This window comes from Sphingomonas panacis, from assembly GCF_001717955.1.
Taxonomy (GTDB): domain Bacteria; phylum Pseudomonadota; class Alphaproteobacteria; order Sphingomonadales; family Sphingomonadaceae; genus Sphingomonas; species Sphingomonas panacis.
The window spans coordinates 2,583,950-2,696,176 of the sequence record NZ_CP014168.1 but is presented as its reverse complement, the minus strand read 5'-3'; the positions used below and the strand labels follow the sequence as shown (position 1 = coordinate 2,696,176).

Sequence of the window (112,227 nt, the reverse complement as noted above, 5' to 3'; positions counted from 1 at the left end):
CGCCACACGATGCAATGGCGAAACTATCCCCGTAACGTGGCACAACGACGTCGCTCACTAATGCCGGGCTTGCGCGCAATCAGCCTTCGGTAGAGCACCAAGCCAGCACCAAACGCACGCCCTCACCCGAACTTGAACTGCCCCGCGATCGCGAAGTGCAGGTCGTCATTCTCGGCGAGGAAGCGTTCGAGATATTGGTGCAGCCCGCCAGCGATCACCTCTTTCGAGTGGGTCTTGAGCATACGCGCCTGGCGGTTGCGCGCCATCTGGTCGGCTTCGCCGTGCATGCCGGTGCGCTTGGCGAGCAGGTCGAGGATTTCGACGGTTTCCTCCGCCGAGGCGGCGAGGCTGCGCGGGAGTTCGGCGCGGGCGATGAGCAGGTCGATGACGTTCGAGGGCTGCAGACCTTCGGAATAGAGCCAGCGATAGGCGGTGACGGCGGAGACGGTTTGCAGGATCGTCGTCCATTGGTCGCGATCGACCACGCCGCCGACGGGTTCACCGGCGGGCAGCAGGATGTGGTATTTGACGTCGAGCAGCCGCGCGGTGTTGTCGGCGCGTTCGACCGCTTGCCCCAGCCGGATGAACCACGTCGTCTGGTTGCGCAGCATGCGGTGGATCGCGCCTTCGAAGCCGCGCGTCGCGGTCTTGACCGCTTCGGCGAGCGCGAGAGTCGCGGCGGCGCCGCCGGGCATCGCGCGGTTCTGGAACAGCAGCCACGCCTGGTTGATGCCGGTCCACGCCTCGCGGGTGAGCGAGGTGCGGACCGCGCGCGCGTTGTTGCGCGCCAGATCGAGCGAGCGGACCAGCGAACCGGAATGCGTGGAATCGAGCGTGAGGAAGCGCGCGACCGAATCCTGCCCGACCTCTTCGCCGGTCTTGGCGAAGGCGGCGACGGTGTCGGTGACGGCGAGCGCGCTTTCCCACGCCACCCGCCCGGCCGGGCGCGGCGAGAGCGCGTCGAGGCGGATCGTCGCCTCGACGAGCCGCGCGATGAAATCGGCGCGCTCGACATAGCGGCCGAGCCAGTACAGCGACGAAGCGGTGCGCGCGAGCATCACTTGCCGCCCAGGCTCTGGGTCATGCCGCCCATCGATTGCGACATGCCGCCCGCACCCTGCGATTGCGTCATCGCGCCATCGTCCATCAGCACGAAACTGTCCTTGGTGCCGCCGCCTTGCGACGAATTGACCACGAGCGATCCTTCCTTGAGCGCGACCCGCGTCAGCCCGCCGGGCACGACCTGAACGCCGCGCGATCCGGTGAGGACGAACGGGCGGAAATCGACATGGCGCGGCGCTAGGCCGGCTTCGCCGAGCGTCGGCACGGTCGAGAGCGCGAGCGTCGGCTGGGCGATGTAGCGGTGCGGCTCGGCGACGAGCGCGGCGCGGAAGGTTTCGATCTCGGCGCGGGTCGCGGTGGGGCCGACGAGCATGCCGTAGCCGCCCGATCCGTCGACCAGTTTGACGACGACATCCTTGAGATTATCCAGAACATAGCTGAGTGCCTGCGGTTCGCGGCAGCGCCAGGTTTCGACGTTGGGGAGCTTCGCCTCGCCGCCCGAATAATATTTCACGATTTCCGGCATGTAGCTGTAGATCGCCTTGTCGTCGGCGATGCCGTTGCCCGGCGCGTTGATAAGCGCGACGTTGCCGGCGGCATAGGCGCCGATCAGGCCGGGCACGCCGAGCATCGAATCGGGGCGGAACACCAACGGATCGAGGAAATCGTCGTCGATGCGGCGGTAGATCACGTCGACCTTCACCAGCCCGCCGATCATGCGCATCCACACGAAATTGTCTTCGACGACGAGATCGGCGGCCTCGACCAGTTCGATCCCCATCGAATCGGCGAGGAAGCTGTGTTCGTAATAGGCCGAATTGTAATGGCCCGGCGTCAGCACCACGCAGACCGGCGCCGCGACGTTGCCCGGCGCGACCGAGCGCATCGTTTCGAGCAGCCGATCGGGATAGGAATCGACCGCCGCGACGCGGAAATGGTGGAACAGTTCGGGGCAGAGCCGAAGCATCGCCTCGCGGTTTTCGAGCATGTAGCTGACGCCCGAGGGGGTGCGGGCGTTATCCTCGAGCACGTAGAAGTCGTCGGGGCCGGTGCGGACGAGATCGATCCCGCAGATATGCGCCCAGATGCCGTGCGGCGGGCGGATGCCGGCGACCTCAGGGCGGAATTGCGGGTTGCCAAGGATCAGGTCGGTCGGCAGCACGCCGTCCTTGAGGATGCGCTGGTCGCCGTAAATGTCTTCGAGGAAGGCGTTAATCGCCTCGACGCGCTGGACCAGCCCTTCGGAGAGCCGCGCCCATTCGCTGGCGAGGAAGATGCGCGGCACGATGTCGAACGGGATGATGCGTTCGCTGGCGTCGCTGTCGCCATAGACGGCGAAGGTGATGCCGAGCTGGCGGAAGGTCGCCTCGGCGGATTGCTGGCGGCGGCGCAGATCGGCGTCGGACGTCCCCTCGATCCAGGTGCCAAGCGCCGCGAGTTCGGATCTGGGTGTCGTCGACCCGGCCTGCCCCATGATCTCGTCGAACGCCTGTCGTATTCCCATCGAACTGGTAACGCTCCTAAGTGCCGTTGGAACCATGCTGCGACGGATTATTGCGCCGCACAAGACGCTTTCTTGCGGAGAAACCCTCAGCGCGGAGCTTATTGTCGAAATCGCCCCGCGCCTCGGTGACGATCCGGCCCAGCAAGGCCCGATCGACGAACGCGCCGACACCCGCGCCGGCCTGCGCGCGCGCCTCGCGTCCGAGCACGTCGGCGATCTCCGGGTGCATCGGCAGGACGATGTCGGCGGGCATCGCCGCCAGCCGCGCGAAACTGCGGCGATAATCGGCGACGATGCCCGGATAGGCGCGATTGCCGTGGAGGACGTTATCGGCGACGGTGATGCTGCACGGGAACACCACGCGCAGCGTCCGTCCGCGCTCGGCGACGGGCATCGACCAGGTGGTGCAGCCGGGGGTGTGGCCCGGCGTCAGCGTGGCGGTGATGCCGACACTGCCGAGCCGGATCGTCTCGCCGTCGCGCACGATGCGATCGACCGGCACGGGCGGGAAGCGGGTGTGGCCGTTGGTGTTGTCGGCTTCGTGACGCCCGCGCCGCAGCGCTGGCGCGTCGGCGGCGGAGGCGACCAGCCGCGCGCCGGTATCATGGCGAAGCGCCGCGAAGGCGGCGGCATGATCGAAATGGGCGTGCGAATTGAGCATCAGCTTGAGCTGCGCGGGCGCGATGCCGATGCTCTTGAGGTTGCGCTCGATCAACGGCGCGCTCTGCGCGAGCGGGCCGCTGACGAGGATCGCGCCGGCATCAGTCTTGATCGCGTAGACGGCGAGTCCGCGCGTGCCGACGTACCAGACCGGGCCGACGATGTGGAACGGCGCGATCGGCTGCGACCAACTGGCGGGCGACCCCGCCAGCGCCGGGCTGGCGACGAGCGCGAGCAGCGCGGCGAGGGTGTGGCGGATCATCATAGCGCCGCCAGCATCCCGGATGTCAGCACCTGCGGCAAGACCTGTGGCTCGGCGGCGCCGGGGGCGTAATAGAGATACAGCGGGACGCCGGCGCGGTTGTGCGCCTCGATGAAGCGGCCAAGCGCGGCGTCACCGTTGGTCCAGTCGCCGACCAGCACGGCGACGTTCTTCTTCGCGAAGGCGGCGCGGGTGGCGTCGGTCTCGATCGCGGCTTTCTCGTTGACCTTGCAGGTTAGGCACCAGTCGGCGGTGAAATAGGCGAAGACCGGGCGGTTGGCGGCGCGGAGTTGCGCGAGCTTGGTTTCGCTGAACGCTTCCTCGCCGACGCTGGCGACTGCCGCCGGGGCCGCGTGGAACCGCGCGATCGATGCACCGGAAAAACCCGCGACCGCGAGGATCGCGATCAATGCCGCCACGCCGAATGGCTTGCCCTTGCGTTGCCGCAGGCCGCCCCACCACAACAGCAGCGCCACCGCCAGCGCGGCGACCATGCCCGCCGCCAGACCATTCACCCCAATTTGCCGCCCCAGCACCCATGCGAGCGCGATTCCCGTGAGCCACATCGGAATCGAGAGGATGCGGCGGAACGTCTCCATCCACGCGCCGGGCCTCGGCAGCAGCTTGCGCAAGCCTGGCACGAAGCCGAGCGCGAGGAACGGCAGCGCGAGGCCGATGCCAAGCCCGGCGAACACCGCCAGCGCGGCATACCACGGCAGCACCAAGGCCGCGCCGAGCGCCGCGCCCATGAACGGGCCGGTGCAGGGCGTGGCGATGAACGCCGCCAGCGCGCCAGTCATGAACGCGCCGCCCGCCCCGCCCGCCGCGTTGACGAAGCGCGGCGTCGGGATTTCGAACAGCCCGCCGAGGTTGAGCGACAGCGCCACGACCAGCAGCAGCAGCACGACGATCGCACGCGGGTCTTGCAACTGGAACGCCCAGCCGACCGCGCTGCCGCCGGCGCGCAAGCCGAGGATGATCGCACCCAGCGCCACGCACACCGCGACCACGCCCGCCGTATACGCGAGCGCCTCGTGCCGCGCCGAGCGCTCGTCGAGATGTCCGCGCGCGAGGCTCAGCGCCTTGAGGCTCAGGATCGGGAAGACGCAGGGCATGATATTGAGGATCAGCCCACCGAGCATCGCCCCGCCGAACGCGATCAGGGCGGCGAGCAGCGCGCCGTTGGCGGGGGCTTCGGTGGGTGCGGCGCTCGCGGCGGCCACGGCGCCGGGCTTTGCGGAGACGACCAGCCCCTGCCCGCCGCCGATCGCCAGTACGCCGGTCAGCGCTCCGCTCCCGCCCGCGCCCGGCTTGGTGGCGATGACGATACGGTCGCCATCGCGCGTGATCGTCTGCGCGGCGGCATAATCGACCAGCCCGGTCGAGAGCGGATAGAAATAGGCGTCGGCGAGCGGTGCGCCGGCCGGATAAGGCACCGCGATCCGCAACGCGCCGTTCGCGGACTGGAACGTCGCCGCCGAGCCGATCGGCTTGGGGATCGCGCGACGCCATGCGTCGAAGCGCGCACGAGTCTCCGCCGTCACCGCGCCGGTGCCGACGGTAAGGTCGATCGCGAGATCCGCCGATTCGGGCACGCACACGGTCTGCGTGCAGACGAGATAGGACATGTGCAGCTTGACCGGCAGCGCCGTCCCTGCCGCCAGCCCGGCCGGGACATGCAACGTCACCAGCGGCGCATAGGGCTTTTCGAACACATAGTTCATCAGCCCTGCGACGAGCAGCCGTTCGGGCACTGGATAGACCGGCGCGTCGGCGGTCGCGCCCTTCGGCAAGCTCCAGTCGAGTTTGGCGGGGAAGCCGGCATCGCCCGGATTCTGCCAATAGCCGTGCCAGCCGGGTTCGGGCCGCGTGTCGAGCGCGAGCGTGACCGTGCTGCCCCCCGTCGGCGTTGTGCTCTCCGCAACCAGCCGGATCGCGAGGTGCGGGCCGTCCCCGATCGCGCCGGGGGCGTCGGCATGTGCCGCGCTTGCCGCGAAGAACGCGAGGACCGTCACGAACAGGTAATGAAGCACACGCATCGGGCAGTCCTTGTCGGCAAACCACGTCTCGGCCATAGCCGCGCGCGGGAGTGCTTCGTTACGCCGCGAAAGGAAAGCCATGAATCGCCTCACCTCCCTGCCCCTGATCGCGTTGGCCCTTTCGTTAGCGCTGGTCGGCGCGCCGCTCGCGGCCCAGACGGCGGCGCCCGCCCCCTCGCCCGAGACGCCGCCCAAGCTGATCGTCGCGATCTCGGTCGATCAATTTTCGGCCGATCTGTTCGCCGAATATCGCAACCATTTCACCGGCGGGTTCGCGCGGCTGCTGACCGGCGATGTGTTCCCCTCGGGCTACCAGAGCCACGCCGCGACCGAGACGTGCCCCGGCCATTCGACGATCCTCACCGGCTTCCGCCCGGCGCGTACCGGCATCATCGCCAATAGCTGGTACAACCTCAAATCGCCGCTTGCCGACAAGGTGATCTATTGCGCCGAGGACGAGACCATCCCCGGCAGCACGCACGAGGCGTATACCGTCTCCGACCAGCATCTGCTCGTGCCGACGCTCGGCGAGCGGATGAAGACCGCGAACCCGGCGGTGCGCAACGTGTCGGTCTCGGGCAAGGATCGTTCGGCGGTGATGATGGGCGGGCACAAGGATACGCTCGACGAGATCTGGTGGTGGGACGGCAAGAATTTCGTCAGCTACGCCGGGCGCAAGACGCCCGCGATCGTCACGCGCACCAACGCGATCGTCAACGCGCGCATCGCCGAAGCACAGGGCGCGTTCGAGGTGCCCGATTTCTGCACGAGCCGCGACCGTGCCATCCCGATCGGCGGCGGCAAGACGGTCGGGTCGGGCCATTTCGAGCGCGACGCTGGCAACCGCGCCAAGTTCCGCGCGTCGCCTGAGTTCGACAACGCCATCCTCGCGCTGGCGGCGGGCATGGTCCGCGACATGAAGCTCGGCACCGGCCCCGCGACCGACATCATCGATATCGGCGCCGCCGCGACCGATTATGTCGGCCACACCTATGGCACCGAGGGCGCCGAGATGTGCATCCAGCTCGCCAACCTCGACCATTCGCTCGGCGAATTGTTCGACCAGCTCGACCAGACCGGCGTGGATTACCTCGTCGTGCTGACCGCGGATCATGGCGGCCACGACGTGCCCGAGCGCAACCGCGAACATGCCGCGCCGACTGCCGTGCGGATCGACCCGGCGTTCACCACGAAGGCGGTGAGCGACGCGGTCGCGGCCAAGCTCAAGCTGCCGGGACAAGTGCTGTTCGGCGAATCGGGGTCGGGCGACCTGTGGATCGACCCCAAGCTGACCAAGCCGCAGCATGACGCCGTGCTGGCCGAAGCGCTCAAAATCTATCGCGCCAATCCGCAGGTCGCCGCCGCCTTCTCGGGCGCGGAGATCGCCGCCTCGCCCGCCCCCGCCGGCCCGCCCGAGACGTGGCCGCTCATCATGCGCGCCAAGGCATCGTATAACCCGCTGCATTCGGGCGACATCGTCGTCGCGCTCAAGCCGCGCGTGATGCCGATCCCCGACCCGACTCACGGCTATGTCGCGACTCACGGCAGCTTCTGGGACTATGACCGGCGCGTGCCGATCCTGTTCTGGCGCAAGGGGATGACCGGCTTCGAACAGCCGTTGTCGGTCGAGACGGTCGATATCATGCCGACGCTCGCCGCCGCGATCCATTTGCCGGTGACAGCGCCGCTGCCCGATGGCCGCTGCCTCGATCTGGATGGCGGCGCGGGATCGACCTGCCCGTAAGCCTGTAAGAAAACATTGCTGGGCCGCGCCGATAAACTCATACAAAAGCTTGTCGGCGCCTAGCATGCCACAGTATAGGTCATGCTTGATGCGAGTTCATCGCAATAGCACGTCTCCGCGAGCGATGGTTCGCGGCGACGCGCAATTTGCTGCGCCGCACACCCTTCCCCATTGCGCGCACCATTGCTAAGGCCACCCGCGACTCTTGCATTCGCCCTAGCCGGGGCGCGCTCGTGCGGCCTACCCGGTCGTCTTCCCGCCGCGCTCCCGTCACGGGGCTTCACATGGGAAGGACCCGCATGACCGCCATTGGCCAGGATACGCTCGGCACCCGCGCCACGCTCGACGTGAACGGAATCGCCTACGATTATTACTCCCTGGCCACGGCGGCGGAAAAGCTCGGCGACATCAGCCGCCTGCCTTTCTCGATGAAGGTGCTGCTCGAAAACCTGTTGCGCTTCGAGGATGGCGTGACCGTCACCGCCGAGGACATCCAGGCGATCATCGACTGGCAGATCGACAAGCGTTCGGACCGCGAGATCCAGTATCGCCCGGCGCGCGTGCTGATGCAGGATTTTACCGGCGTTCCTTGCGTGGTCGATCTCGCCGCGATGCGCGACGCGATCACCAAGCTCGGCGGCGACGCGGCCAAGATCAACCCGCTGGTGCCCGTCCATCTCGTCATCGATCACTCGGTCATGGTCGACGAGTTCGGCACGCCCAAGGCGTTCGAGGATAACGTCGAGCTCGAATATCAGCGCAACAACGAGCGCTACGAGTTCCTCAAGTGGGGCAGCAAGGCGCTCGACAATTTCAAGGTCGTGCCCCCCGGCACGGGCATCTGCCATCAGGTCAACCTCGAGAACATCGCGCAGGCGGTGTGGTCCTCGGTCGCGCCTGACGGCAAGAAGATCGCCTACCCGGACACCTGCGTCGGTACCGACAGCCACACCACGATGGTCAACGGCCTCGGCGTGCTCGGCTGGGGCGTCGGCGGGATCGAGGCGGAAGCGGCGATGCTCGGCCAGCCCGTCTCGATGCTGATCCCCGAAGTGGTCGGCTTCAAGCTGACCGGCACGCTCGCCGAGGGCATCACCGCGACCGACCTCGTGCTCACCGTCACGCAGATGCTGCGCGCCAAGGGCGTGGTCGGCCGCTTCGTCGAGTTCTACGGCCCCGGCCTCGACGCGCTCAGCCTCGCCGACCGTGCGACGATCGCCAACATGGCGCCGGAATATGGCGCGACTTGCGGCTTCTTCCCGATCGACGACGCCACGCTCGAGTACATGCGCCTGACGGGCCGCGAAGAGGACCAGATCGCGCTGACCGAAGCCTATGCCAAGGCGCAGGGCTTCTGGCGCGTGGCGGATGCGCCCGATCCTGTCTTCACCGACACGCTCACGCTCGACATGGCGAACGTCGTGCCGTCGCTCGCCGGACCCAAGCGCCCGCAGGACAAGGTGATCCTCACCGAAGTCGACGACACGTTCAACGCCGATCTCGTCAAGGTCTATGGCCACGGCAGCGCCAAGCGCGTCGCGGTCGATGGCCGCGACCACGACATCGGCGACGGCGACGTGGTGATCGCCGCGATCACGAGCTGCACCAACACCTCGAACCCCTCGGTGCTGGTCGCCGCCGGCCTCGTCGCGCGCAAGGCCAATGCGCTCGGCCTCAAGCCGAAGCCGTGGGTCAAGACCTCGCTCGCGCCGGGTTCGCAGGTCGTTACCGACTATCTCAACAAGTCGGGCCTCAGCGCCGATCTCGACGCGGTCGGCTTCAATCTGGTCGGCTATGGCTGCACCACCTGCATCGGCAATTCGGGTCCGCTCGCCGAGCCGATCTCGAAGGCGATCAACGGCAACGACATCGTCGCCGCCTCGGTGCTGTCGGGCAACCGCAACTTTGAAGGCCGCGTCTCGCCGGACGTGCGCGCCAACTTCCTCGCCTCGCCGCCGCTGGTCGTCGCGTATGCGCTGAAGGGCACCGTGGTCGAGGATTTCACCACCACCCCGATCGGTCAGGCGACCGATGGCAGCGACGTCTACCTCAAGGACATCTGGCCCTCGAACGCCGAGGTCCGCGAGCTGATGGACGCCAATATCGACCGTGCGATGTTCCAGTCGCGCTACGCGAGCGTGTTCTCGGGCGACGCGCGCTGGCAGGCGATCGACGTGACCGGATCGGACACCTACGCATGGCGCGCCGGATCGACCTATGTCGCCAACCCGCCGTATTTCGAGGGAATGACGATGACCCCGGTGCCGACCGAGGACATCATCGAGGCGCGGCCGCTCGCGATCTTCGCGGACTCGATCACCACCGACCACATCTCGCCGGCCGGTTCGATCAAGGCGGACAGCCCCGCCGGCAAGTTCCTGCTCGACCATCAGGTGAGCAAGGCGGACTTCAACAGCTACGGCGCGCGCCGCGGCAACCATGAAGTGATGATGCGCGGCACCTTCGCCAACATCCGCATCAAGAACGAGATGACGCCCGGCATCGAGGGCGGCGTGACCAACTACGTCCCCACCGGCGAGACGATGCCGATCTACGACGCGGCGATGCGCTACAAGGCGGATCATACCCCGCTCGTCGTGATCGCAGGCAAGGAATATGGCACCGGATCGTCACGTGACTGGGCGGCGAAGGGCACCAACCTGCTCGGCGTGCGCGCGGTCATCACCGAGAGCTTCGAGCGGATTCACCGCTCGAACCTGGTCGGCATGGGCGTGCTGCCGCTGCAGTTCGCTGAGGGTGTGACGCGCCAGACGCTCAAGCTCGACGGCAGCGAGACCTTCACGATCATGAAGGTCGCCGAGATCCGCCCGCGTCAGGACGTCGACGTGACGCTCACCCGCGCCGACGGCACGGTCGAAACGTTCAAGACGCGCTGTCGCATCGATACCGTCAACGAGCTTGAGTATTTCCTCAACGGCGGCATCCTCCAGTACGTGCTGCGCAAGCTGGCGGCGTAACCCTGCGAATTCCGGCCCGGGCGCTGTCGCCCGGGCCGGAGCATTCTTTTCGAAGTGTCTTTCAGACGCGCGCTTATTTCGCGGCGTTCTGGATCTCGCCCTGCCCCATCGCCGAAACGAGCAAATTGCCGTTGCCGCTGAAATTGGCGGCCGGCAGCGTGGCGAGCTTGTTGCCGACCTTCATCGTGATCGTCTCGATGCGACCGCGCGCGTCGGTCGCCACCGCGTTGACGCGGCCGATCACGCTGCCGGCGGCATCGCGCACCTTCATGCCACGCGTGACGGTGAAGCCGCCCGATCCCGCCGCATCGCCGTTGCCCGCCAGCCCGAGGCCGTCCGAGCCGCTATCCGCGCCGCCCGAAGCGCCGCCGGTCGCCGATCCGTTCGCCGTACCCGAGCCGGTAAGGTTGGCGGCGCGATCGCGAAGCGTGCCGACCGCGGTGCCAGCCTGGTTCCCGGCGGCGCCAACGGTATTGCGCGCGGAGCCGACCGCGCCGCGTGCCGCGTTTCCGATCGCATCGGTGCCGATCAACTGCGCGCTGCCGCTGCCGGACGCCGAACCGCTGGCATTGCCCGAAGCCGCGCTGCTGGCGGGGCCGGTCGCGTTGGCGACGGTCCCGCCGATCGTGCCATCCACCGAACGGCTGGCCGATACATTGCCCTTGCGGCGATCGACCTTGGTCGAGCCATTGGTCGATGCGGTATTGTCGAGCGTGCCCTGCGTCGTCGAACGCAGGCTGCGGGAAACAGTCGAAGTGCCGTTCAGCGTACCGCCGAGCATCCCCGTACCGTTGCCGGCGATACCGCCCAATCCTCCGCCAAGCGCGCCGCCCAGCCCGCCACCCAGTCCGCCGTGCCCGCCGAGCAACTGCGCCGACGCTGGAACCGCGCTGAAGGCGAGAACGATCGCTGTCGTACCGATAAGGAACGTCTTCATGATGCCATCCTTCCTGTGGTCTTGCGGGCGCCGCATCGGCGCCCTCACAGGAAGAACGGGTGCCGCCGGGCGTTTAATCCGCGGCGACGAAAAACTTATTTCGCGGCTGTCCGACACCCTTCGCACAATATCCCGCGTCCATAGCGGCTGGCCGGCTTGGCCTTGCGCGCTTCGCCGTCCGCCGCCTTCAGCGCCGCCGCCTTGCCGTCGGCGGCGAAACGCGCGAGACGGGCGGCGACGAGCGGCGCGGCGAACGAGGTGCCACGCACCGCCACGCCACGCCCCTGCGCATTGGCCGCGAGCATATCCGCGCCCGGTGCCGCATAGTCGAGGTGCAGCGCGCGCCCCGCCTCGATCAACGCGCGCCCGCGCCCGTCGACGCCGGTCACCGCGATCACGCCGGGATAGGACGCCGGATAGGACGGTGGCGCGGCCGGCCCGTCGTTGCCGACTGCCGCAACCACGATCATGCCCCGCCCCTGCACCGCTTGCACCACGCGCGCGAGCAAGGGATTGGCAGGGCCGACCAGACTGATGACCGTCACCGGCACATGTTCGCTGGCGAGCCATGCCAAAGCCTTCGCGATGGCGAGCGCATTGCCGCCAGCGGCGTCCTTGCCGTAGACGTCCGCCGCGTACAGCCGAGCGCCCGTAGCCGCGCCCCGCACGCCGCCCCCGCCGATCAGCAGTGATGCGATCGCGGTGCCGTGGTCGTCCGACGACGGCGCGCCCAACGCGAAGCCGCGTTGCACGACCGGGCCGTCGACCATCGCCACCCCGCCGTCGATCATCCCGATCGCGCCGGACACGCTCCCTTGCGCGGCCGTCCCGCCGGACGTCGCTGCGACGGCGACCGCGCCGCTCTCGAAATGCACTTGATCGGCCGAGACATCGCGGCCCTTGGCGAGCCGGCGCATCGCGCGGAGCCCTTCGACCATCGATTTGCCCCGTGGCACGTCGAACCGGGCATAGCCGATGTCGAGCCCCTCCAACGCGCCGCGTTCGGCCAGCGTAAAGCCCGCCTGCGTCGCGGCCGCGACCAGCGTGTCATCGGGGTCGCTGACCAGAACGGTGCCGGCACGCGCGGGATCGCCGTGATCGTCGCGCGCCAGTTCGGTGCGATGTTCGCGCACCAACGTGGTGATCCGGTCCAGCCGGGCCTGCGCCAGCGCGACGACCGCCGATGGCAGTTCGGGCGCCGCCCGCACCGTATCGGTCACGCCGCGCAGCGTGTCGTTCACGATATCGGCCACGCGCGGCAACGCCACTTGCGCCGCTACGGGCGTCCCGAGCAGCAGCAAGGCAGGGATCAGCACGCGCTTCATCGTGCGCGCGACCCTAGGCGGATCGGGAAAATCTGTCATGTCCGGGATGAAACGGATCGGGACATCCGTTTCATCCCTGTCGGCAGGCGAAAGGACATGGCGGGTGCGTTTCGAGGACGAACTGATCGGCCTGCTGCCGCGTCTGCGGCGGTTCGCCCGCTCGCTCGCCTTCGCGCCCGCCGACGCCGACGATTTGTGTCAGGCGACCATCGAGCGCGCGCTGAAATCGCGCGACCAATGGCAACCCGGAACGCGACTGGATAGCTGGATGTACCGTATCATGCGCAACGCCTGGATCGACACCGCCCGCGCGACCAGGCGGCGCGGCGAGACCTTCGTGGCGGCCGAAGCTGGTGAAAGCGTCGGCGACGCCGGCGACCGCGCGATCGAGGCGCGGGTCGAACTCGGCAACGTCGGCCGTGCGATGGCGATGCTGCCGCCAGACCAGCGCGAGGCGGTCGCGCTCGTCCTGGTCGAGGGGCTCGCGTACAAGGAGGCGGCGATGGTGCTGGAGATACCGATGGGTACGCTCACGTCGCGGCTTGTGCGCGGCCGCGAAGCCTTGATGCGAACGCTGGGAGACGCGGCATGAGTGGCGAGATCGATCCCGAGATGCTGATGGCCTATGCCGATGGCGAACTCGATCCGCTGTCGGCCAAGCGGGTCGAGCGCGCCATCGCCGCCGACCCGCAAGCCGCCGCGACGGTGGCGCGGCATCGCGCGTTACGCGCCACGCTCGCGCAGGCGCTCGATCCGGTCGCGGCGGAACCCGTGCCGAAGCCGCTGCTGGCGGCGATCGAAGCCCCCAAGGTGGCGGACCTCGCTTCGGCGCGGGCGGCGCGGCGGCGCCCGCGCAAGTGGAGCGGCTGGCCGGTGGGCGGCGCGATCGCGGCGAGTCTGGCGCTGGGGCTATTCCTCGGCGGGCAGCTTGGCGGCGGCGCGGCGGTGACGAGCCGGGGTGGCGCGCTCATCGCCTCGGGCAGCCTCGACCACGCGCTCAACACGCAGCTCGCATCGACTCAGGACAGCGCGGCGACGACTCGCGTGCGCGTCACCTTTCGCGACCGATCGGGCGCCATCTGCCGGACGTTCGCGACGCCGGCGCTCGGCGGCATCGCCTGTCGTGACGGGGATGCCTGGGTTTTGCGCGAGACTCGCGCCCGGGCCGGGACGGCGGCGACCGAATATCGTCAGGCCGGGTCCGAGGACGCCGCGATCATGGCCGATGCGGAAGCCGCAATGTCGGGCGATCCGTTCGACGCCGCGGCCGAAGCGCGTGCGCGAGCAATCGGCTGGCGGTCGCGGTAGGCGACGCGCGATCTCAGCGGCGGTCGACCCGCGCCGCGAAGCAGCCGCGCTTGGCGTTGTGTGCGTGCAGATACGCGACCGCCGGATCGGCGAACATCCGCGCGATCAACGGCGCGAGATCGGTGCCGTCGATCACATCGGCATCGGTCATCATGCCAGCCGCGTCGAACGCGCGCAGCGACAGCAGCCGGCGGGCGAGGACATCGGGCACGACATCCTCGAAGACCGCCGGCGCATCGGCGCCCTCGCGCACGAAGATGGCGTGCCGCGAACGGTACGGCGTCGCCACCGGCAGATGTTCGAAGTTGAGCAGCAGCACATCCGCGCCGGGGGCGACATCCTCAAGCGTCACGCGACAAGGAAAGCCGGGCGCGGCATCCACCCGCATCCGCACCACACCCTGCTCGGCCAGTGCGACATCGCTTTGGCCATACAGGCCACGAAACGGCGCGGGATCGAGCCCGCGGATCACGAACCCGCTCATTCCACGCCCTCGCGTTTGCGCAGCGCGACCTTGCGATCGATCCCCCAGGCGTAGCCGGCCATCGAGCCGTCGGCACGCTGCGCGCGGTGGCAGGGGATGACGATCGAGACCGGGTTGGCGCCACATGCCGTCCCCGCCGCGCGCACCGCCTGCGGGTGGCCGGTCGCGGCGGCGAGCTCTCGGTAGCTGCGCGTTTCGCCGAGCGGGATATCGCGCAGCGCCTGCCACACCGCCTCCTGAAACGCGGTGCCGCGCACGTCGAGCGGCAAATCCATGTCGCGATCGGGCGATTCGACCGCCGCGACCACGCGCGCGGCGAGATCGGCGAGCGCGGCGCCGCCGGGGACGATCTCCGCGTTGGGGAAACGCGCGCGCAACGCCGCCTCGCCTTCGTCGAACGAGACGCGGCACAGCCCTTTGTCGGTGGCGGCGACCAGCATCGGGCCGATGCTGGTGGCGGCGATGGTCCAGCGGATCACCGCGCCAGCGCCGCCCTTCGCCCAGGCGCTCGGACTCATGCCGAGCCGGGTCGCGCCCTGTTCGTAGAAGCGGCTGGGCGCGGAATAGCCCGCCTCGTAGATCGCGTTGGTCACGCTATTCTCCTCGGTGAGCGCCTGTGCGGCGCGGGTGGCGCGAAGGCCCCGCGCATACGCGGCGGGCGTGACGCCGGTCGCGCGCTTAAACAGGCGGTGGAAATGGTGCGGGGCGTAGCCGACCGCTGCCGCCAGCGCCTCCAGCCCGGTCGCCGCCTCTGCTTCGATCAGCGCGATCGCCTGCGCGACGGCCACCCGGTCACGCGCGGCATCGTCGGGCTTGCAGCGCAGGCAGGCGCGGTAGCCCGCCGCCTGCGCCTCGGCGCCATCGTGGTAGAACGACACGTTTTCGCGCTTGGGGCGCCGCGCCGGGCAGCTCGGCTTGCAATAGATACCGGTGGTGTGGACCGCGACGACGAAACGCCCGTCGCGGCGGCGGTCGCGCGCGTCGAAGGCGGTCCAGGCGGCGTCGATGTCTATAGGGAGAGGCTCGGGCATGGCGCCGGTATAGGCGCGTCGCCCGGCGCGTCACATCCCGCCGCTTGCGGTCAAAGCCGGGTTGCCTGTAGCGGGAGCGAATGCCCGCCCTGCCCCCCACGCCGGTTGCGACCGCCGCCGATGCCGCCTGGCCCGATACGCGCGTCGCCCGGCTGGCGGCGCTGGCGATGGTGCAGGACCTCGAACTCGCGCTGCTGACTCACGACAGCGCGACTCTGGTGCTCGACGACTGGTGCGTTCGCCACGGCCTCGCGCCGGCCGGCACGCAGATCGTCGCGGACCGGCAGCCGGGGGCGGAGCGCCCCGCCCCACCCGAGGTGCGCGCGGCGCTTCACGTCGGCGCGGACGAGCCGGTGCGCTACCGTCTCGTCCATCTGCGCTGCGGCGCGCGCGTGCTGTCGGTGGCGGAGAATTGGTACGTGCCGGCACGGCTGACGCCGGAGATGAACCGCGCGCTCGATTCGACCGACGTGTCGTTCGGGCGAATCGTCCGGCCGCTCGGCTTTCATCGCGTGGCACTCGGCTCGCGCATCCTGTGGGCGCCACTTGGCGACACCTGGGACACGCAAGCCGGTGATAGCGCTATCAAAGATCGCGCCGCCAAAAGCCTCGTGATCCCGGCGCGGGTAATCGAGAACCGCGCGGTGCTGGTGTTGCCCGACGGCACGCCATTCTCGCAAGTCATCGAGAACTACACGGCTGCGGTGCTGGGTGCGCAACCACCCGTGATACGCCGCTGAATTCATCCCGGCGGCGTGCCGATTGCCTCACCGGCCGCGCCGTAACTATCCACAGGTCTTGACCGCTTCGCCCGGCTTGCGCATTGCGGAACCCGATGCTAACCGCCCGCCAACCCATCGGCAGGCGCGTCTGCGCCAGCCTTGTTATTGCATGGGGCCATCTTTTGTTCGCCCTTACCTGAGGAACCTGATCGCGTGGAGACATCCGGCGGTATTCAAGCCAGTTTAAGCGGTCGCTACGCGACGGCTTTGTTCGAACTGGCACGCGAGACCAAGGCAATCGACACCGTCGAGGCCAGCCTCGCGACGGTGCGCGCCGCGCTCGACCAGTCGGACGATTTCAAGCGCCTGACGCAAAGCCCGCTGGTGTCGCGCAAGGACGCCGCCAACGCGACCGCCGCCGTCGCCGACGAACTCGGTCTGGACGCGACGACTAAGAAGTTCCTCGGCGTGCTCGCCGACAACCGCCGGCTGTCGCAGCTTCCCGCCGTGATCCGCGCCTTCCGCGATCTCGCCGCCAACTTCCGTGGCGAGACGACCGCCGAAGTCGCCTCAGCGCACCCGCTGAGCGACGATCAGGTCGATGCGCTCAAGCAGCAGCTCCGCACGCGGGTCGGCCGCGATGTTTCCGTCGACCTCACGGTCGATCCCTCGCTCCTCGGTGGGCTGGTCGTCAGGATCGGCAGCCAGATGATCGATTCGTCGATCAAGACCCGTCTCAATACGCTCGCGCACGCGATGAAAGGCTGACAATGGATATCCGCGCCGCAGAAATCTCGAAGGTCATCAAGGACCAGATCGCCAGCTTCGGCACCGAGGCGGAAGTCTCCGAAACCGGCCAGGTGCTGTCGGTTGGTGACGGCATCGCGCGCATTCATGGGCTCGACAACGTCCAGGCGGGCGAGATGGTCGAATTCTCGAACGGCGTGCAGGGCATGGCGCTCAACCTCGAGGCCGATAACGTCGGCGTCGTGATCTTCGGGTCGGACTCGGAGATCAAGGAAGGTGACGTCGTCAAGCGCACCGGCACGATCGTCGACGTTCCGATCGGCAAGGGCCTGCTCGGCCGTGTCGTCGATGGCCTCGGCAACCCGATCGACGGCAAAGGCCCGATCGTGACCGACCAGCGCAGCCGCGTCGAAGTGAAGGCACCGGGCATCATCCCGCGCACCTCGGTTCACGAGCCGGTGCAGACCGGCCTCAAGGCGATCGACGCGCTCGTTCCCGTCGGCCGTGGCCAGCGCGAGCTCATCATCGGCGATCGCCAGACCGGCAAGTCGGCCGTCGCGATCGACACGTTCATCAACCAGAAGACCGCGAACGCCGGCGATGACGAGAGCAAGAAGCTCTACTGCATCTACGTCGCGGTCGGCCAGAAGCGCTCGACCGTCGCGCAGCTCGTCCGCACGCTGACCGAGAATGGCGCGATGGACTATTCGATCGTGGTCGCCGCGACCGCATCGGACCCCGCCCCGCTCCAGTTCCTCGCGCCCTACACCGGCACCGCGATGGGCGAGTATTTCCGCGACAACGGCATGCATGCGCTGATCGTGTTCGACGATCTCTCCAAGCAGGCGGTCGCCTATCGTCAGATGTCGCTGCTGCTGCGCCGCCCGCCGGGCCGCGAAGCGTACCCCGGCGACGTGTTCTATCTCCACTCGCGCCTGCTCGAGCGCGCGGCGAAGATGAATAAGGCCAATGGCTCGGGCTCGTTGACCGCGCTGCCGATCATCGAGACTCAGGCGGGCGACGTTTCGGCGTACATCCCGACCAACGTGATCTCGATCACCGACGGCCAGATCTTCCTTGAAACCGATCTGTTCTTCGCTGGCATCCGCCCGGCGATCAACGTCGGCCTGTCGGTCAGCCGCGTCGGCTCGGCCGCGCAGACCAAGGCGATGAAGAAGGTGTCGGGCTCGATCAAGCTCGAGCTGGCGCAGTATCGCGAGATGGCGGCGTTCGCGCAGTTCGGTTCGGACCTCGACGCCTCGACGCAGAAGCTGCTCAACCGCGGCGCGCGCCTGACCGAGCTGCTCAAGCAGCCGCAGTTCAGCCCGCTGCCGTTCGAGGAGCAGACCGCGTCGATCTTCGCGGGCACGCAAGGCTATCTCGACACCGTGTCGGTCGGCGACGTGGTGCGCTACGAAGCGGCGATGCTCGCGGATCTGCGCGCGAACCATGCCGACGTGCTCGGCCTGATCCGCGACACCAAGGATCTCGGCGACGAGGCCAAGGGAAAGCTGAAGGCTGCGCTCGACGCGTTCGCGAAGACGTTTGCGTAAAAGTCCGTCACCCCAGCCCGGGTCCCATCGAAGTATCACTTCGATAGGTGCCCGCAAGCTGGGGTCTCCGGCCGCAAGCGCGCGGCCAGAGGCACAAGATCCCAGCTTACGCTGGGATGACGAAGTGGGAAGCTAAATGGCGTCGTTGAAGGCCCTCAAGATCCGCATCGGCTCGGTGAAGTCGACGCAGAAGATCACCAAGGCGATGAAGATGGTCGCCGCCGCCAAGCTGCGCCGTGCGCAGGAAGCGGCAATCGCCGCGCGCCCCTATGCGAGCCGGCTGGAGCGCGTGATGGCGAGCCTCGCATCGAAGGTGACGGTGAGCGAATCCTCGCCGAAGCTTTTGGCCGGCACGGGCCGCGACCAGGTCCATCTACTCATCGTCGCGACCTCCGAGCGCGGCCTCGCGGGTGCGTTCAACTCGAACATCGTCCGCGCCGCGCGCCGCAAGGCCGAGGAACTGGAAAAGGCCGGCAAGACCGTCAAGATCTACGTTGCCGGCAAGAAGGGGCGCGTCATCAAGCGCTTCTACCCGACTCAGGTCGTGGTCGATCATGAGATGAGCCACATCAAGACGGTCGCCTTCGCTGACGCCAAAGCGATCACCGACGATGTGATCGCCCGCTATGAAGCGGGCGAGTTCGACGTCGCGCACCTGTTCTACGCGCGCTTCCAGTCGGCACTGGTGCAGGAGCCGATCGGCCGGCAGATCATCCCGGTTGCGTTGCCCGCGAACGACGATTCGGTGGTGAGCGACGGCGGTGCCGCGGTCGAATACGAGCCCGACGAGGAGTCGATCCTCGCCGACCTGCTGCCGCGCAACATCGCGATCCAGATCTTCGGCGCGCTGCTGGAGAATGCCGCGTCCGAGCAAGGCAGCCGCATGACCGCGATGGAAAACGCCACGCGCAACGCCGGCGACATGATCAAGCGTCTCAGCATCCAGTACAACCGAGCCCGCCAGGCCGCGATCACGACCGAACTGGTGGAAATCATTTCCGGCGCGGAAGCGCTGTAAGAATCGCAAGAAGGTAGGACGAGCAATGGCAACCGCCCCCGATACGATCGCTTCCGTAGCGACCACCAACAACGTAGGCCGCATCAGCCAGGTGATCGGCGCGGTCGTCGACGTGGCGTTCGATCAGGGCAATCTGCCCGCGATCCTGAACGCGCTCGAGACCAGCAACAACGGCGCCAAGCTGGTGCTCGAAGTGGCGCAGCATCTCGGCGAGAACACCGTCCGCACGATCGCGATGGACGCGACCGAGGGCCTGATGCGCGGCCAGACGGTGACCGACACCGGCAACCAGATTCAGGTTCCGGTCGGCCCGGCGACGCTCGGCCGAATCCTCAACGTGATCGGTGAGCCGATCGATGAGCGCGGCCCGGTCAACACCGATCTGCGCGCGCCGATCCATGCCAAGGCGCCGCTGTTCGTCGATCAGTCGACCGAGAACGCGATCCTGGTCACCGGCATCAAGGTGATCGATCTGCTCGCGCCGTATGCCAAGGGCGGCAAGATCGGCCTGTTCGGCGGCGCCGGCGTCGGCAAGACCGTGCTGATCCAGGAACTGATCAACAACATCGCCAAGGGCCACGGCGGCACCTCGGTGTTCGCCGGCGTCGGCGAGCGGACCCGCGAGGGCAACGATCTGTACCACGAGTTCCTCGACGCCAACGTGATCGCCAAGGATGCCGACGGCAATGCGATCTCCGAAGGCTCGAAAGTTGCGCTGGTATACGGCCAGATGAACGAGCCGCCCGGCGCGCGCGCGCGCGTCGCACTCTCGGGTTTGACGATCGCCGAATATTTCCGCGATGTCGAAGGCCAGGACGTTTTGTTCTTCGTCGACAACATCTTCCGCTTCACGCAGGCAGGCGCGGAAGTGTCGGCACTGCTCGGCCGCATCCCGTCGGCGGTGGGCTATCAGCCGACGCTGTCGACCGACATGGGCGCTCTCCAGGAGCGCATCACCTCGACCAACAAGGGCTCGATCACCTCGGTGCAGGCCGTGTACGTTCCGGCCGACGATCTCACCGATCCGGCGCCGGCGACGTCGTTCGCCCACTTGGACGCGACGACCGTGCTCAACCGCGCGATCTCGGAACTCGGCATTTATCCGGCGGTCGATCCGCTCGATTCGACCAGCCGCGTTCTCGAACCCCGCGTCGTCGGCCAGGAGCATTACGAGACCGCGCGTGCGGTTCAGTCGACGCTCCAGAAGTACAAGTCGCTTCAGGACATCATCGCGATTCTCGGCATGGACGAGCTTTCGGAAGAGGATAAGCTGACCGTGTCGCGTGCGCGGAAAATCCAGCGCTTCCTGTCGCAGCCGTTCCACGTCGCCGAGGTCTTCACCGGCATTCCGGGCAAGTTCGTCCAGATCGAGGACACGGTGAAGTCGTTCAAGGCTGTCGTGGAAGGTGAATATGATCACCTGCCCGAAGCCGCTTTCTACATGGTCGGCGGCATTGAGGAAGCGATCGCCAAGGCCGAGAAGATGGCGCAGGAGGCGTAAAGCCACCTCTACTCCCCTCCCGCTCGCGGGAGGGGCTGGGGGAGGGCCTGTGGGCAGGGTTCTTCCGAATGACACGCCCTCCCCCGACCCCTCCCGCGAGCGGGAGGGGAGTAGGAAACCAAAATGCTGCACTTCGAACTCGTAACGCCTGAAAAGCTCGTCCGCTCGGAAGAGGTCTATATGGTCGTCGTGCCCGGCACCGAGGGCGATTTCGGCGTGCTCGAAGGCCATGCGCCGGTGATGTCGACGATCCGCGACGGGAGCTTGCAGATCTATCGCTCCGAAAAGGGCGAACCCGAGTTGCTCTCCATCGAGGGCGGTTTCGCCGAGGTCAACGCGAACGGGCTGACCGTGCTCGCCGAGCGCGCCGCCTGATCTCTTCGCCGCGCCACTTTACCGGGCGTTAACCACGCCCTGCGACACGGCCGGTCATGGATATTGTCGCTGGCCCGCCCATACGAATCGTTGCCCAAGACGACACCGCGCGCTTGCCGCGCGCCGCGTGGGTGGTGCTTGGCGCACTCGCCTGCGCGGCCGTACTGCTCCGCTTCGGCCTTTTCGGCGACCCGATCGCCGGGCTGGATGAGCAATTCTATCTGCTCGTCGGCGATCGGATGTGGCATGGCGAGCTGCCCTATCTCGACATCTGGGACCGCAAACCGGTCGGGTTGTTCGTACTGTTCGCGGGCATCCGGCTGCTACCCGGCGATGGCGTGCTGGCCGCGCACCTCGTCGCGACCGCTTTCGCCACCGCGACCGCGCTGCTGATCGCGATATTCGCGCGCAAGCGGGTCGGCTGGATGCCGGCGACGATGGCGGGCATCTTCTACCTCGCCGCGCTGAACACTTTGTGGGGGGACACCACCCAGACGCCGGTGTTCTACGATCTGTTCGTCATGGCGGCGGCGTGTCTGACCGTGCGCGCCGCTGAAAGCGCGGATGACCGCAGCAAGATCCAGCTTGGCGTCGCCGCGATGGCACTCATCGGCATTGCGATCCAGATCAAGACCAACGCGATATTCCAGGGTGCGTTCTTCGGCGCATGGCTGCTCTGGTCGCGGTGGCGGCAGAGCCGCGACGTGGCGGCCACGCTGCGCCTGATGCTTCCGCTGACGATCGCGGCGGCCGTGCCGACCGTCGCGGCGATGCTGACCTACACGGCGCTGGGACATTTCGACGCGTGGTGGCAGGCGAATATCCTGTCCGTCATCGCCAAGGGCAGGCCCGCCGACCCGGCGGCGATGGACAATTTCGCAAGCTCGATCATCCTCACGTCGCCCGCGCTCGCGGTCGCGCTGCTCGGGCTCTGGGCCAGAACACGGCGCTTCGAGACATGGGACGGCGAGACCGCCTTCCTGCTCGGCTGGATCGCGCTCTCGGTGGTCGATTTCGGCGCGATCGGCGGATATTTCCCGCATTACGCGATTCCGCTGGTGCTCGCCTGCTGCCCCCTGATCGCGGATGCGTTCGCGATTCGCCGCTTCGGCACCGCACTCTTCATTGCCGTTCTGGCCTGGCCGCTCTTCTATGCGGTCAGAGTGGCCCCTCGCGTCGGCGCGAAGGAGCGGGAGTATGCGGCGAAGGTTCTCGCGGCGCTGCCGGGCGACGTGCGGACACGCTGCCTTTTCATCTACGAAGGCCCGGTCGCCTATTACCAATTGAGCCACGCGTGCCGGGTGTCGCGCTTCGCGTTCACCGGGCATCTCAGTTCGACGCGCGAGGCGCGTGCGCTCGGCGTGGATCAGGCGCAAGAACTGCGTGCCACGCTCGCCCGCCAGCCGGGCACGATCATCACGATCGCGCATTCGAGCTGGACCGACCGTAACCCGGCGATGGAGCGGTTGCTCGCGGCAACGCTTGCGCGCGACTATCATCCGATCGCGCAATTGCCGCACCGCGTCTACACCGGCGGCCACGATCGGCTCGTGATCTGGCGTCGCAACGACCCGGCGCACACTGCGCGGCACGGGAATCGGCTGGCGGCGTGAAGCCGCGATCCCGGCGCCCTGGCCTTGGTTAGGAAATTCTCAAACCCTCGCCTCTATTCCCCGTCCGATGGATGAGGGAACACGCGGAATGAGTGCATTTGGGCGGCGACCGGGAACAGCCGGAATGGGTACGCGCCCCGCCTTCGGCGTCGCGCGCCCGATGCAGGGCGCGCCGCGCCCGGCTTCCGACGCCGATACGCATGCCGAGCAATTCCCGCCGCTGATCGACCTGCCGATGCCCGGAGAGATCGACGGCATGGCGATGGGCACCATGCCGGGTGCCTCGCACGACGCGATGCTGCGGCTGGCCGAGCGGCAGGCGGCTTCGGGCGAGGCTGGCAACAGCCGGGTCGAGGGGTTCGAGGCCTCGATCCACAAGATCAAGGAGCAGGTGCTGCCGCGTCTGCTCGAACGCGTCGATCCCGAGGCCGCCGCGACTCTCGACAAGGACGAGCTCGCCGAGGAATTCCGCCCAATCATCGGCGAGGTGCTCGCCGAATTGAAGCTGACGCTCAACCGGCGCGAGCAGTTCGCTCTGGAGAAGGTGCTGGTCGACGAGCTGCTCGGGCTTGGACCGCTCGAGGAATTGCTGGCCGATCCCAACGTCACCGACATCATGGTCAACGGGCCCAACCAGACCTTCGTCGAGCGCAAGGGCAAGCTCGAGCTCGCGCAGATCCAGTTCCGCGACGAGGAGCATCTGTTCCAGATCGCGCAGCGGATCTGCAACTCGGTCGGCCGCCGCGTCGATCAGACCACGCCGCTCGCCGACGCGCGCCTGAAAGATGGCTCGCGCGTCAACGTGATCGTGCCGCCGCTCTCGCTGCGCGGCACAGCGATCTCGATCCGCAAATTTTCCGACAAGCCGATCACGCTCGATATGATGGCCGGCTTCGGCTCGATGAGCGTCAAGATGGCGACCGCGCTCAAGATCGCGGGGGCGTGCCGGTTCAATGTCGTCATCTCGGGCGGCACCGGCTCGGGCAAGACGACGATGCTCAACGCGCTGTCGAAGATGATCGACCCCGGCGAGCGCGTGCTGACGATCGAGGATGCCGCCGAATTACGCCTGCAGCAGCCGCACTGGCTGCCGCTCGAAACGCGCCCGGCCAACCTCGAAGGTCAGGGCGAGATCAGCATCCGCGATCTTGTGAAGAACTCGCTGCGTATGCGGCCGGACCGCATCATCCTCGGCGAAATCCGCGGCGCCGAGTGTTTCGATCTGCTCGCCGCGATGAACACCGGCCATGACGGCTCGATGTGTACGCTCCACTCCAACTCCCCGCGCGAATGCCTCGGGCGTATGGAGAACATGGTGATGATGGGCGACATCAAGATGCCCAAGGAAGCGATCAGCCGCCAGATCGCCGATTCGGTCGATATGATCGTTCAGGTGAAGCGGCTGCGCGACGGCTCGCGCCGGGTGACCAACATCACCGAGGTGATCGGCATGGAAGGCCCGGTGATCGTCACGCAGGAGCTGTTCAAGTTCGAATATCTGGAGGAGAGCGCCGACGGCAAGATCATCGGCGAGTACCGCTCGATGGGGCTGCGGCCGTACACGCTGGAGAAGGCGCGGCAGTTCGGGTTCGATCAGGCGTATCTGGAGGCGTGTTTGTAGTAACCGTCGCCCCGGCGAAGGCCGGGGCCGTCGAGTTTAAGGCGATCGTTCCGCAACACACACAGCGGCCCCGGCCTGCGCCGGGGCAACGTGCTTTATTCGCCGAGCTTGTCGATCTTCTCGACGAGCTTGCCCAATTCGGCCTTCAACGCGGCGATTTCCTCGTCCTTGCTGAGCGGCGTACCGTTTTCCGCAGGCGTGGCGGCAGCAACGCCACCGACGGCACCGGGCTTGAACGCTTGAGTCGCCGCTTCGAACATCGCCATGTTCTGCTTGGCGAGCTCGGCGAAGGGCGAGTTGGCGAACGCGCCCTCGACCGCCGACTTGAACTGGAGCTGGTTGCGGCGGAAGCTGTCCATCGACGCTTCCAGATAGCCCGGGACCATCGCCTGCATCGAATCGCCGTACATCGAGATCAACTGGCGCAGGAAGTTGACCGGAAGCATCGTCTCGCCGCGCGATTCCTCTTCCATGATGATCTGGGTGAGGATGTTGTGCGTGATGTCCTCGTCGCTCTTGGCGTCGACCACCTTGAAGTCGCGCCCCTCGCGCGTCATCGCGGCGAGATGTTCCAGCGTGATGTACGACGAGGTTTCGGTATTATAGAGCCGGCGGTTGGCGTATTTCTTGATGATCGCCGGGCCATCGCCCGCAGTATGCTTTTTCATGAAGAAAGGCCCTGACCCCCAGTGGTTGTCTCACGTCTAACACCTTTTGATGCCGCATCGCAACACGGACCACGTCCGCTGCCGTTATTCCTCGAAATGCTGCAAAGCGAGACTGCGGAATCACCCGAACGTCGCACCGCAGCACTTGCCGGGCTGCGCGCGTTTCAGGAGGCGCCGCGTGGACGCCCGCGCAAGCTTGCGCCGATACGGTTCCGCAAAGGCCGGGTGCGGCTGCGCGATTACGGTGTGAAAGGCGAAACGGCGCGGCCGGTGATCGTGGTGCCGTCGCTTATCAACGGGCCGAATATCCTCGATCTCACCCACGACGTATCGCTGCTGCGGTGGCTGGCGGGCACCGGCGTTCGCCCGCTGCTGGTCGATTGGGGCGCTCCGCCGCCGCGCGACCGTGGCATGGATCTGGCCGGGCATGTCGAGCAACTCCTGCTGCCGCTGATCGCCAAGGTGACCGAGCGGCTCGGCGAACCGCCGGTTCTGGCGGGCTATTGCCTCGGCGGGACGATGGCGCTTGGCGCGGCCTGCGCGGCAACGGTGGCGGGGCTGGCGCTGATCGCGGCGCCGTGGCGCTTCGCCGGGTTCGGCGCCGGCCGCGCCGACATCGGATCGTTGTGGAGTGCCGCCAAGCCAAGCTGCGAGGCGATGGGTCTGGTGCCGGTCGAAGTGCTGCAAAGCGGCTTCTGGCGGCTCGATCCCGCCAAGACGATCGCCAAATACGAGGCGTTCGCGCGGATGCAGCCGGGCAGCCCGGCGTGGAAGGCGTTCATCGCGGTGGAGGACTGGGCGAATGGCGGCGCCCCCCTGCCCTACGGCGCCGGGCGGCAGTTGATGGAGGATTTCATCGCGCGCGATCTCCCCGGCAGCGGCGCATGGCGGATCGCCGGCGCCGTGGCCGGCCCGGCCCAGCTCGATTGCCCGGCGATCGAGTTCGTCTCGCGCCATGACCGGATCGTGCCCGCCGCCAGCGCCGCTGATCTGCCCGACCGGCACGATGTCGCCGCCGGGCATGTCGGCATGATCGTCGGCAGCCGCCGTCGTGCCGAGCTGTGGGAACCGCTTGCGGACTGGCTAAGCGCCCTGCCGCGCCCTAAATAGCCGCTCACAGACATTCCACCTGTCGGAGACTCACCAGACATGACCGATATCGTCATCACCGCCGCCAAGCGCACCCCGGTCGGCAGTTTCCTCGGCGCCTTTGCCGGCGTGCCGGCGCATGAGCTCGGCCGTCAGGCGATCGTCGCCGCGCTCGCGCAGGCGGGCGTATCGGGCGAAGAGGTGTCCGAAGTGATTCTCGGGCAGGTGCTGACTGCGGCGCAGGGCCAGAACCCGGCGCGGCAGGCGTCGATGGCGGCGGGCGTGCCCAAGGAGGTTCCGGCCTGGGGCGTCAACCAGGTGTGCGGATCGGGGCTGCGCGCGGTCGCGCTGGCGGCGCAGGCGATCGCGACCGGCGACGCCAGCATCGTCGTCGCGGGCGGGCAGGAATCGATGTCGATGTCGGCACATGCTCAGGCGCTGCGCGCCGGGCAGAAGATGGGCGATCTTTCGCTGATCGACACGATGATCAAGGACGGGCTGACCGACGCGTTCAACCATTATCACATGGGCATCACCGCCGAGAATGTCGCCGAGCAATATCAGGTGACGCGCGCCGAGCAGGACGCATTCGCGGTGCGGTCACAGAATCGCGCCGAAGCCGCGCGCGGCAGCGGGCGCTTCAAGGACGAGATCGCTCCCGTCACGATCAAGGGCCGCAAGGGCGACACGATCGTCGATGCCGATGAATATATCCGCGCCGGCGCGACGATCGAATCGGTGTCGGGCCTGCGCCCCGCCTTCAAGAAGGACGGCACCGTCACTGCCGCCAACGCCTCTGGCCTCAACGACGGCGCCGCCGCGCTGGTGCTGATGAGCCGCGAGGAAGCCGAGAAGCGCGGGAGCCCGATCCTTGCGCGGATCGTGAGCTGGGCTTCGGCTGGTGTCGATCCTTCGGTGATGGGCATCGGCCCTGTCCCCGCCACCCGCCGCGCGCTGGAGAAGGCGGGCTGGACGCTCGCCGATCTCGACCTGATCGAAGCCAACGAAGCGTTCGCCGCGCAGGCGCTGTCGGTCGGCAAGGAACTCGGCTGGGATGCGGAGAAGGTCAACGTCAACGGCGGCGCGATCGCGATCGGCCACCCGATCGGCGCGAGCGGCGCGCGCGTGCTGACCACCCTGCTCTACGAGATGGAGAAGCGCGACGCGAAGAAGGGTCTGGCGACCTTGTGCATCGGCGGCGGCATGGGCATCGCCATGTGCGTCGAGCGCTGAGGTGAGCTTAGGGTAGCGGGCGCAAGACGCGTCCCGCTACCCGACCCACATCCGGTCGAACCGTTTGCCCAGCCCGGTGAGCAATTCGTATTGGGACATGCCCGACAGCGCCGCCGCCTCCGGTAGTGCATAGTCGATCGCGACCCAGTCGCCCTCGGCGAGATCGGGCACAGCATCGACTGCTATGGCGGTGAGGTCCATCGAGACGCGGCCCAGCACCGGCAGGCGCGCCTCGCCGTGATGGGCCGCGCCGCGCTGTGAAAAGCCGCGCCAATAGCCGTCGGCGTAGCCGAGGTTGAGGATCGCCACTTCCGTCGAGCGCTCGGCGGTGAACAGCGCGTTGTAGCCGATCACGTCGCCGGGCTGGAGACGACGGCGCTGGAGGATCTGCGCCTCGGGCGTCACCACCTGACGCAGCGTGCCGGCAAGCTCTTCGCGCGGCACGCCACCGTAGAGCGCCAGGCCGGGCCGCGTCAGATCGAAGGCATAGTCGCGGCCAAAAGCGATCGCGGCGGAATTGGCGAGGCTCATCCGCTTGGCGGGGTGGTGCCCCTTGAGCGAAGTGAACGCGGCAAGCTGGCGCCCGTTGAGCGGCGAATCCTCGTCGGCGCTGGCGAGATGGCTCATCAGCGTGCCGATCTCCAGCCCGTCGAGCGTGCCGTCGCAAACCGCAGCGGCCGCGATACCGAGCCGACTCATGCCGGTGTCGACCATCACATCGCACCGTCCGCCCCCGGCGGCGCGCCAGCGCGCGACCTGACGCTCGGTGTTGAGCACCGGCCATGCGAAGCCTTGTGGCGCGGTGGCCATATCCTCTTCGCGGACGCCGTGAAGCACCGCGACCGGCAGGCCGAGCGGCGCGAGCGCCTCGGCCTCGGCCCAGGTGGCGACGAAGAAATCGCGGCAGCCGGCCTGCGCCAACCGACGGGCGACCTCGACCGCGCCAAGGCCATAGCCGTCGGCCTTGATCGCGGCGCCGCACGCGGCAGGTCCACTCAGCGCAGCGAGGGCACGCCAATTGGCGACGAGTGCGGCGCTATCGAGCCGCAGACGATGGGGTGCGTTCATGCTTGCCGATTAGCGTGGTGACGCTGGCGGTGCCAGTGTTGGCTGGCCCCGGGCGGCACGTCAGGGGCGACGACCGCCGCCGCCACGACGACCACCGCCGCCGTGCCAGGAACCACCGCCCGGCCGACCACCACCATTGCCATGCCAGGCGCCGCCGCCCGGCTGACCGCCGCCATTGCCTTGCCAGGTGCCGCCGCCCGGGCGACCACCGCCATTGCCTTGCCAGGTGCCCCCGTTCGGGCGACCGGGACCACCTTGCCAGTTGCCGCCGCCGGGGCGGCCGCCCTGCCAGGTGTTGTTGCCGCCGCGCGGGCCGCGGAAATCGCGCCACATCGGGCGGATGTCACGGTGCGCGTTGTTCCAATGTTGCGAGCGGCCGCGCCAGTAATTCTGTTGAGCGCCGTTCCAGCGGTAGCGGCGGTTGTCGCGACCGTAGACGTAATAGCCGGTGCCCGGATAATAATAGTCGCCGTACCAGCCCCAATAGGGATCGGCGTTGAACCCGCCGTAATAGGGGTCCCACCCGGAACTGGCATAACCGATGCCGCCGCCGCCATAGCCATACCCGTCATCGACGCAGGCCGAGAGGCCAAATGCGGCGGCGAGGCCGAGGCCGGCGATCAAGAGCTTCCTGGGGATCATGCTGCGTACTCCGACAGGATGCGAAAGCCGCACTGCGGGGCGACGCATCGTTTGGAAGAAACGATGAAGCGCGGCCGTGGTTCCGTTTTCGAAACATCGCAGACACATGGCGATCGTCCGGGGCAGCGCCCCGGGCCGATCAGGGCGGATCAATGCCCCTCGAACGCGATCAGCGAATCGACCGCCAGCCCGTCGGCGCGGAGCGCGTCGGCGCCGCCGAGATCGGGCAGATCGAGCAGGAACTGCGCCTGCTCCACCACCGCGCCGGCCTTGCGCAGCAGCCGCACCGCAGCGCGCGCCGTGCCGCCGGTCGCGATCAGGTCATCGACGAGAAGCACGCGCTGACCGGGCACGAGCGCGTCCTCGTGCATTGCGATCCGGTCGGTGCCGTATTCGAGCGCGTAATCCTCGGCGATCGTCACGCCCGGCAGCTTGCCGTCCTTGCGGATCAGCAGCACGCCCGCGCCGAGCGGGGCTGCCATCGCGGCCGCGAAGATGAAGCCGCGGGCCTCGATTCCCGCGACCAGATCGACCGGGCCGACCGTCGCCGCCGCCATGCGGGCGATCGCCTCGGCGAAACCCTTGGCATCGAGCAGCAACGTGGTGATGTCGCGAAACTGGATGCCGGGCTTGGGGAAATCGGGAATGGTGCGGATCAGCGCCTTCAGATCGTCGTTGCGCTGATCCTGGCGGGCCTCGGTCTCGACTGCGATCATTCTCAATGTTTCATGTTGCGCCAAACGTTCTGATACGCGCCGTATGCGAGGAAGCAGAACACCAGCAGGAACCCGAGCACGGCGAAGCCGGCGCCGTGGCGGGTATCGAGATTGGGTTCGGCTGTCCACGTCAGAAACGCCGCGACGTCCTTTGCCATCTGGTCGACGGTCGGCTTGGTGCCGTCGAGATACTGGACCTGCCCGTCCTGAGTCAGCGGCGGCGGCATCGCGATGTTGAGGTTGGCGAAATACTGGTTGTAGTGAAGCCCCTTCGGCGTCTTCGCGTCGGGGAACTTGGCCAGCAGATCGGCGGGCTGGTTCACGTAACCGTGGCCGACCAGCGAATAGACATAGTCCGGCCCCTCGTGCCGCGCCTTGGTCATCAGCGACAGATCGGGCGGAACCGCATTGTTGTTGGCGGCGCGCGCCGCGACGTCGTTGGCGAACACCAGCGGGAAGCGATCGGACGGCAGGTTCTTGCGCGTCGCGACTTCGCCGGTGTCGGGGTTGACGTTCGGCTGTTCGATCTGCCAGCCGGCGGCGATCGCCTTGACCTGACCGTCGTCGTAACCGAGCTGCTTCAGGTCACGGAACGAGACGAGCCGGATCGAATGGCACGCCGCGCACACTTCCTTGTAAACCTGGAAGCCGCGCTGAAGCTGGCGCAGATCGTATTTTCCGAACAGCCCTTCGGACGGAAGCTCCGCGCTGAGCAAAGGGTGGTGCGAGCGGACGTAATGCTCGGCGGTCGGCGCGGGCGGATCGGTGACGACCCCCACCACCGACCAGAGCAGCGACCACCCCAGCACGGCGACGATGCCGAGGCCGATAATACCGGAAATCCAGCGGATCATGGTCGTGTCCCCTTATTCGGCCGTGAGCACGGAGCCGCTCATTGCGGTCTCCGTCGGGCTGGTGCCGCCATGCTTCGCCAGCACCGCCTCGGTGATCGAATTGGGCAGCGGGCGCGGGCGCTCCATCCGCGAGACGATCGGCAGAATGACGAGGAAGTGTGCGAAATAATATGCCGCCGCGATCTGGCTGACGATCACATAAGCCGGTTCCGCCGGCGAGCCGCCGCAATAGCCGAGCACCAGCACGTCGGCGACGAGCACCCAGAAGAAGATGCGGTACAGCGGCCGGTAATTGGTTGAGCGGACCGGTGAACTGTCGAGCCACGGCAGGAAGAACAGCAGCACGATCGACCCGAACATCGCCAGCACGCCCCACAGTTTCGCGGGCAGGATGAAGTCCGAGGTGAACGCGCGCAGGATCGCGTAGAACGGCCAGAAATACCATTCGGGCACGATATGCGCGGGCGTCGCCAGCGGGTTGGCCGGAATGTAATTGTCCGGGTGGCCGAGATAGTTCGGCGCGAAGAAGATCAGGAAGGCGAACAGCACCAGGAAGATGCCCAGCCCGAACCCGTCCTTCGCGGTGTAATACGGATGGAACGGCACGGTATCCTGCTCGCCCTTCACGTCCACGCCGGTCGGGTTGTTCGATCCCGGAATGTGCAGCGCCCAGATGTGCAGCACGATGACCGCGGCGATCACGAATGGCAGCAGATAGTGAAGCGAGAAGAAGCGGTTGAGCGCGGCATCGTCGGGCGCATAGCCGCCGAGCAGCCACACGCGGATCGTGTCGCCGACGATCGGGATCGCCGAGAAGAAGCCAGTGATGACCTGGGCGCCCCAGAAGCTCATCTGCCCCCACGGCAACACATAGCCCATGAACGCGGTTGCCATCATCAGCAGGAAGATGACGACGCCGAGCAGCCACACGATTTCGCGCGGCGCCTTGTACGATCCGTAATAGAGGCCCCGGAAGATGTGGATGTAGACGACGATGAAGAACATCGACGCACCGTTGGCATGCGCATAGCGCAGGAACCAGCCGGCGTTGACGTCACGCATGATGTGCTCGACCGAATCGAACGCGACGCCGCCGTTCGCGGCATAATGCATCGCCAGCACGATGCCGGTGACGATCTGCGCGGCGAGTGCTGCGCCGGCGAGCACGCCGAAGTTCCAGAAATAGTTGAGGTTGCGCGGCACCGGATAGCCAGCGCCGACCGCGTTGTAGACGAGGCGCGGCAGCGGCAGCCGTTCGTCGACCCACTTGGTCAGCGCGAATTTCGGTTCGTAATGTTTCGCCCAGGGAAAGCTCATCTCTGTGACATCCTCAACCGACGGTGACCGTCGTGTCCGACGAAAAGGTGTACGGCGGCACGGCCAGGTTCTTCGGGGCCGGGCCTTTGCGGATGCGCGCGGCGGTATCGTATTGCGACCCGTGGCACGGGCAGAAATAGCCGCCGAACTGGCCGCGATTCTCGCCTTCGTGGATGCCGAGCGGAATGCAGCCGAGATGGGTGCAGACGCCGAGCGTGATGAGCCAGTTGGTCTTGCCGGGCTTGGTACGGTCGGCGAGAGTCTGCGGATCGCGCAGCTCGCCAAGCGGAACCGCATCGGCCTCGGCGATTTCCTTCGGCGTCAGGTGGCGCACGAACAAAGGCTGTTTGCGGAACGAAGTGACGACGCCTTGCCCGGCTTCGATCTTGGAAAGGTCGACCTCGGTGGTGGACAGCGCCAGCACGTCGGCGGAGGGGCTCATCTGGTTGATGAGCGGCAGCACGACGATCGCGCCGCCGACGCCCGCCCAGGCGACCGCCGCGATATTGATGAAATCGCGCCGGCGCGGATCATCCACCGCTTCGTGGAACGGTGCCGGATCCTCTCCAGGTGGCACGGCATTATCGACTGTTGCCATTTCTCTGCCCTTGTCTTCGCCGTGTCGACGATGGGATTTTCCTGAGGCGACGATGACGATATCGCCGCCCTGACCTTCTCCGTCCCCACGGGAAGCCTCGACCTGATAGACGGAGGTAGCCGGCTTTGCCAACAGCATTTTACCTCTGGTAACGCAGCATGATGCGCATCGCCCTCCACCAACCCGAAATCGCCGGCAATGTCGGCACCATCCTGCGCATGGCCGCGTGCTTCGGCGTCGCGGTCGATCTGATCGAGCCGATGGGCTTCGCGTTCAGCGACCGTGCGCTCGCACGGGCCGGCATGGACTACGCGCGCGCCGCCGAGGTTGAGCGCCATGCCGACTGGACGGCGTTCGAAGCGCGCGCGAGCGGGCGGCTGGTGTTGATGACCACCAGCGGCGGCGTCCGGCTCGATGCCGCGACGTTCCACCGCGGAGACATCCTGCTGTTCGGCTCCGAAGGGAGCGGCGTTCCGCCAGCGGTGCATGATCGTGCCGATCTGCGCGTGCGAATCCCGCTCGCCGCCGGGATGCGCTCGCTCAACCTCGCGGTCGCGTGCGGCATCGCGCTCGGCGAAGCGTTGCGCCAGACCGGCGGCTGGCCCGCCGACGTCTCGACTTAACCGCCGGAGGGGGGCAAAGGGCGCGGCCATGCAACCGCTCGACGAACAGCAAGCCGCCGCCCGCACCTGGTTCGAGCATCTGCGCGACCTGATCTGCGCCGAATTCGAGGCGATCGAAGCCGAGGCGGGATCGGACGCGCGCTTCGTCTATACGCCGTGGGACCGCGTCGACCCGTCCGGCGAGCCGGGTGGCGGCGGCGTGCGCGGGGTGATGAAGGGCAAGGTGTTCGAGAAGGTCGGCGTCAACGTCTCGACCGTCGGCGGCGTGCTCGACGGCGATTTCGGCAAGACCATCCACGGCGCGGGCGACGATCCGCGCTTCTGCGCGACCGGGATCAGCCTCGTCGCGCACATGGCCAATCCGCATGTTCCCGCCGTCCACATGAACACACGGATGCTGGCGACGACCAAGCGCTGGTTCGGCGGCGGCGCCGATCTCAACCCGCCGCTGCCGATCGCCGAGGACACCGCCGATTTCCACGCCGTGCTGCAAGCGGCGTGCGACGCGCATGACCCGGCGCATTATCCGCGCTTCAAGCAATGGGCCGACGACTATTTCTATATCCCCCACCGGCACGTGCATCGTGGCGTCGGCGGGATCTTCTACGATCATCTGGAGGGCGATTTCGCGCGCGATTTCGCCTTCACGCAGGATGTCGGCCGCGCCTTTCTCGACATCTATCCCCGAATCGTGCGGCGGCGGATGGCAACGCCGTTCACCGACGCGGATCTGGCGCAGCAGCGCGCGTGGCGCGGACGCTATGCCGAGTTCAACCTCGTCTATGATCGCGGGACGTTGTTCGGCCTCAAGACCGGCGGCAATATCGATGCGATCCTGATGAGCCTGCCGCCGGTCGCGACATGGGACTGACCGGCGTCCGCGCCGAGGAGGTGGCGACGATCGTCACCACGCTGGAGATGAGCGCGCGGCCCGAGTTGCCGGCGGTGCCCGCATCGCCGTTGCGGCTGGTCGCGCTGGAGCGCCCTGCCCCTGATCGCTACCGCGCATTGTTCCGCCGCGTCGGCGAACGCTGGCTGTGGTTCTCGCGGCTGGTGATGGAGGAGGCTGCGCTGACCGCGATCCTCCACGATCCCGACGTGGCGATCTTCGCGGCGGTCGATGAAGGCGGGCGTGACGCCGGCATCCTCGAACTCGATTTCCGCACCGCGCACGAATGCGAACTCTCCTATTTCGGGCTGGTGCCCGATCTTGCCGGACAGGGGCTCGGGCGCTGGCTGATGGCGGAGGCCCTTAACCGCGCCTGGGCACCGGGGATCGAGCGGGTGTGGGTCCACACCTGCACGCTCGACCATCCCGCCGCGCTCAGCTTCTATCGCAAATCGGGCTTCACCGCGATCCGGCGCACGATCGAGACGTTCGCCGACCCGCGGCTGATCGGCGCGCTGCCGCCCGATGCCGCGCCGCAGATCCCGTGCCTCAAGCCTCGCGGTTGAGCACCAAAGCCTCGCGGTAGAGCGCGATGCGGACCAGCACCGTCGCGATCAGCGCCGCCGTCAGCGCGGCCGAGGCCGCCCCGTCAAGCAGCGCCGCCGTCACCGGGTTCGCCATCGGCGCGCCGCCGAGCGCACGCCCCGCAGCCACGAACGGCCAGGCGGCGAGCTGGCCGCCGAACAGCAGCACGCCGGCGACGCCCATCATCACCATGCCGTTGCCGCGAGTCAGCCGCGCGCTGCGCTGAAGCGCGGCGATCGCGCCGATCGGCTGTTCGGCGGCGATCACCGCGCCGGTCAGCAGCAGCCGGCCGAAGATATACATCGCCGGCAGTACCAGCACGAAACCGATCGCCGGCACCAGGAACAACCCGACCGGCAGCGACACGATCAGCGCCGCGAGCAGATAGCGCGGGAACAGCCGCAACGACCCCGCCAGCGCCGCGCCGAGCGGCGGCCGGTTGGTGCCGAGATACAGCGACAGCATCACCAGACTGCCGAACAGGGTGAGAAGCTCCGCGCCGAACAGCCACGGGCCATAGGCGCCGAACCATGTGGTGAACGCCTCGACCCAGGTGCGCACCGCGGCTTCGCTGGTGTCGCCCTCCGGCAGAGCGGGCATCAACGGCACCAGCAGCAGCGACGCGAATTGCGGCAGGAACACGAACAGCCCCGCCACGCGCAGCAGCAGATCCCAGTCGGTCTTCCACATGGACCACGCGGTTTGGAACGCGCGGGCAATATTCAATTTCATATCGGACATTTCATACGAGTTCGACGATCGTCTCGCGCGCGTCACGCACCGCGATGAACAGGCGTGCGGTGAACACCGTCGCCAGCGCGGTGAAGCCGGTCTGGACGAGCGCGACGAGAGTCGTTGTGATGATGGTTGCGACAGTGGCGGTATCGTCGCCGAGGGTGAGCACGCCGAGAATCGCGCCGAACACGGTCTTGGTGGCCAGTCCGGCGACCTGCGAAACGAGGATGTAGAGCAGCACGACGCCGACGAGCTTGAGCGTCATCCCGCGCGTCAGGCTCAGCGAGCGGATGAGCGCCGAGACACCGCGCCGTTCGCCGACGAGCGCCGCGTCGACGAGGAGCAAGCGCGCGAGCAGCACCAGCCCGACGATCGCGAAGGCCAATCCATAGACAAGGATGAACACTGCCGGTTCGAGCCCGATCATCGGCATCGACCCCGCCGGTGTCCGGCCCGGCACGATGCCGCTCATCGCGAAAGCGACGAAAATCGGTGCGACCGCCAGCACCACCACCACCATTTCGATCAGCGAGATCAGCACCGCGACCGGCAACCGCCCCGCCCCGGTGCGAACCGCGGCCGTCCAGCCGCGCGCCTCCAGCACGAGCGCGGTCAGCGCGAGATGCCCCCACATCGTGACGATACCGAGTGCCACCACCACCAGGCCGAGCCCGATGTTGCGCACGTTCGGCTCGCGTTCGATCAGCGGCATCAGCGTGTTCATCAGCGCCAGCGGCACGAACAGCAGTAGCCCGACGATCGGCATCACCTCCGCGCGGCGTTCTGCGACGAACTCGGACGTTCTGTCCCAAACGGCTTCAAGATTGACCATTGGCTCCCCCGGTCCGCGACGTGCGTAAACTCGCGTTAGCCCAACCCGCCGGGCCTTGCCACCGATCCCGTCCAATCTTGCACTCGGACGCGCATCGGCGCAATCGAGCGCTTCTATGGATGACCCCAACCCAATCGAATGGCGCGTCGAGCCGGGCCGAATCGGCTATGAGGATGCCCTCGCGATCATGGAGGCGCGCGCCGCCGCCGTTTCCGCAGGCGAGGCCAGCGAGCTCGTGTGGCTGGTCGAACATCCGCCGGTCTATACCGGCGGCACCAGCGCCGATCCCGCCGAACTGCTCGACCCGCGCTTCCCGGTGGTGAAGACCGGGCGCGGCGGACGCTTCACCTATCATGGCCCCGGCCAGCGCGTCGGCTATCTGATGCTCGATCTCAATGTGCGCGGGCGCGACATCCGCCATTTCATCTGTTCGCTCGAAGGCTGGCTGATCGACGCGCTGGGCGCGCTCGGCATCACCGCTTTCCGCGCGCCCGGCCGGATCGGCATCTGGACTCGCGATGGCGGCGAGGAGGCCAAGATCGGCGCGATCGGCGTGCGCGTGCGGCGCTGGGTGACGCTGCACGGCTTCGCGGTGAACCTCGCGCCCGACCTTGGCCATTTCGCCGGCATCGTGCCGTGCGGCATTGCGGAATACCCCGTCACCAGCGCGCAGGCGCTCGGCCGGGCGAGCGATTTCGCGAGCTTCGATGCCGCGCTGAACGACGCTTTTCCGGCGTTTCTGGAGCGTTTGCGCCGCGGCGCGGAAAACTGTGCTTGAGGGCAAGTACTTATCGGACTAATGTCCCCCACGATGCGGGTAAATAAGGTCAACCAGACCCACCTAAATCAACTTCTAGGGAGCTTTTCCATGCGTACTATCCTTTCCAAGATCGCTGCTGTTTCGCTCGTCGCAGCCGCTGCCGTTTCGCTGTCGGCTTGCGGCAAGACCGAAGCACCCGTCGACAACACCACCGTCACGGATCTGAACTCGACCGAGAGCACCGACACGATGTCGGACAACATGACCGCAGTCGACGGCACGATGTCCGACAACGGCGGCATGATGATGTCGAACGAATCGTCGAACGCGATGTAATCACCGGTAAAACGGTGATGCCTGAGGGCCGCCCGGACCGTCCGGGCGGCCCTTTTGATTCGCGCAAACCCCCTTCAACCGCAATTCGACGAGACGTTGGCCACATGCTTAAAAAAGCATTTGGGCTGAAACACAAAACGCCGTAATCATCCCGTCACGACTGCCATTCGGTGAGAAAATGATGAAATTGTCCCGTGCGTTATGCGGATGTGCTGCAGTGTATGCGGCGGCGCTTTCACTGCCTGCCCAGGCGCAGTTCTTTTTCACCCCGCATGACATGACCGCGCCGCCGGTGACCGGCAGCGAACCGCGCTACGCGGCCGATTTCCCCGGCGCGACGCCGCTCGAAGTCCGCTCCGCACTGGTGTGGCAGATGCGCGCGGCGCTCAACGTGGCCGCGCTGCAATGCCAGTTCGAGCCGACCTTGATGTCCGTGCCCAACTACAACGCGATCCTGTTCAACCATAAGGACGAGATCAAGAAGTCCTACGACACGGTGAGCAAGTATTTCGTGCGCACCAACAAAACGCTTCGCGCCGGACAGAACGCGCTCGACCATTTCGACACGCGCAATTATTCGAGCTTCACCACGGTGAATGCGCAATATGGCTTCTGCCAGACCGCCGCGCGGGTCGCGCTTCGCGCCGCGATCGCGCCGCGCGGACAATTCGGCAAGATCGCGCTCGAAGAGACCGCCACACTGCGCAACGCGCTCGTCTATTGGGGCGACGAGCGCTTCCCGCGCCATCCCTCGGTCAACGCCATGGCGCGCGTGCCCAACCTCGATCCGCGATGCTGGGGCAAGAGGGGCGAATGGGTCGAGAAGACATGCGGCCCGATGGATACCGCCCTCGCCAGCAACACCGTTCGCTGATCGCTGATCCGTTACGCGCCCCGTTCGCCTCTGAGGTCTTCGGGGGCGAGCGGTGAAGCGGCTGGACTACCGCAACATCGCCCAGGTCGGCGCGTGGTCGCTGGCCTTCTCCCGCCCGCGATAGTCCTTGTCGACGCCGGCATCGGCGAGCCGGTCGGCGGCGATCGGTGAGAGCAGCAGATGGTCGATGCGGAAGCCCGCGTCGCGCGGCCACGCCCCCGCCTGATAATCCCAGAAGGTCCACACCCCGCCCTTGGGGTGGCGCGTGCGCAGCGCATCGGTCCAGCCTTGCGCCATCAATGCGCGGAAGCCAGCGCGGCTCTCGGGCTGCATCAGCGCGTCGCTCGCCATCGCCCGCACGGAAAACGTATCGTCGTCGTTGGGGATGACGTTGTAATCGCCCGCCAGCACAACCGCGCGCTCCTCGGCGAGCAGCGCGCGCGCGCGCGCCGCGAGCCGGTCGATCCAGCGCAGCTTGTAATCGAACTTGGGGCCGGGCAGCGGATTGCCGTTGGGCAAATAGAGCGAGGCGATCACCACACCGTCCACCTCGGCTTCGAGGTAGCGGCTGTGATCGTCCTCGGTCTCACCCTCCAGCCCACGCTGGCGCTCGACCGGGTCGGCGCCCTTGGCGAGCACCGCGACGCCGTTCCAGCTCTTCTGGCCGTGCCACACGGCGCCGTAGCCGGCGGCGCGGATGTCTGCGATCGGGAAGGTCTCGTCGCTCGCCTTCAACTCCTGAAGGCAGACCACATCGGGCTGCTGTTCGGAGAGATATTCGAGCAGGCGCGGCAGGCGCGCCTTGATGCCGTTGACGTTGTAGGTGACGATCTTCACGGGTGCGGGCGCGTCAGATCGAGAAGCTGGCGCCGCAGCCGCAGCCCGATGCCGCCTGCGGATTGGTCACGCGGAACGCCGCGCCGCCGAGCTCCTCGACATAATCGACCGCCGCACCGCGCACGAGATCGAGGCTGACCGAATCGACGACCAGCCGAACGTCGCCATTCTCCGCGATCGTATCGTCGCTCTCGACCGCGTCGGCGAAGCCGAACTTGTACTGGAAACCCGAACAGCCGCCGCCATCGACCGACAGCCGCAGGATCGCGGGTTTGCCCTGTTTGGCGGCGATCGTGGCCACGCGCGCGGCGGCGGAATCGGTCAGGGCGATTTCAGGAGCGAGTGTGGCCATGCGCTTCAGATAAGCGGTGGCCCGGCCAACGGCAACCGCCCGCGACCGCAAAGCAAAGGGCGCCGGTCTCGCGACCGACGCCCTTTGCAGATTCGAAAGCAGGCTAACCGGCTCAGTCGGCGGATTCGTCCGCTGCGGGGCCGACACCGACCGGGATCGTCTTGATCGAACGATCCTGCGCGGCGAGCAGATAATCGGCGTTCTGGAGGAACGGCACCGGATTGACCGCATGGCCGTCGATGCGGACCTCATAATGCAGATGCGGGCCGGTCGAGCGCCCGGTCGAACCCATCAGCGCGATCAACTGGCCGCGATGGACGCGGGTGTTGGCGGGAACGAGGATCTTGGAGAGATGGCCGTAGCGGGTCTGGATGCCCTTGCCATGATCGATCTCGACCATGTTGCCGTAGCCGCCAGCGCGCTCGGCGCGATCGACATAGCCGTCCGCGGTGGCATAGACCGGCGTTCCGGTCGGACCGGGGATATCGACGCCGGCGTGCATCGCCGCGGTGCCGCGGAACGGATCGGAGCGGATGCCGAAATTGCTGGTGTAGGCGAGATGTTCGACGGGCTGGACCGAGGGGATGGCGATCAGGCCATGATCGAGCGTGTCGAGCTTCTTCCAGGTCTGGAACAGCGAACGGAACTGCACGTCAGCGCGCATATCGGCGGCGGCGTCCGCGCTGTCGGCCGCGCGGGCGACGCCGCATGCGGAGAAGCACAACGTCACGCCAGCGACACCTGCCAGCAGTGAGAACGCCTTATCTGCGACGGCCTTCCGGGCGGATAAGAAAGACCCGAGGCGCGCCATGCGATGCGCGCCAGACATAGTGGTGATTTTGTTCATCTGTCCCCAGCGACCGTTATGCGTATGCCGGAAGACGACGGCACCCGCCCCTTGTGTCCGGCTCGCAGCCCCTCCACGTCCGGACGCACAATACCTGCCCTGCTTTGTCATGCAGGGGCAAGCGCCTGATAGTAATCGCGCGTCAGACCGGCTGCTTGGCGCGCTGAGTCGTTGAACGGTGGTTTTAGTTCCCCGCGAAAATGGCGTGAAAGCAGATTCTTCCAGTATTTTTGCGGTGCGATGCCCAGCGCGGTGCAAGCGGATTCGAACCATTTGGTTCCCACGGCCACATGACGGATCTCATCGGTGAGGATTCGGCGCAGAATCGCGGCGGTGGCGGCATCGCCGGCGGCATCGGCGCGCGCGATCATCGCGGGGGTCACGTCGAGGCCGCGTGCCTCCAGCACCATCGGCACGATCGCGAGCCGGGCGAGCGGATCGCCGGCGGTTTCGATCGCGGCTTCCCACAAGCCATCATGCGCCGGCAGCGCGCCGTAGCGGCTGCCGAGCGCGCGCAGCCGGCGGTCGACCAGCGCGAAGTGCATCGCCTCGTCAGCGCCGACCGCGAGCCAGTCGGTGGTGAAGTCGGGCGCGAACCCAGCGCCGAACCGTCCTGCCATGTCGAAGGCGAGATCGATCGCGACGAACTCGATATGCGCGAGCGCGTGCAGCAACGCGATCCGCCCGTGCAGCGAACCCTTGCCGCGCCGCGGCATCTGGTTGGGGGCGCGCAGTTCCGGTTCAGCCGGGCGCGCGGGACGGTCGGGCATCACGCCGCCATCGACGGCGGCGAAATCGCCGCGCCGCCAGCCACGCGCGGCGGCGCGGGCGCGCCTCACCTTGGTCGCTGGATCGGCGGTCTCCAATACCTCCCGGATCGCGACCGACACGCTCGGCAGCGTCACCCCAGCGCCCTGGCCGCCGCCAGCACCTGCTCGGCATGGCCGGCTACGCGAACCTTGCGCCAGACCTGCGCGAGCGTACCATCGGCGGCGAACAGGAAGGTCGCGCGCTCGACGCCCATGTAGGTGCGGCCATACATGTTCTTTTCGACCCACACGCCGAACGCCTCCATCACGCCGTGCGCCTCGTCGCTGGCGAGCGGCACGGTGAGATCATATTTGGCGGTGAACTTGGCGTGTTTGGCGGGCGTGTCGGGCGAGACGCCGAGCAGGTCGACACCAGCGGCGCGAAACTCCGGGTAGAGCGCGCTGAAATCCTGCGCTTCGCGGGTGCAGCCGGTGGTGTCGTCCTTAGGGTAGAAATACAGCACCAACGGCGCGCCGACCTTGTCGCGCAGCCGCAACGCCGCACCATCCGCGCCGGCCAGCTCCAGATCGGGAAGCGCGTCCCCCAGCTCAATCGCCATCATCATCTCCTGTCGCCACGCTGGCGAGACATGCGGCGACCTCCTGCCGGGTCGTGGCGAAGCTGGCAACCACCGCGTCCCAGTCGGCCATGCCGAGCGCGCGTGCGATCAGCGCCTGCGTGGGCGGCGGTGGAATCTCCGCATCGGGCGCGACCAGCCGCAGCGTGATGAGCAGGCGAGTAAGGAAGCGCTCCGCCGCGATCAGCTCGGCCGGGGCCACCCCCTGCCCCACCAGCGCGGCAATGGCACAGCCGAGATCGGTATCGAAGCCGGTGCGCCGCGTGAGTTGCAGGATATGGACCGTGAATTCGAGATCGACGAGCGCGCCGGGGAGCATCTTGGCGTCGAGCGGGCCGCTCGGCGGCTTGTGCTTGGCCATCTCGGCGCGCATGTCCGCCGCTTCCGCCGCCACGTCGCGCTCGGGCCGGTCGCCGCGCAGCACGGCGTCGATCACCGCCGTCACCTCGCCGCGCGCGTGCGCCGAGCCGAACACCGGCCGCGCGCGGGTGAGCGCCATATGCTCCCAGGTCCACGCGCTTTCGCGCTGATAGCGCGCGAAGCCGTCGAGCGAGACGCTGAGCGGCCCCTGCGTGCCCGACGGGCGCAGCCGCGTGTCGATCTCGTACAGCGGACCGAAAGCGGTCGCCGCCGACAGCGCACTGGTCACGCGCTGCGCGAGGCGATTGTAATACAGCACCGCGCCGAGCGGCTTGGCGCCATCGGATTCGGCGCGGTAATCGCCCGTGAAGAGATAGACGAGATCGAGGTCCGAGGCGTGGGTGAGCACGCCGCCGCCGAGCCGGCCGAAGGCGAGGATCACCAACTCGCTGCCGGGCACGACGCCATGCGCGGCGACGAACTCGGCGATCGTCGCCGACGCGAGCACGTCGATCGCGGCTTCCGCGACGCGCGCATAGCCTGCGCCCACCTCCAGCGGATCGCTCACGCCCGCGACGATCTGCGTGCCGAGCGCGAACCGCTTCTCGCCGACGATGCGGCGGACATGATCGAGCCGCGCCTGATAATCGCTGCCGCCGCGCATCTCGGCGACGAGCGCCTCGACGTCACCGACCGGTCCCAGCGCGCTCGCGTCGATCAACCCGTCGATCAGTTCTGGTCGGCGCGCGAGCGAGTCCGCCAGCGTCGCGGCATGGCTGAGGATCAATGCGAGCAGCCGCGCCAGTGCGGGCCGCGCCTCCAGCAAGCGGAAGAAGTTGATCGCGCTCGACAGATGCGACAGCATCGCATCGAGCCGCACGATCGCGACCCCGGGATCAGGCGCGCGGCCGAGCGCATCGATCAGCCCCGGCAACACCGCTTCGAGCGCCGAGCGCGCCGCCTCGCTGCGCAGCGCCGGATAGGTGCCCGCGCGCCACTGGCCGATCGCACGCGCCGCCGCCGTCGGATCGGCGAACCCCGCCGCCGTAAGTTGGGTGGCGAGATGCTCGGCATCGAACGACATCGTATCGCCCTCGGCCGGGTCGAGCGCATCGTAGGTGACGCCAACCCGCGCGACATGCGGACGCAGCAGATCGAGCAACGCCGCGCCGTTGCCGAGGCCGTGCAAGTGCGCGAGTGACTCGAGCGCCGGGCCGCTCGGCAGGAAGTGCGTCTGGCGGTCCTCAACCATCTGGACGCGGTGCTCGATGGTGCGCAGCATTGTGTACGCCTCGACCAGCGCGGCGGCTTCACTCCGATCGACCCAGCCCGCGTCCGCCAGCGCCGCCAGCGCGTCGCGCGTCGCCGGCGCGCGCAGCGCAGGGTCGCGGCCGCCGTGAATCAGTTGATGGATTTGCGCGAAGAATTCGATTTCGCGAATGCCGCCTCGCCCGCGCTTGAGATCATAACCTGGCCCGAACGCCTGCCCCTGCGCATGATGATCGCGGATTCGGCGCGAGATGCCGCGAATCTCGCCGATCGTGCCGAAATCGAGCGCGCGCCGCCAGATGAACGGCTGGATCGCGCCAAGGAAACGCTCGCCGAGCGCGATATCGCCTGCGGCGGCGCGCGCCCGAATGAAAGCGGCGCGTTCCCACGGCAGCGCGAGCGATTCGTAATAGGAGATCGCGGCATCGACCGGCAGCGCGATCGGCGTCGCCTCGGGCGATGGGCGCAGCCGCAGATCGACGCGCAGCACATAGCCGTCGCCGTCGCGTGTCTGGAGCAGGTCGACAACACGCCGCGCGATCCGCACCGCCGCCTCGCCGACATCCTCGCGGGGGCGGCACGGCAGCGTGGCAGGATCGAAGATCAGGATCGGATCGATGTCCGACGAGTAATTGAGTTCGCGGCTACCCTGCTTGCCGAGCGCGATGGCGGCGAAACCGCGCGGCTCGGCATCGGGGGTGCGCTCGGCGATGGCGGCGCGGATCGCGGCATCGAGCGCGCGATCGGCGAAGTCGCTGAGCGCATGAGTCACCCCGGTCAGATCATAGGCGCCCGCGAGATCGGCGACCGCGACGATCAGCGCGAGCCGCCGCCGCTCGCGCCGCAATCGCGTTGCGATGGGCAGGGCGAGGTCTGCCACGGCGACCGCGCCGAGCGATGGCAGCACACCTTGCGCGAAGCTGTCGGCCAGATCGGTTTCGCGTTGAAGCGACAGCGCCAGATATGGCGCATGGGCACGCGCGCGGCCAAGCGCATCGGTGATGTTCGAAGTTTGAATCGTGTCCTGCATGTCACCCGATCGAATTCATGCAAACGTTTCGGAACGGAAAGCAACAAATCCGATGGTGATTTGTTTTGTCTTTATGTCGATCAAGTCAAACCCAGATACGGAGGCTGCGATGCCCGTGCGCTATGCGATACCGATGCCGCGTCGCAGCGACACGATCAGCGGCGCGCTCCGGCGCGCGTTCGAGGCGCCCGCCGACGATTGCGACATGATGATGCTGCTGCGGACCATCGACCAGGCCGACCTCGCGGCACGACGCGCCTGAGCGATCAGGCGTCGCGGTCTCGGCTGAGATCGTCGACTTCGCCCATGATCGTGTCGAGCGCGGTCATGCCGGGTTCGTTGCTGTGGGTGCGGCGTGACGGCAGGCTGTTATCGCTCATCAATGCCTCCAGAGCGACGCGGCCACGCGCGACGCGGCTTTTGATCGTACCGACGGCGACGCCGCAGATCTCCGCAGCCTCTTCATAAGCGAACCCACCCGCACCGACCAGAATCAGCGCTTCGCGTTGCGGTTGCGGCAGATGCAGCAAGGCACGCTGCATGTCGCCTAGCTCGACGTGGCGGTCCTGGCTCGCCGGCGCGGCGAGAATCCGGTCGGCGACGAGGTCGTCCCACTCGCCCTTGAAGCGCGCGCGGCGCATCTGCGAGAGATACAGGTTGCGCAGAATGATGAAGGTCCAAGCCCGCATGTTGGTGCCGGCCTGAAAGCGCAGGCGCGCGGCCCATGCCTTCATCAAGGTTTCCTGAACGAGATCGTCGGCGAGGTCGCGGCTGCCCGACAGCGAGCGGCCGAACGCGCGCAGATGCGGGATCACCTGTGCGAGCTGCGCCTTGAAATCCTTGTCGGAGAGCGCGACGTGCTCCACCGCGGCGGGGGCTTCCTCGTCATCGGTATTGCGAGCGTCTGTCATCAACATCCGTTTCCATTCCCGGTACACAACATGGTGATGGGGGCGTGCAAAGTCCATCCACTGTCCAAGACGCGATCACGCGGGATCGGTCTCAGCGACCGCCCCATAGCAGAACCAGCGCGAACAGCACGATGATCAGAATCAAGGATATGCCCAGAACATAGCGCGTGACGTGCGGGGTTGCTCCGCTGCGTGCATCGGTGCCGCTGATCTCGGTGGGGTCTTCTTCCTGGGCCATGCGGGTTTCAACCGACGAGAACCGTTTTGGCTCCGTACCGGTTGGAACCCGCGTAAAAAAATCAGGCCGGAACGGTGGCGGAATCGAAGAACAAGGCCTGGCTGATCGCCGCCTTGACCGTCGAACGCTGGAACGGCTTGGTGATGAGGAACGTCGGCTCGGGCCGCTCGCCGGTCAACAGACGCTCGGGGAAGGCGGTGATGAAGATCACCGGAACGGCGAACTGGGCGAGGATGTCCTTGACGGCATCGATCCCCGAGCTGTCGTCGGCGAGCTGGATGTCGGCGAGCACGAGGCCGGGACGATCCTCCATCGCCAGCGCGACTGCTTCGTCGCGCGTCACGGCGACGCCGGTGACGTCATGGCCGAGATCGCGCACGATCGTCTCGATATCCATCGCGATGATCGGCTCGTCCTCGATGATGAGCACGCGGCTGCGCGTCTGCTTCTCGATTTCGGTGAGCGCCTCGGCGACGAGCGATTCGACTTCGTTCGGGTCGACGTCGATCAGATAGGCCGCGTCCTCGGGGGTGAAGCCTTCCATCGCGGTGAGCAGCAGCGCCTGACGCGACAGCGGCGTCATCCGCGCGAGGCGGGCACGCGCGATCGCCTCGGCATCGGCCTGCGGATCGACACTCGCCTCGTCGGCGGTCTCGTCGTAATTGGCCGAACTCCAGATCGCCTGGAACATACGGTACAGCCCGAGCCGCGGATCGACATCGCGCGGAAATTCCGCAGGAGCGGCGACGATCGCCTCGAGCGTGGCGCGGACATAGCGGTCACCCTGCGTCTGGCTACCGGTCAGTGCGCGCCCATAACGCCGGAGGAAAGGAAGGTGGGGTGCGAGCTGTTGTCCTAGCGACATGACTGTCGTTGTCCTCCGTGAGATAACGCCGCCCCTTCTGGAAGCGCGGGGTCGGCAATGCAATGCGAAACGGCCGGAAACATCGCCCCGGCTTTTTCGCGTCGCATGTGGAACAATCAAAGCGGTCTTTGGTTTCATTGCAGCGACACGACGTGTAACAACCACCGCTTCCAGCCGGAAAACCGGCTGGCCATGTTTTCGAAATCCCGGCGCTGCCGGAATGCCAAAGGGGACGACATTGCGTTCGGGCGACGAGTCTTCAAAAAAGCCGCCGGCCGCGCGTGCGAAGGTACAGAGCAAGGATCGCGACATGGGCGCGGCCCTTCGCACCGTCTATGAAAAGACTGTCGAAGAGGCGATACCCGCCGAGATGCTTGATCTTCTAGGCAAGCTCGACTGACGTCATGACCCTGGAAGCCGGCGCGTCCGCGGCCAGTCCGACGGAGCAGCGCAGCCTTGCAGCGCGTCTGCCGACGGGCGCCAAAGTCTTTTTGATCCTGAGCACGGCGCTGCTGCCGCTGGCGATCATTGCGTTCTTCGCATCGCTGCGCACCACGCAGATCGCCGACGACAGCACGCGGGCCGCATTGCGAATCGCCTCTGCCGAGAGCGCTCGCAAGATCGGCATCGAGTTGATCGGCGATATGACGGCACTGCGCGTCGCGCTCGGCGCGCTCGATACCGACGCCGCCGATGCGCCGAGCTGCGCACGCGCGCAGGGCGTGTTCGCACCGCAGGCCGCGAGCGGGTCGCGCTTCGCGATCTCGGACGCGAATGGCCGCGCGATCTGCGGATCAGCGCTGCCCCCCGACATCGCCGTCGCGCCGTCCGCCACCGAGCCGATCGCCGCCCGCGTGATCCCGGGCCGTGGCGTCACGCTCGCGATCAAAGGTACCAGCGGCCGCACGCACGCCGAGGCGTTCTTCCCCGCCGCGTTCCTCGCCCGCACCGCCAGGCCGAGCGCGTTCGCACCCGATTACGAAGCGCAGATTCTCGGCGGCGGCGAGGCGCTGACGTTGTTCGACCTGCCGCCGCGCGAAGCGCTCGAACGGCGCGGCACGCTGCTGATCGATCTCGGCATCGGCGACCTCACCTTGCAGACCCGCGCACGCAGCGCGCCGATCACCTCGCCGGTGCTGATCGCGATGCTGTTGCCGATCGTGATGTGGGCCGCCGCCGCCGGCATCGCTTGGCTGGTGGTCGACCGGCTGCTGATCCGCCCGTTGCGCAGCCTGCGCGCCAGCGTCGCCTCGTTCACACCCGGCGAGGAGATCAACCCCGACGCGGTCAGGCTGCTGCCCGCGCAGGAGATTCGCGAACTCGGCGACACGTTCCGCGCGATCAGCCGCACCGTCGCCGAGCATGAGGCGGGGCTGGCCGAAGGGCTGGTGCGGCAAACCAAGCTGACTCGCGAGGTGCATCACCGCGTCAAGAACAACCTTCAGGTCATCTCCAGCCTCATCAACTTCCATGCCCGCGGCGCGCGCAGTGCCGAAGCGACTGCGGCCTATGCCTCGATCCAGCGCCGCGTCGATGCGCTGGCAGTGGTGCATCGCCACCATTTCGCCGAGCTGGAAGTCAATCGCGGCCTGTCGCTTCGCTCGGTGATCGGCGAGCTCGCCTCGAACATCCGCGCAACCGCGCCCGAAGGATCGGCCAAGCTCAGCATCGCGATCGAGATTGCGCCGGTGCTGGCCACTCAGGATATCGCGATCGCGGTGTCGTTCCTGGTCACCGAGATCGTCGAACTGTCGATGACATCGAACGCGGCGGCGCCGATCCGAATCTCGGTTCGCGACGGCGAGACACCCGACCGGGCGATCCTGCGTGTGGTATCGCCCGGGCTGATCGATGGCGATGAAGTGCAGGTTCTCGTCGCCGAGCGCTACGGCAGGGTGATGGAAGGGCTGTCGCGGCAGTTGCGATCGAAACTCCATTATGATCCGTTCGTCGGCGCCTATGAGATCGCGATCGCGATCACCGGCCGCGACTGAGCGTTTGCGAAGACCGCGCGAAAAGCCGCTTCAAAGAATCGCTTTTTTTATCGATGCGGCCGGAACCTGATCCCGAAAAGGACGTTCTACACCTCGGATAGCGACTTTATGCCCCCCCGCTCTCGCTATCCAAGACACGGGTCTGGAAGCGCCACCCTCCCCCCCCCCCGGGTGGCGCCTCCGGACCCACATTCTTTTGGGGCATGGCTTTTCCGATATCGATGGCGCGCTGGCCAAATCGTTCTTCCTACGGAACGCACGGTGCCGCCGATCATTGTCCGAACGGAAGGCGTTTTCTTCCAGAGTTCAGGAGATACACAGATGCGTAAGCTCGTCGGATTGGCGCTTGTCGCCGGTGCATTGCTCGTCAGCGCGTGCAACACGGTCGAAGGCGCAGGCAAGGATGTCAGCTCGGCTGGCGACGCCGTCGCGAAGACCGCGCACGACACCAAGTAAGCGCTGGCAGTGCCCCCGGACGGTTCCGCGATCGAGCATCGGCGGAACCGGTCCGGGATCGGCACACCCACGGATATCAGGCCTCAGAAGCCCTCGGGCAAATCGATCTGCCCGACGCATTCGCGGTAGCGCGAGACCGCGTAACGATCGGTCATCCCCGCGATGAAATCGGCGATGTGGCGGCTGCGCCACGGCTCCTCCGCCGGTAGCCGCGTCGCCCATTCCGCCGGCATCAGATCCGGCGCGTCGCGATAGGCGGCGAACAATCCCGCAACGATCTTCTCCGCCGCGTCCGCCGCTTCGAGCTGGCGCGGATGATAATAGAGATTGGCGTACATGAAACGCTTGAGGTCGCGCTCCTCCTCGCGCAGCCGGGGCGAAAATGCCGCCAGGCAGCGCCCCGCCGCGCGGACATCGTCGGCGCTTTCGATGCGATGCTCAGCAACGCGCTGCTGAGTCTCGGCGATGAGATCGTTGACCATGACGCCGATCTGGCTGCGGATCAGCTCGCCGGTCAGCCGCGCGGGCGCGACATCCTCGAACCGCGCACAGGCGCCGGCCCAGTTGCGCGCGACCAGAGGTACTTCGAGCAACTGGTCGAGCGTGAGCAGCCCGGCACGCAGGCCATCGTCGATATCGTGATTGTCATAGGCGATGTCGTCCGCGATCGCCGCGACCTGGGCCTCGAGCGACGACCAGTGCGTCAGTTCGAGCGGAAACATCGTGTCGGCTTCGGCGAGCGCCCAACCCGGTCTGGTGATCGGGCCGTTATGCTTGGCCAGCCCTTCCAGCGTCTCCCACGAAAGATTGAGGCCCCGCCAGCGCGGATAGGGGCTGTCGATCCACATCAGGGCGCGCAAGGTGTTGCCGTTGTGGTCGAACCCGCCTGCATCCGCGAGCGCAGCGCTCAGCGCCTTTTCGCCGGCATGGCCGAACGGCGGATGGCCGATATCGTGCGCGAGCGCGAGCGCCTCAGTGAGATCCTCGTTGAGACCGAGCACGCGCGCGATCGTCCGCGCGATCTGCGCGACTTCGAGGCTGTGAGTCAGCCGCACGCGGAAATGGTCGCCGTCGGGCGCCATGAACACCTGGGTCTTGTGGCGCAGCCGGCGGAAGCTGATCGAGTGGATGATCCGGTCGCGGTCGCGCTGGAAGGCGTCGCGCGGGCCGCGCAGGTCGCCGCCCGCTTCGGGGTGGAGCCGGCCACGGCTCGCGGCCGGATCGGAGGCGAGGAAAGCGAGCGGCTGCGCCCCGGCGCGCACCGTCATTTGGCGGGAAGCTTGCTGATCTTCTGGCCGGCGTCGCTGGTGAACAGGAAGCCCGACAGCCCCTCCTTGGCCAGCTTGTTGACGAACGTCTGCGCCTCCGCCTCGGACGCGAACGGGCCGGTCAGGATTCGATTGGTCGCGCGCAACGGGGTCGACCAGCCCTGCCGACCCTTGAACACCGACGGCTGATCGGCGCGCAGCTTGTTCCACTGCTTGGGCAGATCGCGCTCGTTGGCGCCGCCCGATACCTGCACCCAGACTCGCGACGGTTCGAGGAATTTGGGGTCTTTCTTCTTCGCCTCGGCAAGCTTCTTGGCCTCTGCCGCCTTTTTCACCTCGGCGGCTTTCTTGACGTCGGCGAGCTTCTTCGCGTCCGCCGCCTTCTTGGTCTCGGCCGCCAACTTCGCCTCGGCGGCCTTGGTGTCGGCTTTCTTCTTCGCTTCCGCCTTTTCGTCGATCAGCGGAGTCTTCCGTGCTGGCGCGACCTTGGCGATCTCGACCGGCACGGTGCGGGCGACCTGTACCGGCGTCGGTGTCGGTGTCGGTGTCGGCCGCGGCGCGGTGGGCGCGGGAGCGGTGGGGACAAACGCCGAAGGGGCCGCCGTGGCGGGCGTGGGTTGCACTACGACCGCAGCGGGCGTGGTCACGGCGGGCGCACTCGCGAGCGGGGCCGGCTGGACACGCGCGACGCTGGTCGTCGCTGCTGCCGGCGCGGTTTCGACGCGCGTCACCGTCTCGGCGGGCGGCGTGGCTGGTCCATAGGCACGCGGCGCCGGCGCTGTCTGGGTCTGGGTCTGGGTCTGCGTCGGGAGCGGTTGAGGCTGGAGCGGTGCGAGCGGCATCACCCGGCCACCCGTCGGCCGCACCGGCTGATAGGATTGCGTTTCCGGCGCACGCGTCGGCTCTGCCGCGACCGGCGCGGTCGCAGTGGTCGCGGCGGCGGAGGCACGGTTGGCCTGCGCAACCGCGCTGTTGCTCGGCGTGTAGGTATTGCGCGTGTAGGTGTTCGGCCGGTACGGCGTCGGCGTGTATGGGCGCGGTGTGTACGGGCTCGGCGTGTAGGCGCGCGGCGTCGGCAGCGGCTGAACATAATAGCCGTTTTGCCCGGGCGTCGTGCTGGGCACCGCCGCGCCCGAATCGACATAGGCCGGCGGAGGGGGCAGCGGTAGCGCCACCGGCGGCGCGGCGGCCTGCACGGCGAGCTGGATCGGCTCGCGACGGCCTCGCTTGCGCTTGGCTGGCTTGACGGGTCTGGCCTCTTCAACACGCACCGGCCTTTCACGCGCCTTCGCAGCGGCGGCGAGTTCGACCGCGTCCGGGTCGGGGCCGAGCGGCGGCAGCGCGGGGACGAGGCGCGCATCGGCGATCCGCACCGGCGACGGGCGGATCTCGCCGAAATGCACCGCGAAGGCGCGATCGACTGGTGACAGCGCGGCGAGCCGATCGAAGAAGGGTTGCAGCCCTTGTGAAAGGCCGGCGGGCATCATCGTCGTCGCGATCTTCTCGGCATCGGCCTTCTCGCCGCTCATCGCCAGGATGAAGGCACGCGCGCGCCATGCGCCGCGGTCGCTCTTGCGCAGCAGCGGATCGAGCAGGGCGAGCGCCTCGTCACGCTTGCCGGAAATGCCGAGCGACAGCGCATAGCGACGGGTGGTCTCGTCGTTGGGGCCATTCTTGAGCGCGAGGCGATAGTCGCGCTGCGCCCGCTCCTGCTCGCCGATCAGATCGAACGCCAGGCCGCGATCCGCGGCGAACGTGCTGACGCGGCCGCCATAGCCTTCGGCTTCGGAAAAGCGGCGCAGCGCTTCGCCCGGCCGCTCGGCCTGCACCAGCAGCACGCCCAGCCCGGCCTTGATTCGCGCGTTGCGCGGATCGATCCGTTCGGCGCGCGCGAAGAAGCTGGCGGCGGCCGTGGCGTCGTCGAGCTTGAGCGTGAGTTCGCCTGCGCGAATCAGCGCATTGAGATCCTGCGGATTGGCCGCGAGCGCGCGGACCTGATCGGCGAGTGCATCGGCGTCACCCGGTGCGGGTAGCGGCTGGATGAACTGCGCGGCGAGCGGCGAAGTCGATCCCAGCGCGATCGCCAGCGCGAGGAAACGTAAGGGTCGCAATGCCGCCATAGTGAAACGCGTTGTCCCGGTGTTCGAGTTATCTACTCCGTTCGTCCCGATCGACATCGAAAAACGTGCCGGAGAGGCTTGGCTCGACACGAACGGTTGGAAGACTCGTCAGAGTCAAACGTCCCTAGACGGAAGCGCGGCTGAACGGGAGATGTCTTGCGACAGCACGACGCGCTGAAACGACGCGGCACGCCCGTCAGGCGTGCCGCGCGTCAGATCACTGGTTGTTCTGGCGGTGCAGGAAGCGCGGAATCTCGACCGCGTCCTTGTCGGCGGCCTCGTCCTCGCGCGCTGCGCCGCGCGAAACGCTCGACATGCGTTCGAACAGCGTGCCACCAAGCTTCACGCGCGGCGCGGGTGGCGCCGGTTCAGTGGCGGCCACCTCGGGCGCACTACCTGACGAGAGCCAGCGGCGGCGGCCGGGCGCTTCGGCCGGATCGGCGACGTCGTCACCGAACACCTTCGGCGCGGCGGGCGCAGGTGCAGGCGCCGGGGCGGGCGTCGGCGGAACTTGCGTGTCGCTGCCGAGAATCAGTTCGTCGACCTCAGCCGGCTCCGGCGCGGGCGCCGGGGCTTCGGCGCGCGGTGCCGGCTCGGGCGCCGCGGGCGCAGGCTCGGGCGCGGCAGCCGCCGGCTCGGGCGCGCGGGTCGAGCCGAAGCTGAACGAGCGCGACGAGGGCACGGGCGGCGCGGTCTGCGCCTCGGCCTCGATGCCGGTCGCGACGACAGACACGCGGATCTTGCCTTCGAGATCGGGATTGAACGCCGAACCCCAGATGATGTTGGCGTCTTCATCGACCAGTTCGCGAATGTGGTTCGCGGCCTCGTCGACTTCGAGCAGGCGCATGTCGTCGCCGCCGGTGATCGAGACGATCACGCCCTTGGCGCCCTTCATGCTCACGCCGTCGAGCAGCGGGTTGGCGATCGCCTTCGATGCGGCTTCGATCGCGCGGTTGTCGCCCTCGGCCTCGCCGGTGCCCATCATCGCCTTGCCCATCTCCTGCATCACCGAACGGACGTCGGCGAAATCGAGGTTGATGAGGCCGGGCATCACCATCAGATCGGTGATGCCGCGCACACCCTGCTGGAGCACTTCGTCGGCCATTTCGAACGCCTGCTTGAACGTGGTGTTCGCATTGGCGACGAGGAACAGATTCTGGTTGGGAATGACGATCAGCGTATCGACGTACTTCTGGAGTTCCTCGATGCCCGCATCGGCAGCCTTGGCGCGGCGGTTGCCTTCGAACGAGAACGGCTTGGTGACGACGCCGACCGTCAGGATGCCCATGTCGCGCGCCGCCTTGGCGATGACCGGAGCGGCACCGGTGCCGGTGCCGCCGCCCATGCCGGCGGCGATGAAGCACATGTGCGCGCCTTCGAGCATCTTGGCGACCTGATCGATCGTCTCCTCGGCGGCGGCGCGGCCGATCTCGGGGCGCGACCCCGCGCCGAGACCCTGCGTGATCTTCGCGCCGAGCTGGATCTTGGTTTCCGCGTTCGACTGTTTCAGCGCCTGCGAATCCGTATTCGCGACGAAGAAATCGACGCCCTGCACATCGGCACGCATCATGTTGGCGATGGCATTGCCACCCGCCCCGCCGACGCCGATCACGGCGATACGCGGCGTCAGTTCGTCCACTTCGGGCGCAAGAAATTCGATACTCATTTTACGGTCTCCTGCGCGCCTCCCCACAACACTTGGCACGCTATACGCTTAACTATCCTGCACCATCGAATGCTGCGGTTCCAGCCCCGATTGCTGCGCGGAGTCGCAATTCTTTAATAATTCGCCCGCGCCGCCGCCATCATCCGACGGAAGATCGCGAAGCCCTTGGGACGATGCACCGTCTGGTGCCCGCGCGGCAGCGCGCGCAGGTCGATCGGATCGGACGCGGCGTAGAAAGCCAGGCCCGCGAGCGTCGCGAACGCCGGGCCGGAATGCGCCTCGGGCAGCGCCGACAGCCCACGCGGCCGGCCGACGCGCACCGAGCGGCCGAGCGCCGCCTGTGCGTAATCGGCGATGCCGTTCAGCTCCGCGCCGCCGCCGGTCAGCACGACCTGCCGCCCGACCGGGCCTTCGAACTTCAGCTCGACCAGCGCCTTGCGCACCTCGCCGATGAGATGATCGAGCCGCTGGCGGATCACGCCGATGAGTTGCGCGCGGGTGATGCGCGCCCCGTCGCCCTGCCCGTCCTCGGCCGAGATCGGCGCGACGTCGATCATCTCGTGATTGTCGCGCGGGCTGGCGTTGGCGGAGCCGTGGACGCACTTCATCCGCTCCGCGTGGGTGCGGCGCGTGCCGAACGCGGAGGCGATATCGTCGGTGATGTCGGCGGCGCCGATCGGGATCGAGGTCAGCCCGACCAGCATCCCGCCCGCGAACAGCGAGACGTTGGTGATGCCGGCGCCCAACTCGACAAGCGCGACGCCGAGTTCGCGCTCCTCATCGGACAGGCAGGCGAGGCCCGTCGCGACCGGCGAGGCGATGATCGATTTCACTTCGAGATGCGCGTTGGCGACGCACAGCCCGAGGTTGCGCACCGGCGAGCCATCCGCCGCGACGACATGGATATGCACGCCGAGCCGATCGGCATGCAGCCCGAGCGGACGCTTGACCCCGGTCAGCCCGTCGAGCGTGTAGAGCGCTGGCTGCGCGTGCAGCACGATCCGCCCGGCGGGATCGATCGAATCGCGGCCAGCCTGCAACAGCGCGTCGATATCGGCCTGTTCGACCCGGTGCCCGCCCAGTTCGAACTCGACCGAGGCGACATCGGAGACGAGGCCGCCCGCCGAGAAGCTCACCCAGACGTTTTCGATATTGGTGCCGGCGATCCGCTCGGCCTGCTCGACCGCCTCGCGCACCGCCGCCTCGGTCGCGGCGGCGTCGGCGATGTAGCCGCGCTTGACGCCACGGCTCTCGCGCTGGCCGGTGCCGAGCACGATCAGTTCGCCGCCGTCCCCTTTCTGCGCGATCATCGCCGAAACCTTCGACGAGCCGATATCGAGGGCGGTAATCAATCCTTCCGGTGCGATCTTCGCCATACGCTGTACCCCTGCTTGCCCAACTAGCCTTGCGCGAACGGTAGCGCGGCCGTCTTCGCTTCGGTAGCATTCGATTTCGGCTTGGCCGGTTTCGCAATGGCGGGCGTCGGCAGCGCGCCGCCGGCGGCGTCGCCCGGCTTGCGCGCGACCAGCCGCGCCGGATCACGCATGTCGAAGCCGACCCAGCCCTTGCCGAGCAGCGGCTGAACACCGTCCATCTGCGCGAATTTGACCAAAGCGCGCGCGGCGGCATCGTCGCCCTCGGGCAATTCCAGCGTCTCGCCACTGTCGAAGGTCAGGTTCCAGCGGCGGTTGCCGACCCACGTCGCCGCCTTGACCTGCGGGCGCAGCGCGGGCGCGGCGGCGAGCAGATGATCGTAGGAATCCTGCTGCTCATTGGCATGATCGCCGACCACCAAAGGCAGATCGGGCATCTGATCGGCCTGGACGGGTTCAAGATAGGTGCCGTTCGCCGCGATCAGCGCGAGCTGTCCGCGATTCTGCCAGATCGCGGCGGGGGTGCGCTCGACGATCTGGACGAGCAACGTATCCGGCAGCCGGCGCGAGACGTGCGCGTCCTCGATCCAGCCGCTGTGCGCGACCAGCCGCTCGCGGGTCTTTTCGAGATCGACCAGCGGCATCGCCAGCGAGGGCTGTTCGAGCGCGATCTTGTAGATCGTGTTCTGGTCCATGCGCGCGAGCCCGGTGATCTGGACGTTGTTGACGCGGAACCCCGCCTCGCCGATCCCCTCGCCCACCGCCGTACCGACCGCGCCGGGAATGCCCATCCACACCCCCATTGCCAACACGCCGCCGCACACGATCGCGACGATCGACCATGTCGCGATTCGGGTAAGCGTCGCCTCGCTGACCGGCAGCGCGGCGATCATCCGGTCGATGATCGAGACCTTCTGCGCCTTGCGGCGCTTCTGCTGGACCGGGCGGCGCGGGGTGCCGCGCTTGATCGTCTTGCTGGTCACGGCGCGGCGCCTTCAAGCGCTTCGTCGACGATCGCCTGGACGAGTTCGGCATAGCTCATGCCGAGGTGGCGCGCCTGTTCGGGCACGAGGCTGAGCGGCGTCATGCCGGGCTGGGTGTTGACTTCCAGCAGGAACAGCCCGTCGATACCGCGCTCGTCATCCCAGCGGAAATCGGAGCGCGACGCGCCCTTGCAGCCGAGCACACGGTGCGCGTCGAGCGCGATGCGTTTGCAGGCGTCGGCGACGTCGTAGGGGATCTGCGCGGGGCAGATATGTTCGGTCAGCCCCTCGGTGTATTTCGCGTCGAAATCATACCAGCCGTTCTTGGGCTTCAACTCGGTGACGCCGAGCGCCTGCCCACCCAGCACCGCCGTGGTCAGTTCGCGGCCCCGGATGTAGGGTTCGGCGAGCAATTCGTCGAACTCTGTCCACGGGCCGGCGACATCGCGGCCGATCGGATTGCCGTAATTGCCCTCCGCCGTGACGATCGCGACGCCGACCGAAGAGCCTTCGTTGACCGGCTTGAGGACATAGGGGCGCGGCAGTGGATCGGCGTCGTAGAGCGTCTCGGACTTGACGATGCGGCCGCCCGGCATGGGGATACCGGCGGGGACGAGCAGCAGCTTGGTGAGCTGCTTGTCGATCGCGATGACCGAGGTGGCGAGACCGCTATGCGTGTATGTCAGCCCCATCAGATCGAGCAGGCCCTGAACCGAACCGTCCTCGCCGGGGGTGCCGTGGAGCGCGTTGAAGACGACATCGGGCTTGGCGGCGGCGAGCTTCGCCGCCACGTCGCGGTCCATGTCGATCCGCGTGACGCGGTGGCCGCGCGATTCGAGCGCATCGGCGACGCCGGTGCCCGACATCAGCGAAACCTCGCGCTCGGCCGACCAGCCGCCCATGAGGACGGCGATATGGAGGGGCTTGCTCATGCGCGCCTCTCCACAACCGTCATCCCAGCGCACGCTGGGATCTCTTGCGGCAAGGGCGCGACACACGCAGGGAGATGCCAGCTTGCGCTGGCATGACGGTGGTTGATGCGGCTCACTTCTTCACCCCCACCCGCTGAATCTCCCATTCCAGCGTCACGCCCGAATGCGCTTTCACCCGTTCGATCACGTCGTCTCCCAAGGCTTCGATATCGCTGCTCGTCGCGTCACCGAGGTTGAGCAGGAAGTTGCAGTGTTTCTCGCTGACCTGCGCGTCGCCGCGGGTGAGGCCGCGACAGCCAGCGGCGTCGATCAGCGCCCAGGCCTTGTGGCCGTCCGGGTTCTTGAAGGTCGAGCCGCCGGTCTTCGATCGCAGCGGCTGCGACGCCTCGCGCGCCGCCGCGATGCGCAGCATCTCGCCCTGAATCACCGCCGTCTGCTCGGGATAGCCCCGGAAGGTCGCGCTCACCACGATCGCGCCTTCGGGCAGCGCGCTGTGGCGATAGGTGTAGCCGAGATCGGCCAGCGCCAGCGTAACGCGCTCGCCCGAGCGCAACACGACCTCGCAGTCGACGAGGATATCCTTGACCTCGCGGCCATAGGCGCCGCCGTTCATCCGCACGAACCCGCCGACCGTGCCCGGTATCGAGCGCAGGAACTCGATACCGCCAATGCCCGCGTCACGCGCCTTCGACGAGACGAGAATGCCCGATGCGCCGCCACCGCAGCGGAGCGTCGTCGCATCGAGCTGCTCGACACTCGCGAACGCCTTGCCGAGCCGCACCACCACGCCCGGCCAGCCGCCATCGCGGACGATCAGGTTCGAGCCCAGGCCGAGCGCCATCACCGGCACGGCGGGGTCGAGCCCGCGCAGGAAGGCGGCGAGATCGTCGGCGTCCTGCGGTTCGAACAGCCAGTCGGCCGGACCACCGGTCTTGAACCAGACGAGCGGCGCGAGCGGGGCGTCGGATGTGAGGCGACCGCGTGTTTCGGGGAGGGTGGTCGGTGCACATGCAATGGTCATCGCACGCACCCTCCCCCCAACCCGTTCGTGCTGAGCGAAGTCGAAGCACGTGCCACGAGCGCGGCATTTGGGGCACGTGCTTCGACTTCGCTCAGCACGAACGGAAGAGAGTAAGGTATGCACATCATTACCGGTCCCCCGCGCACGCGGCGGCCCAGAGCCGCGAACACTGCACTGCTTGGCTCTGGACTCCCGCTTTCGCGGGAGAACAAGTGGGGTTGCGGGAGAACAAGGCCGCTTGCCACATCACAGCCACACGTTCCACAGCCGCGCCCACGCCTTCATCGCTTCGAGGTTCGCCTCGGCGATGTCGCGGCCAGCCAGTTCCATCTTCGCGCGCGCGTCCGCGATCGACGCCTTCTGCGCATCGAGCATCTGCCGCTGGAGCTTGATCGCGTCGGCGAAGGCGTCGCTCATGCGCGCGCCACCTCGATCGCCGGCGCGAGACCCGCCGCCCATTTGGTGATGTCACCAGCGCCGAGGCACACCACCATGTCGCCCGGCTGCACCACGCCGGCGAGGGTCGTCGCGAGCGCGTCGGCATCGGCGATCGTCGCGGCGGAGCGGTGGCCGCGGCGTTTGAGTCCCTCGACCAAAGCATCGGCATCGACGCCCTCGACCGGCGCTTCGCCCGCCGCATAGACCGGCGTCACATACACCATGTCGGCGTCGTTGAACGCGCCCTGGAACTCTTCCATCAGGTTGCCGAGCCGCGAATAGCGATGCGGCTGCACCACCGCGATGACTCGTTTCTCGACGCCCTCGCGCGCCGCCGCCAGCACCGCGCGGATCTCGACCGGGTGGTGGCCGTAATCGTCGATAACGGTCACGCCGCCGGTCTCGCCGACCTTGGTGAAGCGCCGTTTGACGCCGTGGAACTTGGCGAAGCCCTGCTGGATCGTCGCATCGTCGATGCCCAGTTCCAGCGCCACGCCGATCGCGGCGAGCGCGTTCTGGACGTTGTGACGGCCGGGCATCGGCAATTCGATCCCCTCGATCGAGCGGGTGGTGCCGTCGCGCTGGCGCACGATCGTCTCGAAGCGGTTGCCGCCGGGGATCGGCACGACGTTGACGCCGCGCACGTCGGCCTGAGTCGAGAAGCCATAGGTGACGATGCGCCGGTCGCGCACGCGCGGCAGGATGCCTTGCACCTCGGGGTGATCGAGGCACAGCAAAGCCGCGCCGTAGAACGGCACGTTCTCGACGAACTCGACGAACGCGTCCTTGACGCGGTCGAACGAGCCATAGTGATCGAGATGCTCGGGATCGATGTTGGTGACCACCGCGATCGTGCCGTCAAGGCGCAGGAAGCTGCCGTCGCTCTCGTCGGCCTCGACCACCATCCAGTCGCTCGCACCAAGCCGCGCGTTCGAGCCGTAGCTGTTGATGATGCCCCCGTTGATGACGGTCGGATCGACCCCGCCAGCATCGAGCAACGCCGCGACCATCGATGTGGTGGTGGTCTTGCCGTGCGTGCCGGCGACCGCGACTGTCGATTTCAGGCGCATTAGTTCGGCGAGCATCTCGGCGCGGCGCACCACCGGCACGCGGTTGGCGAGCGCCGCCTCGACTTCCGGGTTGCCGCGTTTGATCGCGGTCGAGGTGACGATCACCGCCGCATCGCCGAGATTCTCGGCCTTGTGGCCGATCGCGACGGGGATGCCCTTGGCGCGCAGCCCTTCGACCACGTAGCTTTCCGCCACGTCCGAACCCTGCACGTTATAGCCGAGGTTCTTCATCACCTCGGCGATGCCCGACATGCCGATTCCGCCGATGCCGACGAAATGGATCGTACCGATGTCGGTTGCGACGCCCCTCATGCAAACGCCGCCTTTTCCCGGAATTGTGCGGGGAGCGGCACGCCGATCGGCAGGTCGCCGTTGGTCTCGCCGAGGCTCTCGACCAGATCGGCGAGGTCGCGCGCGGCGTCGGGCCGGCCGCAGCCGCGTGCGCGCACGGCGGCGTTCTGGAGCGCGGCTGGATCGAGCCCGAGCCGCTGCATCTGCTTGGCGAGTTCGACTGGCGTGAACGCGCGCTGGTCGATCGTGCGTGCGCCGCCGGCCAGCGTCATCTCGCGCGCATTGACGGTCTGGTGGTCGTCGGTCGCGCTCGGCAACGGCACGAGGATGGCGGGGCGGCCGGCGCAGGTCAGTTCCGACAGCGTCGAGGCGCCCGCGCGCGCGATCACCAGATGGGACCACGCGAGATGCTCAGGCAGATCGGGCAAATAGGTGGCGAGATCGGCAGCGATGTCGAGTTCCTTATATTTGGCACGGCACGCCTCGATATCCTCGACGCGCGCCTGATGAGTCACCTGCAAGCGACGGCGGAACGCGACCGGGAGCATCGCCAGCCCCTCGGGCACGACCTTGCTCAGCACGCTCGCGCCCTGACTGCCGCCGGTCACCAGCACGCGGAAGATGCCGTCTTCCTCAAGCAAAGGATAGGGCTTGGCGCGGATCGCGATGACCGAATCGCGCACCGGATTGCCGACCAAATGCGTCTTGTCGTTGAGGCTTTCCTTCAGCCGCTCGACCTTGGCGTAGGAGGTGGCGATCGCGTCGACCTTGCCCGCGACCAGCCGGTTGACTCGGCCGAGCACTGCATTCTGCTCGTGGATCGCGGTCGGGATCTTCTGGTTGAACGCGGCCAGCAGCGCGGGCAGCGCGGGATAGCCGCCGAAGCCGATCACCGCCGCCGGACGGAAGGTCTTGTACAATTCGATCGCCATCGCACGACCGCGCCACATCTCACGCGCGGCGCGGTAATAGCCGAGCGGGCCACCGCCGAGCCGGCCAGCCGGCAGGATATGGGTCTGGATGCCCTCGAACAGATCGGGGAAGCGCACGCCGCGCTCGTCGCTGACCAACGCGACATAATGGCCGCGCCGGATCAGCTCGGCGGCGAGCGCCGCTGCCGGGACCATGTGGCCGCCCGTCCCGCCGGCGGCGAGGACGAAGTGACGGGGTTTGCTCATGCGCCGCTCCATTTGGCGATATACGGGGATCGTAACACGAACGGATTGCGCCGGGTGAACGCCAGCAGCAAGCCCATTCCCGCCGACAGTGCGACGAGCGACGATCCGCCATAGCTGATGAACGGCAAGGTCATGCCCTTTGACGGGGCCAGGCCGGTGTTGACCGCCATCGAGATCAGCGCCTGCACGCCGAACTGCGTGGCGAGGCCAGCGGCGGCGAACAGGCGGAATTCGTCGAGTTCATCGAGCAGTTTGACGAACACGCGCACCACGATCGCGAAGAACAGCAAAGCGATGATCATGCACGCGATCAACCCGAATTCCTCGCCGATCACCGAGAAGATATAGTCGGTATGCCCCTCGGGCAGCCGGAACTTCATCGTGCCGCCAGCCGGGCCGGTGCCGCGCCAGCCGCCGTGGGTGATCGTCGCGTGCGCGGCGTTGGTCTGGAAATGGTCCTGCGCGCCCTCCCCTTCGGCATCGGGGAAGAGGAAGGCGTTGATGCGCTTCTGCGCGGTCGCATAGAAAAAATAGGCCGAAACGAGGCCTGCTGGCGCGAGCGCGATCAGTCCGAGGATCACCTTGGTCGAGGTGCCCGAGATCATCAGCAGCGCGAACCATACCGAGATGAACACGATCGTCTGGCCGAAATCGGGCTGGAGCATCAGCAGCACGCCAACCAGCGCGGTGAAGGCGCCGGTGATGAACACCACCGGCAGCGCATCATCCTGCGCGCGCATCGACAAGACCCACGCGACCGTGACGATGAAGAACGGCTTGAGGAACTCGGAGGGCTGGAGCAGCGATACGCCGAGATTGAGCCAGCGCGTCGCGCCGTTCTTCGACACGCCGATGAACGGCACCGCCGCCAGCGCGATCAGGAAGGCGACCGCGCCAAACAAAGCGAGCCGCCGCGCCACCGCGACCGGCAGCATCGAGATCAGCAGCATCACCGGGATCGACACACTCACCCAGGCGAGCTGCCACCACAGATAATAGAGCGGCGCGATATGGTGCTTCTCGTCCGAATAGCGCTGTGCTGCCGAGGGCGAGGCGGAGCCGACCGCGATCACACCGACGCCGATCAGCAGCAGCACGAGCAGCAGCAGCACGCGGTCGATGTCCCAGAACCACATGCCGAGCCACGACCGGTCCGACCGGCCGCCGCTGCCCTGCATGCGCTTCCACAAGGAGGTCTTCTTCTCGCTCACCTGAGCGCCTCGACAGCGGCGCGGAAGGCGTCGCCGCGCTGTTCGAAATCGCGGAACTGGTCGAACGATGCGCAAGCGGGGGAGAGCAGCACGGTATCGCCGGGCCTGGCGTTGGCGGCGGCGCTTGCGACGGCGGCGGCGAGCGTGCCCACCTCCTCCACCGGCATGGTGTCGCGCAGGAGTGCCGCGAACGCGGGTCCGGCCTCGCCGATCGTATAAGCGCGCGCGACATGGCCGAAATGCGGGCGGCAGGCGTCGAGATCGGCGCCCTTGGCCTTGCCGCCGACGATCCAGTGGATGCGATCGAACGCGGCGAGCGCCGGCGCGGTGCTTTCGGGGTTGGTGGCCTTGCTGTCGTTGACGAAGGCGACGCCATCGCGGGTGGCGATCCGCTCCATGCGGTGGGGGAGGCCGGTGAAGCTGGCCAGCCCGGCTTCGATCGCCTCGTCCGAAATGCCCAGCGCCTCGCACGTCGCGATTGCGGCGAGTGCGTTCTGGGCGTTGTGCGGACCTTGCAGCGACGGCCAGCGCGACTGGTCCATCTCGCCGGGCTCGATCTTGGTGAGGATGTCGGGTGCGAGGCTGCGCGCGATTGCCGCCGAGGCGGCGTCGTCGATGCCGATCACCGCCGCGTGGCCGGGCGCCTGCATCGCGAACAGCCGCGCCTTCGAGGCGGCATAGCCTTCGAAGCCGTCATAGCGGTCGAGATGGTCAGGGGTGATGTTGAGCAGCACCGCGACATCGCAGTCGAGGCTGCAGGTCAGATCGATCTGATAACTCGACAGTTCGAGCACGTACACGCCACCTTCCGGCAGCGGTTCCTGTGCGAGAATGGGGAGGCCGATGTTGCCACCCATCAGGCTCGGCACGCCGGCGATTTGCAGGATATGGTGGATCAGCGCGGTGGTGGTGGACTTGCCGTTTGTGCCGGTGATGCCGACGACCTTGTGCGCCGGGAGCGTTGCGCGGGCCTGCGCGAACAGCTCAATGTCGCCGATGATGGGAATGCCTGCCGCGCGCGCTTTGGCGGCGACCGGGTGACGGTTGAGCGGGACGCCGGGAGAGACGATCAGGCCGTCGAAGCCGGTGAGATCGATGGCTTCGGGATCGGCGAATGACAGACTCCCTCTCCCCCCTTGCGGGGAGAGGGTGGCCGAGCGCAGCGAGGTCGGGAGAAGGGCAGTAGGAAGCGTTGCGCTGCTGGACTGCCCCTCTCCCCTGAGGGGAGAAAGCGCATCCCGCTTCGCCGCATCCGAATCCCACGCCACAACCTCAGCCCCGCCCGCCAGCAGCGCGCGCACAGTCGCTGCGCCGGACCTTGCCAGCCCCAGCACCGCGAAGCGTTTGCCGCGCCAGGCGGGGCTTGCGATCATGTTTCCGTGCTCCCGCGAAAGCGGGAGGCCAGAGCCACGGGCGTTGCCGCTTGTGGCTCTGGATCCCCCCCTGCGCGGGGATGCGGTGATGGCGCTGCGATCCGCATCGCCTTCACCGCAATTTCAGCGTCGAAAGGCCGGCCAGCGCCAGCACCAGCGCGACGATCCAGAAACGCACGACGACGGTCGATTCGGCCCAGCCGAGCTGCTCGAAATGGTGGTGGATCGGCGCCATGCGGAACACGCGCTTGCCGGTGCGCTTGTACCAGAACACCTGGATGATGACCGACATCGCCTCGACCACGAACAGCCCACCGATGATGCCGAGCACGATTTCGTGATGCGCCGTCACCGCGATCGCGCCAAGCGCGCCGCCGAGCGCGAGACTGCCCGTATCGCCCATGAACACCGCCGCCGGGGGCGCGTTGAACCACAGGAACGCCAGCCCCGCGCCGACGATCCCGCCGCAGAAGATCGCCAGTTCGCCCGCGCCGAACACATGCGGGATGCCGAGATACGTTGCGAACTTGGCGTTGCCGGCGAGATACGCGATCAGCATGAACGCCACCGCCGCGATGATGACCGGCATGGTCGCGAGCCCGTCGAGCCCGTCGGTCAAATTCACCGCATTGCCGAACGCGACGATCGTGAACGCCGCGAACAGGATGTAGAAATAGCCGAGATCGATCGAGATTCCGGTGACGAACGGCAGATACAGATGCGTGCCGTTCTGATGGACGATCATCGCGCTCGCCGCGATCGCGATGGCGAATTCGCCGAGCAGCCGCACGCGGCCCGAGACGCCCGCCGTGCTCGCCTTGCGGACCTTGTCGTAATCGTCGAGGAAGCCGATCGCCCCGAAGCCCAAAGTCACGAAGGTGCAGGCCCAGACGAACGGGTTCGACAGGTCCATCCACAGCAGCACCGACACGACGAGGCTGGTGAGGATCATCAGCCCGCCCATCGTCGGCGTACCGCGCTTGGCGAAATGCGATTGCGGGCCGTCGAGCCGGATTGGCTGCCCCTTGCCCTGTCGAATGCGTAGCCAGCCGATGAAGCGCGGACCGATCAGCAGCCCGAGGAACAGCGCGGTCGCCACCGCCGCGCCGGTACGGAAGCTGAGGTAGCGAAACAGGTTCCAACCGCCGTGGAAGTGGAACAGCTCGGCGATGAAATAGAACATTTACCCAATCCCGCTCCGCAAGGCCGCGACCACCGCCGACAACCCCACGCCGTTCGAACCCTTGATGAGAACCGCATCGCCCGGCGCGAGCAGCGCCCGGAGGCTCCGCTGCGCGGCTGCGGCGTCGGGCACATGGACGAAATCGCCCTGCCCCTCAAGCGCGTTCGAAAGCGCGCGCATGGATTCACCGACCAATATGCCCGTCTCGACGCCCGCCGCGCGGATCGGCCCGGCAAGCGCAGCGTGATAGGCGTCGCTATCCGCGCCCAACTCGCGCATCTCGCCGAGCACGACGAGTTTGCGGGTTGCGTCCTGCTGCGCCAGCACCGCCAGCGTGGCGCGCATCGACGAGGGATTGGCGTTGTAGCTTTCGTCGATCACCAGCGCTTCGCCCGCACCGACCGGAACGGTGAAGCGCGCGCCGCGACCCGTCAGCCCCTCCATCTCGGCAAGCGCGAGACCGGCGAGCGCGAGGTCGCCGCCCGCCGCGCGCACCGCCGCCAGCACCGCGAGCGTGTTCGACACCCAATGCGCGCCGGGCTGGCTGATCGTGTAATTGAGTTCGCTCTCCCCGAGCCGCGCGGTGACGAACGTGCCGCCCGAGGCGACCGGCATCGTCTCGATCGCGCGGACATCGGCGCCCACGCCCGAGCCGAAGGTGACGATGTGCGCGGCGTAAGGCGCGGCGGCGGCGATCAGCCGGTCGCGGTGCGGGCTGTCGAACGGGATGATCGCGGTGCCGCCGGGTTCGAGGCCCTGGAAGATCTCGCCCTTGGCGTCGGCGATCGCGGCCTCTCCCGAGAAGAAGGCGGTGTGCGCGGGCGCAATCGCCGTCACCAAGGCGATATGCGGGCGCACGATGCGGGTGAGCGCGGCGAGTTCGCCAGAATGGTTCATGCCCATTTCGAACACGCCGAAACGGCTCTGCGCGGGCATCCGCGCGAGGCTCAGCGGCACGCCGGTATGGTTGTTGTAGCTTTTGACAGAGCGATGCGCTTGGCCCCGCGCGCCACGATCGAGCGCGGCGAACAGCGCTTCCTTGGTGCCGGTCTTGCCGACCGAGCCGGTGACGCCGATGATCTTCGCGTGCGTGCGCGCACGCGACGCGCGGGCGAGCGCTTCCAGCGCTGCGGTCGTATCGGCGACGCGAACGTGCGGGTGCGCGGTGTCGGCGCTGACGATCGCGCCGGCTGCGCCTTGCGCGAAGCACTGGTCGAGGAAGCGATGGCCGTCGGTAGCCTCACCCTTCAGCGCGATGAACAGGTCGCCGGGGCCGACTTCGCGCGAATCGAACGCGACACCGGAGACGGTGAAGTCGGTGGACGCGGTGCCACCGGTCGCGGTGGCGATCTCGGCGGAAGTCCAGAGGGTCACTTATCCCCTCCCAACTGTGGGAGGGGTCGGGGGAGGGCCTGTCCGGGCGGAGCGCATTTCGACATACCCTCCCCTAACCCCTCCCGGGCGCGGGAGGGGGATTTTGTTGCGTGTCGGGCCATCATCCCGCCATCTCGCGCGCCACGCTGACATCGTCGAACGGCAGCACGAGATCGCCGACGATCTGGCCCTGCTCATGGCCCTTGCCCGCGATCAGCACGATATCCTGCGGCCCCGCCCCGGCGATCGCGGCGCCGATCGCCTCCCGCCGCGACCGGATCTCGACCGCATCGGGCGCGCCGGCCAGCACCATCGCCCGGATCGCGGCGGGGTCTTCACTGCGCGGATTGTCGTCGGTGACGATAACATGGTCGGCCTTGGCGGCGGCGACGCGGCCCATGTCGATCCGCTTGCCGGTATCACGATCGCCCCCTGCGCCGAACACGACGATCAGCCGCCCGCCGACATGCGGGCGCAGCGCGGCGATGGCGGCGTCGAGCGCGTCGGGGGTGTGCGCGTAATCGACATAGACCGGCGCGCCGCTCCGCGCGATCACCGCGCGTTCGAGCCGCCCGCGCACCGGCTGGAGCCGGGCGAGCGCGGCGAGCGTCGCCGTCGCGTCGCCGCCGGTGGCGATCACCAGCCCGGCCGAGACCAGCGCGTTCGCCGCCTGGTAGGCGCCGATCAGCGGCAGCGTGACACGGTGGGTCTTGCCATCATGCGCGACGGTCAGCGTCTGGCCGAGCAAGGTCGGTTCGCGCGAGACGAGGCGCAGCGTTTCGCCCTGCACGCCGACCGAGACGACCGCGATTCCGAGCGCCTGCGCGACGCGCGCGACCTCGGCGGATGCCGCATCGTCAGCCCACAGCACCGCTGTCGCGCCGGGGGTCAGCACCTCGCCGAACAGCCGCAGCTTGGCGGCAAGATACGCCTCCATCGTGCCGTGGTAATCGAGGTGATCGCGGCTGAGGTTGGTGAACGCCGCCGCCGTCAAGGGCACGCCTTCGGTGCGATATTGGTCGAGGCCGTGGCTCGACGCCTCGAACGCGAGGTGCGTCACACCTTCGCGCGCCAGGCCGGCGACGTTGGACAGGAAGGTGACGATGTCGGGCGTGGTGAGGCCGGTCGACACGCGCTCGTCGGCGGTGGTCACGCCGAGCGTCCCGATCGACGCGGCGTGGAAGCCCGCCATCCGCCAGAGCTGGCGCACCATCTCGACGGTCGAGGTCTTGCCGTTGGTGCCCGTCACCGCCACCGCGGTCGGCGGGAACGGCGCGAAATAGCGCGCGGCGAGCTGGGCGAATCGGCGGCGTGGCTCGGCATCGGCGACATGCACCGCCCCCTCGACCTTCGCCACCGGGCGCGCGACGACGGCGACCGCGCCGCTCGCGATTGCCGCTGCGATATAATCCTCGCCGTTGAAGCGGGCGCCGGGGAAGGCGCCGAACACCGTGCCGGGCGCGACCTTGCGATGGTCGATCGCGAAGCCCGTCACCGGCACGTCGGGCGCGCCGGGAATCAATGCCGATAGCTTCATTGTTCCTCCGCACCGGTCGGCGCCTGGGCGCCCGCGACGAGGGTCAGCATCGGACGGAGATCGGCGAGATCGACCTCGCGCCGCGCGTCCGGCATCACGCCGAGCATCGCGCCGGTCCGCGCGATCACGCGCCCCACCACCGGCGCCGCGTTCCACGCCGCCGTCTTCCAGCCGAACGTCTCCTTGGTGCCGAGCGGCGAATCGAGCATCGCCAGCACAACATAGCGCGGCGCGTCCATCGGGAAGGCGGCGACGAAGGTCGCGACGTTGCGCGAGTGATCGTAACCGCCGTTCGATGCAGCCTCGGCGGTGCCGGTCTTGCCGCCGACGCGGTAGCCCGGCGCGTCGCCCTTGCGCCCGGTACCGTACAGGCAGACGAGCCGGAGGAGCTGCCGCATCCGCGCGCTGGTCTGTTCCGACAGCACGCGCCGCCCGGCCGGTGCGTGGCCCGGCGCGACCTTGAGCAGAGTCGATGGCCGCCACACGCCCCCGTTGACCAGCGCGGCATAGGCGCTGGCGAGTTGCAACGGCGTGATCGCGATGCCGTGACCGTAGGCGGTCGTCATCGTCGTGGTCCGCGCCCAATAGCGCGGCCACAGCGGATGCGCCTTTTCGCGCACCTCGATCTCGGGCTTCGAATCGAAGCCGAGCTGGCGGAACATCGCCTGCATCCGCGCCGCGCCGATTTCGTCCGCGATCCGCGCGGTGGCGACGTTGGACGAATAGATCAGCGTCTCGGGGATGTTGAGCCAGCGCTTCGGATCGCCGCGCTCGTCGTGGATGGTGAAGCCACCGACCTTGAGCGGCGCGGTCGCATCGAACCGGCGCGCCATCGACGTAACGGTGCCGCTCTGGATCGCGGTCGCCATCGTGATCGGCTTGAAGGTGGAGCCGAGTTCGTACACGCTCTGCGTCACATTGTTGCGCAGCGCGTCGCTGGGGGTGCCGCCGATCTTGTTGGGGTTGTACACCGGCAGCGACGCCATCGCGATCACCTCGCCGGTATGCACGTCGAGCACGATACCGGTCGCGTTCCTGGCGCTGAACGTCACCATGGCGCGGCCGAGTTCGCTCTCCATCGCCGCCTGCACGCGCGCGTCGAGCGACAGCGACACCGGCACGCCGCGCTCGGCCGGGCTGCTCAGCCGTTCGTCGAAGGCGCGTTCGATGCCGGCGCGGCCGGCGATGTTGGGATCGTCCCCGCTCGGCCCGATATAGCCGAGCGCGTGCGCCGCGAGAGTCGATTGCGGGTAGAGCCGCTCGGGCTCCTGCGCGAAGACGATGCCAGGCTCGCCGAGATCGTGGATCGAATTGACCAGAGCCGGCGATGCATGCCGGTCCAGATAGGTGAAGTTCGCCTTCATCCCGAGCTTGGCGTAATACCAGTCCGCGTCATGCCCCGGCATGATCTTGACCAAAGCCTCGGCGAGCGCGCGCTTGTCGCCGAGCACCTCGTGCGGGCGCACGCCGACCGTCCAGGCGTCGATCGTTCGCGCAAGCGGCTCGCCGTTGCGGTCGAGGATGTCGCTGCGCACCACCGGATTGACCGCGACACCGCGCGCATCCGCCGCCGACCCGAACAGGCCGAGCAGGGCGATCTTGCCGATCACCACCAGAAACCCCGCGCCGAGGAACAGCATCAGGATCATCAGCCGGACATGCGCGGTCGCGATCAGCGCGTGGCGCTGACCGCTCGACCGGCGCTGCGGCAGGGGGCGGGCAAGGAAAGTGCTCATCGCGCCCGGCGCGATTCCGCCCGCGCGGACGACAGCAGATCGCCAACGGTCGAATCGCTCAGCAGCTTGCGGTCGAGCATCGCCACCGCCTGCGCCTTGGCGCGCTTCGCGGTGGTCGGCTTGACGGCGGCGACCGCGGCGACGGGTGTGGGCTTCGCCGGTGTAGCCACCGGCGCCGGCGTGCGAACCGGGGCGACGGCGGCGGTCTCGACCTGCGCGGGCGTGGCGGCGGCGGGCGAGTCCGTTACCGGCGGCGCGGGCACGAACGACGCGGTCTGGATGTCCGCCGTACCTGGCTGGCGCACGTCGATCGCGGCGAGCGCCGCCTCGTCGGCGACGAACTGGCCCGCGCCGGGAGCGACCAGCCGCAACGTGTCGTTGTTCCACTGGTCGAGCTGGGCGAGGTTGGCGCGAGTCTCGAACTCGGTTTCGAGCGCACGGATGTCGCGGCGCGCCTGGACGATGTCGGCGACGGTGCGGTCGAGCTTCTTGCGCTCCGCCGCGACCTGAAGCGGCACCAGCAGAAAGCCAAGCGCCACCGCGACACCAGCCAGAAACCAGCCAAGGGTCTTCCACGCAAGCCCAAGCATTACAACGCTCCCTCATTCACCCAAGCCGCAGCCGCCGTCCGCTGCGCGACCCGTAACGTCGCCGATCGTGCGCGCGGGTTGCGCGCAAGCTCGGCCTCACCCGCGCGCACCGCACGCGCGACATTCTCGAAACTCGGTTCCGCCTTCGCCGCGACTTGCGGCAGGTGGCGCGACCCGCCCGGCAGCCCGCCGCTGCGCTCACGGAAGAAGCGCTTCACCAGCCGGTCCTCGAGGCTGTGGAACGTCACCACCGCGAGCCGGCCGCCCGGCCCGAGCGCGCGCTCCGCCGCCGCGAGACCATCGGCGAGTTCACCCAGTTCGCGGTTGATGTGAATGCGGATCGCCTGGAAGGTCCGCGTCGACGGGTCTTTCTTGTCGTGCGGCTTATACCCCAGCGCTTTCCTGACCACGTTCGCGAGTTCGGTGGTGCGCGTAAGCGGCCGCGCCGCGACGATCGCGCGCGCGACCCGCCGCGAGCGCGGTTCCTCGCCATATTCGTACAGCACGTTGGCGATCAGGGTCTCGTCGGCGGTATTGAGGAAATCGGCGGCGCTCTCGCCTTCCTGGCTCATCCGCATGTCGAGCGGGCCATCCTGCTGGAAGCTGAAGCCGCGCTCGGGCCGGTCGAGCATCATCGAGCTGACGCCGATGTCCATCACGACACCATCGACCGGGAGCGCGTCGCGCGCGGCAAGCTCGGCTTCCAGCGCGGAGAAGGTCGCCGCGATCAGCGTCAGCGCGCCGCCCGACTCGGCGACCAGCGCCTGACCGTCGGCGATCGCATCGGGATCGCGATCGAACGCGAACACCCGCCCGCCGGCGGCGAGGATCGCGCGCGTGTAACCGCCCGCGCCGAAGGTCGCATCGACCTGCGCCGAACCGGGTTGCACCGCGAGCCCTTCGAGCACCTCGTCGAGCAGCACGGGGATGTGCGGAGCATCACTCACAGCACGATCCCCTTCTCGGCGCACTGGAACTCGACCGCTTCTTTCAGGAACGGGTCGATCCCGTCGGTCTCGATCATCACGCGCGGCGACCAGATCGTGATCCACTTGAACGTGCCGTGGAAGAAGGCGACCTCCTCGATGCGCGCATAGCGGCGCTCGAACGCGGGCATGATGAAGCGGCCGCTACCGTCGAACGGCAGCGTTTCAGCCGCACCGGCGCGGGCGAGGATGTTGTAGTCCGACGTGCCGGTTGCCGCGACATGCGCTTCGTCGCGCACCTCGCACTCGCGCTTGAGCGTTTCGATGAAGCCAGGATCGTAGGCGATCAGGCAGCGATAGGTCGGGTGCGGAGCGATGATGACGGTACCGCCATCCTTGCCGTCGTCGCGCGGCGCGTTCTTGGCGAGCGTGGTGCGGAGTGCGCTGGGAATAGCGACGCGGCCCTTGTCATCGACAAGGCCAAGTCCCTTTCCCTGATACTCCTGCCGGTCCCCCACTTGCCACGCTCCACAAAGTGACAGGCACGCCGATCCCGGCCCGAAAAACGGCTCTTTTCAGCCGCTCCGGTGAGAATCGCGCAGGCGAGATAAAGCTGCCCCTGTCGGAGACGGAGGTATCATAGGGCCGTTCGGGGATACAAGGGGAAATCCGGGGATTTGGCGGGATCAGCGCTATCCGCTTCGATTATCCGGGGAATTATTTAGCGGCATTTCCGTACGTTCTCGTGATGTTCGCATACACGGCCGAACGCGCCCGGAAATTCCCGGCGCGGAGGCGAGTTCTGGCGTGATTTCCCGGCTTTTCCCCGAGCCGGGCAGAGGGTGCGCGATCACTGCCCGGTCACAGGGCAGTCACTGGGCGCGAGCTGCGTCCGACGCATTGTCGGCCGCCGATGAACTCGGCGCGACACCAAGCTCGGCGAGCGGTTCGTTGGTGGCCTTGTCGCTCGGCATGGCGGCGTTGTCCGCCGTGCGCTGCATCGTGTGTGTCCGCGCGTTGGCGGCGAGCAGCACCGGCCGCTCCTTGGTCGCCGTCGCGAAGACCGCAGCGGCGAGGCCGATCAGCAGCAGCACAGCCGCGAGGCCGATCATGCCGACCTTGGCGCGGTGGCTCGCATGGCCCGGATCTGGTACGATGATCTTCATACTGTGGCAGAAATGTAACGCAAAAAAATCCTATTGTCGATGCCCTGCCTCAGCTCGTCGCAAGCCAAGGGAAAACCGGCAGGCCTTTCGCCTCCAGCCAGTCCTTATTGTAGAGCGATGACAGGTACCTGAACCCGGTGTCGCACAAGATCGTCACGACGCGGCTGCCCGGCCCAAGCTGCCGCGCCAGCCGCACCGCGCCGGCGACGTTGATGCCCGACGACAGGCCGAGACACAGCCCTTCCTCCGACAACAGCCGGCTGACCCATGCGAGTCCCTCCTCGTCCGAAATGCGGAACTGCGTGTCGATCGGCGCGCCTTCGAGATTGCCGGTGATGCGCCCCTGCCCGATCCCCTCGGCGACCGACGACCCTTCCGAGCGAAGTTCGCCATGCGCGTAATATTCGTAAAGCGCGGCGCCGTGCGGATCGCTGAGCGCGATGCACACGTTTTCGTCCTTGGCCTTCAGCCCCATGCCGACGCCGGCGATCGTGCCGCCGGTGCCAGCCGCGCAGGTGAAGCCGTCGATCCGCCCCTCCATCTGCGCCCAGATCTCCTCGGCGGTGCCGGTGATGTGCGCGCGGCGGTTGGCGATATTGTCGAACTGGTTGGCCCATACCGCGTTGGGCGTTTCCTCGGCGATCCGGCGCGAGGTGTGTACGAAATGCCCGGGGTTCGAATAGGGCGCGGCCGGCACCAGCACGAGTTCGGCACCCAGCGCGCGCAACGTGTCCATCTTCTCGCGGCTCTGCGTCTCGGGCATCACGATGATCGTCTTGTAGCCCTTGGCATTGGCGACCAGCGCCACGCCGATGCCGGTATTGCCCGCCGTGCCCTCGACGAACGTGCCGCCGGGCTGGATCACGCCACGCGCCTCGGCATCCTCGACGATGCCGAGCGCCGCGCGGTCCTTCACCGAGGCGCCGGGATTGGCGAACTCGCATTTGCCATAAATCTCCGCGCCGGCGGCCTCGCTCGGCCCTTTCAACAGGACGAGTGGCGTGTTGCCGATCAGGGCGAGCGTGCTGGGGGCGGTGTGCATGCCCCTCAAATAGCGACGACGCCGCCGCCCGCAATCCATGCTTGCCTCGCTGGCACCAATCTCTGCTTGTGGTATAAGGTCCGCCTGCGGAGGTATAGCGTGGGCGAACAGTTCAACATCAAGGACGCCGAAGCGGTTCGACTGGCGCGCGGACTCGCCGAGGCGCGCGGCACGACCGTGACTGCCGTGATCCGCGCAGCCCTGGAGCGTGAGGCGCGTGAGCAGGACGCGATGGTCCAGGAGAAAGTACGTCGAATCAAAGCGGCTGCCGCCGAGGTGCGAAAGCATCTTCCCGAGGATTGGAAGGGGAAGACCTCGAAAGAGATCATGGACGAGATTTACGAGGACGGTTTGCCCAAATGATTGTCGATAGCTCGGCTATCATGGCGGTGATTCTTGATGAACCCGATGGTGATATGTTCGCGACCCGGATGGCGGCGGCGCCGGTCAGGCGTATCTCGGCTGGAAACTGGATCGAGCTTTCGGCGGTACTGACACGTCGTAAAGATCCCGCTCTTGCCGTCGCATTGGCGATCTTCAACGCCGAAACAGAACTCACGATCGAACCCGTCACAGTCGAGCAAGCACAGATCGGCGAGGCCGCGTACCGAACTTACGGCATCGGCACCGGCCACCCCGCGCGGCTCAACTTCGGCGATTGTTTCGCCTATGCCCTCGCCAAGGCGACCGGCGAGCCCTTGCTGTTCAAGGGCGACGATTTCGCCCGTACCGATCTCGTCGCGGCGGCCTGAGCTGGCGTTCAAACAGTCTTTTCCGCCCGTGGTCGATCCCCGCGTGCGCGTGCTGGTGCTCGGCAGCCTGCCGGGGGAACAGTCGCTTGCGGCGCAGCGTTATTATGCCAATCCGCAAAACCAGTTCTGGCGGCTGATGTCAGGGGTGGTCGACGAGGATCTCGTGCCGCTCGACTATGATGCGCGGCTGGCGCGGCTGCTCGCCAGCCGGGTCGGGTTGTGGGACGTGGTGGCGAGCGCGCAGCGGACGGGCAGCACCGATGCGGCGCTGCGCGATATCAGCGCCAACGATCTCGCCGCGCTCGTCGCAACTTTGCCCGATCTGCGCGCGATCGGCTTCAATGGCGGCGCCTCGTACAAGCACGGGCTGCGCCAGCTCGGGCCGGCGGCGTCACAATACGCGATCCATCCCCTGCCCTCCAGCAGCGGAATGCACACGGTCGGCCTCGATGCGAAACGGCCCGCGTGGCGGGAACTGGCGCGGTATCTGGACGTCTGATTCGCTGAAAATTCCGCGCCGCCGCATTATGAACGGGACCTGCCCGGGCATGGATTTTGCGCCCGTTCGAAAGATTTATCCGACAAATTCCACGGCTTGAGCGGTAGCAATGAAAAAACACTTTATTGCGCAAGCAAGAGAGTTGACGCGATGTTTCGCATAGGCGAAGCAACCGCACCATGAAGAAACTGCTCCTCCCCGCCGCCGCGCTTGCGCTCGTGTCGCTTGCAGCCTGCAACACCAAACCGACCGAAGTCACCTCGACGTCACCCGACCCGAACGCCGCCGAGCTCGCCAAGCGCAAGCCGGTAGAGCTGCCGCCGTCGATGACGTCGGAAGTGACGTTCCGCTGCAAGGACCAGAGCGTCTTCATCGTCGACTTCTTCCAGGGCGACAAGCAGGTGCTCATCAAGCCGGAGAAGGCAGGCAGCCTCACCAAACTGACCGCCGAGAAGGCTGGAGATCCGTACAAGGCCGACGGTTACGAACTGACCGGCGACAAGACCGGCATCACGCTGACCCTGCCCGGCAAGCCAGCCCAGGCCTGCAAGGCGTAAAAACTCGCGGGTGGTGCGGTGCCGACGCCTAGCGTTCGGCACCGCCACGATATAGCGTCTCGCGTCAGGAGGTGCCTTCGTGTCGACCATCGCGATCTACAGTCTCAAGGGTGGCGTTGGTAAAACCACGCTCACCGTAAATCTCGCGTGGTGTTCGGCAACGCTTTCGGCCCGGCGCACCTTGTTGTGGGATCTCGACGCACAGGCCGCCAGCACCTTCATGCTCGCAACCGGAACTGCTCGCGAAGCGGCGCAATCGGTGTTCCTCAAGGATGCCGATGCAAGCGACCTGATCCGCAAGACCGCCATTCCCCGCCTCGACCTGATCGGCGCCGACGCGTCGCTGCGCGGACTCGACGTGCTGTTCCACGAACTCGACCGCAAGAAGCGGCTGCAGAAGCTTCTGACGGGCTTGCGAAAACACTATGATCGCATCCTGCTCGATTGCCCGCCTGGGCTGACCGAGACGAGCGATCAGGTGATGCGCGCCGCCGACCTGATCGTTGTGCCGGTGATCCCCTCGCCGCTGTCCGAACGCGCCTTCGCCGAAGTGCTCAGGCACCTCGGCGCCAAGGCCAACGTGCTGCCGGTACATTCGATGGTCGATCGCCGCCGCAAGCTCCATGCCGCCGCGCTCGAAGCGCATCCCGACTGGCCGGTGATCCCGATGGCGAGCGTGATCGAATCGATGGCCACGCGGCGCGAACCCGTCGGTGCGTTCGCGGGGAAATCCGCGAGCGGACAGGCCTTCGCGCAGCTCTGGCAGGCGATCGAGCGCCGCCTCGCCGGATGAGAGCGCCGCGCAGCGACGCGCCGGCCGGCACGCTTCAACTCGATCCGCAACTCGTGCTCGGCGCCTATTCGGTCGGCGTGTTCCCGATGGCCGATTCGCGCGATGCCGATAGCGTCTATTGGGTCGAACCACGCCAGCGCGCGATCCTGCCGCTCGACGGTTTCCATCTCTCGCATTCGCTTAAGAAGACGGTCGCGAGCGACCGCTACCGAGTCACCGCCGACACCGCCTTCCCGCAGATGATCGGCTTGTGCGCGCAAAGCGTGGCCAACCGGCCCGACACCTGGATCAACGGCCAGATCGAGAGCGTGTTCTGCGAACTCCACGCGATGGGCTTCGCGCATTCGGTCGAAGTGTGGGACGGGCCGACATTGGTCGGCGGCCTCTATGGCCTCGCTCTCGGCCGCGCGTTTTTCGGCGAAAGCATGGTCAGCCGCGCACGCGATGCCTCGAAGGTGGCGATCGCATGGCTGGTGGCACGGTTGCGCTTCGGCGGGTTCACGCTGCTCGACTGCCAGTTCATGACCGAACACCTCGCCTCGCTCGGCGCGCTCGAAGTGCCGCGCGCGGCTTACCTCGCGTTGCTGGCGTCCGCGTTGGACGGCTCGGTCGGCGTCGCCGGCGCACTGTCGCCCTCGGCGGGCGCCGATTTCTTCGCGCTCGACCGCGCCTCGCCGGAGTCGTTGCCGATCGCGACCGTATCGGGGCCGCCCGCCGGGAAAGTCATCGCGCAGCTCTTGGGCCAGACGTCGTAGATCGGGTTGAGCACGACGTTGAGCGACGGACGCTCCTTGTAGAGCCAGCCTGAAAAGACGCGGTGCCATTTCGCGTCATATTGCTTCACGTCGAGCTGGACGAAAGCGCCGGTATAATGGTCGGGTTCCCACGGCGCGGTCTGTTCGCACGCGCGCAGATGGATCACCGCATCACCGACCCGCGCCGCCTGGCCGGGCTTGAGCGTCACCTCGCGCGTCGCGCCGTTGCGCTTGTTGAGCACGCCGAGCACCGCGACGCGCTGCGCCATCGGCGTCGCACCGGCGGAAGGATCGCTGCCCTGATCGACATCGACCGTGACGATGTCGGACGGGCCGCTTTCCTCTTCCAATGCGGTGCGCGGCGCCGTCTTGGCGGTGTTGGACGACTCCGAAGACTGGTCCTTGTCGCAGCCGCCGCAGGCGAGCAGCGCGACGAGCGCCACCCCGCCCAGCAGCCGGACGGTCACGCGTCCGGCGTCCAGGCTTCGTAGTCGCCCGTCGCGGCAGCGCGGTGGCCACCCTTTTCGAGTGCACCGGGCGGACGATAGGCGAGCGCGGTGCCGGTCATGTTCGCGACCGCCGGCTTCTGCCAGACGCGCGGCGCTGGCAATGCGCGATCGGGAACGTCATCGACCTGATGGTGAAGCCAACTGAACCATTCGGGCGCGACCAGGCTCGCGTCGTTCGAGCCGCTGTAGATCACCCAGCGGCGCGGATTGCCCGCAGTATCCTTACCACCCTCGTAATAGACGTTGCCAAGCGCATCCTCGCCGACCCGCGCCTTGCCGCGCAGCCCGATGATGGTGCCAAGGGTGGCGCCGGTCCACCACGTAAACGGATTGAGGTTCAGTCCCATATGCGCCGCTTAGCCTGTGGCGCCGCCGCCATCAACCGCGATTCAGCGCTTGGGCGCGCCAGCCGGCCCGCCGTCCCACCGCACCGTATCGCCGGCGCTGATGTCGAGATCGAGCGCACGCCCGCCGCGAAGCTCCAGCACCGCCGCGACCGGCTCGCCCGAGGGGATCGGCGCTTGCGAAAACGGCGGCGACTGTTCGGCGATCCGCGCGATCGTGCCGTCCGGCCGGATGAAGAGAATGTCGAGCGGGCTTGGCGTGTTCTTCATCCAGAATGTTGCCGCGCGCGGCGCGCTACCTTCGGGCGGATACGGATAAAAGAGCATGCCGCCATCGGCCGGAATGTCGGTGCGGTACATCAGCCCTCGTTCCTGCGCCGCCGCGGTCTTCGCCTGCTCGACGGTGAAGGCGTGTTTGCCACCCGCGCCCGAGATGGTGACGACGATCTTTGCCGGGCCAGCGCCGTTCGCGGTGGGATCGCCCTGCGCGCAGCTTGCCAACGATAGGCTCGTCGCCAGCAAACCGGCGATCACCAACGCCAGTTTCACCCGTATTTACCCAGCCATCTGAACGAGCACCGCCAGCGGCCCCTTGGCGCCATCGACGATTCGGGCGCTGAGCATCTGCTCGGGTTCGACCTCGCCCAGCCCGGCGCGGCGCAGCGTTTCCATGTGGACGAACACGTCCGCATTGTCGCTCGCACGGATGAGGAAGCCATAGCCCTTGAGGCGGTTGAACCATTTCACCTGCACCGGCTCGAATGCACCCGCCGATTCCAGCAGGGCGGTGGGATCGACGCGGTCGCCGCTCGCGCGCACCCGCACCGGCGGCTCGACCGCGTTGGTGAGGTCGATCGTCAGGATTTCGGTGGCTTGCAACCCGCGCTCGCGCGGCGCCGCCAGACACTCGATCCGCGCGCCCTCGGGCACGCTGCGACGACCATGCAGGCGCAGCACCGAAAAATGGATCAGGATATCCCCAACGGAAGGATCGTCCGCGACCATGAAGCCGAAGCCGCGCGTCACGTCGAACCATTTCACCACGCCAGCATAGGCGCGCGCCGGCGGATCGCCCGCCCCGGCGCTTCGGTCCGTATCCGTCCAGCCGCTGCCGTCAGCAGCACACACAATTTCGTTACGCATGACTAACAATCCCCCGGAGAATGAGAATAGCATGCAAGAGCGCGTTAAAAAAGATCACTCCAGCACCTCCAGACCTTCTCCCGGCACCATTTTTACGATTTTTCGCGCAATATCCATGTCGTGGCCAGCACGGATCATCGCCGTGATCTGCTTTTCGCGCAACGCCCGGTCGGCGATGTCGGCCGCGAACGGTCCGATCCGCCGGCGCCGGGCGAAGGCGAGCGCCGCCGCGAGCGCCCCCGCCGCCACGCTCGGCGCGATCGCAGCGGCATCCTCGGGGCCGATCCCGGCCGCCCGCAGCGCACCCGCGACGCGCCGCCGCCCAAGGCCGCGGCGCAGCATCGCCCCCGCCTTCGCTTCGCCGAACGCACGATCGTCGATATAGCCGAGCTCGGCGAGACGCTCGGCCAGCGCGGCCGGGTCAGGCGGCTCGCCCTCCCATCCGCGCTCGCGAATCTTGCGGTTGAGATACGCCGAGAGCCGTCCGCGTGTCGTCGCGAAGCGCTCGACATAGCGTAGCGCAAGCCGTTCCAGCGCCGCGGCATCGAGCGGCGGCGCGCTGCGACGACGCTCCTCGGGGGTGGCACGAGACATTGCGCCATCATTGTGCCACAGTCGAACCCGATTTTGAACGCTTGGCGTAAGCAGGGGTGCTCGCTTAAATCGCGGCGGAGATGGATTAAATCCGCAACCAAGGGCGCAGACGATAATGACGACGAAAATTGCGGGATCAGGCGACGCGCTGGAAACCCCGGTGGCGGCCGCCACCCCGACCGAAGATGCGCTGACGCGGCGCTTCGCCGATTTCGCCACGCTGGGCGATGCGCTCGACTACGCGGCGAGCGGTGCGCGCGGGCTCAACTTCCACGATGCGCGCGGCAACCTGGTACTCCCCTATACATTCGCCGAGCTGCGCGCCGATGCACTGGCGACGGCACGACGTCTGATCGCGGCGGGCGTCGCACCGCGGGACCGTATCGCATTGGTCGCTGAAACCGGCCCCGAGTTCGCGGCACTGTTCTTCGGCGTGGTCTATGCCGGCGCGTGGCCGGTGCCGCTGCCGCTGCCGACCTCGTTCGGCGGACGCGAATCGTATATCGAACAGCTCCGCGTCCAGCTCGCGAGCTGTGACCCCAAGATGCTGATCTATCCGCCCGAACTGGCGCAAATGGCCGGCGAGGCCGCGCGGCTCGTGAATGTGGACGGCATCGACTGGAGCGAGTTCGCGATGCGCGACGCGCCCGAGGCGGCCCTCCCGCCGGCCGCGCCGGATGACATCGCCTATCTGCAATATTCGAGCGGCTCGACTCGCTTCCCGCACGGCGTCGTCATCACCCATCGCGCGCTGCTCAACAATCTCGCCGCACACGCCCACGGCATGCAGCTTGAGATGCAGGATCGCTGCATCTCGTGGCTGCCCTGGTATCACGACATGGGTCTGGTCGGCTGCTTCCTCTCGCCGATCGCCAACCAGGTCTCGTGCGATTACCTCAAGACCGAGGATTTCGCGCGCCGTCCGCTCGCGTGGCTCGACATGATCTCGCGCAATCCCGGCTCCACGATCAGCTATTCGCCGACCTTCGGCTATGACATTTGCGCGCGCCGCATCTCCAGCCAGACCCGCGCGGGCGACCGGTTCGACCTGTCGCGCTGGCGGCTCGCCGGCAACGGCGCCGACATGATCCGCCCCGATGTGATGCAGAGCTTCGTCGACGCCTTCGCCGATGCCGGCTTCAAGGCGAGCGCGTTCCTGCCGAGCTACGGCCTCGCCGAAGCGACGCTCGCGGTGTCGATCATGCCGCCGGGCGAAGGCATCCGTGTCGAACTGGTCGAGGAGACTCAGCTCTCCGGCGTCGCCGCCGGGCAGGACCGGCCGCAACGCTATCGCGCGATCGTCAATTGCGGCAAGCCGGTGCGCGACATGGCGGTCGAGATTCGCGAAGAAGACGGCACCCCCCTGCCCGAGCGTGCGATCGGCAAGGTATGGTGTTCCGGCCCATCGGTGATGGTCGGCTATTTCCGCGATGCAGAGGCGACCGACGCCTGTCTGGTCGATGGCTGGCTCGACACCGGCGACATGGGCTATCTGTCGGACGGCTACATCTACATCGTCGGCCGCGCCAAGGACATGATCATCGTCAACGGCCGCAACCACTGGCCGCAGGATATCGAATGGGCAGTCGAACAACTGCCCGGCTTCAAGGCCGGTGACATCGCCGCCTTCGCGATCACCACCCCCGGCGGCGAGGAAACCCCCGCCGTGCTCGTCCAGTGCCGCAGCTCGGACGACGCCGAGCGCGTGCGGTTGCGCGACGAAATCCGCGAGCGCGTCCGCTCCGTCACCGGCATGAACTGCGTGATCGAACTGATCCCGCCGCGCACGCTGCCGCGCACCTCCTCGGGCAAGCTCAGCCGCGCCAAGGCGCGCAACCTGTACCTCAACGGCGAGATCAAGCCCTACGATCTCGCCGCGTAAGCGATTTTACGCGGGCAGGCGCGTCAGCGCTTGCCCGCCGCGTGGCGGCGCGCTAAGGACCGCGTCCGCACAGGGGTGTAGCTCAGTTGGTTAGAGCGTCGGTCTCCAAAACCGAAGGCCCTCGGTTCGAGTCCGAGCTCCCCTGCCACTCTCCTTCTCGCCGCGCTTGATTTTCCGGATCGCCGGCAGTATCGCTTTCCCCATTCCGAAATCGGGAACATTCGTCGTCGGTCCCTTGGCGGGACCGGGCGGCGGACCCATGTCCCCGGTTCCGGCGCTAACCAAAGCGAGTACAGACAGTGGCGAAGACGACCCCGATCGAATTCTACCGGCAGGTGCGCGCGGAAACCGCCAAGGTGGTTTGGCCGACCCGGCGCGAGACGATCATGACCGGCGTCATGGTGATGATCATGACCACGCTGTTGGCGGTGTTTTTCTTCGGGGTGGACACGATCTTCGAGCTGATCGTGAAATACCTGCTCACCCTCGCGAACTGATTACGGGACGATACATGGCACGCTGGTACATCATTCACGCGTATTCGGGTTTCGAGGGCAAGGTCCGCGATTCGATCATGGCCGAGGCGACCCGCATGGGCCTCGAACAGCTCGTCGAGCAGATCGAAGTGCCGACCGAGACGATCACCGAGGCGCGGCGCGGCAAAAAGATCGCGGTCGAGCGCAAGTTCATGCCGGGCTATGTGCTCGCCAAGCTCAACATGAACGACGACGTGTACCACCTCGTCAAGAACACCCCCAAGGTGACCGGCTTCCTCGGCTCGATGGGCAAGCCCCAGCCGATCAGCGAGGCCGAGGCCGCGCGCATGCTCAACTCGAAGGAAGAAGCCGCCGCCGCCCCCAAGGCGAAGGTCAAGGTCGATTTCGAGATCGGCGATTCGGTCAAGGTGCTCGACGGCCCGTTCGCGAGCTTCAACGGTCTGGTCGAGGAACTCGATTTCGACCGCAGCCGCGTCAAGGTGTCGGTGTCGATCTTCGGCCGCGCCACCCCGGTCGAACTGGAATTCGAGCAGGTCGAGCGAAGCAAGTAAGGCGAAGCCGCACGCGGATAGCGCAGCTATCCGCGAGACGGCGCCCGCCCGGCCGGCGGGTCGGCGCAGCCGAACCCGTCCGACGACGCGGCTTTGCCGCGTCGGGGTTTGCAGCCTCGTCCGCCGACCCCAAACCCGCCGTTGACGGCCACCGCGCCAGGGCCACCCCCCGAAGCGATACGGGCGGCACTCCTCGCGGCGTTGATGATGTGCTCAGGGTGTCCCGACGCCTGCGAGAACACCGTGGCCTCGCGCAGCCTTTCGCCCGATGGCAAACACGTCGCGGTGCTGTTCCGGCGCGATTGCGAAGCGACCACGGGCTTTTCCCGCGCAAATCTCGGTATCGGGCGCCAGCGGCGTCCCTTCCGGTTCCGGGAACAGATTTTCATCGCGGATGACGATCATGGTGCCGCCCGCATCGGCAGTTGGGACGGATCATGGGCCGAAACGAAGTGGCTTTCGGCGGACCACCTCCTCATCCGCTATGCCGCGAAATCAAGACTGTTCAAGCAGAACGCGCGCGTTTCGGACGTGAGCGTCGTCTACCTGGTCCGCGGCAGTTAAGGCCCAATCCACGTCGTTCAGAGTCGCAATCGTCGGACGTGAAACCTGCCGTTGGTTCATCTCCGACGCGAAGGCTGGAACGACGAGGCCTGGGACTTTCCTGCCATCCCTCCGCGGTTCGTCGAACGGCAGGTCTGGCCAGAAGCGGACATGTGGCTTCGCCGGCACGGGACTGCGAAATAACAGAGATCGGACCGAATTCTGCAATCTGGTTACAGACGCATTGTCTCAAAAGCAGATGCTGGAAGTTCGCGCAGAATCTTCATCAAAATATGCAAAACACGCGAATTGGTGGAACCGAGGGTGATCGCATCGGGTATTCACACCATCTAAAACAAGGGCAACTTTCTGCGTAAGGTCACCGCGGGCACTTTCCTCTGTAATAGTGACTGAACCTAAGTGGTAGCTCGTTCGGCACGGTGGATAACGTATCGCTTCGGTCGCCCGTCCATCGCGAGAATTCGAGTAAACGTGGCGCTAATCTTACCGCCAGTTCGGTTTGAGTATTGGTCTAAGCCCCATGAGAATACCTGTCTAAATTGCCGCAGCTTATCGCGTTTCATACTAAATGGTATTACGTGACCATGATCCTGGTCAAAAACACTTCCATATCCAGAGTTGGCATTGAATGCTGAAACGCTGAAGGCTTTCGTTATCTCGTGATTATCCTCAACGTTCTGCTTGACATATTCCTTAGTTGACTCATCGAAGGTCGCTATGGGATTTATGTTTATACCACCCGAGATCAGCATCTCTTCGGCCCCAGACCCGATAACGCTGTGAGCTTGGCGGATGGGGGCTTCTGTTATTGCTACCAGGGCCTCGACATCACCTGTCCGTGCCCGATTAGCGAGGAGCCGGGCTAGAGCTTCGTCATCGGCGGTCTGCCCAAGGTTTTTATTGATGACTCGCCGGACTAGCGCGTCGAGGAAGCTACCGCTGGCCGCCCCTTCAGCCACGGAGCCAAACACGTCAGCAGGATTATTTGTCAACTTGACGAAGAAGTCAGCGATGACGCTGCCTTCCTCTGGCGCCTTGGCTCGAACGGCGTGCCTGCCGTCGAACTCGCCCCGCTGCCTTATCTTGCCGGAGTCGGCATAGTTGGCGACCAGCGACAGGGTCCAAGCGAACCCAGCAAGCGCCATGTAACCATCATAGCCCTCAAACTGATGATCGTCAGCAAGGTCACCGGTCAGCTTTAAGCGATAAGGTACGATCGCAGGCATTGGCCCCCACTCATCTACTATCTTCCCCCGCACAGCCTCCGTGCTAAACCACTGCCGGTCAAGGGGTAAGGGCTAAGGCGTGGACATCTGAATGGGCGGGGACATCAGCATTGGGGCCGTAGGTGCCGCGCTCATCGCTGGTGTCGTGTCGCTCCTCGGCCTCATTATCAGCAAGGAGCAGAAAACTTCCGAGTTTCGTCAGGCTTGGGTGGATGCGCTTAGGTCCGAGATCACGGCTTATCTGACGAGCTTCAATGCCATCGCCGACGCCGTGGGGGTGACATACAAGGATCAAGCAGAAAAGGTTAAGGCGCTTGCTCCGCTTTACTCGCAGCTAAACCAAGCAAGCTTCGCTATAACGCTGCGGGTAAATCCCGATGAGCGCCGGTCAAAGGCGGTGCTGGTCTGCATGAAGCGATTTCAGCAGCTAACTGCTAACGACAGCAATATGACGCCTGCCAACATCAGGCCGATTGAACTTGACTTCCTTAACGCCTCTAAAGATCTACTCAAGTACGAATGGAATCGTGTAAAGAGAGGCGAGTTAACATTTGTCATCACAAAGGTGCTGGCGGCGCTCGTCGTCATCGTAGCGCTATGGTATTGGTTGTTCGCTGACCCCAAGGATGAATTTGAGAAAGACAAGCTCGATGGCAAGGTGGCTATAATCAATAACGTGACCAGTGAACTCAATCAGTCGGCTCAGCCTCTCATCGCTCCGCAACACTGTACCTCACCCATCGCACGACCCAGATCTGATGAACATGTGCGAAGCGGGACCTCTGATCGTATAAGGCGCGCAGGCCCCATCTACCCGGGGCGTCCCCTCCGCAAAACGAACGCGCCTGCCCAGCCCGCAATATCTGGCGTCAGACCCAATTCCGCAGCTGTTTGCCCTCGTGACGATATTCTGCCTCAAACCAGCGTAAACGGCGTTGTCCAAAATTACTAAACGAACGCGTGTAAATTGAACGCGCATTTTGCAGACGGCTGCATTTGAGGCTTTCTTGCAGCGAACCGAATGACTGATGTCGCGTCGCGTCGCTTTGCTGTCGGCAGGCAAAGGATTCTGCGGACGGCGGGTTTCGGCAGAAGCAGCCTTCTAATGCTTGGCGATCCAACGGCCCATTTTGTGAAGGGTTTCGGGCGCTTGCGTACGAAAGCCTCCAGTGCAGGAACCCGCGGGCCCCACGCGCTGGTCTATGGGTAAAGCGGCTTTTGGGTGGTTCTGACGGGTAAGCGATGCCGATCCGGAAGTGTCGGTTCTGGCCGGATCAACGTGACTTTGTGCGGCGTCAGAGTGCGGACGGTGGTGGTTTTGCTGGTCGGTGCGTGCTGCGCTGGGCTGGATTGCGGAATGGGCATGCACTGGGTCATCGGCCAGGACGCCGTGGGCGCGACCGTCGTGCAGCCTGAGCCATGCCGGATCATGGCGCATTCCCCCGGATTGGCGATGCCGATGATGGCGGCGCGCGGGGCTGGCACCAGCGGGCGAAGGCCTCGATGATGGTCATGTGCCCGCCGCAACATGGGCATGGCGGGCGATGGTCGGGAGGTTCGTCGGGTTCGGGCTCCTCGACCGGTACAGCAACGCCCAGCAGCCTGCGGGCCAGCGCCACGGTGTCCTTGTGGGTCGAACTGGCGAGCAGGCCGTAATGCCGGATGCGGTGGAAGCCGCGCGGCAGAACGTGGATCAGGAAGCGGCGGACGAACTCGCCGCTCGCCAGCGTCATGACCTGCTGGCGTTCAGCAGCAGGGCGGCGATAGTCCTTGTAGCGGAACGTCACGCCGGCCTCGTCGAAGCCGATGAGCCGCCGGTTCGAGATGGCAACGCGGTGCGTGTAGCGCGAGAGATAGGCCAGCACCGCCTGCGGCCCGGCGAAGGGTGGTTTGGCATAGACCACCCAGCGCTTCTTACGGATGGGCGACAGATGCCGCAGGAAGGTCTTACGCGAGGCCAGGCCTGCCAAGGCGTTGAAGAAGGCCAGCTTGCCGGCGTCGAACAACGCCAGCAAGCGTGTGAGGAACAGCCGGCGGAACAACGCACCCAGCACGCGCACTGGTAACAGGAAGGCCGGGCGCGACGAGATCCAGCGCGTGCCATCGAGCGCGATGCCGCCGCCGGGCACGATCATGTGCACATGTGGGTGGTGAGTCAGCGCCGATCCCCAGGTGTGCAAGACAGCAGTGATGCCGATCCGCGCACCAAGGTGCTTGGGATCGGCGGCGATGGTCAGCATCGTATCCGCAGCAGCGCGGAAGAGCAGGTCATAGACCACCGCCTTGTTCTGCCACGCGATGTCGGCGATCTCGGCGGGCAGCGTGAAGACGACATGGAAGTAGCCAACCGGTAATAGATCGGCCTCGCGCGCGGCCAGCCAGGTGCGCGCGGCGGCGCCCTGACATTTGGGACAATGCCGGTTGCGGCAGGAGTTGTAGGCGATACGCCAGTGCCCACAGTCGTCGCAGGCCTCGACGTGACCGCCCAGCGCGGCGGTGCGGCAGTTCTCGATGGCCGTCATGACCTTGAGCTGGCCGAGGCTGAGATGCCCGGCATGGGCCGCCCGATAGGCGGGCCCGGCGCTGCGGAAGATATCGGCGACCTCGATTGAGGCGCGCACCGGTTCAACCGGGAGGGGCCCTGCCTTCCATCACGGCCACGATCTGGTCGAGCGGGCTGGCCACCGCCCGCATCGTCTTGCTCGAGACCTGGGTGTAGATGCCGGTCGTGTTGATGTTCACGTGTCCCAGCAGGACTTGGATGACCCGGATATCGACACCCTGCTCGAGCAGGTGAGTGGCAAACGAATGCCGCAATGTGTGCGGGCTTACCCGCTTGTGGATCTCGGCGCGCTCGGCCGCTTCCTGCACGACGCGGTGCAACTGGCGGGCCGAGATCGGATCCGTGCCATTGCGACCGGGGAACAGCCAGCCATGGGGTAACATCACACCGCGCCGCTTGCCTTCGCGCCACCATTGACGGAGCAAGTCCAGCAAATGCGGTGAGAGCATGGCGTTGCGGTCCTTGCGTCCCTTGCCCTGCTCGACGCGGATCATCATCCGGGTGCTGTCGATGTCATCGACCTTGAGATGGGCAACCTCCGAGACCCGCAGGCCCGCGCCATAGGCCACGCTGAGGGCCGCTTTGTATTTGATGCCTGGCGCAGCCTCGAGCAGCCGCGCTGTCTCCTCGACGCTCAAGACCACACGCAGCTTGGGCATGCAGCGAACAACGACGAGCCCCAGCGCCATCTCCGGGCGCTTGAGGGTTATCCCGAACAGGAACCGCAGTGCCGAAACGCCCCCATTGATCGTGGCCGGCCCCACGGCGCGCTCGTGCTGGTCGACCTGATAACGCCGCAGGTCTTCCATTGTGGCCGTATCCGGCGGACGGCCCAGGAACGCGGCGAAGCTCCGAACATGCCGGATATAGTCCTTCTGTGTGTGCGCCCCGAAGCCACGCATCGTCATGTCCTGCAACATCCGCTCACGCAGCGAATGGGGCGGAGCAGCGGTCGTGATAGCATCCATGGTAAGTTCCTCTCCGTTGAAGGAACTCCACAGTCGGCGGGCGACGCCGCCTCGCCGAAAGCCTCACAAATACTACGCTACGTCATCCCAAGCGACCCTCCCGCGGAGCGGGTTCGTGCAGTGGTCGGGAGGTGCCCCGAACCGGGGCTCGCTCAACCGCAGCTATGCCTATTTCTCTCACCAAAAGCTGTCATGTCCGCTTGCCACCCGCTTTCGGCTGTCTGCCGCGACGCGCGCGTACATCCCGCGTCGGGCGGGCCGCCTCCCATGATGCGCTTCGCTCGTCACGGGCGCCGCGCCACCTGCGCCAGATCGGGCACCACCACATCAACCTCGAAGCGCGGTCGCGCGCCGCGCGCTTGCCGTTCCGCCTCGGCGATGTCGGCCGCCTCGCGGTCGCGGGCGAGGCGCTGTTGGTACATCGCGGTCAGGCGGAAACTGTGCGCGTCGGTGCTTTCGCCACGGCGGCGTTTGATGTGGGCGGGTTCGTCGGCCTCACAGGCGATCTTCTGGCGGATGGCGAGCAGCATGAGCGCCTGATCGGCGGTCATCGGCGGGATCGCGGGCGGGTCGTTGTGGCGCCAGGCATCGTCCTCATAGCTCAGCGGCGACCAGCTTGCGATCAGCGCCCATTGCAGCCGTTCGTGGCCCTGCCGCAGCGCGAGCCGCATTTCACGGGCGAAGCCGGGGTCGGCGTGCGCGCGTGCGTAAAACGCCGAATGCGAGAAGCCAGCCGCCGCGGCACTGAGGCGCACATTGGCGGTCGCGCCGAGCGCGGCGAGGAAGACCTGCGCGCGCTCGGTGGTGAGCCGCCCGTTGGGCACGCGGCGCACTTGCAGCCGGCCCGAGCGGGTGCGGATGATGCGCGGTGCGTTCGCGGTGGTATGCGCCGGCGACGGTTTGGACAGCGCAGCGTGCGCGACCACGAGCGCCGCGTCCCAGGCGGTGGCGAAGGCGGGGTGCTTGGCGCGTCGCCGCGTGAATTTCGCGCGATGCGCGCCGACCATCCGCGCCGCCTCGCGCACGTTGCCGGTACGGCGTAGCGCGGCGAGGAAGGCACGGTTTTCGAGCGCCTGGGCGCGGGTGAAGGGTCGCGGCATCGACGTGCCAGTTCTACGCTGAAATCCTATTTGGCAAGAGGCTCGCCGCCAGACCAAGCCGCCGAGCGCTTACGCCCCCGCCCCGCAATAGTGCTCCAGAAACGCCTGATGCGTCGGCATCCGCGCGACCGCGCCCGCGATGCCATCCCGCACATCGGCGAACGCGCGGCGCAGATGCTCGACGCTCAGCATATGCCCCATCCGGTGATAGCCGGTCGGCTCAAGCCGCTGGCCGAGCATCACCTGCAGCCAGCTATCCGCCTGGAACAGATCGTCGGCGGTCTGCGGGGTCAGCGCCGCCTCGTGGAACAGGGCGATGCGCTGGGCGAGCGTGTCGGGGATCGGCATCGTCCGGCAGCGTTCCCAGAAGGGATCATCGCGGCGTTCGGTGAGATGATAATGCAGGATGATGAAATCGCGCACGCGCTCGAGTTCGGTCTCGGCGAGATCGTTGTAATGTTTGACCAGCGACGGCGTGACCCCGCCGAACGGAAACGCCTGGATCAGCCGAGTCACGCCGATCATGATGAGGTGGATGCTGGTCGATTCGAGCGGTTCGACGAACCCGCTGGCAAGCCCGAGCGCGACGCAGTTGCGATCCCACACGCGCTTGCGGCGGCCGGTGACGTAGCGGATCAGGCGCGGCTCGGTGATCGGTTCGCCGTCGATCTGCGCGAGCAGCTTGGCGCGCGCGGCATCGTCCGACAGGAAATCGCTGCAATAGACGAGGCCGTTGCCGACACGGTGCTGCAACGGGATCTGCCATTGCCACCCCGCCTCATGCGCGATCGCGCGCGTGTACGGCAGCGGCGGAGCGACCGCCTTGGTCTGCACCGCGAGCGCGCGGTTGGTCGGCAGCCAGTGGCTCCAATCCTCATAGCCGGCCTTGAGCGTCTGTTCGATCAGCAGCCCGCGAAAGCCGGTGCAATCGACGAACAGATCGCCCTCGATCACGCGCCCGTCGGCGAGGTCGAGCGCTTCGATATCGCCGGTTTCGGCATTCTGCCGTACCCCGCCGATACGGCCCTCGATGCGGGTGACGCCCTTCGCCTCGCTGAAGCGGCGCAGGAAACCGGCGTAGAGCGAGGCGTCGAAATGATAGGCGTAGTTGATCTTGGCGGTATCGGAGGTGGCGAACTTGCCCGCCTCGGCGGCGGCGAGTTCGAGGCAATAAGCGCCGAGATCGTCGGCGACACCGGCCTCACGCCCGCGCAGCCACATATGCTGGAAGTCGCCCATCCAGATCGACTGGCCGACGCGGCCGAACGAATGGACGTAGCGGTCGCCGCGCCGCGCCCAGTTCTCGAAGGCGATGCCGAGTTTGAAGGTCGCCTGAGTCGCGCGCATGAACTCGCGCTCGTCGATCTCCAGAAAGCGGTGGAAGGTGCGGATCGTCGGGATCGTCGCCTCGCCGACGCCGACCGTGCCGATCTCGTCGGATTCGACCAATATGATATCGAGCAGCGCGCCGAGATGCTTCGACAGCGCCGCCGCCGCGACCCAGCCGGCGGTGCCGCCGCCGGCGATGACGACGCGGCGGATGGTCTGTGCGGGGTTCATCGGTTCAGCCTTTGCAGCAGATATGCGCGCAGCCGGCGCGCGCCGGGCGCGTCGAGCGGGGCGAGCGGCCCGCGCGCCGCCTCTGGGAGATGTTCGCCCGCGCGCTCGGCGGGGCCGAACACATAATAGTCGAACAGGGCGCGCCACGCCTGTTTCTCGCTGTCGGGGCGGTCGCGCAGGCTGAGCAGGCCGTGGAGCAGCGTGTTCATCGGCGAATCGAGGAAGGCGGGCGCGTCGTTCCACCAATAGTTGATGAGGATGTTGAAGCCGTCGAGCGCCTCGACATTGTGCCACCACAAGGCCGGATAGACGAGCACGTCGCCGGGTTCGAGATCGAACACCTGCGCCGCGCGCTGCGCCTCGGCGAAGCGCGGATAGCGCGCGAGATCGGGCGCACGCGGATCGACCATGCTGACCGCCTGCCCGCCCGGTGTCGGGTCGAGCGGGCCGGGATAGAGGTTCGCGACCTGCTCGGGCGGAAACAACGTGAAGCGCCGCCGCCCGGCGACGCAGCAGGCGACGTTGTTCGACATGTCGTAATGCGTCGCCGCGACGGTATGGTTGCCGATCCAGATGCTCGCACGCGGCGTCGCCCCGGCGAAGGCCGTCGCGGGAAGGTCGTTCGCGTCGCGCAGCCCGGGCAGATAGGTGTCGAGGTCGGTCGATCCGATATAGAGCGCTTCGTCCTGCGGTGTCCCGAGCAGCCGGTCGAGCCAGGCGTCGAGCTTCACCCGCGTCGCGGTGAAATTCATCGCCGTCACGCTGTCATCGTAGAAGAAGCGGCCGTGGATCTGCGGCGGCCCGGCATAGCCGACCACCGGCGCGCCCTGGTAGAAGCGCTTGAGATAGTCCGCCGCAGCGTCCGCGCCGGTCAGGCCGGCACGCACCAGCGGCCAGTCGCGGACGAGACCGCGCAGCACCACCGGCTGCTGCCCTGCGATCAGCGCGGCGACATCGAAATCGCGCACCGCCTCGGCGAGAGCCGTGCCCGTCACGCCGCGACCGGAGTGACGGGCACCGCTTCGCCAGCCTCGGCACGGCGGCGGCGGTTCTTGAGGTCGATCAGCCGGCCAACGTTGCTGAGCGAGGATGCGACGAGGAAGGCGTGGCGCAGGAAGCCGCTCTGGTTGAGCGTGGCCAGCGCCGTGCCGTCGAGCTGCGCGAGGCGATCGGTGGCGATCGTGTAGCAGCCGGGCACCGTGTAGCGGGTCGTGTCGTCGAGCGCGATATCGAGCGCGACCGGCGCGATCAGATCGGCCGCGGCGAAGGCCGCGAACATCGCCTCGCGCTGGCGCTGGCCGTCGTGGATCACCTGCAGCACCCGCACAATATGGTCGAGATAGGGCGCCCGCCCGCCATGCGGCAGGAACACCGCCTGCCCGTCCGGCGCGCTGATGCGGGGGGATTCGAGATCGATGTAGATCATCGGCTCCTGCCGGCCATCCCGCTCGCCCGTTCCGATCAGGAACGGCCCGCGCTGGCGCAAAGCGGGGACATGCCGCGCCTGCCAGCCGGCGGAATCGAGGAACAGATTTTCGTCGCGATCGAACCCGAGCAACCCCACCGCGTAAAAGGCGCCGGCGGCGTCCTTGCGGAACAGGATCGGATACTCGCGCTGGAGATCGTCGAATTCGTTGGGGAAGACCGCGCATTCGTTGACCGCGTCACCGAAGCGCGCGGCATATCCGATCGCGACGCGAAGATCGGCATGTGTGACGGAATCGAGAAGAACCGGCGTGGTCATCGAACACTCATATGCCCTTGCCGACGCACGCGGCAATGCGGCGCTTCGTCCGGGGTGCGGACACCCCGGACGTCGCCCCCTTATCTCAGAACTTGTAGCGCGCGCCGAACAGGAAGCGCCGCTTGAGCTCCTGCGCGAACCACAGGTTGCTCTCCGCCCGGCCGTAGGTGCGCAGGCTCGAATTGGTCAGGTTGATGCCCTCGACCGAGAGCGCGATATGATCGTTGAGATCATAGCTGATGTTCGCGTCGAGCTGACCATAAGGCTTGGTGTAGACCGGGTTCTTGTAGCTGTCGCGGTTGAGCGACGTCAGGAAGCTGTCACGCCAATTGTAGCTCAGCCGCGCCGATATGCCGTGCTTGTCGTAGATCAGCGTGGCGTTGGCGGTGTTGCTGAGGCCGGTCAGCGCGAACTGGTCGAAGCTCGGGCTGCCGCCATTGTCGAAGCCGATATTGCCCTTCACGTATGTGAAGCTGCCCGACACGCCGAAGCCGGTTTCGCCCAGGAAATATTGCCCGGCGATTTCGAAGCCGTAGATTTCGGCGTCCTTGTTGTTGATCGGCTTCGAGAGCGTGAAGACATAATATGGGTCCGACCCATTGCCGTTGAGATCGACCGCCGACAGCACGGTGTTGATGAACGCCTGATCGATCGACTTCGTGGTGGTGTTGTAATGCTGCCCGAACTCGGTCGCCGCTGCGGCCGCGCCGTCGCGTTGGATCAGCGCCGCATAAGTGAACAGATTGACGTCGCTGATATCGGCGCCGAGCGTGGACAGTGCCGCCTTGGCCTGCCCCGAAAGCGTTCCCGCCGCACCCGAACTCGGATCGCGCACGCTGAACAACGGCGCCTGCGACTGGCCGGTGCCGATGAAGTTGTGAACGCGCTTGTCGAAGAAGCCGACCGAGAAATAGGTGTCCGGCTTGAAATAATATTCGAACGACAGATCGATGTTGTCGGAGATCAGCGGCGCGAGATTGGGATCGCCGGTCGATGCGGTGGCAACGCCGCCAAGCGCGGTCGGGCGCGGTGGCGCGGCGATCGAATAGGATGTGAACAGATTGTCGTAATTCGGCCGCGCGATCGTCCGGCTTGCCGAGAAGCGGCCGATCAGGTTGCGCTTCAGCTCCATCTGGAAGTCGAACGACGGCAGGATGTTGTCGTAAGATCCGCGCCCGGTGAGCGTCGATGGCGTATTGGCGAGATTGATCGTGAAGTCGTTGTCCGAAACCCAGCTTATCGAGCTCGGCAGATACTGGATCCCGATCGCCTCTTCCTTGGTATGTTCATAGCGCGCGCCCGCAACGAGGCTGGTTTCATGCCCGGCGAGCTGACCCTTCCAGGTGACCTGCGCATAGCCGGCGTAGATCGTTTCCTTGACGGTGTTGTTCTGGCGCGCGGTGAAGCCGATCGCATTGCCCTGACCCGCGTAATAGGTGGACAGCTTGTCGTAGAGGTTCACCGCGTTGCCGCGGAAAGCGATCAGATTCACGCCCGTCGCTTTGGGATCGTAGGCGCTGAACTTGCACAACAGGCAGAAATCCTGAAGCGCGCCCGGCGCGACCTGATTGACGTCGCCGGGGTGATCGACGCTCCAGTTACCGAGCGTCTGCTGGGTCGAGATGAGCTGCTGGTTGGTCTTGCTATCGCGGTACAGCCCACCGAAATCGAACCGGCTACCTTCACCGAGATCCCAGCCGAAATCGATCCGGCCTTCCTTCACCGTCTGGCGCTGGCTGGTGGTGTAGGTGCGGCCGATCTGCGAACCGACATCACCGCTGTCGAGCACGCCGTTGCCGTTGCCCTTGAGCGCATCGTTGATGGTCTCGTCCTGCACGGGGATCATGCCGCTGTAATCGACCGAGTGCGCGGTGACGACGTTGGCGCCGAGGCCGACCAGAGTCGAGCTGGTGCCGTTGGGCGCATCGGGCAGCACCGACGATTTGCCGTAATGGCCGTCGATCGCAATGGTGAAGTTGCTGGCAGCATCCCATTTCAGGTTGAGGCCGTAATCCTCAAGCGTGTTCTTCTGCGCGCGATATTGCTGCTCCCAATCCTCGTCCTTCACGCCCGCGACCGTCTCGTGGAGATAGGTCGTGGTGGCGACGGCGGGATTGTTGTCGAAGGTGACGACATCGAACGGCCGGTTGAACCAGTTCGCCTCGTCCGAACGCTCCTCCTTCTGCTTGGTCCGTGCGTACAGCGCGTCGGCGGTCACTGTCAGCGAGTCGGTCGGCTTGAACTGGATGATGGCCTGGCCGTTCAGCCGCTGGTATTTGTCGTCGGCGAAATGGTAGCGGCTGTCGTTGGGCACCGAGACGAGCTTGTTAGGGTCGGTCGGCGCGTTGTTGATCTTGGTGGCGGCGTTGACGAAGCCGTTGGCCGGATCAATGAAATCCTTGTATGTGCGGATGTTCCAGCCGTTCGACGTGGCCGACACGGTTGAGAAGTGCCGCTCCTGATAGCTGCCGAATAGCGACACGCCGAAGGTCTGGTCGGGGTTGGACCAGCTCGCGAGGCCGGTGAATTCGGGGGTGACGACCGAGCCGCAATCGACACAGTCGCTCGCGCTGGTATCATAGTTCAGCTTGGCGCCGACGCTGCCGTTGAAACCGGCGTCGCGCGCATCGAGCGGGCGGCGGGTGACGACGTTGATCGTCGCGCCGATGCCGCCCGAGGGCACCGCCGCGCGGCCGGTCTTGTAGACCTCCAGCGTCTTGACGCCTTCCGAGGCGAGGTTCGAGAAGTCGAACGATCGCGTCACGCCGACCGTGCCGTCGGCGCTTTCGTCGCCGCCGACGGTCTGCGCGTAGGACGAGGCAAGCGTGCGGCCGTTCAGCGTGACGAGGTTGAAGCTCGGCCCGAAGCCGCGCACGGTGACCTGCGCGCCCTGCCCGTTGACGCGATCGATCGAGACGCCGGTGATGCGCTGGAGCGATTCCGCCAGGTTGGTGTCCGGGAACTTGCCGATGTCTTCCGCCGAAATCGCGTCGACGATGCCGGTCGAGTTGCGCTTGATCGCGATCGACCGTTCGAGGCTGGCGCGCACGCCGGTCACGACGATGTCGTCGGCAGTGGCTGCGGCGGTGTCGGGAACGCTGTTGGTGGCGGTGGCGCCGGTTTCGCGCGCCGGCGTGGCGGGCGCGGTATCGGCGTGCGGCGTGCCCTGCTGCGACGACACGGATGAATCCTGCGCGGCTGCCGATTGCGGCAATGCCAGCCCCGTCGCGATCGCGACGATCGAAGCCGACCAGGCGAGTGCCGACGCGTGACTAAGGCTTTTCATAAAATCCCCTCTCCCAAGGTGCGGCCCTTGCGGCCGCCGTTCGCTTGCGATTCCCCCTGTTCGGGATCGACACCGACAGAGCTACTCTATTGTCCGACGTTGTCAACCGCCGATTGTTGCTGCGACATTTCCGCTTGGCGGCGACACCCGGCACCCGCTGCGCGCGAAATGCCCTTTTCGACCGGAAAGCGGTCCAACTGACTGATATCGTCGGCCTTCTTCCGCAAGACGCGCTCGTGCGGAATCGTGGGTAGGGTAACAGGCCGTCGGCGCGATCACGTCGTGGTGCCGCCATAAAACTGTCAACGTTATCAGCCCGTCTGGCGTCGGTCCGCCAATGCCGCTACGTCTCGGCCTCCACGAAACAGGACAGCAGCATGAAGCGAACGACGATCGTCGATGTTGGGCGCCTCGCCGGGGTTTCCGCAAAGACCGTCTCGCGCGTGCTCAACGACGAACCGCACGTCAGCCCGGCGGTCAAACAGCGCGTCCGCGAAGCCGCCGATGCGCTCGATTATCATCCCAACGTGTTCGCGCAGGCGCTGGTGCGGCGCAAATCGAACATGATCGGGCTGATCTACGAAAACCCCAGCCCGAGCTATGTCGTCGAGCTGCAACGCGGTGTGCTCGAACGGCTGACCGGCGAGCGCTACAAGCTCGTGGTGATCCCGATCCGCTCGGTGCAGGAACATGCCGGCGAAGTCGTCGGAATGCTGCGCTCGGCCGCGCTCGACGGTGTCGTGCTCGCCCCACCCGCTTCGGATAATCCGATCATTCTCAACCAGTTGAAGGACGCGCGCATCCTGTGCGCGCGGATCGCGCCGACCCGGTTGCTCGACGCGGCGCCGAGCAACCTGATCGACGACGTCGCCGCCGCCCGCGAGATCGCCGACTATGTGATCGGCCTCGGCCATCGTGAGATCGCCATCATTCGCGGCGACCCGACCCACGCCTCCACCGAGGCGCGAATGCTCGGCTATATGCAGGCCTTCTCCAAGGCCGACATCGAATTGCGGCTCGAACGGATCGAACCCGGCCTGTTCACCTTCGACAGCGGTCTCGCGGCGGCGCGCGACATCTTCGCGCGCGGCGACCGCCCGACCGCGATCCTCGCGCAGAATGACGACATGGCGGTCGGCGCGATGATGGCGGCGCGCGAGTTCGGCCTGTCGATCCCGGACGATGTTTCCGTGGTCGGGTTCGACGATTCGGAGGTGTCGCGCATCACCTGGCCGCGCCTGACCACGGTGCGGCAGCCGGTGTTCGAGATGGCGATCGCCGCGACCGAAATGCTGATCGCCCAGCTTGAAGACCGCGATGTCATGGCCCGGATCACGCATCCGCACGAACTGCTGATCCGCGAATCGGCCGCCCCGCCCCGATCGCTCGGGTGATGCTTCGCCGGCGCGAAGTGTGGTCCTATGCCGCCGGGGATTTCGGGTTCAACACCGTCTGGCAGTCGATCGAACTGTATCTGCTCTTCTATTACGTCCGCCAGCTCGGCATCGCACCCGAAGTCGCATCTTTGATCTTCCTGGCGGGCGCGGCGGCGGACTGGCTGATGGACGTGTTCGTCGGCGTGACGGCCGACCGGCTGGCGCCGCGCGTGCGGCTCGGCACGTGGGTGGCGGTCGGCGGGCCGCTGTCGGTGCTGATCCTGTGCGCCGCCTTCGCGTTGCCGCCGATGCGGAGCGGCTATGTGCCCTATTACGCGCTCGCCACCTATCTCGCGCTGCGCTGCGCCTATGGCATCGGCAACATCCCTTATGGTGCGCTGACCGCACGGATTTCCGCCGATCCCAGGGATCATCTGCGGCTGACCGGCGCGCGCATGCAGGCGGCGGCGCTGGGCGGTCTGGTGGCGGCTTTGGTCTATGCGGCGCTGCCGGCGGGCGGCCCCGGTGGCGGCGGCTTCTCGATCGGCGCGCCGATCCTTGCCGGGATCGCGGTGCCGACCTTCTTCTTCACCGCGTTCGGCACGCGCGAGCGAGTCATGCCGGCGGTAGCCGCGCCCCGCTCACATCGCGCGCTCGTGACGATGTTCGCCTTGCTCGGCAGGTCACCGGCGTTGCGGCGGCTGATCACGACGATCCTCACCGTCGGGCTGGCGGTGTCGCTTCTCAACGTCTCGCTGCTGTTCGTGTTCGATCAGCTCGGTGCGCAGCGCTGGGGCTATTATGCCGCGCTGCTGCCGGCCTTGTCGCTGCTGGTCACCGCGCCGCTGTGGACTCATCTCGCCACGCGAATCGGGCAGGGCGCGACCTTGCGCTATGCAGCCGTGCTGATGCTCGGCGCGACCGCGCTCGGCTGCGCGGGCGGCGGAGTCGCGATGGCACTGGTCAGCGTCACCGGCGCGATCGTCGCCGGGCAAGGGCTGTCGGTGATGTTCTGGTCGCTGGTTCCCGCGACCGTTGCCGCCTGCGAGCGTGACGCCGCAATCGTCGGGTACGCCGCGCGAATCTATGCGGCGGCGACGATCGCACGCAAGCTGGCGCAGGCCTTCTCCACCCAAGTGCTTGCGATGACATTGTTGTTTCCGGCGATACCGATCCTCGGCAGCATCGCCGTGGCGGCGCTGCTCGCGTTGCTGTGCGCGTTTTTCTACCCCCCGATCGAGGATACATCCCGCTCGCTTGCCCCTTGACACAGCCATGTCAACGTTGTCAGGATTGGAACGTCGATAATGGGGATGCCGGCGACCGTGAGAGCGCCGGCGATGGGAGCGGACATGATCTCGAAAACTGTGCTGGCGGGCCTTGCCTGCGCGACTGCGGCCGCGCTCCCCGCGCAGACTCCTTCGACCGCGCCGGTAACGCCGGCACCGACCATCCACCCGGAACTCTGGCCGACTGCGACTTGGCCGGTTGCCGCCAAGCCCGCCGACGAGGCCCGGATCGCCGGACTGCTCAAGCGGATGACTCTGGAGGAGAAGGTCGGGCAGATCCTGCAGGCCAACATCACCAACATCACGCCCGAAGAGGTCCGCCAGTATCACATCGGCTCGGTGCTCAACGGCGGCAACGCGGGGCCGGGCGGCGACGATTTCGCGCCCGCGCCGAAATGGCTCGAATTGGCCGACCAGCTCTGGGCCGCGTCGGTCGACACTTCCAAGGGCGGCGTCGGCATTCCGATGCTGTGGGGCACCGATGCGGTCCACGGCCACAGCAACATCGTCGGCGCGACGCTGTTCCCGCAGAACATCGGCCTCGGCGCGACGCGCGATCCGGGGCTGATCGAGCGGATCGGCGCCGCCACCGCCGCCGAGATCCGCACGACGGGTCAGGAATGGACCTTCGCGCCGACCATCACCGTGCCGCAGGATTATCGCTGGGGCCGCGCCTATGAGGGTTATTCGTCCGATCCCGATCTGGTCGCGAGCTACGTCCAGCACATGATCCTCGGGCTTCAGGGGCCGCCCGACGGCAGCCGAATCCTCGCCGGGCCGCACGTGTTGGCCAGCACCAAGCATTTCATCGGCGACGGCGGCACCTTCGAAGGCCATGATCAGGGCGACGCCCGGATCAGCGAAACCGTGCTGCGCGACATCCACGGCAAGCCGTATGTCCCCGCGGTCGAGGCCGGGGTGGGCACGGTCATGACGAGCTTTTCGAGCTGGCAGGGCCGCAAGATCGCCGGCGAGAAGGGTCTGGTCACCGGCGTTCTCAAGGGCCGCATGCATTTCGGCGGGTTCGTCGTCACCGACTGGAACGCGCACGGCCAGATCGCCGGCTGCACCAACGAAAGCTGCCCGCAGGCGATCAACGCCGGCATCGACATGTATATGGCGCCCGATAGCTGGAAGGCGCTGTACGGATCGCTGATCGCACAGGTGAAGGACGGGACCGTGCCGATCGCGCGGCTCGACGATGCGGTGGCGCGAATCCTGCGCGTGAAGCTGCGGCTCGGGCTGTTCGAAATGGGCAAACCCTCGTCGCGCGCGCTCGCCGGCGACTGGAGCGTGCTCGGCGCGCCCGCGCACCGCGCGATCGCGCGCGAAGCGGTCGGCAAGTCGCTGGTGCTGCTCAAGAACACCGGCGTGCTGCCGCTGCGCGCCGCCGCCAACATCCTCGTCGCTGGTGACGGCGCCGACGATGTCGGGCGGCAATCGGGTGGCTGGACGCTGAGCTGGCAGGGCACCGGGCTCGATCGCAGCATGTTCCCCGGCGCGACGACCCTGTGGGGCGGCATCGACGCAGCGGTGAAAGCAGCGGGCGGTCACGCCGAATATGCCCCCGACGGGCATTACACCCGCAAGCCCGATGCCGCGATCGTGGTGTTCGGTGAAACGCCGTATGCCGAATTCCAGGGCGATCTGCGCACGCTGCAACTCCGCCCCGAACTGCGCAAGCCGCTGGAGACGATGCGGCGGCTGAAGGCGGCGGGGATTCCCGTCGTCGCGGTGATGCTGACCGGGCGCCCCCTGTTCGTCAGCCCTGAACTCAACGCCGCCGACGGCTTCGTCGTCGCGTGGCTGCCGGGCACCGAGGGCGCTGGCGTCGCCGACCGGCTGTTCGGCGTGGGCGGCGCGCCGTTCACCGGCAAGCTGCCTGCCGCCTGGCCGCTCACCGCCAAGCCGGGCGGGCCGGTGCTATACCCGTTCGGCTACGGATTGAGCGGGCGCGAACCCAAGGTGGCGTGGAAGCCCTTGTCGGAAGACCCCGGCGTGATCGATGATGGCGATACCGGCGTGTATATGTCCGCCGGCGTGGCGACGCCGGGCTGGTCGCTTCAGGTGAGCGACGGCGTGGTCGGCGTGACGCGGATCACCACGGTGCCGGCGCAGGCGCTCGGCGGACGGGTCAAGATCACCGCGATCGACCATGAGGTGCAGGAAGGCGCGCGGCACTTCGCGCTGGCGGGCGGCGGGCCGCAGGTCATCGCGCTCCACACCCAGACGCCGATCGACCTTAGCCGGGAAACCAATGGCGAACTGATGGTGCTGGCGACGATGCGGATCGAAAGCCCACCCCCGGCCGATCTGACGATCGGCGTCACCTGCGGGCCGACCTGCACCGCCACAGTGCCGATCGCGCCGGCCAAGCTGCCGGTCGGGGTGTGGCGGACGGTCGGCATCCCGCTCAAATGCTTCGTGAAGACCGCCGACATGAGCCGGATCGAAACGCCCTTCCAGCTCAGCACCGCGCAAAGGTTCGAGACGAGCATCGCGCGCGTCGCGATCGGCACTGTCGCCGACGATGTGGTGGCGTGCGCGCGCTGACGCGGGTTTGACCCGGATCGCAACAATCCTCTGGCCGCGCCGTTACACATGCGCGAGAAGACTCGATTGACGATCAGGAGAGATGTGCGTGAGTGTGGCATTCCGGCGCGAGAGCGACGAGGAGCATAAGGAACCCCGGTTCGAGCTGCCGATCCCGCCCGGCCCCAATCTCGTCACCCCGCGCGGGCTGGCGCTGATCCGCACACGCATCGCCGAACTGCGCGCCGATGTCGCCACCGCGACCGACGAGGATGCGAGAACGCTTGCCGAGCGCGACCTGCGCTATTGGTCGACGCGCGAAACCACCGCCGAGGTGGCCGCGCCTGCAACCGGCGAAACGGTCGCGATCGGCACGCGCGTGGCGTTCACGCTGGGCGGGGCGAGCCGCGAGATCGAGATCGTCGGCTTCGACGAGAGCGATCCGGCGGCTGGCCGAATCGCCTTCTCCGCCCCGCTCGCCCGCGCGATGATCGGCGCGGAAGACGGCGAAATGTGCGATTTCGGGGGCAAGGCCGACGCGATCGAGATCGTGGAGATTACGCCGGCTAAATGAGGTTCTAGCGCTTCAACGGGCCCTTGAAACCGCCGTTAAAGCCCCTCCCTGGAAGGGAGGGGTTGGGGGTGGGTCGGTCGAGAGTGTGCGGCGACAGCGGCCATGATCGCCTCGGCCACGCCATCGGGATTATCGCGAACCTCACTATTCCAGTATCGCAAGACCCGCCAACCGACGCTTTCGAGGAATAGCGTGCGCCTATCGTCATAGGCGGCCGCATCGAGATGTTGACTGCCGTCGAGTTCGACTGCCAATTTGATCGAGCGGCAGGCGAAGTCGACGATATAGCTGCCGATCGAAAGCTGCCGCGTGAAGCGGGGGCGCAGGTGGCAGAGGCGTGACCATAAGGCGCGCTCCTCTGCGGTCGCGGCGTTGCGCAACAGGCGAGCGTTTGCCGTCATGTGGGGCGCGACTCTAGGCATGGCATGAGGATGCCGTTCCACGCTATCGAGAGCAACCCACCCCCGGCCCCTCCCTTCCAGGGCAGGGCTATCGCATTTGGCGGAGGAGGGTTGCGAGGTAGTGGTCATCCCATCCGGCGCGTTTGATTTTGGCGCGGATGGAAAGCTTTCTTGGATCGTGCTGGAGAAGGTTGAGGGCGAGCCTTCGCAGGAGGGCGAGGTTTTCGGCGCAGTGATCGGATCGGGTGTGGATGCGATCTTCGCCGAAGGCGACATCGAGCAGCCAGTGTTGCTGATTCTCGATCGTCCAGTGTGCCCTGATCACCCGAAGCGCCTCGCGCGGCGGCAGGAAGCGGGAGAGGATGGCATAGCGGGTGTCGGTTTGCTCCTCGCCTTTGACGCGGCGCAGACTGTCGATCCGCACGATGGCGCCCAGACCCTCGAAGCCATATCGATCGGCCCAGTCGGCGGGCGCGGGGACGACCCATGCCCGCCGCTCTTCGTATCTGCCATGCGCGGTCTCGCTGGTGCTGGCAGCCTGTGCGGCGTCGGGATCGGCGAGCAGATCCCGGATCGCGGCGTGCAGCGGTCCGCGATTGCCTTTGATGATCAGAGCATAGTCGCCACCGCGCGCCCGTATCGCCGAGACCGTCCGGCGGCTGGCATGCAGCGCATCGGCGGTAACCGTACAGCCGGTCAGGTCGAGCAGGGCGATGATCTCGCGGGCCGCGGTGACTTCGCTGCGATTATGCGCGCGGCACTGGCTCAGCACCAGCCGATGATCGGCCGCCCAGGCGCTCACCAGATGCAAAGGCATGGTGCGGCGCGCGCTATCGACGGCCCCCCGCAACGACTTGCCGTCGATGGCAATGATTGGCCCGGCGATCCCCTGGCGCTCCAGCGTTGCGGCAAAAGCACTGACGAAGCGCTGAAACGCCCGCTCGAACGACGGCGGATCGAGCGTGCGAAAGACCCGGCTGAACGTGTCGTGGCTCGGCGTTCCATGATCCAGCTTCAGGAACTGGCCAAGACAGTCCCGCTTCGCCTCGCCGAACTCGGCGATATCGACGCATGTCTCGGCCCCACACAGCAGCGCGGCGAACGCGATCAGCAAGATATCCGGCAAAGCATGGCTGCTGTTCGAACGTCGTGGGTCCGGCACGACATCGAACACCTCACGGAACCCGCGCATACCAATCTCCCCGGCAACCCAGGAGAGACTACAGAATCCAATCTATCAAACTTGGATAGCCCTCTCATCGCCAAATGCGATTCCCCTGCTTCCAGGGAGGGGAGCAGAACGCTGAAAGGTGGGCGTAAGCCGCTACGACACCGGCGCCCGCCGCCGGTAGCTGAGCGCCTCGGCAATGTGCAGCCGCCCTACCCCTTCGCTGCCAGCGAGATCGGCGATGGTGCGCGCGACGCGCAGGATGCGGGTGTAGCCGCGCGCCGATAGTCGCATCGCTTCGGAGGCTTGCGCGAGCAGCGCCCTGCCCGCCTCATCGGGCGTCGCCACCGCGTCGAGCAGCACGCCATCGACTTCGGCGTTGGTGCGGATCGGATGGTCGGCGTAGCGCGCGGTCTGCACGACGCGTGCCGCCGCGACGCGGGCGCGCACCTCGGCCGAGCCTTCGGCGGGGGGCGGCAGGACGAGATCGGCGGCGGAGAGCGCCTGCACCTCGACGTGCAGGTCAATTCGGTCGAGCAGCGGGCCGGACACCTTGGCCTGATAGTCCGCCGCGCATTTGGGCGCGCGCGAACAGGCGAGCGCGGCATCGCCAAGGTGCCCGCAGCGGCACGGGTTCATCGCCGCGATCAACTGCACGCGCGCGGGGAAGGTGACGTGCGCGTTGGCGCGCGCGACGCTGACCGTGCCGGTCTCGAGCGGCTGGCGCAGCGAATCGAGCACCGCGCGCTGGAATTCGGGCAGTTCGTCGAGGAACAGCACGCCGAGATGCGCGAGGCTGACCTCGCCCGGCTTCACCTTCAGCCCGCCGCCGGTCAGCGCCGCCATCGACGCGGAATGGTGGGGGTTGCGGAAGGGCCGCGTGCGGGTCAGCCGCCCGCCGGCAAGCGTGCCGGCGACGCTCGCCACCATCGACACTTCCAGCGCCTCGGCGGCGTCGAGCGGCGGCAGGATGCCAGGCAGGCACGACGCCATCAGCGACTTGCCCGCGCCGGGTGGCCCGACCATCAGCAGATTGTGCCCGCCCGCTGCGGCGATTTCGAGCGCGCGCTTGGCGGTTTCCTGCCCCTTCACCTGTTTGAGATCGGGGCCGTGTGCCACGTCGATCGCCTCGCCCGGCTCAGGTGCGCCGATCAGCCCGTGGCCCTTGAAGTGGTTCACCAGCGAAAGGATGTCGGGCGCGGCGAGCACGCCGACCGAGCCGGCCCAGGCCGCTTCGGCGCCTTGCGACGCCGGGCAGATCAGCCCCTTGCCCTCGGCCGATGCGTGCAGCGCCGCCAGCAGCACGCCCGGCGACGGCGCGATCCGCGCGTCGAGGCCGAGTTCGCCGACCACCACGAAATCGCCGAGCTGCTCGGCGTCGATCACGCCCATCGCGCCGAGCAGCGCCAGCGCGATCGGCAGGTCGAAATGCGATCCTTCCTTGGGCAGATCGGCGGGCGACATGTTGACGACGATTCGCTTGGGCGGCAGCGCCAGCCCCATCGAGGCGATCGCACCGCGCACGCGCTCGCGGCTTTCCGCCACTGCCTTGTCGGCAAGGCCGACGACGTTGAACGCGGGCAGACCGGGGATGAGCTGCACCTGCACCTCGACCGCGCGCGCCTCGAGCCCGAGATACGCCACCGTCGATACGCTCGCGACCATCCATCACCCCCCCGGTTGGACAACGGCTTAGCGGCACCGTAAAGTTTGGGGAAGCCCGGCGTGAGGCGCTGGATAAGGTGTCTTGCATTTGCAAAACACCGCATCCATCTTCCCGGCAGATGTTGCCCGTTTCGCCATCCCCGCGATTGACTTCGCATGGTCATCCGCCTAAGGGCACGCGCTACGAGGCCGTCCCTGTGGCGGCCCTTTTCTATTCAGACGATCAGGGAATGACTCATGAAGCGGACCTTTCAGCCGAGCAATCTGGTGCGGGCACGTCGTCACGGCTTCCGCGCACGGATGGAGACTCCGGGCGGCCGCAACGTGATTCGCGCGCGTCGGGCGCGCGGTCGCAAGAAGCTGTCGGCGTAATCCACGTTCTGGCGCGCCGCGCGGATTTCCTCGCGGCGAACGCCGGTAAACGCGCGCCGATGCCCGGCTTCGTGCTGCTGGTTCGGCCTCGCGATGATGGCGATCCGGCGATGCGGATCGGCTATACCGTCACCAAGAAGATCGGCAACGCGGTGGTCCGCAACCGGATGAAACGCCGGCTGCGGGCGCTCGCGCGTGACGTGCTGCCCGAATCGGGCGTGCGCGGTGCCGATCACGTGCTGATCGGGCGAAACGGCGGCGTGGAGCGCGATTTCGCGCAGCTCCGCAGCGAACTGACCAAGGCGCTGGCGAAGGTGATGCGGTGAGGTCTCCCCGCCGCCGTTCTCCCGCGAAAGCGGCAGGCCAGAGCCGCACACGCAGCGCGTGTTGCCCTGGACTCCCGCTTTCGCGAGAGAACAGTTTAGGCGAAGATCGATGCTGACTCGCCTCCTCATCCTGCTGGTACGCGCATGGCAGATCGGCCCTTCGGTCGTGCTGCCTTCGTCCTGCCGCTTCCAGCCGTCCTGTTCCGCCTATGCAATCACCGCGCTTCGCCGCTATGGCGCGGTGAAAGGCGGCTGGCTGGCGGCGAAACGGATCGGGCGGTGCCATCCCTTCGGCGGCTTCGGCCCCGATCCAGTGCCCTGAACCGGTGACGCGGCGCCACGAAACTACGAACGGGATTCCCAGGTGAAAGACGAAGGCAGAAATTTCCTCCTGTTCGCGGTGTTCGCGGCGCTGATCCTGTTCGGCTGGCAGTTCTTCGCCTCCAAATATCTGCCGGCGGCCAACCCGCCCGCAACCAAGATCGAAGCGGGCAAGACCGTCGCGGTCGCTTCCTCGACCGGCCCGGCCGGCCCCACCGCCGCCTCGCCCGAGAAGGTTCGCGACCGCGCGCAGGTGCTGCGCGACACGCCGCGCGTGAAGATCGAGACGCGCAGCCTGCAAGGCTCGATCAACCTCAAGGGCGGCCGCATCGATGACCTTGTGCTGAGCAAGTACAAGGAAACCATCGCCAAGGATTCGCCGTCGATCCGGCTGTTCTCGCCCTCGGGCACCGAACACGCCTATTTCGCCGGCTTCGGCTGGTCGGGTGACGGCGTGACGACGCCTGGCGCCGACACGGTGTTCACCGCCAGCGCGCCCGTGCTCACCCCCGCCCAGCCGGTCACGCTCGCCTGGACCAATCCGCAGGGGCAGCGCTTCGCGATGCGAATCGCGGTCGACGATCGCTACATGTTCACCGTCCGCCAGACCGTCACCAACCCGACCGGCGCACCGATCAAGATTCGCCCTTATGGTCTGGTTTCGCGCGCCGGCGTGTCGCCCGATCCCGACACCTGGACCGATCACGTCGGCCCGATCGGCGTGTTCGATCACGGCGCGACCTACGACATCACCTTCGCCAATCTGCAGGGCAAGGAAGCCAGCTTCATCGGCAAGAACCTGCTCGGCAACATCGGCAAGCCGGGTGACAATTACTTCGATTCGACCGGCGGCTGGTTCGGCTTCGGCGACAAATACTGGCTCGCCGCGCTGATCCCCGATTCGGGTGCGCAGATGCACGGTGGCTTCCGCGCCGCCGTCGGCGACAATTTCCAGGCCGATTTCGCGCTCCAGCCGCGCGTGGTTCCCGCCGGCAAGGCGCTGGTGACGACCGCGAAGCTGTTCGCGGGCGCCAAGGAGACCAACACGCTCGACGGGTATGAGGACCGCCTCAACGTCCGCCACTTCGGCAAGGCGATCGACTGGGGCTGGTTCGAGGTCGTCGAGAAGCCGATCTTCAAATATCTCGACTTCCTGTTCCGCGTGATCGGCAATTTCGGCGTGGCGATCATCGCGCTGACGCTGACGATCCGTGGCCTGCTGTTCCCGATCGCGCAGCGTCAGTTCGCCTCGATGGCGAAGATGCGGGCGATCCAGCCCAAGATGAAGGCGCTGCAGGAACGCTATAAGGACGACAAGGTCCGCGCGCAGCAGGAGGTGATGGCGCTCTACAAGTCGGAAGGCGTCAACCCGCTCGCCGGCTGCCTGCCGACCTTCCTCCAGATCCCGATCCTGTACGCGCTCTACAAGGTGCTGCTGCTGACGATCGAAATGCGTCACCAGCCGTTCGTGCTGTGGATTCGCGATCTGTCCGCGCCGGACCCCGCGACGATCCTCAACGCGTTCGGCTATCTGCCGTGGCATCTGCCGCCGATGCTCGCGATCGGCATCGTGCCGGTGCTGCTCGGCATTTCGATGTACTTCCAGTTCAAGCTCAACCCGGCGCCGATGGACGAAGCGCAGAAGCAGGTCTTCAAGATCATGCCGTGGGTGCTGATGTTCGTGATGGCGCCGTTCGCGGTCGGCCTGCAGATCTACTGGATCACGTCGAACACGCTGACCATCCTTCAGCAGCGGCTGCTCTACGCGCGCCATCCCGAGTTGAAGGTGCCAACGACGAAATGACCGATCCCACCTTCGAACCAGAAGCGATCGAGGCCGCGCGGAAGATGTTCGCCGGCCCGATAGCCTTCCTCAAATCGGCGCCCGCGCTGGAATTCATTCCCGATGCGGTCGTGCCGGAGGTGGCGTTCGCGGGGCGCTCGAACGTCGGCAAGTCGTCGCTGCTCAACGCGCTTGCCGGGCGCAACGCGCTGGCGCGCACGTCGAACACGCCGGGGCGGACTCAGGAGCTGAACTTCTTCGATGTCGGCGCGCCGCTCGCGTTTCGGCTGGTCGATATGCCCGGCTACGGCTTCGCCAAGGCGCCGAAGGATGTCGTCAAGAAATGGCGCTTCCTGGTCAACGATTTCCTGCGCGGGCGTGACGTGCTCAAGCGCGCTTTGGTGCTGATCGACGCGCGTCACGGCATCAAGGAGGTCGATCGCGAGATCCTCGACATGCTCGACAAGGCGGCGGTGAGCTACCGCCTCGTCATGACCAAGATCGACAAGATCAAGCCGAGCGAACTCGCCGAGGTGATGACCGCGACCGCCGACGAAGCGCGCAAGCGCCCCGCCGCGCATCCCGAGATCCTGCCGACCTCGTCGGAAACCGGCCTCGGCATCCCCGAATTGCGCGCGGCGGTGATCGAGGCGATCGGCTAAAGACGCGCTATTGATCCTCCCCCGCCAGGGGGAGGTGGCGCCGAAGGCGACGGAGGCGGCGCGCGCGCACTCTCCTGCGTTCCGCCGCCCTCCCCCTCCGTCACGCTATGCGTGACACCTCCCCCTTGCGGGGGAGGATTGAAAAGGCGATCGGCTGATTTCCTTACGCCGTCATGCCAGCGAAAGCTGGCATCTCTCGCGGCGCCTGTCCCGTCTTGTCACCGGGAGACCCCAGCTTGCGCTGGGGTGACGAATGAAGGTCAGTTCCCGCCTCGCGCGGTTGCCGCGCGGCGTGCAGCCGTCTATCCCCCGCCCCATGAAACTCATCATCGGCAACAAGGCCTATTCCTCCTGGAGCCTGCGCGGCTGGCTCGCCGCCCGGCAATCCGGTCTCGTCTTCGAGGAGGTCGTCGTGCCGCTCTACGATGCCGAGTGGGACCGGCGGCGCGAGGGCGACGAGTTCGCGCCGTCCTCGGGCAAGGTGCCGATCCTGTGGGACGGCGACGCTGTGGTGTGGGACAGCCTCGCCATCATCGAATATCTCGCCGAGCAGACCAGCCGCGACCTGTTCTGGCCGGCCGATCCCGCCGCGCGCGCGATGGCGCGGTCGATGTCGGCGGAGATGCATTCGAGCTTCACCGCGCTTCGCAAGAAGCACAGCATGAACATCCGCCAGGTGTTCCCGCCACAGCGGCCCGACGACGACGTGCTCGCCGATCTCGCGCGGATCATGGAATTGTGGGCACAGGCGCGTGCGCGCTTCGGCGGCGACGGGCAATTCCTGTTCGGCGCGTTCGGCGCGGCCGACATCATGTATGCGCCGGTGGTGACCCGGATCGTCACCTACAGCCTGCCAATCGCGCGCTTCGCGGCGAGCTATATGGATGCGGTCATCAACCACCCCTTCATGCAGGACTGGATCGCCGCCGCACAGGAAGAGGAATGGGTGATCGAAAAGTTCGAGCAGCCGGTCGGCTGACGCGTCGCTCCGTTCGTCCCGAGCGAAGTCGAGGGACAGTGCGCAGGTGCCTCGACTTCGCTCGGCACGAACGGAGGGGGTTAAGGACGCTGCTATCGTGGCCGCACCGACGGATACTCCACCCCGTCCTTGGTGGTATACCGCCCGTCGGCGGTGAACAGCATGTCGATGTCCGAATAGCCGCCACCTTCATCCGGTCCGGCGCCCACCGCGATGAACACGCAATCGGCATCGCTGCGGTTGACCAGAACATGCCCGTTGCGCTCACCGCCGGGAAACGCGGCGCAGTCGCCGGCGCGCATCGGATGTTCGCCGTTATCTTCGATCAACACGGCCTCGCCCGACAGCATCACGACGAATTCGTCCTCGCCATCGTGCCAGTGGCGTTGCGAGGATTGCGCGCCCGGCTTGAGCACGACCTGGCTGACGCCCATGTGCGTGAGGCCGCCGGCCGGGGCGAGCCGGCGGTTCCAGCGACCCGCGACCACGCCGGCGAACTGCGGCGGATAATCGGTGCGATTGCTCTGCGGGATTGTATCGAGATCGAGCTTGGGCAATGTCCGCTCCCCATGACTGACACCACCACCCTGCCCGATCCGATCGCGCTCACCAAGACCCTGCTGGCCTGCGAAAGCGTCACCCCGGCGCGCGGGAGCGTGTTCGACGTGATCGAAGCCGCACTGCTGCCGCTGGGCTTCACGATCGAGCGATTCATCGAAGGCGAGGCACCGGACGGGCCAGTCGAGAACCTCCTCGCCACGCGCCCCGGCACTGGCACGCATTTCGCCTTCGCCGGGCATCTCGACGTGGTGCCGCCGGGTGCCGGCTGGACCGGGGACGCGTTCGTGCCGGAGGAGCGCGACGGGCTGCTCTACGGGCGCGGCGCGGTCGATATGAAGGGCGCGATCGCCGCGTTCGTCGCCGCGATTCCGCGCGAACCGGGCATCCCGCTCACGCTCATCCTCACCGGCGACGAGGAAGGCCCCGCCACCTACGGCACGCAGGCGCTGATGGCGCGCATGGCCGAACGCGCCGTGACGCCCGACCTGTGCCTGGTCGGCGAGCCGACCTCGGCGAACCGGCTCGGCGATACGGTCAAGATCGGGCGGCGCGGCTCGGTCAATCTCTGGATCGACGTGCCCGGCAAACAGGGCCATGTCGCCTACCCGCACCTCGCCGACAATCCGATCCCAAAGCTGGTCGCGATCCTCGCCGAGATCGACCGGTTGGTGCTCGATACCGGCAATGCGTGGTTCCAGCCTTCGAACATCGAACCGACCGACATCACCGTCGGCAATCCGGCGACCAACATCATCCCCGGCCATGCCTCGGCGCGGCTGTCGATCCGCTTCAACGACGGCCATCGCGGTGCCGATCTGGTCGAGCGGATGCGCGCGATCGTCACCGCCCACGCACCCGAGGCGACGCTCACCGCACGGATTTCGGGCGAGGCGTTCCTCACCCAGCCGGGCGCCTTCTCGGCGCTGATCAGCGATGCGATCGAGGCGCGGCTCGGGCTTCGGCCAGACCTGTCGACGACCGGCGGCACCTCGGACGCGCGCTTCCTGTCGGCCTTGTGCCCGGTGGTCGAGTTCGGGCTGTGCAATGCGACGATGCACAAGCTCGACGAGGCGGTCGCGGTGGACGATCTCGTCGCGCTGGCCGGGGTCTATGCGGACATCATCGCGCGGATTGGAGCGACGACCACCTAGATTCCGTTCGTCCTGAGTCCGTCGAAGGACGTGCCCCACACGCAGCGGCTGGGGTACGCACTTCGACGAGCTCAGTGCGAACGGCAGACTTCGCGCCGCTTACCCCAAAGTCCGCTTGAACAGCGCCAGCATCTCGCGCCAGCCGCGCTCGGCGGCGACTTCGTTGTAGACGGGGAAATCGGGCTTCATCCAGCCGTGCAGCGCGCCGGGATAGATCTCCGCCTTGTAGGTCACGCCAGCCTCGTCGAACGCCTTGGTCAGCCGCTCGGCCATTTCGGGCGGGTAGCTGTCGTCGTCGTCGGCGCCCGCCACATATACGTCCGCCTTGATCTTCGGCGCGAGCAGATGCGGGCTGGTGTCCGCATCCGACGCGAGGTAGCCGCCGTGGAAGCTGATCGCCGCCGCGACCCGGTCGGGGAACGTCCCCGCCGCGGTGATCGCCATGCCGCCGCCCATGCAGAAGCCGACCGTGCCGATCTTGGAACCGGCGACATCCTTGCGGGTGTCGAGATAGGCGAGGAACCCTTCGGTATCGGACGCGGCCTTGTCGTTGCCGGTGGTCGCCATCAGCGGGCCGATCACCTTGCGGAAGCCCTCGGCGAACACCGCCTTGGGATCGAACGGCGCATAAGGGCCGTAGCGGTAGAACATGTCGGGCACGAGCACGACATAGCCGTTGGCGGCAAGCCGGCGGGCCATCTCGATGACGGTCGGGCGGATTCCCACGCCGTCCATGTAGAAGATCACCGCCGGCCATGCGCCCTCGGCCGCCGGGGTCAGCACATGCGCCGGGCAGGCGCCGTCACGCGTCTGGATCGTGACCTGTTCGTCGCTCATCGGGTTACTCCTCACGAAATCGAATCGTCCCGCCGCATCTGCCGGATTCCGGCCAGCATCACCAGCAGCCGCACGGCAAAGTCACCGTGTCAGGCGAGCGTTTCGACCGGCGCGCCGGCGAAATCCTCCGCCACCACCGTCTCGATCTGCCGCGCGATGCCGCGCGTCAGCGCCGCCGGCACGACCACCTCGAAGCCGCGCTCGACCAGCCCCGCCACCGCCCAGCGCACGCAGTAATCCGCCGCAACGCCGATCACCGTCACGCGGCGCACGCCCGCATCCTTGAGCCGGTTGAAGAAGACGTCGCGCGGCACCGGCGGCATCGCATCGCCGCGCGCATCCTCGATCAGCAACCCGTCCTCAGCCCACATGTCGAACACATGCTTCTCGATCCGCCACGCCGGGATCGCGCGATCGAGCAGCGCCGGATCGAGCATGTTGGCCCAGCCGGGGGTGCCCTTCACGCAATGCGCGGGAAATTCCCGCGCCTCTTCGGAGGCGGCGTAGATGTCGGGCACATGCGTGTCGAAGGTGAACAGCACCCCGGCGGTGCGTTCGGACTCGAGCCCGGACAGCCACGCGCGCATCGGCGCGACCAGCGCATCGGCACCGGTGACGCTCAGCGCACCGTCGGCGGCCATGAAGTCATATTGCGTATCCACGACGACGGCGAAGTCCTGCATCGATCGATCTCCCTATCGGTGTTGACATATATACATTGGGATAATAAGTAAAGTGCATCTTACATATTAGGTGGTGCGTGACCGACGACGAAGCCCTCGACTATGATCCCAACGCCTATCAGCGGCCTTCGGTCGCGGTCGATCTGGTGTTGCTCGGGATTCGCGGCGGCGAGCCGGCGGTGCTGCTGGTGAAACGCGACGCGCCGCCCTTTGCCGGCCGCCGCGCGCTGCCCGGCGGGTTCGTCGGCATCGACGAGACGCTCGACGCCGCCGCCGCGCGCGTGCTGCACGACAAGGCGGGGATCGCCAACGCGCACCTCGAACAGCTCTATA

At 66.9% G+C, this 112,227-nt stretch carries 112 protein-coding genes, 1 tRNA gene and 1 pseudogene (1 of these 114 running past the window's edge); 48 read left to right on the top strand and 66 right to left on the bottom strand.

The window, feature by feature from the left end; genetic code table 11:
- Nucleotides 1-122: 122 nt before the first annotated feature.
- Genes J0A91_RS12325 through J0A91_RS12310 form a run of 4 tightly spaced genes read right to left on the bottom strand, consistent with a single transcriptional unit; the run spans nt 123 to nt 5,527 of the window.
- A complete protein-coding gene (locus J0A91_RS12325) occupies nt 123-1,058 on the bottom strand; it encodes an alpha-E domain-containing protein (RefSeq protein WP_069205158.1) in 936 nt (311 codons plus the stop codon).
- The gene (locus J0A91_RS12320; RefSeq protein ID WP_069205157.1) at nt 1,058-2,566 is read right to left on the bottom strand and encodes a circularly permuted type 2 ATP-grasp protein; all 1,509 of its coding nucleotides are present in this window, start codon (nt 2,564-2,566) and stop codon (nt 1,058-1,060) included. The genes J0A91_RS12325 and J0A91_RS12320 overlap by 1 nt, the downstream gene beginning before the upstream one ends.
- A gap of 16 nt (nt 2,567-2,582) precedes the next feature.
- A complete protein-coding gene (bla, locus tag J0A91_RS12315) occupies nt 2,583-3,488 on the bottom strand; it encodes a subclass B3 metallo-beta-lactamase (protein ID WP_083224948.1) in 906 nt (301 codons plus the stop codon).
- Nucleotides 3,488-5,527, bottom strand: coding sequence for a protein-disulfide reductase DsbD family protein (locus J0A91_RS12310; RefSeq protein ID WP_069207272.1), 2,040 nt, complete (start codon nt 5,525-5,527; stop codon nt 3,488-3,490). The genes bla and J0A91_RS12310 overlap by 1 nt, the downstream gene beginning before the upstream one ends.
- Before the next feature lie 79 nt (nt 5,528-5,606).
- Here J0A91_RS12310 and J0A91_RS12305 point away from each other — a divergent pair, with 79 nt between their 5' ends.
- Together J0A91_RS12305 and acnA are read left to right on the top strand one after the other, a co-directional pair.
- Complete coding sequence (locus J0A91_RS12305; protein WP_069205155.1) at nt 5,607-7,271, top strand: alkaline phosphatase family protein; 1,665 nt, start codon at nt 5,607-5,609, stop codon at nt 7,269-7,271.
- Nucleotides 7,272-7,570: 299 nt separating this feature from the next.
- Nucleotides 7,571-10,249, top strand: coding sequence for an aconitate hydratase AcnA (gene acnA / locus J0A91_RS12300; RefSeq protein ID WP_069205154.1), 2,679 nt, complete (start codon nt 7,571-7,573; stop codon nt 10,247-10,249).
- A gap of 73 nt (nt 10,250-10,322) precedes the next feature.
- On the opposite strand, the gene J0A91_RS12295 is transcribed toward acnA, so the two are convergent.
- Entirely contained in the window at nt 10,323-11,186 is an 864-nt protein-coding gene (locus J0A91_RS12295) for a hypothetical protein (protein WP_069205153.1), read from the bottom strand.
- Nucleotides 11,187-11,281: 95 nt separating this feature from the next.
- A complete protein-coding gene (locus J0A91_RS12290; protein ID WP_150126906.1) occupies nt 11,282-12,550 on the bottom strand; it encodes a S8 family serine peptidase in 1,269 nt (422 codons plus the stop codon).
- Between the two features lie 64 nt (nt 12,551-12,614).
- On the opposite strand from J0A91_RS12290, the gene J0A91_RS12285 reads away from it, so the two are divergent.
- Together J0A91_RS12285 and J0A91_RS12280 are read left to right on the top strand one after the other, a co-directional pair.
- Entirely contained in the window at nt 12,615-13,103 is a 489-nt protein-coding gene (locus J0A91_RS12285) for a sigma-70 family RNA polymerase sigma factor (protein ID WP_069205151.1), read from the top strand.
- On the top strand, nt 13,100-13,819 hold the full coding sequence (locus J0A91_RS12280) for an anti-sigma factor family protein (protein ID WP_069205150.1): 720 nt from the start codon (nt 13,100-13,102) through the stop codon (nt 13,817-13,819). The genes J0A91_RS12285 and J0A91_RS12280 overlap by 4 nt, the downstream gene beginning before the upstream one ends.
- A 13-nt stretch (nt 13,820-13,832) precedes the next feature.
- Here the strand turns inward: J0A91_RS12280 and J0A91_RS12275 are convergent, their stop codons facing one another.
- The gene (locus J0A91_RS12275; RefSeq protein WP_069205149.1) at nt 13,833-14,303 is read right to left on the bottom strand and encodes a DUF1203 domain-containing protein; all 471 of its coding nucleotides are present in this window, start codon (nt 14,301-14,303) and stop codon (nt 13,833-13,835) included.
- Nucleotides 14,300-15,334 (bottom strand): bifunctional DNA-binding transcriptional regulator/O6-methylguanine-DNA methyltransferase Ada, encoded by a 1,035-nt coding sequence (gene ada, locus J0A91_RS12270; protein WP_069205148.1) that lies wholly within the window; start codon nt 15,332-15,334, stop codon nt 14,300-14,302. The genes J0A91_RS12275 and ada overlap by 4 nt, the downstream gene beginning before the upstream one ends.
- 80 nt (nt 15,335-15,414) lie before the next feature.
- Between ada and J0A91_RS12265 the strand changes: the two genes are divergently transcribed.
- The 8 genes from J0A91_RS12265 (at nt 15,415) to J0A91_RS12230 (ending at nt 24,484) form a co-directional block, all read left to right on the top strand.
- Nucleotides 15,415-16,074 carry a hypothetical protein gene (locus J0A91_RS12265; protein WP_069205147.1) on the top strand — a complete coding sequence of 220 codons (660 nt, stop codon included), beginning with the start codon at nt 15,415-15,417 and terminating at the stop codon, nt 16,072-16,074.
- Between the two features lie 195 nt (nt 16,075-16,269).
- Nucleotides 16,270-16,824, top strand: coding sequence for a F0F1 ATP synthase subunit delta (locus J0A91_RS12260; protein WP_069205146.1), 555 nt, complete (start codon nt 16,270-16,272; stop codon nt 16,822-16,824).
- A 2-nt stretch (nt 16,825-16,826) separates the two neighbouring features.
- Nucleotides 16,827-18,356 carry a F0F1 ATP synthase subunit alpha gene (atpA, locus tag J0A91_RS12255; RefSeq protein WP_069205145.1) on the top strand — a complete coding sequence of 510 codons (1,530 nt, stop codon included), beginning with the start codon at nt 16,827-16,829 and terminating at the stop codon, nt 18,354-18,356.
- 136 nt (nt 18,357-18,492) lie between these two features.
- Nucleotides 18,493-19,374 carry a F0F1 ATP synthase subunit gamma gene (locus J0A91_RS12250; RefSeq protein WP_069205144.1) on the top strand — a complete coding sequence of 294 codons (882 nt, stop codon included), beginning with the start codon at nt 18,493-18,495 and terminating at the stop codon, nt 19,372-19,374.
- A gap of 46 nt (nt 19,375-19,420) precedes the next feature.
- The gene (atpD, locus tag J0A91_RS12245) at nt 19,421-20,875 is read left to right on the top strand and encodes a F0F1 ATP synthase subunit beta (protein ID WP_206365045.1); all 1,455 of its coding nucleotides are present in this window, start codon (nt 19,421-19,423) and stop codon (nt 20,873-20,875) included.
- Between the two features lie 123 nt (nt 20,876-20,998).
- Nucleotides 20,999-21,250: an ATP synthase F1 subunit epsilon gene (locus J0A91_RS12240; RefSeq protein ID WP_069205142.1), complete on the top strand. Its 252-nt coding sequence runs from the start codon at nt 20,999-21,001 to the stop codon at nt 21,248-21,250.
- Nucleotides 21,251-21,306: 56 nt separating this feature from the next.
- Nucleotides 21,307-22,863: an ArnT family glycosyltransferase gene (locus J0A91_RS12235; protein WP_069205141.1), complete on the top strand. Its 1,557-nt coding sequence runs from the start codon at nt 21,307-21,309 to the stop codon at nt 22,861-22,863.
- A gap of 88 nt (nt 22,864-22,951) precedes the next feature.
- The gene (locus J0A91_RS12230) at nt 22,952-24,484 is read left to right on the top strand and encodes a TadA family conjugal transfer-associated ATPase (protein ID WP_069205140.1); all 1,533 of its coding nucleotides are present in this window, start codon (nt 22,952-22,954) and stop codon (nt 24,482-24,484) included.
- Between the two features lie 95 nt (nt 24,485-24,579).
- Here J0A91_RS12230 and phaR read toward each other — a convergent pair whose 3' ends face one another.
- Nucleotides 24,580-25,152, bottom strand: a complete 573-nt coding sequence (gene phaR / locus J0A91_RS12225; RefSeq protein WP_069205139.1) for a polyhydroxyalkanoate synthesis repressor PhaR — start codon at nt 25,150-25,152, stop codon at nt 24,580-24,582.
- Nucleotides 25,153-25,248: 96 nt separating this feature from the next.
- Between phaR and J0A91_RS12220 the strand changes: the two genes are divergently transcribed.
- Entirely contained in the window at nt 25,249-26,262 is a 1,014-nt protein-coding gene (locus J0A91_RS12220) for an alpha/beta fold hydrolase (RefSeq protein WP_206364903.1), read from the top strand.
- 39 nt (nt 26,263-26,301) lie between these two features.
- Nucleotides 26,302-27,474, top strand: coding sequence for an acetyl-CoA C-acetyltransferase (locus tag J0A91_RS12215; protein ID WP_069205137.1), 1,173 nt, complete (start codon nt 26,302-26,304; stop codon nt 27,472-27,474).
- A 36-nt stretch (nt 27,475-27,510) separates the two neighbouring features.
- Here the strand turns inward: J0A91_RS12215 and alr are convergent, their stop codons facing one another.
- From alr to petA, 6 genes are all read right to left on the bottom strand, one after another.
- On the bottom strand, nt 27,511-28,542 hold the full coding sequence (gene alr, locus J0A91_RS12210; RefSeq protein WP_069205136.1) for an alanine racemase: 1,032 nt from the start codon (nt 28,540-28,542) through the stop codon (nt 27,511-27,513).
- A 60-nt stretch (nt 28,543-28,602) separates the two neighbouring features.
- Nucleotides 28,603-29,184 (bottom strand): hypothetical protein, encoded by a 582-nt coding sequence (locus tag J0A91_RS12205; protein ID WP_069205135.1) that lies wholly within the window; start codon nt 29,182-29,184, stop codon nt 28,603-28,605.
- 149 nt (nt 29,185-29,333) lie between these two features.
- Nucleotides 29,334-29,900: an adenine phosphoribosyltransferase gene (locus tag J0A91_RS12200; protein WP_069205134.1), complete on the bottom strand. Its 567-nt coding sequence runs from the start codon at nt 29,898-29,900 to the stop codon at nt 29,334-29,336.
- 2 nt (nt 29,901-29,902) lie between these two features.
- Nucleotides 29,903-30,754, bottom strand: coding sequence for a cytochrome c1 (locus tag J0A91_RS12195; RefSeq protein ID WP_069205133.1), 852 nt, complete (start codon nt 30,752-30,754; stop codon nt 29,903-29,905).
- Nucleotides 30,755-30,766: 12 nt separating this feature from the next.
- The gene (locus tag J0A91_RS12190) at nt 30,767-32,071 is read right to left on the bottom strand and encodes a cytochrome b (protein WP_069205132.1); all 1,305 of its coding nucleotides are present in this window, start codon (nt 32,069-32,071) and stop codon (nt 30,767-30,769) included.
- Nucleotides 32,072-32,084: 13 nt separating this feature from the next.
- The gene (gene petA / locus J0A91_RS12185) at nt 32,085-32,669 is read right to left on the bottom strand and encodes a ubiquinol-cytochrome c reductase iron-sulfur subunit (RefSeq protein WP_083224660.1); all 585 of its coding nucleotides are present in this window, start codon (nt 32,667-32,669) and stop codon (nt 32,085-32,087) included.
- A 161-nt stretch (nt 32,670-32,830) separates the two neighbouring features.
- Between petA and J0A91_RS12180 the strand changes: the two genes are divergently transcribed.
- From J0A91_RS12180 to J0A91_RS12170, 3 genes are read left to right on the top strand one after another with little or no spacing between them, the layout of a single operon-like run.
- On the top strand, nt 32,831-33,292 hold the full coding sequence (locus J0A91_RS12180) for a tRNA (cytidine(34)-2'-O)-methyltransferase (RefSeq protein WP_069207270.1): 462 nt from the start codon (nt 32,831-32,833) through the stop codon (nt 33,290-33,292).
- A 28-nt stretch (nt 33,293-33,320) separates the two neighbouring features.
- Entirely contained in the window at nt 33,321-34,163 is an 843-nt protein-coding gene (gene hemF / locus J0A91_RS12175; protein ID WP_069205131.1) for an oxygen-dependent coproporphyrinogen oxidase, read from the top strand.
- Nucleotides 34,154-34,747, top strand: a complete 594-nt coding sequence (locus J0A91_RS12170) for a GNAT family N-acetyltransferase (protein ID WP_069205130.1) — start codon at nt 34,154-34,156, stop codon at nt 34,745-34,747. The genes hemF and J0A91_RS12170 overlap by 10 nt, the downstream gene beginning before the upstream one ends.
- Here J0A91_RS12170 and J0A91_RS12165 read toward each other — a convergent pair.
- Complete coding sequence (locus tag J0A91_RS12165) at nt 34,731-35,498, bottom strand: hypothetical protein (protein WP_069207269.1); 768 nt, start codon at nt 35,496-35,498, stop codon at nt 34,731-34,733. The genes J0A91_RS12170 and J0A91_RS12165 overlap by 17 nt on opposite strands.
- Nucleotides 35,499-35,508: 10 nt before the next feature.
- Nucleotides 35,509-36,333 (bottom strand): hypothetical protein, encoded by an 825-nt coding sequence (locus J0A91_RS12160; RefSeq protein ID WP_069205129.1) that lies wholly within the window; start codon nt 36,331-36,333, stop codon nt 35,509-35,511.
- 115 nt (nt 36,334-36,448) lie between these two features.
- On the opposite strand from J0A91_RS12160, the gene lipB reads away from it, so the two are divergent.
- The 3 genes from lipB to J0A91_RS12145 all read left to right on the top strand — a co-directional run bounded on the left by lipB (nt 36,449) and on the right by J0A91_RS12145 (nt 38,303).
- Nucleotides 36,449-37,111, top strand: a complete 663-nt coding sequence (gene lipB, locus J0A91_RS12155) for a lipoyl(octanoyl) transferase LipB (RefSeq protein WP_069205128.1) — start codon at nt 36,449-36,451, stop codon at nt 37,109-37,111.
- 90 nt (nt 37,112-37,201) lie between these two features.
- On the top strand, nt 37,202-37,429 hold the full coding sequence (locus tag J0A91_RS12150; RefSeq protein WP_069205127.1) for a hypothetical protein: 228 nt from the start codon (nt 37,202-37,204) through the stop codon (nt 37,427-37,429).
- A 181-nt stretch (nt 37,430-37,610) separates the two neighbouring features.
- Nucleotides 37,611-38,303, top strand: a complete 693-nt coding sequence (locus J0A91_RS12145) for a hypothetical protein (RefSeq protein ID WP_069207268.1) — start codon at nt 37,611-37,613, stop codon at nt 38,301-38,303.
- A gap of 66 nt (nt 38,304-38,369) precedes the next feature.
- On the opposite strand, the gene xth is transcribed toward J0A91_RS12145, so the two are convergent.
- From xth to J0A91_RS12115, 6 genes are all read right to left on the bottom strand, one after another.
- Nucleotides 38,370-39,140, bottom strand: coding sequence for an exodeoxyribonuclease III (gene xth, locus J0A91_RS12140; protein WP_069205126.1), 771 nt, complete (start codon nt 39,138-39,140; stop codon nt 38,370-38,372).
- 13 nt (nt 39,141-39,153) lie between these two features.
- Nucleotides 39,154-39,492, bottom strand: coding sequence for an iron-sulfur cluster insertion protein ErpA (gene erpA, locus J0A91_RS12135; RefSeq protein ID WP_069207267.1), 339 nt, complete (start codon nt 39,490-39,492; stop codon nt 39,154-39,156).
- Between the two features lie 112 nt (nt 39,493-39,604).
- Nucleotides 39,605-40,222, bottom strand: a complete 618-nt coding sequence (locus J0A91_RS12130) for a M23 family metallopeptidase (protein WP_240501989.1) — start codon at nt 40,220-40,222, stop codon at nt 39,605-39,607.
- Nucleotides 40,223-40,446: 224 nt separating this feature from the next.
- Nucleotides 40,447-41,244: a ferritin-like domain-containing protein gene (locus J0A91_RS12125; RefSeq protein WP_069205125.1), complete on the bottom strand. Its 798-nt coding sequence runs from the start codon at nt 41,242-41,244 to the stop codon at nt 40,447-40,449.
- Nucleotides 41,241-41,711, bottom strand: a complete 471-nt coding sequence (locus J0A91_RS12120; RefSeq protein WP_069207266.1) for a peroxiredoxin — start codon at nt 41,709-41,711, stop codon at nt 41,241-41,243. Before J0A91_RS12120 ends, J0A91_RS12125 begins: the two co-directional genes overlap by 4 nt.
- Nucleotides 41,698-44,385 carry a bifunctional [glutamine synthetase] adenylyltransferase/[glutamine synthetase]-adenylyl-L-tyrosine phosphorylase gene (locus tag J0A91_RS12115; RefSeq protein WP_069205124.1) on the bottom strand — a complete coding sequence of 896 codons (2,688 nt, stop codon included), beginning with the start codon at nt 44,383-44,385 and terminating at the stop codon, nt 41,698-41,700. The genes J0A91_RS12120 and J0A91_RS12115 overlap by 14 nt, the downstream gene beginning before the upstream one ends.
- A 109-nt stretch (nt 44,386-44,494) precedes the next feature.
- On the opposite strand from J0A91_RS12115, the gene J0A91_RS12110 reads away from it, so the two are divergent.
- Nucleotides 44,495-44,647, top strand: a complete 153-nt coding sequence (locus J0A91_RS12110; protein WP_169833137.1) for a hypothetical protein — start codon at nt 44,495-44,497, stop codon at nt 44,645-44,647.
- Between the two features lie 4 nt (nt 44,648-44,651).
- Here J0A91_RS12110 and J0A91_RS12105 read toward each other — a convergent pair whose 3' ends face one another.
- The 3 genes from J0A91_RS12105 to J0A91_RS12095 form a co-directional block, all read right to left on the bottom strand.
- Entirely contained in the window at nt 44,652-45,296 is a 645-nt protein-coding gene (locus tag J0A91_RS12105) for a sigma-70 family RNA polymerase sigma factor (RefSeq protein ID WP_069207265.1), read from the bottom strand.
- Between the two features lie 91 nt (nt 45,297-45,387).
- Nucleotides 45,388-45,534, bottom strand: a complete 147-nt coding sequence (locus J0A91_RS12100) for a hypothetical protein (RefSeq protein ID WP_169833136.1) — start codon at nt 45,532-45,534, stop codon at nt 45,388-45,390.
- Between the two features lie 61 nt (nt 45,535-45,595).
- On the bottom strand, nt 45,596-46,399 hold the full coding sequence (locus tag J0A91_RS12095; protein ID WP_069205122.1) for a response regulator: 804 nt from the start codon (nt 46,397-46,399) through the stop codon (nt 45,596-45,598).
- Nucleotides 46,400-46,637: 238 nt separating this feature from the next.
- On the opposite strand from J0A91_RS12095, the gene J0A91_RS12090 reads away from it, so the two are divergent.
- From J0A91_RS12090 to J0A91_RS12080, 3 genes are all read left to right on the top strand, one after another.
- On the top strand, nt 46,638-46,799 hold the full coding sequence (locus tag J0A91_RS12090) for a NepR family anti-sigma factor (protein ID WP_240501988.1): 162 nt from the start codon (nt 46,638-46,640) through the stop codon (nt 46,797-46,799).
- Between the two features lie 4 nt (nt 46,800-46,803).
- Entirely contained in the window at nt 46,804-48,393 is a 1,590-nt protein-coding gene (locus tag J0A91_RS12085; RefSeq protein WP_069205120.1) for a sensor histidine kinase, read from the top strand.
- 321 nt (nt 48,394-48,714) lie between these two features.
- Complete coding sequence (locus J0A91_RS12080) at nt 48,715-48,849, top strand: entericidin A/B family lipoprotein (RefSeq protein WP_069205119.1); 135 nt, start codon at nt 48,715-48,717, stop codon at nt 48,847-48,849.
- A gap of 83 nt (nt 48,850-48,932) precedes the next feature.
- Here J0A91_RS12080 and J0A91_RS12075 read toward each other — a convergent pair whose 3' ends face one another.
- From J0A91_RS12075 to J0A91_RS11975, 21 genes are all read right to left on the bottom strand, one after another.
- Complete coding sequence (locus tag J0A91_RS12075; RefSeq protein WP_069205118.1) at nt 48,933-50,117, bottom strand: deoxyguanosinetriphosphate triphosphohydrolase; 1,185 nt, start codon at nt 50,115-50,117, stop codon at nt 48,933-48,935.
- A complete protein-coding gene (locus tag J0A91_RS12070) occupies nt 50,114-52,237 on the bottom strand; it encodes an SPOR domain-containing protein (protein WP_069205117.1) in 2,124 nt (707 codons plus the stop codon). Before J0A91_RS12070 ends, J0A91_RS12075 begins: the two co-directional genes overlap by 4 nt.
- Before the next feature lie 217 nt (nt 52,238-52,454).
- Nucleotides 52,455-53,903 carry a cell division protein FtsZ gene (gene ftsZ / locus J0A91_RS12065; protein ID WP_069205116.1) on the bottom strand — a complete coding sequence of 483 codons (1,449 nt, stop codon included), beginning with the start codon at nt 53,901-53,903 and terminating at the stop codon, nt 52,455-52,457.
- A 113-nt stretch (nt 53,904-54,016) separates the two neighbouring features.
- Nucleotides 54,017-55,279: a cell division protein FtsA gene (gene ftsA, locus J0A91_RS12060; RefSeq protein WP_069205115.1), complete on the bottom strand. Its 1,263-nt coding sequence runs from the start codon at nt 55,277-55,279 to the stop codon at nt 54,017-54,019.
- A 23-nt stretch (nt 55,280-55,302) separates the two neighbouring features.
- The gene (locus J0A91_RS12055) at nt 55,303-56,259 is read right to left on the bottom strand and encodes a cell division protein FtsQ/DivIB (protein ID WP_069205114.1); all 957 of its coding nucleotides are present in this window, start codon (nt 56,257-56,259) and stop codon (nt 55,303-55,305) included.
- On the bottom strand, nt 56,256-57,191 hold the full coding sequence (locus J0A91_RS12050) for a D-alanine--D-alanine ligase (protein ID WP_069205113.1): 936 nt from the start codon (nt 57,189-57,191) through the stop codon (nt 56,256-56,258). The genes J0A91_RS12055 and J0A91_RS12050 overlap by 4 nt, the downstream gene beginning before the upstream one ends.
- Nucleotides 57,192-57,303: 112 nt before the next feature.
- Complete coding sequence (murB, locus tag J0A91_RS12045) at nt 57,304-58,212, bottom strand: UDP-N-acetylmuramate dehydrogenase (protein ID WP_069205112.1); 909 nt, start codon at nt 58,210-58,212, stop codon at nt 57,304-57,306.
- A 246-nt stretch (nt 58,213-58,458) separates the two neighbouring features.
- On the bottom strand, nt 58,459-58,629 hold the full coding sequence (locus J0A91_RS12040) for a hypothetical protein (protein WP_169833135.1): 171 nt from the start codon (nt 58,627-58,629) through the stop codon (nt 58,459-58,461).
- Entirely contained in the window at nt 58,626-60,032 is a 1,407-nt protein-coding gene (murC, locus tag J0A91_RS12035) for a UDP-N-acetylmuramate--L-alanine ligase (RefSeq protein ID WP_069205111.1), read from the bottom strand. The genes J0A91_RS12040 and murC overlap by 4 nt, the downstream gene beginning before the upstream one ends.
- Nucleotides 60,029-61,189, bottom strand: a complete 1,161-nt coding sequence (murG, locus tag J0A91_RS12030) for an undecaprenyldiphospho-muramoylpentapeptide beta-N-acetylglucosaminyltransferase (RefSeq protein WP_069207262.1) — start codon at nt 61,187-61,189, stop codon at nt 60,029-60,031. The genes murC and murG overlap by 4 nt, the downstream gene beginning before the upstream one ends.
- Nucleotides 61,186-62,367 (bottom strand): FtsW/RodA/SpoVE family cell cycle protein, encoded by a 1,182-nt coding sequence (locus J0A91_RS12025; protein ID WP_069207264.1) that lies wholly within the window; start codon nt 62,365-62,367, stop codon nt 61,186-61,188. The genes murG and J0A91_RS12025 overlap by 4 nt, the downstream gene beginning before the upstream one ends.
- Before the next feature lie 29 nt (nt 62,368-62,396).
- Complete coding sequence (murD, locus tag J0A91_RS12020) at nt 62,397-63,773, bottom strand: UDP-N-acetylmuramoyl-L-alanine--D-glutamate ligase (RefSeq protein WP_240501987.1); 1,377 nt, start codon at nt 63,771-63,773, stop codon at nt 62,397-62,399.
- A 112-nt stretch (nt 63,774-63,885) separates the two neighbouring features.
- Entirely contained in the window at nt 63,886-64,956 is a 1,071-nt protein-coding gene (gene mraY, locus J0A91_RS12015) for a phospho-N-acetylmuramoyl-pentapeptide-transferase (RefSeq protein ID WP_069205110.1), read from the bottom strand.
- A complete protein-coding gene (locus J0A91_RS12010; RefSeq protein ID WP_069205109.1) occupies nt 64,957-66,330 on the bottom strand; it encodes a UDP-N-acetylmuramoyl-tripeptide--D-alanyl-D-alanine ligase in 1,374 nt (457 codons plus the stop codon).
- 121 nt (nt 66,331-66,451) lie between these two features.
- Nucleotides 66,452-67,867, bottom strand: a complete 1,416-nt coding sequence (locus tag J0A91_RS12005; protein WP_069205108.1) for a UDP-N-acetylmuramoyl-L-alanyl-D-glutamate--2,6-diaminopimelate ligase — start codon at nt 67,865-67,867, stop codon at nt 66,452-66,454.
- Nucleotides 67,864-69,603 (bottom strand): peptidoglycan D,D-transpeptidase FtsI family protein, encoded by a 1,740-nt coding sequence (locus J0A91_RS12000; RefSeq protein WP_069205107.1) that lies wholly within the window; start codon nt 69,601-69,603, stop codon nt 67,864-67,866. The genes J0A91_RS12005 and J0A91_RS12000 overlap by 4 nt, the downstream gene beginning before the upstream one ends.
- Nucleotides 69,600-70,193, bottom strand: a complete 594-nt coding sequence (locus J0A91_RS11995) for a hypothetical protein (RefSeq protein WP_069205106.1) — start codon at nt 70,191-70,193, stop codon at nt 69,600-69,602. The genes J0A91_RS12000 and J0A91_RS11995 overlap by 4 nt, the downstream gene beginning before the upstream one ends.
- The gene (gene rsmH / locus J0A91_RS11990) at nt 70,193-71,140 is read right to left on the bottom strand and encodes a 16S rRNA (cytosine(1402)-N(4))-methyltransferase RsmH (RefSeq protein ID WP_069205105.1); all 948 of its coding nucleotides are present in this window, start codon (nt 71,138-71,140) and stop codon (nt 70,193-70,195) included. The genes J0A91_RS11995 and rsmH overlap by 1 nt, the downstream gene beginning before the upstream one ends.
- Nucleotides 71,137-71,637, bottom strand: coding sequence for a division/cell wall cluster transcriptional repressor MraZ (locus tag J0A91_RS11985; protein ID WP_069205104.1), 501 nt, complete (start codon nt 71,635-71,637; stop codon nt 71,137-71,139). The genes rsmH and J0A91_RS11985 overlap by 4 nt, the downstream gene beginning before the upstream one ends.
- Nucleotides 71,638-71,991: 354 nt before the next feature.
- Nucleotides 71,992-72,285 (bottom strand): hypothetical protein, encoded by a 294-nt coding sequence (locus J0A91_RS11980; RefSeq protein ID WP_069205103.1) that lies wholly within the window; start codon nt 72,283-72,285, stop codon nt 71,992-71,994.
- A 49-nt stretch (nt 72,286-72,334) separates the two neighbouring features.
- Nucleotides 72,335-73,327 (bottom strand): cysteine synthase A, encoded by a 993-nt coding sequence (locus J0A91_RS11975; RefSeq protein WP_069205102.1) that lies wholly within the window; start codon nt 73,325-73,327, stop codon nt 72,335-72,337.
- 99 nt (nt 73,328-73,426) lie between these two features.
- Between J0A91_RS11975 and J0A91_RS11970 the strand changes: the two genes are divergently transcribed.
- From J0A91_RS11970 to aat, 6 genes are all read left to right on the top strand, one after another.
- Nucleotides 73,427-73,690 (top strand): type II toxin-antitoxin system VapB family antitoxin, encoded by a 264-nt coding sequence (locus tag J0A91_RS11970; protein WP_169833134.1) that lies wholly within the window; start codon nt 73,427-73,429, stop codon nt 73,688-73,690.
- A gap of 20 nt (nt 73,691-73,710) precedes the next feature.
- Nucleotides 73,711-74,079, top strand: a complete 369-nt coding sequence (locus J0A91_RS11965) for a type II toxin-antitoxin system VapC family toxin (protein WP_240501986.1) — start codon at nt 73,711-73,713, stop codon at nt 74,077-74,079.
- 28 nt (nt 74,080-74,107) lie between these two features.
- A complete protein-coding gene (locus J0A91_RS11960; RefSeq protein WP_240501985.1) occupies nt 74,108-74,578 on the top strand; it encodes a DNA-deoxyinosine glycosylase in 471 nt (156 codons plus the stop codon).
- A 179-nt stretch (nt 74,579-74,757) separates the two neighbouring features.
- Nucleotides 74,758-75,135 carry a hypothetical protein gene (locus J0A91_RS11955; RefSeq protein ID WP_069205099.1) on the top strand — a complete coding sequence of 126 codons (378 nt, stop codon included), beginning with the start codon at nt 74,758-74,760 and terminating at the stop codon, nt 75,133-75,135.
- Nucleotides 75,136-75,214: 79 nt separating this feature from the next.
- A complete protein-coding gene (locus tag J0A91_RS11950) occupies nt 75,215-75,928 on the top strand; it encodes a ParA family protein (RefSeq protein ID WP_069205098.1) in 714 nt (237 codons plus the stop codon).
- A complete protein-coding gene (gene aat, locus J0A91_RS11945; protein ID WP_069205097.1) occupies nt 75,925-76,683 on the top strand; it encodes a leucyl/phenylalanyl-tRNA--protein transferase in 759 nt (252 codons plus the stop codon). Before J0A91_RS11950 ends, aat begins: the two co-directional genes overlap by 4 nt.
- Nucleotides 76,684-76,718: 35 nt before the next feature.
- Here the strand turns inward: aat and J0A91_RS25130 are convergent.
- The 5 genes and pseudogenes from J0A91_RS25130 to J0A91_RS11920 all read right to left on the bottom strand — a co-directional run.
- Nucleotides 76,719-76,952 (bottom strand): annotated as a pseudogene (locus tag J0A91_RS25130) (DUF2155 domain-containing protein); the annotation flags it as partial.
- Nucleotides 76,953-77,146: 194 nt separating this feature from the next.
- Nucleotides 77,147-77,539, bottom strand: coding sequence for an NADH:ubiquinone oxidoreductase subunit NDUFA12 (locus tag J0A91_RS11935; protein ID WP_069205096.1), 393 nt, complete (start codon nt 77,537-77,539; stop codon nt 77,147-77,149).
- 42 nt (nt 77,540-77,581) lie between these two features.
- Complete coding sequence (locus J0A91_RS11930; protein WP_420852831.1) at nt 77,582-78,091, bottom strand: DUF192 domain-containing protein; 510 nt, start codon at nt 78,089-78,091, stop codon at nt 77,582-77,584.
- Nucleotides 78,092-78,679 (bottom strand): cold-shock protein, encoded by a 588-nt coding sequence (locus J0A91_RS11925; RefSeq protein WP_069205094.1) that lies wholly within the window; start codon nt 78,677-78,679, stop codon nt 78,092-78,094. It lies immediately after the preceding gene.
- A 54-nt stretch (nt 78,680-78,733) separates the two neighbouring features.
- Nucleotides 78,734-79,273 carry a RecX family transcriptional regulator gene (locus J0A91_RS11920; RefSeq protein ID WP_069205093.1) on the bottom strand — a complete coding sequence of 180 codons (540 nt, stop codon included), beginning with the start codon at nt 79,271-79,273 and terminating at the stop codon, nt 78,734-78,736.
- A gap of 115 nt (nt 79,274-79,388) precedes the next feature.
- Between J0A91_RS11920 and J0A91_RS11915 the strand changes: the two genes are divergently transcribed.
- The 5 genes from J0A91_RS11915 to J0A91_RS11895 all read left to right on the top strand — a co-directional run bounded on the left by J0A91_RS11915 (nt 79,389) and on the right by J0A91_RS11895 (nt 82,767).
- Nucleotides 79,389-81,155, top strand: coding sequence for a fatty acyl-AMP ligase (locus J0A91_RS11915; RefSeq protein ID WP_069205092.1), 1,767 nt, complete (start codon nt 79,389-79,391; stop codon nt 81,153-81,155).
- Between the two features lie 71 nt (nt 81,156-81,226).
- Nucleotides 81,227-81,303: transfer RNA gene (locus J0A91_RS11910), tRNA-Trp, on the top strand.
- A 151-nt stretch (nt 81,304-81,454) separates the two neighbouring features.
- Nucleotides 81,455-81,652, top strand: a complete 198-nt coding sequence (gene secE / locus J0A91_RS11905) for a preprotein translocase subunit SecE (RefSeq protein ID WP_069205091.1) — start codon at nt 81,455-81,457, stop codon at nt 81,650-81,652.
- Between the two features lie 14 nt (nt 81,653-81,666).
- On the top strand, nt 81,667-82,203 hold the full coding sequence (nusG, locus tag J0A91_RS11900) for a transcription termination/antitermination protein NusG (protein ID WP_069205090.1): 537 nt from the start codon (nt 81,667-81,669) through the stop codon (nt 82,201-82,203).
- A 243-nt stretch (nt 82,204-82,446) separates the two neighbouring features.
- Nucleotides 82,447-82,767, top strand: a complete 321-nt coding sequence (locus tag J0A91_RS11895) for a hypothetical protein (RefSeq protein ID WP_069205089.1) — start codon at nt 82,447-82,449, stop codon at nt 82,765-82,767.
- A 395-nt stretch (nt 82,768-83,162) separates the two neighbouring features.
- On the opposite strand, the gene J0A91_RS11890 is transcribed toward J0A91_RS11895, so the two are convergent.
- Nucleotides 83,163-83,993 (bottom strand): DUF7946 domain-containing protein, encoded by an 831-nt coding sequence (locus J0A91_RS11890; RefSeq protein WP_069205088.1) that lies wholly within the window; start codon nt 83,991-83,993, stop codon nt 83,163-83,165.
- Between the two features lie 91 nt (nt 83,994-84,084).
- Between J0A91_RS11890 and J0A91_RS11885 the strand changes: the two genes are divergently transcribed.
- Nucleotides 84,085-84,945, top strand: a complete 861-nt coding sequence (locus J0A91_RS11885) for a hypothetical protein (RefSeq protein WP_069205087.1) — start codon at nt 84,085-84,087, stop codon at nt 84,943-84,945.
- A gap of 475 nt (nt 84,946-85,420) precedes the next feature.
- Here J0A91_RS11885 and J0A91_RS11880 read toward each other — a convergent pair whose 3' ends face one another.
- The 7 genes from J0A91_RS11880 to J0A91_RS11850 all read right to left on the bottom strand — a co-directional run bounded on the left by J0A91_RS11880 (nt 85,421) and on the right by J0A91_RS11850 (nt 95,214).
- Nucleotides 85,421-86,614 carry an IS91 family transposase gene (locus tag J0A91_RS11880; protein WP_069204867.1) on the bottom strand — a complete coding sequence of 398 codons (1,194 nt, stop codon included), beginning with the start codon at nt 86,612-86,614 and terminating at the stop codon, nt 85,421-85,423.
- Nucleotides 86,615-86,618: 4 nt separating this feature from the next.
- Nucleotides 86,619-87,524, bottom strand: coding sequence for a tyrosine-type recombinase/integrase (locus tag J0A91_RS11875; RefSeq protein WP_069204866.1), 906 nt, complete (start codon nt 87,522-87,524; stop codon nt 86,619-86,621).
- Nucleotides 87,525-87,808: 284 nt separating this feature from the next.
- A complete protein-coding gene (locus J0A91_RS11870; RefSeq protein ID WP_069205086.1) occupies nt 87,809-88,624 on the bottom strand; it encodes a hypothetical protein in 816 nt (271 codons plus the stop codon).
- A 69-nt stretch (nt 88,625-88,693) separates the two neighbouring features.
- On the bottom strand, nt 88,694-90,184 hold the full coding sequence (locus J0A91_RS11865; protein WP_069205085.1) for a tryptophan halogenase family protein: 1,491 nt from the start codon (nt 90,182-90,184) through the stop codon (nt 88,694-88,696).
- Nucleotides 90,181-91,179, bottom strand: coding sequence for a cupin-like domain-containing protein (locus J0A91_RS11860; protein WP_150126903.1), 999 nt, complete (start codon nt 91,177-91,179; stop codon nt 90,181-90,183). The genes J0A91_RS11865 and J0A91_RS11860 overlap by 4 nt, the downstream gene beginning before the upstream one ends.
- A complete protein-coding gene (locus J0A91_RS11855) occupies nt 91,176-91,928 on the bottom strand; it encodes a SapC family protein (RefSeq protein WP_069205084.1) in 753 nt (250 codons plus the stop codon). Before J0A91_RS11855 ends, J0A91_RS11860 begins: the two co-directional genes overlap by 4 nt.
- Nucleotides 91,929-92,013: 85 nt before the next feature.
- Nucleotides 92,014-95,214 (bottom strand): TonB-dependent receptor, encoded by a 3,201-nt coding sequence (locus tag J0A91_RS11850; protein WP_069205083.1) that lies wholly within the window; start codon nt 95,212-95,214, stop codon nt 92,014-92,016.
- A gap of 377 nt (nt 95,215-95,591) precedes the next feature.
- Here J0A91_RS11850 and J0A91_RS11845 point away from each other — a divergent pair, with 377 nt between their 5' ends.
- The 4 genes from J0A91_RS11845 to J0A91_RS11830 all read left to right on the top strand — a co-directional run bounded on the left by J0A91_RS11845 (nt 95,592) and on the right by J0A91_RS11830 (nt 100,985).
- Nucleotides 95,592-96,608 carry a LacI family DNA-binding transcriptional regulator gene (locus J0A91_RS11845; RefSeq protein WP_083224653.1) on the top strand — a complete coding sequence of 339 codons (1,017 nt, stop codon included), beginning with the start codon at nt 95,592-95,594 and terminating at the stop codon, nt 96,606-96,608.
- Nucleotides 96,608-97,858 (top strand): MFS transporter, encoded by a 1,251-nt coding sequence (locus tag J0A91_RS11840; protein ID WP_069205082.1) that lies wholly within the window; start codon nt 96,608-96,610, stop codon nt 97,856-97,858. Before J0A91_RS11845 ends, J0A91_RS11840 begins: the two co-directional genes overlap by 1 nt.
- Before the next feature lie 84 nt (nt 97,859-97,942).
- A complete protein-coding gene (locus tag J0A91_RS11835; RefSeq protein WP_069207258.1) occupies nt 97,943-100,432 on the top strand; it encodes a glycoside hydrolase family 3 protein in 2,490 nt (829 codons plus the stop codon).
- An 88-nt stretch (nt 100,433-100,520) separates the two neighbouring features.
- Nucleotides 100,521-100,985, top strand: a complete 465-nt coding sequence (locus J0A91_RS11830) for a GreA/GreB family elongation factor (protein WP_069207257.1) — start codon at nt 100,521-100,523, stop codon at nt 100,983-100,985.
- A 35-nt stretch (nt 100,986-101,020) separates the two neighbouring features.
- Here J0A91_RS11830 and J0A91_RS11825 read toward each other — a convergent pair whose 3' ends face one another.
- The 3 genes from J0A91_RS11825 to J0A91_RS11815 form a co-directional block, all read right to left on the bottom strand.
- Nucleotides 101,021-101,407: an endonuclease domain-containing protein gene (locus J0A91_RS11825; RefSeq protein WP_069205081.1), complete on the bottom strand. Its 387-nt coding sequence runs from the start codon at nt 101,405-101,407 to the stop codon at nt 101,021-101,023.
- Nucleotides 101,408-101,474: 67 nt separating this feature from the next.
- Nucleotides 101,475-102,578: an ISAs1 family transposase gene (locus J0A91_RS11820; RefSeq protein ID WP_069203655.1), complete on the bottom strand. Its 1,104-nt coding sequence runs from the start codon at nt 102,576-102,578 to the stop codon at nt 101,475-101,477.
- 132 nt (nt 102,579-102,710) lie between these two features.
- Entirely contained in the window at nt 102,711-104,219 is a 1,509-nt protein-coding gene (locus J0A91_RS11815; protein WP_069205080.1) for a YifB family Mg chelatase-like AAA ATPase, read from the bottom strand.
- A 237-nt stretch (nt 104,220-104,456) separates the two neighbouring features.
- On the opposite strand from J0A91_RS11815, the gene rpmH reads away from it, so the two are divergent.
- From rpmH to J0A91_RS11785, 6 genes are all read left to right on the top strand, one after another.
- A complete protein-coding gene (gene rpmH, locus J0A91_RS11810) occupies nt 104,457-104,591 on the top strand; it encodes a 50S ribosomal protein L34 (protein ID WP_083224946.1) in 135 nt (44 codons plus the stop codon).
- 8 nt (nt 104,592-104,599) lie between these two features.
- Nucleotides 104,600-104,917, top strand: a complete 318-nt coding sequence (gene rnpA, locus J0A91_RS11805) for a ribonuclease P protein component (protein WP_069207256.1) — start codon at nt 104,600-104,602, stop codon at nt 104,915-104,917.
- Between the two features lie 109 nt (nt 104,918-105,026).
- On the top strand, nt 105,027-105,239 hold the full coding sequence (yidD, locus tag J0A91_RS11800; protein ID WP_069205079.1) for a membrane protein insertion efficiency factor YidD: 213 nt from the start codon (nt 105,027-105,029) through the stop codon (nt 105,237-105,239).
- 42 nt (nt 105,240-105,281) lie between these two features.
- Nucleotides 105,282-107,042, top strand: coding sequence for a membrane protein insertase YidC (yidC, locus tag J0A91_RS11795; RefSeq protein WP_069205078.1), 1,761 nt, complete (start codon nt 105,282-105,284; stop codon nt 107,040-107,042).
- A complete protein-coding gene (yihA, locus tag J0A91_RS11790; protein WP_069205077.1) occupies nt 107,039-107,683 on the top strand; it encodes a ribosome biogenesis GTP-binding protein YihA/YsxC in 645 nt (214 codons plus the stop codon). Before yidC ends, yihA begins: the two co-directional genes overlap by 4 nt.
- A gap of 316 nt (nt 107,684-107,999) precedes the next feature.
- Nucleotides 108,000-108,662, top strand: coding sequence for a glutathione S-transferase family protein (locus J0A91_RS11785; RefSeq protein ID WP_069205076.1), 663 nt, complete (start codon nt 108,000-108,002; stop codon nt 108,660-108,662).
- Nucleotides 108,663-108,754: 92 nt separating this feature from the next.
- On the opposite strand, the gene J0A91_RS11780 is transcribed toward J0A91_RS11785, so the two are convergent.
- Nucleotides 108,755-109,219, bottom strand: coding sequence for a cupin domain-containing protein (locus tag J0A91_RS11780; RefSeq protein WP_069205075.1), 465 nt, complete (start codon nt 109,217-109,219; stop codon nt 108,755-108,757).
- Nucleotides 109,220-109,231: 12 nt separating this feature from the next.
- Here J0A91_RS11780 and dapE point away from each other — a divergent pair, with 12 nt between their 5' ends.
- Complete coding sequence (gene dapE / locus J0A91_RS11775) at nt 109,232-110,374, top strand: succinyl-diaminopimelate desuccinylase (protein ID WP_069205074.1); 1,143 nt, start codon at nt 109,232-109,234, stop codon at nt 110,372-110,374.
- Nucleotides 110,375-110,473: 99 nt separating this feature from the next.
- Here the strand turns inward: dapE and J0A91_RS11770 are convergent, their stop codons facing one another.
- Complete coding sequence (locus J0A91_RS11770) at nt 110,474-111,211, bottom strand: dienelactone hydrolase family protein (RefSeq protein ID WP_069205073.1); 738 nt, start codon at nt 111,209-111,211, stop codon at nt 110,474-110,476.
- A gap of 89 nt (nt 111,212-111,300) precedes the next feature.
- The gene (locus tag J0A91_RS11765; RefSeq protein ID WP_069205072.1) at nt 111,301-111,894 is read right to left on the bottom strand and encodes a cysteine hydrolase family protein; all 594 of its coding nucleotides are present in this window, start codon (nt 111,892-111,894) and stop codon (nt 111,301-111,303) included.
- Nucleotides 111,895-111,971: 77 nt separating this feature from the next.
- On the opposite strand from J0A91_RS11765, the gene J0A91_RS11760 reads away from it, so the two are divergent.
- Nucleotides 111,972-112,227: the 5' portion of an NUDIX hydrolase gene (locus J0A91_RS11760; protein ID WP_069205071.1), read on the top strand. 464 nt of this gene lie beyond the right edge of the window; 256 of the gene's 720 nt are visible here — the first part of the coding sequence; its start codon is at nt 111,972-111,974; its stop codon lies off the right edge, out of view.

Excerpts from the sequence above, each read along its gene's own strand:
- J0A91_RS12325 (WP_069205158.1), bottom strand. The coding sequence starts at position 1,058 with ATGCTCGCGCGCACCGCTTCGTCGCTGTACTGGCTCGGCCGCTATGTC.
- J0A91_RS12320 (WP_069205157.1), bottom strand. The coding sequence starts at position 2,566 with ATGGGAATACGACAGGCGTTCGACGAGATCATGGGGCAGGCCGGGTCG.
- bla (WP_083224948.1), bottom strand. The coding sequence starts at position 3,488 with ATGATCCGCCACACCCTCGCCGCGCTGCTCGCGCTCGTCGCCAGCCCG.
- J0A91_RS12310 (WP_069207272.1), bottom strand. The coding sequence starts at position 5,527 with ATGCGTGTGCTTCATTACCTGTTCGTGACGGTCCTCGCGTTCTTCGCG.
- J0A91_RS12305 (WP_069205155.1), top strand. The coding sequence starts at position 5,607 with ATGAATCGCCTCACCTCCCTGCCCCTGATCGCGTTGGCCCTTTCGTTA.
- acnA (WP_069205154.1), top strand. The coding sequence starts at position 7,571 with ATGACCGCCATTGGCCAGGATACGCTCGGCACCCGCGCCACGCTCGAC.
- J0A91_RS12295 (WP_069205153.1), bottom strand. The coding sequence starts at position 11,186 with ATGAAGACGTTCCTTATCGGTACGACAGCGATCGTTCTCGCCTTCAGC.
- J0A91_RS12290 (WP_150126906.1), bottom strand. The coding sequence starts at position 12,550 with ATGACAGATTTTCCCGATCCGCCTAGGGTCGCGCGCACGATGAAGCGC.
- J0A91_RS12280 (WP_069205150.1), top strand. The coding sequence starts at position 13,100 with ATGAGTGGCGAGATCGATCCCGAGATGCTGATGGCCTATGCCGATGGC.
- J0A91_RS12275 (WP_069205149.1), bottom strand. The coding sequence starts at position 14,303 with ATGAGCGGGTTCGTGATCCGCGGGCTCGATCCCGCGCCGTTTCGTGGC.
- ada (WP_069205148.1), bottom strand. The coding sequence starts at position 15,334 with ATGCCCGAGCCTCTCCCTATAGACATCGACGCCGCCTGGACCGCCTTC.
- J0A91_RS12265 (WP_069205147.1), top strand. The coding sequence starts at position 15,415 with ATGCCCGCCCTGCCCCCCACGCCGGTTGCGACCGCCGCCGATGCCGCC.
- atpA (WP_069205145.1), top strand. The coding sequence starts at position 16,827 with ATGGATATCCGCGCCGCAGAAATCTCGAAGGTCATCAAGGACCAGATC.
- J0A91_RS12250 (WP_069205144.1), top strand. The coding sequence starts at position 18,493 with ATGGCGTCGTTGAAGGCCCTCAAGATCCGCATCGGCTCGGTGAAGTCG.
- J0A91_RS12240 (WP_069205142.1), top strand. The coding sequence starts at position 20,999 with ATGCTGCACTTCGAACTCGTAACGCCTGAAAAGCTCGTCCGCTCGGAA.
- J0A91_RS12235 (WP_069205141.1), top strand. The coding sequence starts at position 21,307 with ATGGATATTGTCGCTGGCCCGCCCATACGAATCGTTGCCCAAGACGAC.
- J0A91_RS12230 (WP_069205140.1), top strand. The coding sequence starts at position 22,952 with ATGAGTGCATTTGGGCGGCGACCGGGAACAGCCGGAATGGGTACGCGC.
- phaR (WP_069205139.1), bottom strand. The coding sequence starts at position 25,152 with ATGAAAAAGCATACTGCGGGCGATGGCCCGGCGATCATCAAGAAATAC.
- J0A91_RS12220 (WP_206364903.1), top strand. The coding sequence starts at position 25,249 with ATGCTGCAAAGCGAGACTGCGGAATCACCCGAACGTCGCACCGCAGCA.
- J0A91_RS12215 (WP_069205137.1), top strand. The coding sequence starts at position 26,302 with ATGACCGATATCGTCATCACCGCCGCCAAGCGCACCCCGGTCGGCAGT.
- alr (WP_069205136.1), bottom strand. The coding sequence starts at position 28,542 with ATGAACGCACCCCATCGTCTGCGGCTCGATAGCGCCGCACTCGTCGCC.
- J0A91_RS12205 (WP_069205135.1), bottom strand. The coding sequence starts at position 29,184 with ATGATCCCCAGGAAGCTCTTGATCGCCGGCCTCGGCCTCGCCGCCGCA.
- J0A91_RS12200 (WP_069205134.1), bottom strand. The coding sequence starts at position 29,900 with ATGATCGCAGTCGAGACCGAGGCCCGCCAGGATCAGCGCAACGACGAT.
- J0A91_RS12195 (WP_069205133.1), bottom strand. The coding sequence starts at position 30,754 with ATGATCCGCTGGATTTCCGGTATTATCGGCCTCGGCATCGTCGCCGTG.
- J0A91_RS12190 (WP_069205132.1), bottom strand. The coding sequence starts at position 32,071 with ATGAGCTTTCCCTGGGCGAAACATTACGAACCGAAATTCGCGCTGACC.
- petA (WP_083224660.1), bottom strand. The coding sequence starts at position 32,669 with ATGGCAACAGTCGATAATGCCGTGCCACCTGGAGAGGATCCGGCACCG.
- J0A91_RS12180 (WP_069207270.1), top strand. The coding sequence starts at position 32,831 with ATGCGCATCGCCCTCCACCAACCCGAAATCGCCGGCAATGTCGGCACC.
- hemF (WP_069205131.1), top strand. The coding sequence starts at position 33,321 with ATGCAACCGCTCGACGAACAGCAAGCCGCCGCCCGCACCTGGTTCGAG.
- J0A91_RS12170 (WP_069205130.1), top strand. The coding sequence starts at position 34,154 with ATGGGACTGACCGGCGTCCGCGCCGAGGAGGTGGCGACGATCGTCACC.
- J0A91_RS12165 (WP_069207269.1), bottom strand. The coding sequence starts at position 35,498 with ATGAAATTGAATATTGCCCGCGCGTTCCAAACCGCGTGGTCCATGTGG.
- J0A91_RS12160 (WP_069205129.1), bottom strand. The coding sequence starts at position 36,333 with ATGGTCAATCTTGAAGCCGTTTGGGACAGAACGTCCGAGTTCGTCGCA.
- lipB (WP_069205128.1), top strand. The coding sequence starts at position 36,449 with ATGGATGACCCCAACCCAATCGAATGGCGCGTCGAGCCGGGCCGAATC.
- J0A91_RS12150 (WP_069205127.1), top strand. The coding sequence starts at position 37,202 with ATGCGTACTATCCTTTCCAAGATCGCTGCTGTTTCGCTCGTCGCAGCC.
- J0A91_RS12145 (WP_069207268.1), top strand. The coding sequence starts at position 37,611 with ATGAAATTGTCCCGTGCGTTATGCGGATGTGCTGCAGTGTATGCGGCG.
- erpA (WP_069207267.1), bottom strand. The coding sequence starts at position 39,492 with ATGGCCACACTCGCTCCTGAAATCGCCCTGACCGATTCCGCCGCCGCG.
- J0A91_RS12120 (WP_069207266.1), bottom strand. The coding sequence starts at position 41,711 with ATGATGGCGATTGAGCTGGGGGACGCGCTTCCCGATCTGGAGCTGGCC.
- J0A91_RS12115 (WP_069205124.1), bottom strand. The coding sequence starts at position 44,385 with ATGCAGGACACGATTCAAACTTCGAACATCACCGATGCGCTTGGCCGC.
- J0A91_RS12110 (WP_169833137.1), top strand. The coding sequence starts at position 44,495 with ATGCCCGTGCGCTATGCGATACCGATGCCGCGTCGCAGCGACACGATC.
- J0A91_RS12105 (WP_069207265.1), bottom strand. The coding sequence starts at position 45,296 with ATGACAGACGCTCGCAATACCGATGACGAGGAAGCCCCCGCCGCGGTG.
- J0A91_RS12100 (WP_169833136.1), bottom strand. The coding sequence starts at position 45,534 with ATGGCCCAGGAAGAAGACCCCACCGAGATCAGCGGCACCGATGCACGC.
- J0A91_RS12095 (WP_069205122.1), bottom strand. The coding sequence starts at position 46,399 with ATGTCGCTAGGACAACAGCTCGCACCCCACCTTCCTTTCCTCCGGCGT.
- J0A91_RS12085 (WP_069205120.1), top strand. The coding sequence starts at position 46,804 with ATGACCCTGGAAGCCGGCGCGTCCGCGGCCAGTCCGACGGAGCAGCGC.
- J0A91_RS12080 (WP_069205119.1), top strand. The coding sequence starts at position 48,715 with ATGCGTAAGCTCGTCGGATTGGCGCTTGTCGCCGGTGCATTGCTCGTC.
- J0A91_RS12075 (WP_069205118.1), bottom strand. The coding sequence starts at position 50,117 with ATGACGGTGCGCGCCGGGGCGCAGCCGCTCGCTTTCCTCGCCTCCGAT.
- J0A91_RS12070 (WP_069205117.1), bottom strand. The coding sequence starts at position 52,237 with ATGGCGGCATTGCGACCCTTACGTTTCCTCGCGCTGGCGATCGCGCTG.
- ftsZ (WP_069205116.1), bottom strand. The coding sequence starts at position 53,903 with ATGAGTATCGAATTTCTTGCGCCCGAAGTGGACGAACTGACGCCGCGT.
- ftsA (WP_069205115.1), bottom strand. The coding sequence starts at position 55,279 with ATGGCGAAGATCGCACCGGAAGGATTGATTACCGCCCTCGATATCGGC.
- J0A91_RS12050 (WP_069205113.1), bottom strand. The coding sequence starts at position 57,191 with ATGAGCAAGCCCCTCCATATCGCCGTCCTCATGGGCGGCTGGTCGGCC.
- murB (WP_069205112.1), bottom strand. The coding sequence starts at position 58,212 with ATGACCATTGCATGTGCACCGACCACCCTCCCCGAAACACGCGGTCGC.
- J0A91_RS12040 (WP_169833135.1), bottom strand. The coding sequence starts at position 58,629 with ATGAGCGACGCCTTCGCCGACGCGATCAAGCTCCAGCGGCAGATGCTC.
- murC (WP_069205111.1), bottom strand. The coding sequence starts at position 60,032 with ATGAGGGGCGTCGCAACCGACATCGGTACGATCCATTTCGTCGGCATC.
- murG (WP_069207262.1), bottom strand. The coding sequence starts at position 61,189 with ATGAGCAAACCCCGTCACTTCGTCCTCGCCGCCGGCGGGACGGGCGGC.
- J0A91_RS12025 (WP_069207264.1), bottom strand. The coding sequence starts at position 62,367 with ATGCAGGGCAGCGGCGGCCGGTCGGACCGGTCGTGGCTCGGCATGTGG.
- murD (WP_240501987.1), bottom strand. The coding sequence starts at position 63,773 with ATGATCGCAAGCCCCGCCTGGCGCGGCAAACGCTTCGCGGTGCTGGGG.
- mraY (WP_069205110.1), bottom strand. The coding sequence starts at position 64,956 with ATGTTCTATTTCATCGCCGAGCTGTTCCACTTCCACGGCGGTTGGAAC.
- J0A91_RS12005 (WP_069205108.1), bottom strand. The coding sequence starts at position 67,867 with ATGAAGCTATCGGCATTGATTCCCGGCGCGCCCGACGTGCCGGTGACG.
- J0A91_RS12000 (WP_069205107.1), bottom strand. The coding sequence starts at position 69,603 with ATGAGCACTTTCCTTGCCCGCCCCCTGCCGCAGCGCCGGTCGAGCGGT.
- J0A91_RS11995 (WP_069205106.1), bottom strand. The coding sequence starts at position 70,193 with ATGCTTGGGCTTGCGTGGAAGACCCTTGGCTGGTTTCTGGCTGGTGTC.
- J0A91_RS11980 (WP_069205103.1), bottom strand. The coding sequence starts at position 72,285 with ATGAAGATCATCGTACCAGATCCGGGCCATGCGAGCCACCGCGCCAAG.
- J0A91_RS11975 (WP_069205102.1), bottom strand. The coding sequence starts at position 73,327 with ATGCACACCGCCCCCAGCACGCTCGCCCTGATCGGCAACACGCCACTC.
- J0A91_RS11965 (WP_240501986.1), top strand. The coding sequence starts at position 73,711 with ATGGCGGTGATTCTTGATGAACCCGATGGTGATATGTTCGCGACCCGG.
- J0A91_RS11955 (WP_069205099.1), top strand. The coding sequence starts at position 74,758 with ATGAAGAAACTGCTCCTCCCCGCCGCCGCGCTTGCGCTCGTGTCGCTT.
- aat (WP_069205097.1), top strand. The coding sequence starts at position 75,925 with ATGAGAGCGCCGCGCAGCGACGCGCCGGCCGGCACGCTTCAACTCGAT.
- J0A91_RS11935 (WP_069205096.1), bottom strand. The coding sequence starts at position 77,539 with ATGGGACTGAACCTCAATCCGTTTACGTGGTGGACCGGCGCCACCCTT.
- J0A91_RS11925 (WP_069205094.1), bottom strand. The coding sequence starts at position 78,679 with ATGCGTAACGAAATTGTGTGTGCTGCTGACGGCAGCGGCTGGACGGAT.
- J0A91_RS11920 (WP_069205093.1), bottom strand. The coding sequence starts at position 79,273 with ATGTCTCGTGCCACCCCCGAGGAGCGTCGTCGCAGCGCGCCGCCGCTC.
- J0A91_RS11915 (WP_069205092.1), top strand. The coding sequence starts at position 79,389 with ATGACGACGAAAATTGCGGGATCAGGCGACGCGCTGGAAACCCCGGTG.
- nusG (WP_069205090.1), top strand. The coding sequence starts at position 81,667 with ATGGCACGCTGGTACATCATTCACGCGTATTCGGGTTTCGAGGGCAAG.
- J0A91_RS11890 (WP_069205088.1), bottom strand. The coding sequence starts at position 83,993 with ATGCCTGCGATCGTACCTTATCGCTTAAAGCTGACCGGTGACCTTGCT.
- J0A91_RS11885 (WP_069205087.1), top strand. The coding sequence starts at position 84,085 with ATGGGCGGGGACATCAGCATTGGGGCCGTAGGTGCCGCGCTCATCGCT.
- J0A91_RS11875 (WP_069204866.1), bottom strand. The coding sequence starts at position 87,524 with ATGGATGCTATCACGACCGCTGCTCCGCCCCATTCGCTGCGTGAGCGG.
- J0A91_RS11870 (WP_069205086.1), bottom strand. The coding sequence starts at position 88,624 with ATGCCGCGACCCTTCACCCGCGCCCAGGCGCTCGAAAACCGTGCCTTC.
- J0A91_RS11865 (WP_069205085.1), bottom strand. The coding sequence starts at position 90,184 with ATGAACCCCGCACAGACCATCCGCCGCGTCGTCATCGCCGGCGGCGGC.
- J0A91_RS11855 (WP_069205084.1), bottom strand. The coding sequence starts at position 91,928 with ATGACCACGCCGGTTCTTCTCGATTCCGTCACACATGCCGATCTTCGC.
- J0A91_RS11850 (WP_069205083.1), bottom strand. The coding sequence starts at position 95,214 with ATGAAAAGCCTTAGTCACGCGTCGGCACTCGCCTGGTCGGCTTCGATC.
- J0A91_RS11845 (WP_083224653.1), top strand. The coding sequence starts at position 95,592 with ATGAAGCGAACGACGATCGTCGATGTTGGGCGCCTCGCCGGGGTTTCC.
- J0A91_RS11840 (WP_069205082.1), top strand. The coding sequence starts at position 96,608 with ATGCTTCGCCGGCGCGAAGTGTGGTCCTATGCCGCCGGGGATTTCGGG.
- J0A91_RS11835 (WP_069207258.1), top strand. The coding sequence starts at position 97,943 with ATGATCTCGAAAACTGTGCTGGCGGGCCTTGCCTGCGCGACTGCGGCC.
- J0A91_RS11825 (WP_069205081.1), bottom strand. The coding sequence starts at position 101,407 with ATGCCTAGAGTCGCGCCCCACATGACGGCAAACGCTCGCCTGTTGCGC.
- J0A91_RS11820 (WP_069203655.1), bottom strand. The coding sequence starts at position 102,578 with ATGCGCGGGTTCCGTGAGGTGTTCGATGTCGTGCCGGACCCACGACGT.
- J0A91_RS11815 (WP_069205080.1), bottom strand. The coding sequence starts at position 104,219 with ATGGTCGCGAGCGTATCGACGGTGGCGTATCTCGGGCTCGAGGCGCGC.
- rpmH (WP_083224946.1), top strand. The coding sequence starts at position 104,457 with ATGAAGCGGACCTTTCAGCCGAGCAATCTGGTGCGGGCACGTCGTCAC.
- yidD (WP_069205079.1), top strand. The coding sequence starts at position 105,027 with ATGCTGACTCGCCTCCTCATCCTGCTGGTACGCGCATGGCAGATCGGC.
- yihA (WP_069205077.1), top strand. The coding sequence starts at position 107,039 with ATGACCGATCCCACCTTCGAACCAGAAGCGATCGAGGCCGCGCGGAAG.
- J0A91_RS11785 (WP_069205076.1), top strand. The coding sequence starts at position 108,000 with ATGAAACTCATCATCGGCAACAAGGCCTATTCCTCCTGGAGCCTGCGC.
- dapE (WP_069205074.1), top strand. The coding sequence starts at position 109,232 with ATGACTGACACCACCACCCTGCCCGATCCGATCGCGCTCACCAAGACC.
- J0A91_RS11770 (WP_069205073.1), bottom strand. The coding sequence starts at position 111,211 with ATGAGCGACGAACAGGTCACGATCCAGACGCGTGACGGCGCCTGCCCG.
- J0A91_RS11765 (WP_069205072.1), bottom strand. The coding sequence starts at position 111,894 with ATGCAGGACTTCGCCGTCGTCGTGGATACGCAATATGACTTCATGGCC.